This window comes from Oleisolibacter albus, from assembly GCF_003336875.1.
GTDB lineage: Bacteria > Pseudomonadota > Alphaproteobacteria > Azospirillales > Azospirillaceae > Niveispirillum > Niveispirillum album.
On the sequence record NZ_QGNJ01000004.1, the window covers coordinates 223,018 to 336,444 of the forward strand.

Consider the following 113,427-nt stretch of genomic DNA (forward strand, 5'->3'; position numbering starts at 1 on the left):
GATGGTCTGGCTAGCCCTGGTCACCGGCGTCCCGGCCAGCCGGATGCTGCCCGATCCGCAGAGTTTGGAAGCCAGGCTGCGGGTCTTTACGAATCGGGCGTACCACAGCCATTTGTCCAGCCGCAGCCGGCCCTGGGCCAGATCGGCCGCATCGGCTGGATCGTGACCGGACAGGTCGTGCTCGGCCATGGGTCAGCCCGCCAGCGCCTTGGCCAGGAAGGGCAGACTCTCGTCCATGCGGTAATCCACGCCGGAATGATCGTCGGGGAATTCCTCGTAGCGGTGGGCGATGCCCAGCGTGGTCAGGGTCCGGTGCAGCCGGCGGGCGCCATAGACCAGGTTGTACTGGTCGCGGTCGCCGCAATCGATGTAGAGCGCCTTCAGCCCCTTGACCCCGCCGTCCGCATGGCGCGGGGCCAGGGCCAGCGGGTCCCAGGCCTGCCAGGCCGCCCAGCGTTCGGGAATGGTCTCGCAGGTACGCAGGTCCACCGGCAGGCGGATGCCCAGGAACTGGCCGGGATCGGGGTCGTAGGTGGCGGCCATGCACAGCATCATCAGCAGATGCGTGTCCTTGCCGTCGGGCTTGCGCGCCTGCTCGAAGCTGCGGATGAAGCGCTCCGGCGACAACTCGTGCTTGGCCAGACCGCGCAGCACGTTGGGGAAATCATAGAGGTAACAGAGGTCGAACCCCACATCGCCGGAATGGCTGGCGGCGGCGGCCCAGACATCCGGGCGCAGGAAGGCATGGGCCAGGGCGCCATAGCCGCCGCTGCTCTTGCCGAACAGGCCGCGCCGCCCCGGCCCGCCGCAGCCGAAGCGCTGTTCCAGCCACGGCACCATCTCGTCGCAGAGGAAATCCATCCAGCGGCCCATGGCGGCGGAGTTGATGTACTGGTTGCCGCCCAGCCGGGTGAAGCAGTCGGGAAAGGCCACCAGGACCGGCGGCATGGCGCCGCTGTGGATCAGCCGGTCCAGCCGCTCCGGCACATTCTCGCCGAAGTTCCGCCAGTTGGTGTGGGCGGGACCGCCGGCGGTATAGCCGACGATGTCCACCAGCAGCGGCAGGCCCCGCGTGGCCCCCGCTCCCTCGAACCCGGCGGGGACATAGACATGCACCTCCCGCTCCGCCGGATCGCCCAGCAGATTGCCCTCCAGCACGCGGCTGGTCAGGCTCAGACGGTGAATGGTGCCGCGGGGGGCGGTGGTGGATTTTCGCATGGGCTTCTTCCTCCGGCCGGGCCTTGCGGCCTTCACGCCCCCAGTCTTGCCAGGGCCGCGCCCGGAACGCCAGCGCCGGGGAGGGGGTCACAGCCCTAGGGGCGGTTCCGGCGGGGCGACGGCGGGGGCGAACGCGCTCTGGCCCAGCCGGGCGCGATGGTCGTTCAGCGCCCAGGCCACGCTGGGGAAGGCCAGGGACGACCAGGGGATCTCCTCCCAGGCGAACAGGGCCACCTCCAGGCTTTCCGGCCCGGCGGCCACCGTCGGCGCCGTCAGCCGGGCGCGGTAGATCAGCTGCACCTGGTCGATGCGGGGAAGGCTGTAGACGGCCAGAAGCGCGTCGATGGCGATCTGCGCCCGCGCCTCTTCCCAGGCCTCGCGGGCGGCGCCCTCCTCGCAGCTCTCGCCCAGTTCCATATAGCCGGCGGGCAGGGTCCAGAAGCCGCGGCGCGGCTCGATGGCGCGGCGGCACATCAGGATGCGCCCATCCGCATCCGTCACCACCGACCCGACGATGATCTTGGGATTCTCATAGGCGATATAGCCGCAGTCCGGGCAGACCAGCCGCTCCCGGTCCTCGCCGGCGGGCACGGTGCGGATGCGGGGGCCTGCGGCGGGGGGCGGCGAGCTCATGCCGTCAGAATGGAGCGAACGCGGCAGGCCGGCAAGGGCGCTGCCGCGTCGTATCCGGCACAATCCGCGGCCTGGGCGGTCGGCCTGGCCGCCGGGCACGGGCTCACTTGTTGCGGTCGGCCGATTTCTCGATGGCTTCGCCGCCGGCCTGCAGGTCCTGGCCGGCCCCCTCCACGGTGTTGCAGGCCGTCAGGCCCAGCAGCGTCAGCAGCAGGGCAGCCGCTGAAATCTTCGACAGAGAAAAACGAGCAGCCATGGTCGATCCTTTCTGTGTGGCCGGAGCGGTTATTTCCGGCATGTCTGGGCTTCGGCCGCCCTCGTCTAAGGGCGACGCCGAAGCGCTAAAGGAACGGCGACCCGTGTTTCAGGTTCCACCCCGCGATCGGGAGTAATGCCAGCGGGGAAGACCCCGGCCATGGCGGCGATCCGGCATGGGACCGGACATTGCCGGCGTCCGGACAGCGAAACGGCGCACCCGCCAGGGCGCGCCGCCGGAAAATGTCACGCGGACAGGAAAGAAAATGTCACGCGGACAGGAAAAGGGCGTGGATCAGCGCACGGACCGGATCAGGCCCGGATATCGACGAAGGCACCGCGCGTCCGCCCACTGCCCAGGGCCTGCTCTCGCTCATCCTCGGTCGGGGCGGTGTTCAGGCTGCTGAGATTGGCGGCACTGCCGCTGGTGTCCTGACGCCCGCTGGTCAAGGCATCGGCCGCGGCCCGCTTCTGGTTGGCGGCGACGGCATCGACCGGATCGATCGGCGGCTGGATATTGGGGTCCGGCTGACGAATCCCCGGCGCGCCGAAGACGGACGCCGACGAACCGGACAAGCTGCTGCCGGACAGGCTGTTGATGGCCATGATGCACCTCACACGTTGGGGGTATATTGATCCGATTGCCCATCGGGGTCAAGACGGTGCGGCCCGGCGGCGGTTCCGCCGTGGATGGCTGATCGGCACAAAAGGTCGGGCCGGCTGTTGGTGCAGGTCGGCCGTGCCATCCGCGCACGGACCGTCCCGCAAATGGACCCGCAGATGGGCTCCGGACCCGGCCGGCTCCCATGAACTGACCCGACAGGCCCGATGGAGGAAGCAGCATGACTGAGGATAGCCGCGACGATCGCATCCGCGCCCGCGCGCACGCGATCTGGGAACAGGAGGGCCGGCCGGAGGGACGCGAGCAGGCCCATTGGGACATGGCCTCCGAGCTGGTGGCGCAGGAGGAGAACTACACCGGTACCTTGGAAAGGAATCCCTCCCGCGGGCCGGACGACGTGGCTCTGCACCAGCAGCCGGTGGAACCGACCCTGGCCTATGAGACTATGGGGGAGGTTCCCGGCCTGACCGACCAGGGGGAGGACCGCCAGTTCCCCAGTCGGGACGCCATCCCCGGCGCTCGCGACGGCGCCTGACCGCAGCCGGCCCGCTGTCGGAGCCGGGGAGGAGGCGGATCGTTCCGGTTTTGGAACGATCCGCTTTTTTCATGGTGCTCCTGGCGTGGTCCCGCGCTTCCCCGTGCCGCCGCCGCAATGGATCCCCGCCGATCCGGTGCAATGGCTATCGACAGGCGGCGCTGTCGGCCTCACCCTGGGCCGTATCGCAATCCGGGACGGGAAGGGGCCATGAGCCTGCTGCTGAATCTGGTCTGGCTGCTGCTGTTCGGCTGGGCTGCGGCCCTGGGTTGGCTGCTGGCAGCGGTGCTCATGGTCATCACCATCGTCGGCATCCCCTGGGCGCGGGGGGCGTTGACCATCGCCCTGTTCATGCTCTGGCCGGTGGGGCGGGAGGCCATCGACCGCAGCCTGCTGACGGGGCGGGAGGATATCGGCACCGGGGGCTTCGGCTTCGTCGGCAATCTGCTCTGGTTCCTGTTCGCCGGCTGGTGGCTGGCGCTGGGCCATCTGCTGATCGGCCTCGGCTTCTGCCTGACCATCATCGGCATTCCCTTCGGCTGGCAGCATTTCAAGTTCGCCGGCCTGTCCCTGGCCCCTATCGGCAAGGAGGTGGTGGACAAGGACACCGCCGCCATGCTGCGCCGCCGGGCCTATGGCTGACGGGAGTGCCCGAGGGCGGCATCCCGGCGGCATCCCGCCCCGATATCCCGGGCCGCCCCTCCCACCCCGGCCTGTCCCCCTCAGCACAGCGGTTCCAGCAGGTCGGGCACGCGCTGACGCTCCACCGCCTCCAGGAAGCAGTCCACCAGCCGGTCCGTCTCGGCCACGGCGCGGCGCCAGGCGGTCTTGCGCGCCGCCGTGGGCAGGCGCTTGAAGTCGCTGCGCTCAGGGATGCGGCCATGGGGCAGGCCGGCGATGAAGTCCCGCGACGGGCAGATCAGCAGCGTGCGCGCCAAGTTGCGCGGGTCGGGCCGGCGCCAGCGCAGCGACTTGTCGAACCAGCCGGGCACGATGCGCTCGGAAAAATGCGGATAGAGCACCAGTCCCGGCGGCTGGTACGGGATGTCCAGGTGATAATCGAGGATGCCGCCGTCCAGATACAGGCCCGGCGGCCCGCCCTCCAGTTGCGGCACCGCCGCGAAGACGAAGGGCACGGCCGCCGTGGCCAGCAGCGCCGCCTCCATGTTTGCCGCCGTCAGCGGCACAGCGCGGGCGGCGAAGCCAGGGGCGAAGGGCGGGGCGCTGCGCGGGTCCTGGATGCAGGTGCGCTCGAAGAACAGGTGCAGGCTGCGCCGGCTGGCGGTGTTGGCCAGCGCCGCCGCCGCCAGCCCCAGCCCCATGCTGACGGGATGGTCGCGCATGCCGCGCCCGCGCACGGCCAGCACCGACAGCCGCATGCAGGGATGGGCCAGGATGTCCGCCGCTCCGCTGCGGCCCAGGATGACATCCAGGAAGCCGCGGCAATGCGCGGTCAGCGCGGCCGCCGTCACCGGCGCCTCCACCTCGTAATCGAGATAGGTGTCCTCGAAGCGGGCGCAGGCGGCCACCGGGTCGGGCTGGGCGATGCAGGCGAAGCGCCAGCAGCCGATGGAACTGCCGACCAGATGCAGCGGCCGTGTGCGCGTGCGGAACCAGCGCCCGAACAGGGCCCGGTCCAGCCGGGTCAGGGCCAGCCATTTCGGCCCGCCCGAGGCCCCGGCCACCACATCGAACAGATCCTCCTGGAACCCCTCGGCCCGGATGCGGGCCATGGCTTCGGGGCCGGCGAGAAAGCGCAAGGGGCGGGACATGGGCATCCGGGGTGGCGGTGGCAACGGCTGCACGACCATAGGAAGCCGGGGCCGGCGGATGCAACCCGTGCGGTGGGGCGCCTGTTCCGCCGCCGGTGGTGCCCGCTGCCGGACTCGAACCGGCACGTCCTTGCGGACAAGGGATTTTAAGTCCCTGGCGTCTACCGATTCCGCCAAGCGGGCGCTGCTCCGGCATCGGGTGCGGCGACCCTAGCGGAGGGGGTGGGAGCGGTGCAAGGGGTGTGTGCGGCGGGGGCGTCCGGCGGCGCTGGCCAGCCAGCGCCGCCGCCGGGGGGGCTTGACGGCGGGCGGCGGCGGGGACACCTCCTGGGGTATGAACGACTCCCAATGGGTTTCCCTGATCGCCGGTCTCCTGGTCCTGCTGCTGGTCTGGCGCGGGGTGCGGGTGCTGCCGCGCGACGGCATGCTGCGCAATGTGGTGATCTGGCTGGTGGTGTTCCTGCTGCTGGGGCTGGCCTACCAGACCTTCGGTCCCTTCGACGCCATCGAGCGCCGCTTCCACCGTCCGCCGCCGGTGCCGGCCGAAGGCGGCACCGATATCTGATCCGGTCGGCGCCGTTCTGGATCGGCCGGTGCGCGCCCTCTCTTGCCGATAGCGGATGCCTCCCCCATGCTGCGGAAGCAACCGCCACCCTCACCTGTTGTCCCCGGCATGCCCAGCACGACCACCCTCGGCCCGGCGGCCGGCCGCACCGACCCGTCCCAGCCCGCCACGCCCCATGGGCGTCTGGCGGCCATGACCATCGCCGCCATGGGCGTGGTCTATGGCGATATTGGCACCAGCCCGCTCTACTCCGTGCGCGAGGCCTTCGGGCATACGGGCCGGCTGGCGGTGACCGATTTCCATGTGCTGGGCATCCTGTCCCTGGTGTTCTGGGCCCTGATGCTGGTGGTCACGCTGAAATATGTGGTGCTGATCCTGCGGGCCGACCACAGGGGGGAGGGCGGGGTGCTGGCGCTGGCCACCCTGGCCCTGGCCGGCGGCGACGGCAGCGCCCGCCGCCGCGCCCTGATTACCGGGCTGGCCGTGATGGGGCTGGCCCTGTTCTATGGCGACGGGCTGATCACGCCGGCCATTTCCGTGCTGTCGGCGGTGGAGGGGCTGGGCGTGGTGGCGCCCACGCTGGCCCACTGGTCGCTGCCGCTGGCGGTGCTGGTGCTGACGGCCCTGTTCCTGGCCCAGAGCCGGGGCACCGGCAAGGTCGGGCGCATCTTCGGCCCGATCATGGTGCTGTGGTTCCTGACCCTGGGCGTGCTGGGTCTGGCCGGCGTGGTGCAGGAACCGCGGGTGCTGCTGGCCGTCGATCCCCGCTATGCCCTGGCCTTCGCCGTGGAGGAGGGCTGGCTGCTGTTCCTGGTGCTGGGCACCGTGGTGCTGGCGGTGACGGGGGCGGAGGCGCTCTATGCCGACATGGGCCATTTCGGCCGCCGGCCCATCCGCATCGCCTGGTACGGGCTGGTGCTGCCGGGGCTGCTGCTGAACTATTTCGGCCAGGGGGCGCTGCTGCTGCGCGATCCGGCCGCCGCGGCCAATCCCTTCTATCTGCTGGCGCCGGAGGCGCTGCGCCTGCCGCTGGTGGTGCTGGCCACCTGCGCCACCATCATCGCCAGCCAGGCCGTGATCTCCGGCGTGTTCTCGCTGACAAGGCAGGCCATCCAGCTGGGCTTCCTGCCGCGCATGGCCATCCTGCACACCTCGGCCCACACGGTGGGGCAGGTCTATATCCCCCGCATCAACGCCCTGCTGCTGACCGGCGTGCTGGTGCTGGTGCTGGGCTTCGGCAGTTCCAGCGCCCTGGCCGCGGCCTATGGCATCTCCGTCACCGGGGCCATGGGCATCGACGCCATCCTGGCCCTGGTCGTCGCGGTCGGCCTGTGGCGCTGGGGCCGGGTGCGGGCGCTGCTGGTGTTCGGCGGGCTGTTCCTGGTGGACATGGCCTTCTTCGCCGCCAATGCCCTGAAGATCCCCCAGGGCGGCTGGTTTCCGCTGCTGGTGGCCGGGCTGGTCTATCTGACGGTGCTGACCTGGCGCCGGGGCCGCGGCGTGCTCTACCGCCGGCTCTACCAGGATGCGCTGCCCGTGTCGCTGTTCCTGGAGCGGGCCGACCGCACGCCGGTGCGGGTGGCGGGCACGGCGGTGTTCCTGACCGGCAATCTGGGCACGGTGCCCCATGCGCTGCTGCACAATCTCAAGCACAACAAGGTGCTGCACGAGCGCGTCATCCTCATGACCCTCATCATGGAGGAGGTGCCGACGGTGGCGCCGGAGCAGCGCCTGCAGGTGGAGAAGCTGGGCAAGGGCTTCTTCTGCGTCACCGCCCGCTTCGGCTTCATGGACGAGCCGGATGTGCCGCGGGCGCTGGAGGCCTGCCGCGCCTACGGGCTGGCGGTCGATCTGGATGAAACCAGCTATTTCCTGGGGCGGGAGACGCTGGTGCCCAGCAGCCGGCCCGATCTGGCCCGCTGGCAGGAGGGGCTGTTCATCGCCCTGTCGGCCACGGCGCTGCCGGCGACACGCTTCTTCCGTCTGCCGCCGGGCCGGGTGGTGGAGCTGGGCACGCAGATCGAGATATAATCCGGCGGCGGAACGAACGGGCGGGATAGATCGCCCGGAATGGCCGGGATAAACCCTTCAGGCGAGATCTTGCCGCACTGCACACGGAATGTTACGTCAACAGTCAGAGGCCGGGTCACGGTCCGGCCAAGACAATGTTCCGGGAGAAACGATCCATGTGCGCTGCCATCGCCGACCATGACCTTGTGCGGACGCCGGCCAATTTCGTGCAGCTGACGCCGCTGTCCCTGCTGCGCCGCACCGTGGACGTGCATCCGACCCGCACCGCCGTGCGCTACGGCGACATCACCCGCACCTATGCCGAGTTCGGGGACCGCTGTGTCCGTCTGGCCGCGGCCCTGGCCCGCGCCGGCATCGGCCGCGGCGATGTGGTGTCGATCCTGGCTCCCAACACCCCGGCGCATCTGGAGGCGCATTTCGGCGTGCCCATGGCTGGCGCCGTGCTGCATTCCATCAATATCCGTCTGGACGCCGCCGCCATCGCCTTCCAGCTTCAGCACGGGAATTCCAAGCTGCTGCTGGTGGACGAGGAATTCGCGCCGCTGGTGCGCAAGGTGCTGCCGCTGCTGGATCGCCGGCTGCCGGTGGTGCACATCCCCGACCCCGCCGTGGCTGCCGATCCCATCGGCATGGCGGAGTACGAGGCCTTCATCGCCCCGCCGGCCGGGGATTTCCAGCCGCTGGACCCGCTGGACGAATGGGACGCCATCGCCCTCAACTACACCTCGGGCACGACCGGCAATCCCAAGGGCGTGGTCTATCACCATCGCGGCGCCTATCTCAACGCCGTGGGCAACACCGTGGCCTGGTCCATGGGCGGGCATCCCGTCTATCTCTGGACCCTGCCGATGTTCCACTGCAACGGCTGGTGCTTCCCCTGGACCATCACGGCCCTGGCCGGCACCCATGTCTGCCTGCGCCGGGTTGAGGCCAAGGCGATATACGCAGCCCTGGTGGAGGACAAGGTCAGCCATTTCTGCGGCGCGCCCATCGTGCTGAACCTGCTGGCCAATGCCCCGGCCGAGATGAAGCAGGGCGTGGCGCCGGGGGTCAAGGTCATGACCGCCGGGGCCGCCCCGCCGGCCCCCGTCATCGCCGCCATGGAGGCGCTGGGGTTCAATGTCACCCATGTCTACGGCCTGACCGAGGTCTATGGTCCCTGCGTGGTCTGCGACTGGAAGGGCGAGTGGGACGGGCTGCCGCTGGAGGAGCGGGCGCGGCTGAAGGCGCGCCAGGGCGTGCGCTACCACCTGCAGGAAGGGCTGGCGGTGCTGGACCCGGAGACCATGGCCCCCGTGCCTGCCGATGGTGCCAGCATCGGCGAGGTCATGATCCGCGGCAACATCACCATGAAGGGCTATCTGAAGAACCCCGCCGCCACGGAGGAAGCGTTCCAGGGCGGCTGGTTCCATTCCGGCGATCTGGCCGTGCGGCATCCCGACGGCTACATCGAGCTGAAGGACCGCTCCAAGGACATCATCATTTCCGGCGGGGAGAATATCAGCACCATCGAGGTGGAGAGCGTGCTCTACAGCCACCCCGCCGTGCTGGAGGCCGCGGTGGTGGCCCGCCCCGACCCGAAATGGGGGGAGACACCCTGCGCCTTCGTCACGCTGAAGCCCGGCGCCACCCTGACGGAGGAGGAACTGATCGCCTTCTGCCGGCAGAATCTGGCCCACTTCAAGGCCCCGCGCACGGTGGTGTTCAGCGAACTGCCCAAGACCTCCACCGGCAAGATCCAGAAGTTCGTCCTGCGCGACCGCGCCAAGGCGCTGTGATCCCCCGTCCCCGTGTCGGCCGGCGGACAGTCCGGCCGGCACGGGCGGCCAAGCCCTTGATCGAAAGCGGGCTGCGGTGCCGGCACCGGCACCGCTTCCTGCCCGTCCTCATCGCGCCCGGTGCTCCAGGGCTGATATCGCTCTCCGGGGAAGGCCCCCCAAAGGAAAACGGCCCGTCCGGGGATGCCGGACGGGCCGTTTGTCACTGCCTTCGGGCCGGGGCGGCCGCGCCGGGCGCGGGCCGCCTGTGGTCTCAGCCTTCGGACTTGTCGTTCATGCCGCGACCGGTGGTGCGCTCGGCGATACGGGCGCTCTTACCGCGGCGGCCGCGCAGATAGTACAGCTTGGCGCGACGGACATCGCCCTTGCGCAGCACCTCGATGCTGTCCAGGCGCGGGCTGTACAGCGGGAACACGCGCTCCACGCCTTCGCCGTAGGAGATCTTGCGGACGGTGAAGGAGCTGTTCAGGCCGGCGTTCTTGCGGGCGATGCAGACGCCCTCATAGGCCTGGATACGCTCGCGGGTGCCTTCGACCACCTTCACGTTCACCTTCAGGGTGTCGCCCGGGGAGAACTCCGGAATGGTCTTGCCTTCGGTCAGCTTGGCGACCTGTTCGGCCTCGATCTGCTGCAGCAGGTTCATGGTACTCATCCTTCGGTACGGCCGCCGCCATCGTCCTGATGGTCGCCGGCTTTGGTTGGCGGTGCCGCGTCTCGGCGAGCGCGGCGTTGTTTCACCTTTGGGGCCGGACGGCTTTCCAGGTATCGGGACCACAAATCGGGGCGACGCTCCGCCGTGATCCGTTCCGCCTGTTCGAGCCGCCAAGCCCGGACCTTCCCGTGATGGCCGGACAACAAGATCTCCGGCACCGGGCGCCCGTTCCAGACTGCGGGACGGGTGTACTGCGGGTACTCCAGGAGTCCCCGTTCAAAACTCTCCTCCCCGGCCGTCTCGGCATTGCCCATGACCCCCGGCAGCAGCCGGACCACGGCGTCGATCAGGCACAGGGCCGCCGGCTCACCGCCGGACAGCACGAAATCGCCCAGGGAAACCTCCTCCAGGCGATGCTCCTCCAGGACGCGCTCGTCAACCCCCTCAAAGCGGCCGCACAGCAATGTCACCGACCGTTCCCCGGCGAGTTCCCGCACCAGGGCCTGGTCCAGCACACGTCCGCGTGGGCTGAGGTAGATCAGACGTCCCCGCTCGATCCCCCGGTCCCGGTCCCGGGCTTCGGTGAAGCGCAGGGCCGCGTCCAGAATGTCCGGCCGCAGGATCATGCCCGGGCCGCCGCCGAACGGGGTGTCGTCCACGGAGCGATGCTTATCGCGCGCGAAGGCGCGGATGTCCACCGATTCCAGACTCCAGCTGCCGTTTTCCAGCGCTTTGCCGGCCAGGCTGTGGCCCAGCGGACCCGGAAACATCTCCGGGAACAGCGTCAGCACGGTCACATGCCATGGCGGGGCCGCAGGCGGTGCCGGAGCCGGAGGAGGGGACTCCGTGTCCATGACCTCAGCGGTCCGCCGCTTCGTCGGCCGGGTCCGCCGCTGTTCCGGCCTCGCCGTCCGCCGTATCGGCATCGGGCTCGGCATCCAGCTTGCCGCCCATCTCCGCCAGCTCCTCCGGGTCCGGCTTGGCCGGGGTGAAGAGGTTAACCGGCGGGTCGACGACCACATGGCCCGCCTTCGGCTGCACCACCGGCACGCAGGCCTTGGTGAAGGGCACGAACACGGTCTTGCCCGAGGCATGCAGGATTTCCAGCATGTCCCCGGCACCGAAATCATGGATGGCCTTGATGGTGCCGAAGGCCTCGCCGGACGGGGTGACGGTACCCAGGCCGATCAGGTCGGCATGGTAGAACTCGTCCTCGTCCGCCGTCTCCGGCAGGCGGTCACGCTCCACATAGAGCCGGGTGCCCTTCAGGGCCTCGGCCTGCTCGCGGGTGCGCACACCCTCGGCCTCGACCATGAAATGGTCCTTGCCCATGCCGGTCATGCGCACGCGGAAGCTGCGGCCGCCGGTCTCATCCGTCAGCGGCGCGTAGGCGAACACGGCCTCCGGATCGGCGGTGAAGCTTTTCAGCCGCACACGGCCGTGGACGCCATGGGCGCCGATGAACTGGGCGACACAGATACGCGAAGACATGGGACGGCACTCGATACGCAAGGCACCCGACACGGGGCGGTCGGACGCAGGGAAACGGACACGCGCAGACGGATACGCGGCACGGGCGCTCCGGACGGGGTGTGGGGACGGGGCCGCAGCCCCATCCCCGTCCCGTCAAGACGCGCCAGGGTCAGCGGGGACTCAGCCCTCGCCGCCGGCGGCCTGGGCGGCCAGCTTGGCGCGCTCCTGGGCCTTGGCCTTCGGCGCGGACTTCTTCGGGGTCTGGCGGATGGCCGGGGCCGCCACCAGATTGGCCTTGGCCAGGAACTTCTCCACGCGGTCGGTCGGCAGGGCGCCCTTGGACAGCCACTCCTTCACGCGCTCTTCCTTCAGGGTCACGCGCTCCGGATGCTCGGCCGGCAGCATCGGGTTGTAGGTGCCCACCTTCTCGATGAAGGAGCCGTCGCGCGGGGCGCGGCTGTCGGCGATGACGATGGCGTAGAACGGGCGCTTCTTGGCGCCGCCACGGGCGAGGCGGATCTTAACGGACATGGGACTCAGTTCCTCTGTGAAGCAAATTCCGGATGATGATGGACCGCATGGGTCCCGTGTCCGTCCGGCGCGGATACGGGGGCGGCAGGGAAGACGGGGCGGCCGTGCGGCCGTGCCGGCGGGACGGGCGTGCGCATCAGGCCGCCCCCCGCCGCTGCTGCCATTCATGGCTCAGCAGCCCATAGATCAGGGTGTCGTGATAGGTCCCGCCCAGCAGGAAATCGGCGCGGCGGGTGCCCTCGCGGGTGAATCCCAGACGCTCCAGCAGACGGGCGGAGCGGTCGTTGCGCGGGTCGAGATTGGCCTCGACCCGGTGCATGTCCCAGGGACCGAAGGCGAAATCCAGGGCGGCGGTCACCGCCTCGGCGGCGAAGCCCTGGCCGCGCACCTGCGGCAGCAGGATATAGCCCAGCCAGATCAGCCGGTCCTGGGCGCCGAACAGCGAGATCCAGCCCAGGCAGCGGCCGCCGTCGCGGGTCACGGCCCAGGTGCGGGCGGTGTCCTCGTCCTCCAGCACGCGCTGCAGCTTTTCCCGCGTCTCGTCCACATCCTTGTGCGGCAGGTGGGACCAGTAGCGCATGCTGTCCGGGTCGTTGAACACGGGGAACAGGTCGTCCGCGTCCGCCAGCGTCAGCGGGCGGAGCAGCAGCCTTTCCGTGGTCAGCGTGACGGCGTCGGGCGGCATGGCGGTCAGCGCATCCCCTTCGGCATCAGCGCCGACAGGCCCTGGCGCATCAGGCCCTTCTGTCCGAGCTTCTTCATCTTCTTCATCATCTCGGACATGTCCTGGTACTGCTTGATCAGGCGGTTGACGTCGGCGACCGTGGTGCCCGACCCCAGCGCGATGCGGCGCCGGCGCGAGGCGTTGAGGATGGCCGGGGTCTTCCGTTCCTTCTTGGTCATCGACTGGATGATGGCCTCCTGACGCTTCAGGATGCTCTCGTCGATGTTGGCGTTCTTCATCTGCTCCTTGATCTTGCCGACACCGGGCAGCAGGCCCAGCATGCCGCCCATGCCGCCCATCTTCTTGATCTGGCGCAGCTGGCTCAGCATGTCGTCCAGGTCGAAGCTGCCCTTCTCCATCTTGCGGGCCAGCTTCTCGGCCTCGTCCTTGTCGATGGTCTCGGCCGCCTTCTCCACCAGGCTGACCACATCGCCCATGCCCAGGATGCGGCCGGCGATACGGTCGGGGTGGAAGGCTTCCAGCGCGTCCACCTTCTCGCCCACGCCCAGCAGCTTGATCGGCTTGCCGGTGACATGGCGCATGGACAGGGCCGCACCGCCCCGGGCATCGCCGTCGATGCGGGTCATGACGATGCCGGTGATGCCCACCTTCTCGTTGAAGTTGGTGGCCACCGTCACGGCGTCCTGGCCGGTCATGGCGTCCACCACCAGCAGGCTCTCGACCGGCCTGGTGGCGTCGCGGATGGCCACGACCTCGGCCATCAGCTCCTCGTCGATGGACAGGCGGCCGGCCGTGTCCAGCATGACCACGTCGAAGCCTTCCAGCCGGCCCGTCTCTATGGCGCGGCGGGCGATCTCCACCGGCGTCTGGCCGGGGATGATGGGCAGGCTGGCCACACCCACCTGGTCCGCCAGCACCTTCAGCTGCTCCTGCGCCGCGGGGCGGCGGGTGTCCAGCGAGGCCAGCAGGACCTTCTTCTTCTCGCGGGTCTTCAGCCGCAGGGCGATCTTGGCCGAGGTGGTGGTCTTGCCCGAGCCCTGCAGACCCAGCATCAGCACCGGCACCGGCGGCGTGGCGGTCAGGTTGATCGCCTCGCTGGTCTCGCCCAGCAGCTCGACCAGATGGTCGTGCACGATCTTGATGACCATCTGGCCGGGATTGATGCCGCGCAGCACCTCCTGGCCGATGGCCTTCTCCTTGACGCCGGCAACGAAGGCCTTGACCGCCGGCAGGGCCACGTCGGCTTCCAGCAGCGCCACGCGCACCTCGCGCAGGGCCGCGTTGACATCGTCCTCCGTCAACGCCCCGCGCTTGCGCAGGCGGTCGAAGATATCGCCAAGCCGACCCGTCAGACCCTCGAACATACCGTCGTCCTTCCGACCCCGTCCCCGTCCCGGTCCCGTCCTCTGCGGTTTGGATTTCCCAAACGCAAAAGCGCCAGTGCGCGACACTCGCGGACTGGCGTGGCACCGTGGTGCCGTGGGCTGGACCCATCAGGGTTACGGGGTAGATAGACGGGCCGCGGTCGGGAGTCAACTGTGCCGGCGGGATGCGGCATGGCATCCGGCGCGGCCTGCCCTTTCGGTCAGGTCCCGGTGCGTCGCTGGACGCATCCGGTCCGCTCATGCATAAGGAGGGGAGGTAGCACTTTCGGGCATGGCATGCGGCCGTGTGCAATCGGGCGATTTTGCCGGGGCGGCCCGGGGTCACGGATGGCGGGAGTACCAGGAATGTCGGGGTGGGTCGGCCAACAGCCTGACCGGCCGCGGGTGACCGTGACCGAGCTGCAAGGGGTGCTTTCAAGGCATCTGGCCTATCTGCGCCGCCAGCCGGGCGGGGCGCGGGCCAATTTCAAGCTGCGCGATCTGGCACATCTGGACCTGTCGGGAGCCGACCTCCGTGATGCCGACCTGTCGGGCGCGCGCCTGTTCGGGACCCGCCTGACCGGGGCGGTGCTGACCGGGGCCATCCTCTACGCCGCCGATCTGCGTCTGGCCAATCTGGAACGGGCCGATCTGCGCCGGACCGACCTGCGCGGTGCCTGTCTGCGCGGCGCCGTGCTGTCGGAAGCGCAGATGAGCGACAGCGATCTGCGCGACGGCACCATCATGCATGTGCGCGGCAATGGCGAGCTGGCCCTGCACGAGTTCGAGGCCGTCGAGGTGCATACCGAGCTGTCGGCGGCCACCATCCGTGCCGCGGATCTGTCGCGGGCACGGCTGGCCAACGGCTTCATCATGCAGACCGATCTGACCGACGCCGTGCTGCGCGGCACGAAATTCTACCGCGCCAATCTCACCAACTCGACCCTGATCGGCTGCGATCTGCAAGGGGCCGATCTGCGCGAGGCCAATCTCACCGGCACCCGGCTGAACGGGGCCAATCTCATCGGGGCGGAGCTGGACGCTGCCATTCTGGTCAATGCCGATCTGGTGGGCGCCATTATGGACGACCAGACCCAACGCCGGGCCAATCTGACCGACGCCATCCTGCCGCGGTCGCCAGCCAAGGCCGGGCAGGATCTCCCGTCGGTTCTGGCCGACCATGCCCGCTGGGTGGACAGCCAGGGGCGCCAGGGACAACGCGCCGATCTCTCCGCCCTGGATCTGGCCGGTGTCGACCTGTCCGGCCGGAACCTGTCGGCCGCGGTGTTCCACTGCACGGTGCTGCGCGGCGCCCGCATGGCGGGGGCGCAGCTGGCCATGGCCGACCTGTCGCTGGCCGATCTGCGCGGGGCGGATCTGACCGGGGCTGATCTGCGCGGCGCCACGCTGGAGCGGGCGACGCTGTCGGCGGCGGTGCTGGCCGGCGCCAATTTCGGCCCGGTGCGCATCCAGAGCGGATCGCCCCGCCTGTGGAGCGCCAATCTCCAGCGCGCGCGTCTGGACGGGGCGGATCTGACCGGGGCCGACCTGCATCAGGCCACGCTGGCCCAGGCCAACTTCACCGGCGCGGTGCTGCGCAGCGCCCGGGCCGAAGGGGCGTCGCTGGTGGGGGCCGACCTGACCGATGCCCAGTGCGAAGGGCTGCATCTGGCCGGTGCCGATCTGGCCGAGGCCCGCACCGTCGGCGCCCTGGGGCTGCCGCCGCTGCACTAGGCGGCCCGGCCGGGGACCGGTTCCACCGGGTCCGGCCCCCTGTTCCCCGTCATCCCCGCATTGACGCCATGCGGCCCGCGGCCTGTTCTCAGGCCGGGCGGCACAGTAGGCTCCGCGCGCTCGTTCCGTCCCGCCGGGACAATCCGATCCCGGCTGTGCCACCGCTGCCGCTGCAGGCCCCATGTCGACCTCCGCTCCCAGCGATGAAAACAAGGCGCGCGGCATCCTTCTGGCCGTGACCGCCTTCGCCCTGTTCAGCGTCATGGATGTGACGGTGAAGCTGCTGACGGCCCGCTACAGCGTGCCCCAGGTCATCGCCAGCCAGAATTTCTTCGCCCTGCTGGTCATCCTGGCCTATGCCGCCGCCACCGGCGGCATCCGCCATCATCTCGGCACGCGGCGGCTGCCGCTGCATCTTCTGCGGGCGGCCGGGGTGGTGTGCGGCAGCTTCTGCACCTATTTCGCCTACAGCCGCATGCCGATTGCCGATGCCTACGCCATCGCCTTCTCGGCACCGCTGTTCATCACCGCCCTGTCGGTGCCGATCCTGCGCGAGCCGGTGGGCTGGCGGCGCTGGTCGGCCGTGGCCGTGGGCTTCGCCGGTGTCCTGGTGATGCTGCGCCCGGGCCAGGGCGTACTCGATCTGGCGGCACTGGCCGCCCTGGGCGGAGCCTTCTTCTATGCCGGGGGCATGATCATCGCCCGCCACATGAAGGGAACGGAAAGCAGCGTCTCCTTCGCCTGCTTCGGCAATCTGGCGGGGCTGGTCGTCTATGGCGCCATGCTGCCCTGGCTGGGCCGGGTGCCGGACGGGGTGGATCTGGCCCTGTCGGCCCTGGGCGGCACCCTGTCCGGCACCGCCATGATCACGTTGCTGACGGCGTTCCGCTGCGCCCCGTCGGCCGTGGTGGCGCCGTTCCAGTACACCCAGATCATCTGGGGCATCCTCTATGGCGTGCTGCTGTTCGGCACCCGTCCCGACGGGCTGCTGTTCGTCGGCGGTGCCATCGTCATCGCCAGCGGCCTTTACATCCTCTACCGCGAGACCGTGCTCGGCCGGCCGCTGGTGGCCCCGTCCCGCTCCCCGGATTCCCTGTCATGACCGTATCACCGCCCACGCCCGCCACGCCCACCGCCGGGGCGACCCCGGCCGCACCTGCTGGCGGCCTGTCCTCCGCCCTGCGGGCCGGCGGCAGTCTGGCCGGGGTCGGCTTCTTCCTGCTGGCCATCTTCCTGTTCGGCATCATGGACAGCATGATCAAGGGCGCGTCGGCGCGGTACGACACCTGGCAGATCATGTTCTTCCGCGGGGCCTTCTCGCTGCTGCCCATCGCCCTGCTGGTGCGGCAGTCCGGCGGCGCCGCCGCGCTGCGCAGCCGGCATGTGGTCGGGCATGTGCTGCGCTCGACCATGGGCGTGGCGGCGGCTTATTTCTTCTTCTGGAGCTACAGCCGCATGCCGCTGGCCGATGTCTATGCCATCGCCTTCGCCGCGCCGCTGTTCATGACGGCGCTGTCGGTGCCCGTGCTGAAGGAACAGGTGGGGTGGCGGCGCTGGACGGCGGTGCTGGTGGGGTTCGGTGGCGTGCTGATCATGCTGCGGCCGGGGCAGGGGGTCTTGGGTTGGGTGGCGCTGATGCCGCTGGCCGGCGCCTTCCTCTATGCCCTGTCCATGCTCTATGTCCGCATCCTGGCCCGGTCGGAGACCAACGCGGCCATCGTCTTCTATTTCATCGTCACCCTGACCGTGGTGGCGGGGGTGGTGATGATCCCGGTCTGGCGCACGCCCGACCTTGTGGATTTCGCTCTGCTGGCGGCCATCGGCGTCATCGGCGGCGCCGCCCAGATCGTCTTCACCCAGGCCTTCCGCCTGACCCAGCCGGCTTTGCTGGCGCCGTTCGAATATACCGGCATGCTGTGGGCGGCCAGCTTCGGCTACCTGTTCTTCGGCGAGGTGCCGGACAAGGCCATCTGGATCGGCGGGGCGGTGGTGGTCGCTTCCGGCCTCTACATCATCCACCGCGAGACCGTGCGCAGCCGCCAGGCGGCCTGAGCTGCGGCCAGCGGCCGCCGCCGGCCGGGCCATCCGGCGGGAAGGGAATGGTTTCCAAAGGGTTGCCGCCGCGTGACCGTATTATGCCGCCCTTGCATCGGGGGGCCAATTGATAGAGCGTGCGTGCTGTCATACGCCTTGAGGTACCCTGGGGAATAACGGGGTATGCGTCCAACCACGAAGTCCTGCGATGCGAACAAACGGCGCCTCCCGCACCACTGTCTGGCCTGGACGTCCCTATCCGTTGGGGGCCACCTGGGATGGATCGGGCACCAACTTCGCCCTGTTCTCCGCCAACGCCGAAAAGGTCGAACTGTGCCTGTTCGACGCCGAGGGGCTGCGCGAGCTAGAACGCATCGTCCTGCCGGAATGCACGGACGAGGTCTGGCACGGCTATCTGCCCGACGCCCGGCCGGGCCTGCTCTATGGCTATCGGGTCTATGGCCCCTATGATCCGCCGCGGGGGCACCGCTTCAATCCCAACAAGCTGCTGCTGGACCCCTATGCCCGGGCCCTGGTCGGGCCGCTGCGCTGGTCGGATGCCCATTTCGGCTATCGTGTCGGCTCCAGCCGCGAGGATCTGTCCTTCGACCGGCGCGACAATGCCCGCGCCATGCCGAAATGCCGGGTCATCGACCCGGCTTTCACCTGGGGCATCGAGCGGGCGCCCGCGGTTCCCTGGACCGACACGGTGATCTACGAGGCGCATGTCCGGGGCCTGACGCTGAAACATGCCGGCGTGCCGCCGGCCCTGCGCGGCACCTTCGCCGGCCTGGGCAGCCAGGCCATGATCGATCATCTGCGCAGCCTGGGTGTGACCGCCATCGAATTGCTGCCGGTTCAGGCCTCCACCGACGACCGCTATCTGGTGGAGAAGTCGCTGCACAATTACTGGGGCTATGCCACGCTGGGCTTCTTTGCGCCCGACCCGCGCTACATGGCCGGCAGCAGCACCAAGGAGTTCAAGACCATGGTGGCCCGGCTGCACGATGCCGGGATCGAGGTCATCCTCGACGTGGTCTATAACCATACGGGCGAGGGCAGCCATCTCGGGCCGACGCTGAGCTTCCGCGGCATCGACAATGCCAGCTACTACCTGCTGCACCCCCACGACAAGCGCTACTATCTCGACCATACCGGCACCGGCAACAGCCTCAATCTGGTGCATCCGCGGGTGCTGCAGATGGTGATGGACAGTCTGCGCTACTGGGTCACCGACATGCATGTGGACGGGTTCCGCTTCGACCTGGCCACGACCCTGGCGCGGGAACCGCATGGGTACGATCCCCAGGGCGGCTTTCTCGATGCCTGCCGCCAGGACCCGGTGCTGTCCCGGGTCAAGCTGATCGCCGAGCCCTGGGATGTGGGGCCGGGCGGCTATCGCGTCGGCCAGTTCCCGCCGGGCTGGAGTGAATGGAACGACCGTTACCGTGACACGGTGCGGCGCTATTGGCGTGGCGACGAGGGCATGCTGCCGGAACTGGCCGCCCGGCTGACCGGCTCCGCCGACCTGTTCGAGAACGGCAGGCGCCGCCCCTGGTCCAGCATCAATTTCATCACCAGCCATGACGGCTTCACCCTGCTGGACACCGTCTCCTACGCCACGAAGCACAACGAGGCGAATCTGGAGGGCAACCGCGACGGGCACGATGCCAATTACAGTGCCAATTACGGGGTGGAGGGGCCGAGCGACGATCCGGCCATCCGCGCGCTGCGCCTGCGCCAGGCCCGCAACATGCTGGCCACGCTGCTCTTGTCCCAGGGCACGCCCATGCTGCTGGGCGGTGACGAACTGCTGCGCACGCAGCGCGGCAACAACAACGCCTATTGCCAGGACAATGAGATCAGCTGGTTGGACTGGGCTGCCGGCGGAGCCGCCGGCGGGGCCATGATCGAGTTCGTACACCGGCTGACGGATCTGCGCCGGCAGCATCCCGTGCTGCGTCGCGGCCGCTTCCTGCATGGGCGGGAGGAGTCGGCCGATGGGGTCAAGGACATCACCTGGTACGCCCCCGCCGGCAATGAGAAGACGGCGGAGCAGTGGCGTGACACCCAGGCCCGCTGCCTGGGTCTGCTGCTGAACGGGCGGGCCGGGGAGCATCTGGCCACGGATGGCCGCCCGGCTGCCGATGGGCGGCTGTTGCTGATCGTCAACGCCCATCATGAGGATGTGCCCTTCCGCCTGCCGGCGCTGCCGGGCGGGCGGATCTGGCGCTGCCTGCTCGACACCGGCCACCCCACCGGTGCGCCGGGGGACCGGCGGGAAGAATCGGGAACCGACGCGACCATCGGCGGGCGCAGCCTGACGCTGTTCGAACTGTTGGACCAGGAGGAAACGCCGGCAATCCGTCCGGCGCCGGAGGATGCCGAGGGATAAATGGCCAGCGAACTGGATTTTCACGGCCTGCATGTGGTGCTGGTTGACCGTGACAGCAGCATCCGCCGGCTGGTGCGTAGCATTCTCGCCCGGGACGGCATCACCGCCTTCACGGAATGCGCTGCCGTGCAGGACGTGGCCGGGGCCCTCAACGGCATCCTGCCCGACCTGATGATCGTCGATGCCGATCCGCCCGATGGTGATGGGCTGAAATTCATCCATGCCGTCCGGCACAGCCTGGGGGCGCTCAATCCCTTCGCCTGCATCATCGCCACCACCTGGCAGCCCACCAACGCCCTGATGATGCGGTTCGCCGCCAGCGGCGCCGACGATCTGCTGGTCAAGCCCTTCTCGGCCAAGCAGGTGCATGACCGGCTGCTGAATCTGGTGGAGGCGCGCAAGAAGTTCGTGGTCAGCAGCGACTATATCGGGCCGGACCGGCGGCGCCACCCGCGCGAGGGTCAGCAGGTGCCGCTGACCGAGGTCCCCAACACACTGCGCCAGAAGGCCCTGGGCCAGTATGACAAGGCGCGTGTGACGGAGGAGATCTCGGCCGCCCTGGCCGGGATCAACGGCCAGAAGATCATGCGCCAGGCCTTCCAGATTGCCTTCCTCGTGGATTTCGCCCTGCCGGGGCTGGCGCATACACCGCCCGACCGCATGGCGGTGGAGCATCTGCTGCGCGCCACCATCACCCTGGACGACATGCTGCGGCGGTTGCCTGCCGATGCCGAGCGCAGCGGCATCGATGGCCCCGTCACCACCATCCGCCAGCATATCGACCGGTTCAAGGCTGCGCTCGACCGGCCGCTTGCCGATCCCGCCGGCTTGGCCCGGGCCACACTGGATCTGGCGGCGATGATCTGCCGCCGCGGCGACCGCGGCCAGCTGGAACAGGAGGTGTCGGTCGCCGTTACCGCCTACCGCACCCGGCTCGAGCAGTTGGCCCAGGCCAAGGCCCATTCAGCGCCGGAGGCGGCAAGCGCCTGACCGGGCGGTCTTCCGTCGCCGCATTCCAGGGAGAACCGCCATGACCGATCCGTCCGTGACTGGCCCGTCCGCTGCGCCGACCGTGCCCCGCCTGGACTCAGGCGGCCGGCTGGTTCACGACATGCCGTTCGGCGCCATGCCGCAGCCGGGCGGCGGTGTCCGCTTCCGGCTCTGGGCCCCGTCGGTGCCGTCGCTGACCCTGGTGCTGGGGGAAGGGGCGGCCGAGCGGCGCCTGCCCATGCAGCCCGCCGCCGACGGCTGGTTCGAGCTGTTCGTGGCGGAGGCCGGTCCCGGCAGCCATTACCGCTATGCCCTGCCCGGTGGTCTGCTGGTGCCGGACCCGGCTTCGCGCGGGCAGGCGCAGGATGTGCATGGGCCGTCCGTCGTCGTCGATCCCGGTGCCTTCCTCTGGCACCATGCCGATTTCCCCGGCCGCCCCTGGGAAGAGACGGTGCTCTATGAGCTGCATGTGGGCACCTTTACGCCGGACGGCAGCTTCCGCGCCGTCATCGACCGGCTCGACCATCTGGAGATGCTGGGCGTCACCGCCATCGAGCTGATGCCGGTGGCCGATTTCGCCGGCCGCCGCGGCTGGGGCTATGACGGGGTGCTGCCCTTCGCGCCCGACCGCTGCTATGGCACACCCGACGATCTCAAGGCCCTGGTCGATGCCGTCCATGCCCGTGGCATGACCATCTTCCTCGACGTGGTCTACAACCATTTCGGACCGGAGGGGAACTATCTCCACGCCTATGCCGCCCCCACCTTCACCGACCGTCACCACACGCCCTGGGGGGCGGCGCTGAATTTCGACGGGCCGGATGCCCGGCCGGTGCGCGACCTCGTCATCCACAACGCCCTCTACTGGCTGGAGGAGTTTCGCTTCGACGGGCTGCGGCTGGACGCGGTGGACAGCATCCGCGACGACAGCGATCCCGATATCCTGACCGAACTGGCCCGCAGCGTGCGGGCGCGCTTCCCCGGCCGCCATGTCCATCTGGTGCTGGAGAACGGGCTCAATGCGGTCGACCGGCTGGAGCGCGATGCGGCGGGGCAGCCGCTGACCTATACCGCCCAGTGGGACGATGACTGGCACCATGCCGCCCATGTGCTGCTGACCGGGGAGCGTGACGGCTATTACGCCGACTATGCCGAGGATGCGGCTGCCGCCCTGGTCACCGCCCTGACCGAGGGCTTCGTCTATCAGGGCCAGCCGTCGGTCTTCCATGGCATGCCGTCGCGCGGCCAGCCCAGCGGGCTGCTGACGCCGCTGGCCTTCGTCACCTATCTGCAGAATCACGACCAGATCGGCAATCGCGGCTCTGGCGACCGGTTGGTCAGCCAGGCCGATCCCCGCGCCCTGCGGGTCATGACCGGACTCCATCTGCTGTCCCCGCAGATCCCGCTGCTGTTCATGGGGCAGGAATGGGGGGCGCGCACGCCGTTCCTGTTCTTCTGCGACTTCCATGGCGATCTGGCCGGCGCCGTGCGCGACGGGCGCCGGCGCGAATTTGCGGCCTTTACCGGTCTCGCCGACCCGGCGGTGCTGACCGGCCTGCCCGACCCCAATGCCGAAGCCACCCTGCTGGCGTCGCGCCTGGACTGGGACGATCTGGCCAAGGAAGAACATGAGGACTGGCTGGCCTGGACCAGCCTGCTGCTGACCCTGCGCCGCAATGCCCTGATGCCGCGCCTGTCCGCCTTGCCCGGCGGGCTGGCGCAGGGGCGTGTCTGGGACGGCCATGCCGCCGCCATGACCTGGACGCTGGCCGACGGAGCCACCCTGTCGGCCGTGGCCACCCTGGGCGGGGAGGGCCGGGCCGGATTCGCCCGTCCGCCCGGCGATCTGCTGCTGGCCAGCGCGGAGGATGTGGAGGAGCATCTGGCGCAGGGGCGTCTGCCCGGCTGGTCGGCGGCCTGGTTCCTGACCGGCGGCAGCATCGGCCACCCCTGATCCGATCCGCTGACCGGCTGTGCGGGGCGGCCCCCCGCCGCCAGCGGGGCTGGGCGAATTGACGCAGCCCCGGCCTGTCTTTGACCTGAATCAAAGATGTGGCCGCCAACCCTTTCTACGTTGCGTCGCAACAATACGCACAGCTTGGGTGGCGACAATGGATGGGTTGCGGGTCGGCGCGATCGGGCCGGAACTATTGCCTGCGGACACCGCGGACTGGCCGATCGATCTGGAGCGGTTCCGGGCCGCCCCGTTGACGACGGAGCCCTTCCCGCATCTGGCCTTGACGGAGTTCGTGAAGCCGGCTGCCGCCGCCCTGGCGCGGCAGGGGTTCCCGTCCTCGGGCCAGGGTGGTCTGGCCCCGGCGCCGGGGCGCGAGGGGCTGGCGGGGCTGAACCCCGGATTCGCCGTGCTGCTGGCGGCGTTGCGCAGCCCGGAGATGACGGCCGCCTTCTCCGCCAAGTTCGGCCTTCCCCTGTCGAACGAATCGTTGATGGTCACCCTGCGCGACCGCTGTCAGGCCAAGGACGGCCGCATCCATACCGACAGCGTCTCCAAGCAGGTGACGGCGCTGATCTATCTCAACGACGGCTGGACGCCCGAGGGCGGGCGGCTGCGCCTGCTGCGCGGCCCCGACGACATCGACGACATGATCGCCGAGGTGCTGCCCCTGGACGGCACGCTGGTCTGTTTCCGCCGCACCGACAACAGCTGGCACGGCCACAAGCCCTATGAGGGCGTGCGCCGCTACATCATGCTGAACTGGATGGTCGATGCCGGTGCCGCCAAGCGCGAGACCCTGCGCCATGGCCTGTCCGCCGCCTGGAAGCGCCTGTCCGGCGGTTCGTCCATGTGACCGTCCATCCCGGCCCGGCGGTTGACCGCCGGGCCGCCCGCATCCCGATCCCGTTCCGCTCCGTCCGCAAGGAAAACGGCCATGCTCGACATTTCCCTGCCGGTGTCGACGCCGCCCGGCGCCACCGCCAAGCATCTGCATCATGTCCTGGAAGCCTGCAACCAGCAGGAATGGCCGTTCCGCCATTGGCTGCTGACCCAGGTGCTGCCGGCCGATGCGGCCAAGGCCGTGCATGGCCTGCCCTGGCAGCCGCCCGCCATCGACGATACCCAGGGGCGGCGCGAGACCCACAATGCCAGCCGCCGCTTCTTCAATGCCGAGGCGCGGCAGCAGTTCGCCGTGGCCGCCGACGTGGCCGAGGCCTTGCAGCACCCGGAAACCGTGGGCCTGCTCTCCCGGCGCTGCGGCGTGGCCCTGAAGGGCTCGTTCCTGCGCATCGAATATTGCCAGGATACTGCCGGCTTCTGGCTGGAGCCGCATACCGACATCGGTGCCAAGCTGTTCACCATGCTGATCTACCTGTCCACCGAAGCGGACGCGGACCAGTGGGGGACGGACATCTATGCCGATCCGGCCAAGCCGCCGGTCGGCCGGGCCAACGCCGCCTTCAACCGCGGTCTGATCTTCGTGCCCGGCACCGACACCTGGCACGGGTTCGAGCCGCGCACCATCCGCGGCGTGCGCCGCACGCTGATCGTCAATTATGTGAAGCCGGAATGGCGTTCCCGCCACGAACTGGCTTATCCCGACCAGCCCGTGGGCTGATCCGCCCCCTTACGCCTCCACCGGCCGGGTGTCCTGCGTGCTGTCCCCGTTCACATCGCGGAAGGCACGCAGCAGCCGCATGGCCTGATGCGGGGCCTCAGCCCAGGAAGCCGGTTCGAAATCCTGGTCCAGGAAGGGGCTGATGCCCGCCCGTTGCTCCGGCGGGATGCGGTCGATGTTGGCAAAGCCCATGGTCCAGCCATCGAAGGCACGGCCGTCCGGCTGGAACTTGATCAGCGTGGTCACGTCGCGGTGGCGCGGGTCCAGACAGATGCGGCGGTACAGCGCCTGTACCAGGGCGTTCGGCCCTTCCAGCGCCTGCATGAAATAGCCGCCCTTGTACAGCAGCATGCCGGTGATGCCGTCGCGGGCGTTGTTGCTCCGCGCCTGGACCAGCAGGGCCAGCAACGCGTCATCGCTGACCGGGCCGGCCGACCGGCTGATATAGACGAGGCAAAGCAGATCATCCGCGGACATGGGGGCACACTCCGGCCGACACGGATGGCATTACAGCGCGAGAGCCAAGGACCCTGCAACCCTGCATTCGGCGCGGGCCGGCCGTCTCCGCCCCGCCTCGTCGTCCTGCGGTGCGCCTGCGCCCACCCTGTGCGGCAATGCCGCAGGGGCGCCGCTATGGGCGCCGGGCGGTGGCGGCCGCCGCCAGGGCCATGCCGCCGATGGCGCCGGCCGCCACCAGCCAGGGCGTGGTGCCGCCGCCGCGCTGGGCCCCCCCATGCACGCCCAGATCGTCGTCGGGGACATCGAACAGGTTGCCCGTCTCGGGTTTCCCCGACGGCTCCGCCTCGGCCCGCTCCACGGCGCGGCGGAAGCCCGCCTCCATCAGCCCGCCGGACAGGTCCGGGGCCAGGGCGAAGGCCAGCCGGGCCAGGCTGCTGCTGAGGCCGATGGGCAGGCGCCCGCGTGGATGCCGGGCCAGCCGGACCATGGCGCGGGCCACGCGCTCCGGCGTCTGCAACGGCCCGCCGGGCCGCAGCCGCCGGCCGGTATAGTTGGCGAAATGGCGCAGGCCCGGCGTGTCGACGAAGCTGGGATAGATGGCGGCCACCGCGATGCCGGGGTGGCGGCGCATGTCCTGGCGCAGCGCCTCGGTCAGGCCGCGCAGCCCGTACTTGGCCGCGGTATAGGCGGCGGCCATGGGCGGCGCGAACCAGGAGCCGGAGGAGCAGGTGTTGATCAGCACCCCGTGCCCCTGCTGCACGAAATAGCGCAGGACGGCATGGCTGCCGTTCAGAGCGCCGATCAGGTCCACCTCGATGACGCGGCGGTGCGCGGCCAGCGGCACCTGCTCGAACCAGCCCACGGCGCCGATGCCGGCATTGTTGATCCAGACATCGATGCCGCCGAAGTGGTCCACGGCGGTATCGACCAGCCGGCGCATGTCGGCATCGTCGGTGGCGTCGGCGGTGACGGCCACGGCCTCCGCTCCCAGCGCCCGGCATTCCGCCGCCGCCCGGTCCAGCTTCTCCGTGCCGCGGGCGGCCAGAACCAGATTGGCGCCGTCGCGGGCGAAGGCATGGGCCGTGGCCCGGCCGATCCCGCTGGAAGCGCCGACGATCACCACCGTTGCCCCGTCAAGCTGCATGGTCTCCCTCCTTATCCCGTGTCTGCGCGTCTCCCGGCAACAGGCCGGGGCACGGATCGGCACGCCCGGAACTTTGGCGACGCGGTTGCGATTGAAGGAGCAGCCCGCCCGTCCACCCCGTCTCGTTCCGGGAGTCCCGCCATGGCCGCGCGTCCGCCCGTCGACACCGCCGCGCGTTTCCTGCCGCCCTTGGGCCAGCGCAGCCTGGATCGGCTGCGGGCGGCGGCGGCCGGCTGCACCGCCTGCCCGCTGCATGCCACCGGCACCCGGACCGTATTCGGCGAGGGGCCGGAGCGGGCGCCGCTGCTGCTGGTGGGCGAACAGCCCGGCGACAGCGAGGATCTGGCCGGCCGTCCCTTCGTCGGTCCCGCCGGCCAGCTGCTGGACCGGGCCCTGGCCGAGGCGGGGATCGACCGCACGCGGACTTATGTCACCAACGCGGTGAAGCACTTCAAATGGGTGCAGCGCGGCCGCCGCCGCATCCATGAGAAGCCGGGCCGGCTGGAGGTCACGGCCTGCCTGCCCTGGCTGGAGGGCGAGATCGCGGCCCTGGCCCCCGTCGGCATCGTCTGTCTGGGGGCAACGGCGGCCCAGGCCCTGATCAGCCGCAGTTTCAAGGTCATGGCCGACCGGGGCGAGATCCTGGCCACGTCCTATGCCGGCTGGATCATGGGCACCATCCACCCGTCGGCGCTGCTGCGCATCACCGATGCCGACCAGCGGCAGGCGGCCTATGCCCGTTTCGTCGGCGATCTGGCCGCCGCGGCCCATCGGCTGGCCCGCCAGTCCGCCCATTCCGCCGCCCCTGCCCGTGCCCAGTCCACCGAAGCCGCGGCCGACGGGACCGGCCGGGCCGCGGGGTGACCGGCCGCGGGGTGACTGGCGGCGGGGGTCAGGCGCTGCAGGAGGCGCCGCCCAGCACGCAGAACTTGGCGCAGTGCGGGTGGTTCAGGGCCACGGTCGGGCGTGCCCCGGCCAGCGTCGTGCCCAGCTCGAACTGCGGGTCGTGGGGCAACAGGGTGCAGGCCACCAGGGCCGGCCGCTCGGTCCCCTTGCGCTTCACCACCATGCGGCTGGTGGCGCACATCATCTGCTCCGGGCGCTTGCCCAGGATGTCCCAGCAGCCGGTGCTGACCTCCGGCACGTCCTGGCGCGCATCCATCTCCGGGAACAGCACCAGCCGCGCCGGGTCGTCCACAGCCAGTGCCATGCCCAGCGCCGCGAACAGGCGGCCATAGCCGGCCCGCAGATCGGCCAGCCCCTCGCCGGACAGGCCGCGTCCGGCCACGGCCGGCGCGAAGCCGTTGTCGGCCAGCCAGCGCAGCCCCTTCAGCATCGGCTCCCAGGTGCGGGGGCCGCGCTCCGCCTCATGCACGGCGCGGCTGTAATGGTCCATGGAGACGCGCAGGCCCAGCCGCGCCCCGAACCGGGCCTTCAGCCGCAGCAGCGCCGCCTGATGGCGCTGCATCGGCCGCATGGCGTTGGTCAGCACCAGCAGGTGGAAGCCGGCCTCCAGCCCGTCCTCCAGGATGCCCAGGATGTCCGGGTTCATGAAGGGCTCGCCACCGGTCAGCCCGATCTCCCGCGTCGGCAGCCCCAGGGCGCGGATCTCCGCCAGATAGGATGCGGCCTCGTCCCGGCGCAGATAGGCCAGGGAGTCGTTGCGCGGGCTGGACTCGATATAGCAGTTGGCGCAGGTGATGTTGCACAGGGTGCCGGTGTTCAGCCACAGAGTCTCCAGCCGTTGCAGCGTCACCGTGGCCCTTTCCTCGCCCTTGGCGGTGCGGGCGGGGTCGCGGAACTTGGCCGGGTTCAGCGGTGTCACAGGCGGCGTTACGGGCGGTGTCACGGGCCGCTGCGGCGCGGTCGGGGGCAAAGCGGCGCGGGCAGGGGGGGCGGAAACGGCGGCGGTCATGGCGTCCCTGGTGCGGGCAGGCGGGCGTTTTTCCAAAGATAACCCGATGCCGGCCGAATGCATCCCCGCCATCGCCGGCCTCACCGTCTCGTGATGCGCCCGCGCCGGGCCAGTGGCGGGCGATCTCCCGTCACCATCGCCGGCCAATCGTGCTACCGTTGCGCTCATGTACAGCGATGTCCTGGATCTGCGTGACTTCTACGACGGCAGCCTGGGCCAGGTGGTGCGCCGCCTGATCCGCCGGCGCGTCCGCGAATTCTGGCCCGATGTCACCGGCCTGCGCGTGCTGGGGCTGGGCTACGCCACCCCCTATCTCCGCCCCTTCCGCGACGAGGCGGAGCGGGTCATGTGCCTGATGCCGGCGGGGCAGGGCGTGGTGTTCTGGCCGCATGAGGGGCCGGGTCAGGTGGCCCTGGCCGAGGAGGCGGAGCTGCCGCTGCCCGACATGTCGGTGGACCGGGTGCTGCTGATCCATGCGCTGGAATGCACCGAGGCGCTGCGCCCGATGATGCGGGAGATCTGGCGGGTCATGGCCGGCGGCGGGCGGCTGATCGTGGCGGTGCCGAACCGCCGCGGCATCTGGGCCCGCAGCGACCGCACGCCCTTCGGCCATGGCAGCCCCTTCTCGCCCTCGCAGTTGAAGCAGACCCTGCGCGCCAACATGTTCGTGCCCGAGCGTGACCAGTGCGCCCTGTTCCTCCCGCCGACCGAAAGCCGATTCGTCCTGGCCGGCGCCGGCGCGTGGGAGGAGCTGGGATCCCGCTGGTTCAAGGCCTTCGCCGGCGTCCACATGATCGAGGCGTCGAAGCAGATCTATGCCAGCGCCGGCCGGGCCAAGACGCGGGAACGCCGCCGCCTGCTGTCCCCCGCGGCCCAGCCCGTCTTCGGGCGCGTGGCGGTGGAGCACCGGGCCGGCGACCCGGACGGGTCCTGTCCCGGGGACCCCGGCGACGCTTGAGCGCGGCCGGTCAGTGCTCCCTGTCTCCGCCGCGGCCCCCGCCTCCGCCCCTGCCGGCAAGGGCGGCGCCGCCGACGATCAGGGCGCAGGCCACCGCCACCGGCCAGCCCGGCTCGGCCCGCCCGGCCAGGATCAGCAGGGCCGTGGACAAAAGCGGCGTGGCATAGCTCAACGCCCCCAGCCGCTGGATGTCGCCGCGCTTGACCCCATGGTCCCAGACGAAGAAGGCCCCGCCCACCGGCCCCAGCCCCATGGCCAGCACCGCCAGCCAGGCGACGGTCCCCTGCGGCCAGATCCGTGGCTCGAAACCCAGGTGGCACAGGCCGGCCAGCCCCGATGTCGCCAGACAGAAGAACGTCACCGCGCGGGTCGGTACGTTCCCGAAACGACGAGACAGCACGGAATAGCCGGCCCAGGTCACGGCGGCGGCCAGGGCGGCGCCATAGCCGGGCAGGGCGGCGCCCCGCAGGTCCGGACCATGACCGCCGCTGACCAGCACCAGCGTTCCCGCCAGCCCGGCGACGGCGCCCAGCAGTTGCGGCCGGCCCAGCCGCTCGCCCGGCAGCAGCCCGGCGAAGACCACGATCAGCAGCGGCCAGAGATAGTTGATGAGGTTGGCCTCCACCGCCGGGGCCGTCTGCAACGCCAGGAAATACAGGGCGTGGTACCCGAACAGCCCGCCCACCCCCAGCAGCCAGACCGGGGCGGGCTGGCGCAGGGCCGGCAGCGGGTTCTCACGGCGCAGCAGCTGCACCGCCAGCCCCAGCGTGCCGGCGATGGCGAAGGCCAGGGCCACCAGCAGGAAGGGCGGCACCGGCCCGGCCAGGGCCGTCAGCAGGGCCAGGGTGGACCAGAGCAGGATGGCGCTGCCCCCCACCAGCGTGGCCCGGCGGACGGAGGACGGATGGTGGGCCGCGCCCGCGCTCATGCGCTCCCCCTCATGGCTGGACGCCGTCCAGCGGCAGCAGCGTCTTCCCCGCCACCTTGGTGGACAGCACCATGACCGAGCGGGTGGCGCCATGGGGGGCCAGGGCGGTGATGATCCGGTCCAGATGCGGCACCGAACTGGCGGCCACCTTCAGCAGGTAGCTGTCCTCGCCAGTGACCTCGTGGCATTCCAGCACCTCGGGCGTCCCGGCGGCGAAGGCTTCCACCGCGGCATCGCGGCCGGGCAGGGCGCGGATGCGCACAAAGGCGCAGAGCCCGTACCCCAGGGCGGCATGGTTGACCTCGGCCCGGTAGCCCTGTATCAGCCCCGCATGTTCCAGGCGCCGGACCCGTTCGGCCACCGCCGGCGGCGTCAGCCCCACCTGGCGGGCCAGATCGGTGAAGGATTGCCGTGCATCGGTCTGCAGCGCCGCAAGCAGCTGCCGGCCGATGGGATCGAGAAGGTCGGATGTGGGGCGCCCGGTCATGGCGTCGCATCCTAACGATGTTGGTCGGTTTCCGCTATTCCGGCGCCGCCCGGCGCTGGCAGAGTGCGTCGCCTGTCCGGACGGAGTCGCTGTTTTTGCTGGAAGATCTGGGAATTCTCTGGCGCGGGCTGGTGCTGGGGGTGGTCATCGCCGCACCGGTCGGACCCATCGGCCTTCTGTGTATCCGCCGCACGCTGGAGCGGGGCCTGTCCACCGGGCTGGCCACTGGCGTCGGTGCGGCCATGGCCGATGCCCTGTTCAGCGCCATCGCCGCCTTCGGTGTCACCGCGGTGATCGACCTCCTGACCGGCCATGTGCGCGAGCTGCGCCTGATCGGTGGTGTCTTCCTGCTGGCGGTGGCCGTTCACAGCTTCCTGCGCGAGCCCAAGCCGCTGGCGAAGGAGCCGGTGGCGGGCAATCTGTTCGCGGCGGCCGTCACCGGCCTGGGGCTCACCTTCACCAATCCGGTGACCATCCTCGGCATCTTCGCCGTCATCGCCGGCTTCGGCGCCACTCCCAGCCCCGGCGCGGCCGGCACCCTGGTGGCCGGCATCTTCCTGGGTTCGCTCTGCTGGTGGACCGTGCTGTCCGGCGGCATCACCCTGATCCGGCACCGCGTCACCGTGCGCACGGTCCACTGGATCAATGTGGGCACCGGCGTGCTGCTGGCGGCGCTGGGCCTCTGGGCCCTGGCCGGGGTTCTGCTGGTGTAACGGCCGTGATCGGTCCCGCCCGCGATGCGCCATAGCAAACGGCCCCGGGGATCGCTCCCCGGGGCCGTTTTTTGCCAGGGCCGTGGACGGATCAGCCGGCGGCCAGCGCGTCCTCGGCGTCCAGCACGGTGGCGACGGCATGGACCACGGCGGCGATGCGCACCGTGTCCTGCACATTCTCCTTGGTCGCGCCCTTGGCCAGCACTTCGCGCTCATGGGCGTCGATGCACATGCCGCAGCCATTGACGGCGCTGGCGGCCAGCGACCACAGCTCGAAATCCACCTTGGGCGCGCCGGGATTGGCGATGATGTTCATGCGCAGCTTCGCCGGCATCTTGCCGTACTCCTCGTTGGAGGAGAGGTGGACGAAGCGGTAATAGATGTTGTTCATGCCCATGATGGCGGCCGCAGCCTTGGCGGCGGTCAGCACGGCCTCGTCCAGATGGGCCTTGGCCTCGGCCACGATGGCGGCGGTCACCTCGGCATTGCGGCTGGCGATGGCGGCGGCCACGGCCGTGCCCCAGGCCTGCTGCGGCGACAGGGACGAGGTGGTGATGACCGACCCGATGTTCAGCCTCAGGTCCTTGGCATAGTCGGGCAGGCGCGACTTCAGGGCGTCGATGGACATCGGTCCTCTCCGGGGTCAGTGAAACGGACGGGAAATGGCGGCCGGGGGAACCACGGCCGGACGGGAAACCGCACGCGGGAACGGACTTCAGGTGGGAAGCCACCGTCCATTCGGCAATGGCAACCCGCGCGCGGCATGGGGCGCGCCGGTCACAACGCGCACGGGCACAGGGTCTGCCTGCATCGCGGTGGCCCCTGGATACGGGCCGGTTTCCGGCGGCAGTCCAGCAGATGCCGGCTGGCGGCGGCGGTCACAGCCGCCCTGCGGCGGGGCAGGAACCGCTATCCGGGGTGCGCCCCGGATAGCGGGGACATGCGCGGCGGGCGCCTGGCGGGGGGAATGCGGCGCCCGCCGCGGGAAGATCACCTGACGTTGGGGAGATCAGGCGACCTTCAGAACCTCTTCACCCTTCTGCCAGTTGCAGGGGCAAAGCTCGTCGGTCTGCAGGGCGTCCAGGGTGCGCAGCACCTCGGCCACGTTGCGGCCGACCGACAGGTCGTGCACGGAGGCGAAGCGGATGATGCCCTCCGGATCGACGATGAAGGTGGCGCGGAGCGCGACGCCCTCGGTCTTGTGCAGGATGCCCAGGTCGGTGCTCAGCTCGCGCTTCAGGTCGGCCAGCATCGGGAAGGGCAGGTCCTTCAGGTCGGCATGGTTGTTGCGCCAGGCCAGGTGCACGAACTCGCTGTCGATGGAGGCGCCCAGCACCTGGGTGTCACGGTCGGCGAACTCGCCATTGGCCTTGCCGAAGGCGGCGATCTCGGTCGGGCAGACGAAGGTGAAATCCTTCGGCCAGAAGAACACGACCAGCCACTTGCCCTTGTAGGTGTCGTTGTTGATGTCCGCGAAGGCGGACTTCGGGTCGGTGGACACGACGGCCTTCAGATTGAAAGCCGGGAACTTGTCGCCAACGGTCAGCATGCTATAGCTCCAGTTTCGCTTAGCGGTTGGATTTCGGTCGGGTCGTTTTTCCACAGGGCTTGCCGCGGGGCGCACCCAGGGGGGCGTGCCCGGCGGGCCGCCTTGAACGGTTCCAAAAATGCCAACATCCCTTTGATATTTCCAATCGTATCTTCCGACTGTCGTAATAGGAATCCCCGATGATCCCGGCAAATGTGACGGTGCGGCAGCTGCGCTATCTGGTGGCCCTGGCGGATACGCTGCATTTCGGGCGCGCCGCCGCCGCCTGCCATGTCAGCCAGCCCAGCCTGTCGGCCCAGATCCAGCAGCTGGAGGACGCGCTGGGCACCGGCCTGGTGGAGCGCACCAAGCACCGGGTGCTGCTGACCCCCGCCGGGGAGGATGCGGTGCGCCGCGCCCGCGACATTCTGGCGCGGCTGGACGACCTGTCGCAGGCGGTGCGGGCCGCCGGGCGGCCCCTGTCCGGCGTGCTGCGGCTGGGGGTGATCCCCACGGTCGGGCCTTATCTGCTGCCGCGGGTGCTGCCTACCCTGCGCGGGGCCTATCCCGAGCTGAAGCTCTACCTGCGCGAGGATCTGACCGAGCGGCTGCTGGACCGGCTGCGGGGTGGCGACCTCGATGCCGCCCTGCTGGCCCTGCCGCTGGCGGAAAGCTGGCTCGACCAGGCGGAGGTCTATGACGAGCCCTTCCTGGTGGCGCTGCCGCCGGGCCACCGGCTGGCGGCCCGGACGGCGCTGACCGAGTCCGACCTGCGTGGCGAATCGCTGCTGCTGCTGGAGGACGGGCACTGCTTCCGCGACCAGGCCCTGCATGTCTGCCATCTGGCCGGGGCCGCCGAATCGGACGGGTTCGCCGCCACCTCGCTGGCCACGCTGATGGAGATGGTGGCCGGCGGCCTGGGTCTGACCCTGGTGCCGGCCCTGGCCGCACCGGCGCCGGGGCCGGGGACCGGCGTCACCATCCGCCCCTTCGCCGCACCGCAGCCCTCGCGCACCATGGCCCTGGTCTGGCGCCGCGGCTCTCCCCGCGCCGACGACCTCGCCCGCATCGCCGAGGTGCTGCGCGACTGCCTGCCCGACGGGCTGCGCCGGGCGAAGGCCGCTGCGGCTGGCATGGCCCGCTGACACCGCCGGCGCTTCTGCGCCGGCGTCAGTAGTCCCACTCCACCTGCACGCCGACCTGGCTCTCGGTGCCGACCTCGCCGCGGGCCTTGATATGGTCGGTGATGCCGTATTCCACCGTGGCCTTGCTCTGGCCGGTGCCCAGCTCCTGCTCCACGCCGACATAGACCTTGCTGCCGATGTAGCGGCCGGCGGCGACGGTGCCCAGCCCTTCGCCGGTCTCGCTGCTGCGGATCTCCAGCCGGTCCACGCCCAGCGAGCGTTTGACATTGTCCATCAGGCCGGGGCCGCCGCCGATCAGTCCCGTCAGCTGGGCGGCGCTCTGGGCCAGCTGCACCGCCTCGAACGCCGACAGCTGGCCGGCGCCGCGGTTGAACAGCAGCCGGGCCAGCACCTCGTCCTCGGGATAGGCGGGGTTGGAGGACAGGCGCACCACGGGCTTCGATGGCCGGCCCTCCACATCGATGATGGCGGTCAGGTCGCCGCGCTGGGTCGTGGCCTCGATGTCCAGCGCCGGCTCCAGCGTGCCGTCGCCGAGGAAGGTGAAGCTGGCGCGCGACAGGCTGAAGGTCTGGCCCAGCACCGCCGCCTCGCCCTTGACCAGGGTGACGGCGCCGCTGACGAGCGGCTGCTCGGCCGTGCCGCGGACCTGCAGATCGGCCTTGAATTCGGCGTCCAGCCCGCGGCCCTGCACATAGATCTGGTTGGGGGCGGTCACGTCCAGTTGCAGCGCCACTACCATGCCCGGCCCGGCGGAGCGGTCCTCGTCCACCGCCTGGCCGGCACGGGCGCCGGCCGTCCGTGCCGGGGCCGGGGGCAGGCGGCCGGGCGCCAGCCGCTCGGCGCCACGCGGGCGCTGTTGCGGCTGGTTGACCTCCTGCACCGTGAGATCGGCCACCGAGGCCGGCAGCCGGTCGGGGATGTTCACCCGCGCCTGGCTGACCGTGGCCTGACCGGCCACCAGAACGTCGCGGAAGCTGCCGGCCACGCTGACATCGGCATCGGCGGTGGCGGTGACCAGGTCGGTCTGGGCCACCCGCGCCTTGTCGGCCCGCAGGCGCAGGTCGATCTGGCGGTCACCGAAGGCCGGGTTGAAGCGGATGGCGCCCTCCAGGGCCACGCGCCCGTCGCCGGGGGTGCTGCCGTGCAGGTCCTGCACCACCAGCCCGTCGGGGCCGCCGGCCAGGGTGCCAGTGATGGCGGTGACGCGGGTGCCCCATTGCTGGTTCTCATAGGACGCCTCGATCAGGCGCACCGTGCCGGCCAGGCGCTGGTCGGCCATGCTCCCCTCCAGCCGCAGGGCCACGGCCATGCGCCCGCCCAGCCGGTCGCCGGTGGTGGCCAGCAGATCGTTCAGCCGCACCAGCTCCACCGTGCCGTCCAGCCGGCCGTTGACGGGGCGGTCCGGCGGCAGGGCGAAGGCCAGCGGCCCGCCGGCCAGCACCAGCGGCAGCCCGACATGGCCGTTGAGGTCGACACCGCCGCCCTGGGCCTCGGCCTTCAGATCGGCCTCGACCCGGCCGTCGCGCCAGACCGCATTCATGCTGGCCCCCAGGGCGCTGGGGCCGGCCTGGCTTTCCGGGGCCAGCCGGAACCGGGTCAGGCGCAGCGACGCCTCGCCGCGCGGGGCGGCCACGCTGCCGTCCAGCCGGGCATTGCCGTTCAGCTCGCCCTCCAGCGTCAGGGTCGGGTCGATCAGCTGGGCCCAGGCCAGCGGCACCCGCACCAGCTCGGCCTGGGCCTGCAACCGGCGCTGGCTCAGCTCGGCGCTGACGGCCACGCGGCTGTCGCCGGACACCAGGGTCAGCCCCTGCACCTGGATCTGGTCGCCGCCGAAGCCCAGCCTGGCCGGCTGGGCCAGCTGGAAACGGGTGTCGTCGATGCTGCCGCTGAAGCGTTGCAGCGCCAGGGTGGTCAGTGCCTTGTCCCGGCCCAGCGTGCCGGCGGCCGACAGGCTGATCGGCCGGCCGTTGCTGCCGCTCAGCTCCAGGCCCAGCGCCGCATTGGTCAGCGGACCGCGGGCCGTGGCCTCCACCCGTTCCAGCCGCAGCCCGGCGGCGAAGCCGTTGGCGGCCTGGGCCCGCAGATCCAGGGTCGGCGTGCCCAGCAGGTCGGTGATGCGCCCGCCCAGGGTCAGGCGCTGAAGGCGCTGGGCGCGCATGTCGGCCCGGTGCTCCAGCCCGGTGGCGCCCACCTCCAGGATGACGGTCTGGCGTCCGCCCGGTGCCTCCAGCCGGATCTCGGCCGTGGCCTCGCCGGACAGGCGCTGCCCCGCCAGCTCGCCGATGGCGGCCAGATCGGGCAGGGCGGCGGACAGGGCGCCGCTGGCGGTGCCCGTCGCCAGATCGGCCGCCAGCCGGCCGCTGACCCGGTTCTCCCCGATCCGCAGCAGCAGATCCTCCAGCGTCAGGTCCCGCGCCCCGCTGGCCAGCCGCGCCTCCAGCCGCACCGGCCGTTGCGACAGGGCGGTGTCTGCGGTGATCCGGCCCTTCGGCGCCCGCGGCACCTCGGTCAGCTCGGCGGTCAGCCGTGCGTCCCCCAGCCGGCGGCCGCCGATGTCCAGCCCGGTGCCGGTCAGGGTGCCGGTGACGGCCAGCGCCTCCAGCGGCCCCTCGGCCCGCAGCTCCAGCGTGGCGCTGCCGGCCATGGGCTGCCGCAGGGCCGGGGCCAGCGGCGCCAGATCGGGCAGGGTGGCGCGGCTGCTGGCGCGCAGCCGGTCCCCCTCCAGGCTGGCCTCGCCGTCGATGGTGGCATGGGGGCTGGTCAGCCTCAGGTCGTGCAGGCGCAGCGCGCCGCCGCTCTCCACCGTGCCGGTCAGCCGGGTCTCCGCCCCCAGCAGCGCGTCGGCGGCGGCGATGCCGACCCCCAGCCTGCGCCCGCTGGCGTCGATGCGGGCGGTCAGCGTGTCGTCCTGCCGCGTCAGGCCGATCTCGGCCGTCACGGCGCCGCGCAGGTCGCGCCCGGCCCCATTGGGTCCGGCCAGTCTGGACAGGGGGGCCAGATCGGCGGCGTCCAGGCGCAGCGTGGCCTCGGCCCGCCGGCCCCAGTCGCGCAGGGTGCCGCTGCCGCCCAGGTCCAGGGCGGCGGCGTCCAGGGCCAGCCGCCCGATCTCCACCACCGCGTCGTCGCTGCGCACCAGCGCCTCCAGCGACAGCACGGGAGCCGGCCCCAGCAGCCCGGCCAGGGCCGGGTCGCCCGCCAGCGGCTGCTCCAGCACCGCCTCCGCCGTCACCGCCATGCGCTCGCGCCCGCCCTGGGGCACGGCCCTGGCCGTCAGGGTCAGCCTGTCCGCGCCATAGGACTGAACTGTGGGGGCCTGGATTTCCAGGCTGCTGACGAACTGCGGCGCTTTGCTGGTGCCCTGGACCTGGAGTTCCAGCCGTCCGCTGCGGAAGCCCGGCTGGGCCAGCACCTGATGCAGGGCGGAATTCTCCGGCGCCTCGAACACCAGACCCAGATTGAGGGCGTCGGTCTGCAGCGCATATTCGCCGCCGCCATACAGCCGCCCGGCGGCCACGGTGAAGCCGACGCCGTCCAGGGCGATGCGCTCGCCGGGCACGATCAGCCCGCCGGCGCCGAAGGCCACCTCCGGCCCGGCCAGCGTGTTCAGCGGTGCCGGCAGCAGGGCCTGGATGTCGCCAGTGCCCTCCAGGCCGAAGCTGAAGCGGTCGGCGGTGGGGCGGATGCGGGCCTCGGCCGTGGCATGGACCACGTCGCCGGCCCGGGCGGCCAGCCGCCCGGTCCAGTCGGTCAGCGGCCCGGACCCCGTCAGGGTCACCGTCACCGGCGGGCGGCCGGGGATCTGCAGCAGGTCGGCCACCAGCCCGCCCACCGGCTCCTCCAGCGTCAGGTTCAGCGCCAGGCTGTCCTGGGGCACATAGGTGGCGTCCAGCACGGCGGTGCCGGGCATGTCGTCGGTGCGGGCGGCATTCAGGCGCACATGGCCGCCCGGCCGGCCGGCGGGGATCTCGGCCGCGCCCTCGGCCTTGCCCATGGCCGGGCGGCCGCCGGCCAGCGCCGCTCCCAGCTCGATGCGCGGCAGGTCCAGCCGCTCCAGGTCCACCGCCACCGGCAGGCGGAACGGCGTATCGTCCTCGGGTTGCGGCGTGTCCGGGCTTTCCGGGGTGCGGGCCACGGCCACGCGGTCGGCGGCCAGCCGGTTGATCTCCAGCGTGCGCGTCAGCAGGGCCAGCGGCGACCAGTCCAGCGCCGCCCCCTCCACTGTCAGCCACACGCCCCGGGCGTCGGCCAGGGTGATGCGGTCGATGCGCAGGTCGAACAGCGATCCGCTGTCCCCCTCGATGGTCAGGCCGGGCACGGCGGTCCGGGCCTGGGCCAGCACGAAGCCGCGGCCGCTGCCGGTGGACAGCCAGGCCATGGCCCCCAGGACCAGCAGCAGCGTCAGCGCCAGCAGCCCGCCCAGGATATAAAGGGTGACGCTGACGGGATGGGGCAGGCGGCGGCCGCCCGTTTCGGGCGCGGTATCCGGTCGGCTGTCGGTCATGGCGTCCCCCGGTCGGTGGGCGAAGGCGGTGTGCGTCGGGGCAGCAGGGTGCGGTAATGCGGCATCGCCATGGCGGTCCCCTCAGAAGGCCTGGCCGATGCTGACATAAAGCTGGAACGCGCTGTCGCCGCTGCGCTTGTTCAGCGGTACGGCCGCGTCCACCCGGATCGGCCCGATGGGCGTGTAGTAACGGGCGCCCAGCCCGGCGCCGTAGCGCAGCCCCGCGCCCAGGGTCGGGTATTCCGTCTCATAGACATTGCCGGCATCGAGGAAGGCGACGACACCGATATTCTCCGCCACCTTGAAGCGCAGCTCGGTGCTGGCCTCGAACAGGGACAGGCCGCCGCGCGGGTCGCCCTCGGCGTCGCGTGGCCCCACATCCTGATAGCCGTAACCGCGGATGGAGCCGCCGCCGCCGGCATAGAAGCGCTTGTCCGCCGGCACATTCAACAGCCCGCCGCCGACGATGGCACCATAGACGGCGCGTCCGGCCAGCACGAAATCATCCTCCGCATCCAGCCCCAGATAGGCGGTGCCGCCGACACGGGCGATGGTGAAGCTGGAACTGTCGCCCAGCGCCGCCCAATAGGGTGTGGCGGCGGCGTTCAGCCGCCAGCCCGCCGTGGGGTTCAGCAGGTCGTTGCTGCGGTCGATGGTCAGCGCCGCCGGGATGCCCAGCAGGGTGTTGCTGGTGGTCTGCTCGTTCTCGATGATGCGCGACTGTTCCAGCGTGGCGCCCAGGCTGGCGGTGATGCCATGGGCCAGCGGCCGCTCCACCACGCTGGTCAGCACCAGGGCCTTGCGGCGATAGGCGTCCGGGCGTTCGGAGATGGCCTGGGCCGACAGGGTCAGGGCCTGGCGCCGGGACAGGAAGTCCGGCTCGCGGTAGGTGGCGGCCAGGGTATAGTCGTACTGGCCGGGATCGGTGGTGCTGTTGCGGCCGATGCCGTCCACCGCCGCCGACAGGCGGAAGCGCTCGGCCCCGCCCAGCAGGTTGCGGTGGCCCCAATAGGCGTTGCCGCCGAACCCGTCCTCGGTGCCGTATTTCAGGCCGAAGCCCACGAAGCGCATCTCGCGCTCCTGCACGTCCACCTGCACCGGGGCGCGGCCGTCGGCGTCCACCTGCTCGCCCAGCCGCACGCGCACGCTGGAAAACACCTCCAGATCGGCCAGGGCCTGCCGGTAATCTTCCAGCAGCGACGGCTTGTAGGGATCGCCGATCTTGAAATCGCGGCGGCGGCGGACGGCCCGTTCCTCCACCTGCTGCAGCCCGTTGACCTGGATGCGGCCGATATGGACCTCCGGCCCGGGATCGACGCGATAGGTCACGTCCATGCCGCGGGTGGCATGGTCGACCACCAGCTGCCGGTCGATCACGCGGGCGAAGGCGCGGCTGCGCTCGGCCAGCCGGGCGGGGACGCGGCCCTCGGCGTCCAGCACGGCCTGGCCGGTGGCCGGACTGCCCACGGCCAGTCCCAGGTCCGCCGCCGTCACCAGCCCTTCCGGCAAGGGATTGCCGTCCGGATCGGTCAGGGTGACGCTGCTGATGCTGTAGCGCGGCCCCGGCTCCACGGCGATGGCGACCTTGGCCGGGCTTTGGCCGACATCCACATCGATGTCCAGCACGGCGTCGAAATAGCCCTCCGACCGCAGGGCGGCGGCCAGCCGCTCGCGGTCGGCCTCGGCCCGGCGCCGCAGTCCCAGCGGCGAGGGCGGGGGGCTTTCCCGCAGCCCCACCAGGCGCGACACGTCGCTGAGCCGCGTCTCCAGCCCGCCCTCGGCGCCGCTGATCTCCACGGTGTAGGGCGTGTCCTGTGCCCTGGCCGGCGGTGGGGCAAGGACAGACAGGCCGACAACGGTGGCAAGAAGGAGGGAACGCAAGCGCATGTTCTGTCTGACGCGGCCCGTGCGGGAAGGATCGGCTGTCGCCACGATACAGGGCCGACCCTCCGGGGTGAACGTTTCATCACCAATCCCCGGGCCGCCAAGAGTAACGGCAAAGCCGGCGCTGTCATCCCGCGGGCGGGGTACCCCTGTCGTTTCCGTCCGCGCCGGCTCCGGCCGGCGGGTATGCGCTCTTGTCCCGTAAATGCAACGCTGCCCCCCCATGTCCGGGACTTTGCGCGCTGGACCGCCATCGCTATATTGCGCCGCGTCAAGACAGGCCCGGCTTCCTTCCCCGCATGGGAAAGTTGCCGGGCGTTTTTCATGCGCGCATCCCGGGCCGACGGGCGGCCCCAAGTGGCGGCGCGCCGAGGGTACAAAGGTCGTCCCATGGAATTGCGCAATATCGCCATCATCGCCCACGTCGACCACGGCAAGACCACGCTGGTCGACATGCTGCTGAAACAGTCCGGCACCTTCCGCGAAAACCAGCAGGTCGCCGAACGCGCCATGGACAGCAACGACCTGGAGCGTGAGCGCGGCATCACCATCCTGGCCAAGTGCACCTCGGTGGTGTGGAACAATGTCCGCATCAACATCGTGGACACGCCGGGCCACGCCGATTTCGGCGGCGAGGTGGAGCGTATCCTCAACATGGTGGACGGCGTCTGCCTGCTGGTGGACAGCGCCGAAGGCCCGCTGCCGCAGACCAAGTTCGTGCTGGGCAAGGCGCTGAAGCTGGGCATGCGCCCCATGGTCGTCGTCAACAAGATCGACCGCCAGGACGCCCGCCCCGACGAGGTTCATAACGAGATCTTCGACCTGTTCGCCTCGCTGGATGCCAGCGACGAGCAGCTGGATTTCCCCACCCTGTTCGCCTCGGGCCGTAACGGCTGGGCCGTGGTCGATCTCAACGACGAGCGCAAGGACCTGACCCCGCTGTTCGAACTGATCGTGCGCCATGTGCCGGCGCCGAAGGTGGACAGCGCCGATGCGCCCTTCACCATGCTGGCCACCACGCTGGAGGCGAACCCCTATCTGGGCCGCATCCTCACCGGCCGCATCCAGTCCGGCCGCGTCAAGACCAACATGGCCATCAAGGCCCTGACCCGCGACGGCAAGCTGATCGAGCAGGGCCGCGCCTCGAAGGTGCTGGCCTTCCGCGGGCTGGAGCGCGTGCCGGTGGATGAGGCCGAGGCGGGTGACATCATCGCCCTGGCCGGCCTGACCAAGGCCACCGTGGCCGACACCATCTGCGAGATGGCGGTGGAGCAGGCCCTGCCGGCCCAGCCGATCGACCCGCCGACCCTGGCCATGACCTTCTCGGTCAATGACAGCCCGCTGGCGGGCCGCGAGGGCGACAAGGTCACCAGCCGCATGATCCGCGACCGTCTGTTCCGCGAGGCCGAGGGCAATGTGGCCCTGCGCATCCGGGAGACGGACAGTGCCGACGCCTACGAGGTGGCCGGCCGTGGCGAACTGCAGCTGGGCATCCTGATCGAGACCATGCGCCGCGAGGGCTTCGAGCTGTCCATCAGCCGTCCCCGCGTGGTCATGAAGACCGATACCACCAGCGGTCAGCGCCTGGAGCCGATCGAAGAGGTGGTGATCGATGTGGACGAGGAGTTCTCCGGCGTCGTCGTCCAGAAGCTCAACGAGCGCAAGGGCGAGATGCTGGAGATGAAGCCGTCGGGCGCCGGCAAGGTCCGTCTGGTGTTCCATGTGCCGTCGCGCGGTCTGATCGGCTATCAGGGCGAGTTCCTGACCGATACCCGCGGCACCGGCGTCATCAACCGCCTGTTCCACGACTACGCCCCCTTCAAGGGCCCGATCCCCGGCCGCCGCAACGGCGTGCTGATCTCCAACTCCGATGGCGAGGCCGTGGCCTACGCCCTGTGGAACCTGGAGGATCGCGGTCCGATGATGATCGAGCCGGGCTGGAAGGTCTATGAGGGCATGATCGTCGGCGAGCACACCCGCGAGAACGATCTGGAAGTGAACGTCCTCAAGGGCAAGAAGCTGACCAACATCCGCACCACCAGCAAGGACGAGGCCGTGGTCCTGACCCCGCCCATCCGCATGACGCTGGAAAAGGCTCTGTCCTACATCCAGGACGACGAGCTGGTGGAGGTCACGCCGAAGTCCATCCGCCTGCGCAAGAAGCTGCTGGACCCGAACGACCGCAAGCGCGCCGAGCGCGCCGCCGAAGCCAGCTGATCGCCGGCCGGACTGTCGTCAGGCAAACCCCCGTCCCGCCAGGGACGGGGGTTTTTCTTTGCCGATACCCTGGTGTGGCCCCGGCATGCGCGCGCCCGTCCCGCAGGGCTTTTCCCGCATCGTTCCCGCGAAGGCGGGACCCCGGGATCGGGCGCGCAATGGCCTTGGATGCTCCGCCTTTGCGGAGGATTGGCGGTGTGACCGCCAGACAGCCGAAGGACACGGATCGGCCTGTCCCTCCGCCTCCGTCCGCGGTCCAGATCGCCTGCGGGTCCGTCGTGCTTGTTCATTTGACCAAAGTCCTATTTTCATGCTTCGCTGCACTCATCCGCACCGCCGGGTGCAGGGGTCTTGGACAGCGTGAACATAACAAAGCCAGACGCTAACGCGACGGACTCCCGCACGGAAAAATCCGTCACCTTTGTCACTTTAAGGAAAATAATCCTTTATTTTCAGGGGCGTGCCAGGCGACGCCCGTCACCTTAAGCGTCACCTTTGGTCGCCTTAACGTCGCCTTTCGTCACCTTAAGCGTCGCGTCATGTCGCCTTAACGTCGCCTTTGGGATGCGCCGGTCGCCATGGTCCGGGCTGGCCGTTCCGGCCCGGCGCCCCGGCGCCGGCTGCGGTCCTGCGCGCGGACGCGCCAGGATGCGGCCGGGGACGCCGATGGATTAGTCCGATATGGATTTTTACGATTGACTCAGAACAATAATGCAACCGCCATTGTCCTGCGTTAGACCTTGCCTTGCGTGCCCTGTTGGAGTCCGCCTAAGCTTCCCTGGCCCTTCACCGGGCTAATGATAATGCGAGGAGAGGAACCATGGTCGAGGTTGTGATCGCCGGCGCCGCCCGGACGCCGATCGGGTCGTTCAACGGCGCGCTCAGCAGCGTGCCGGCCCATACCCTCGGCGAGGTGGCCATCCGCGAGGCGCTGTCCCGCGCCCGCACCGATGCGGCCGAGGTCGACGAGGTGGTGCTGGGCCAGATCCTCAGCGCCGGAGCCGGCCAGAACCCGGCCCGCCAGGCGGCGGTCAAGGCCGGCATCCCCGTGGAGAAGACGGCCTACGGCATCAACCAGCTCTGCGGCTCCGGCCTGCGCGCCGTGGCCCTGGGCTTCCAGGCCATCCGGCTGGGTGATGCCCGCATCGTCGTCGCCGGCGGGCAGGAAAGCATGAGCCAGTCGCCCCACACCATGCATCTGCGCGGCGGCACCCGCATGGGCGACGCCACGCTGGTCGACACCATGCTCAAGGACGGGCTGATGGATGCGTTCCACGGCTACCACATGGGCATGACCGCCGAGAACGTGGCGGAGAAGTGGCAGATCACCCGCGAGGAGCAGGACGCCTTTGCCGCCGCCAGCCAGCAGAAGGCCGAGGCCGCGCTGAAGGCCGGCCGCTTCAAGGACGAGATCGTCCCCGTCACCATCGCCGGCCGCAAGGGCGACGTGGTGGTGGACACCGACGAATATCCCAAGGCCGGCAGCACGGCCGAGGCCCTGGCCAAGCTGCGCCCCGCCTTCAAGAAGGACGGCACGGTCACGGCCGGCAACGCCTCGGGCATCAATGACGGCGCCGCGGCGCTGGTGCTGATGGGCGCCGACGAGGCGGCGCGGCGCGGCATCACCCCGCTGGCCCGCATCGTCTCCTGGGCCACGGCCGGCGTCGATCCGGCGGTCATGGGCTCCGGCCCGATCCCGGCCAGCCGCGCCGCCCTGAAGAAGGCCGGCTGGGGTGTCGACGACCTCGACCTGATCGAGGCCAACGAGGCCTTCGCCGCCCAGGCCCTGGCCGTGAACAAGGATCTGGGCTGGGACCCGGCCAGGGTCAATGTCAATGGCGGCGCCATCGCGCTGGGTCACCCCATCGGCGCCTCCGGCGCCCGTGTGCTGACCACCCTGCTGTTCGAGATGCAGAAGCGCGATGCCAGGAAGGGTCTGGCCACGCTCTGTATCGGCGGCGGCATGGGCATCGCGCTCTGCGTCGAGCGCGGGTAAGGGATGGAGACGGCGCGGTCCGGCCAGGCCGGGCCGCGCCCCCGTCTCCTGCAGGTGCGCTGGCAATCCAGCCCAAAAGCCGGCTATGCTTTTTCCAGGAAAACGGCCCGCCACTGATCGGGCCATCCATCCAGCCTCGGGGGGAAACACATGGAGAATAAGGCGCGCGTGGCCGTGGTGACCGGCGGGACCCGCGGCATCGGTGAGGCGATCTCGGTGGCCCTGCGGGATGCCGGCTACAAGGTGGCCGCCAACTATGGTGGCAACGCGCAGGCGGCGCAGGAATTCACCGAGCGCACCGGCATTCCCGCCTACAAGTTCGACGTGGCCGATTACGAGGCGGTGCGGGCCGGCATCGCCCAGATCGAGCAGGATCTGGGTCCGGTGGATGTGCTGGTCAACAATGCCGGCATCACCCGCGACGGCGTCATGCATCGCATGAGCGCGGAGCAGTGGGCGGCGGTGATCCAGACCAACCTGACCAGCTGCTTCAACACCTGCCGCGCCGTCATCGACAGCATGCGCACCCGCAATTTCGGCCGCATCGTCAATATCGGCTCCATCAACGGTCAGGCCGGCCAGTACGGGCAGGTGAACTACGCGGCCGCCAAGTCGGGTCTGCACGGTTTCACCAAGGCCCTGGCCCAGGAGGGGGCCGCCAAGGGCATCACCGTCAACGCCATCGCCCCCGGCTATATCGACACCGACATGGTCCGCGCCGTGCCGCCCCATGTGCTGGAGAAGATCGTGGCCAAGGTGCCGGTGGGCCGCCTGGGCAAGGCGGAGGAGATCGCCCGCGGCGTGCTGTTCCTGGTGGCGGACGAAGCCGGCTTCATCACCGGCTCCACCCTGTCCATCAATGGCGGCCAGCATATGTACTGAGGCCGGGGACGGGCGCACCATGACCATTGGTGCGCCCCTCCATCCCCGGGTCGGGGTCGGCTGCATCGTCTGGAAAGGCGACCGGCTGCTGCTGGTCCGCCGCGGCAAGCCGCCCGGCTATGGCGAATGGTCGCTGCCCGGCGGCAGCCAGGAACTGGCGGAGACTCTGTTCGCCGCCGCCGAACGCGAGGTGTGGGAGGAAACCGGGGTCCGGGCCCGTGCCACCGCCGTGCTGACCGCGGTGGACAACATCGTTCACGACACAGACGGTGCGCTGCTGTTCCATTACACCATCGTCAATGTGCTGGCCGACTGGCTGTGCGGCGATCCCGTGGCCGCCGACGATGTGCTGGACGCCCGCTGGGCCACCCTGGAGCAGGCGGACGGGCTGGTGGCCTGGGACCCTCTGCGCCAGGTCCTGCATCTGGCCGCGGCCCGCCGCGGCTGACGGTCCCTCCCGGCCGGTTGAACGCCGCCGGACTGGGCGCGGCAAAGAAGATCCTGGACGGCTTACCCCCGACGGCGCCACAGTGGAGCGGACGATCGGCACAGACATGATCCGGCCGGTTGCAGCCTTGTCCCCGGATCTGCAGACCCGCTTTCTTATGAAACCGCGCCTTGTCACGTCGCTCTTCGTCCTGGCGCTGCTGCTGCTGGCGGGCTTCGTCCATATCGGCATGTCCTGGTATGTGGAAGGACAGCTGGCCCGCGACGCGCAGGCCCGCCTGTCGCTGCTGTCCGACACGTTCCGGACCTCGATCGACCGCGTCAGCGGCCTGCCGGCCCTGGCCGGGGCCACGGTCGATGTCAGGACCCTGCTCCAGCGCCCCGATGACGAGACGGCCCGTGCCGCGGCCAATGTCCTGCTGCAGCGGATGACCCGGGAGAACGGTCTCGATGCCGTTTTCGTGCTGGATTTCCGCGGTGTGACGCTGGCATCCAGCAATTTTGCGGAAACCGGCAGCTATATCGGCGGCAATTACAGTTTCCGCCCCTATTTCCGCATCGCGAAGGAGACAGGTTCGGGTTCCTATTATGGTGTCGGTGTCACCACAGGCCGGCCCGGCTATTTCCTGTCGTCGCGGATTCAATTCGGCCCCGGTCCCCAGGATTTCGGCGTCATCGTTGTGAAGACCGTGTTCTCACGGCTGGAGGCCAGTTGGGCCGATGGCGGGGAACGTGTGCTGGTAAGCGATGCCGACGGTGTCGTCTTCCTCAGCAGCACCTCCAGCCTGCGCTACCGGCCTTTGGCGGAATTGTCCCCGCAGGTGCGGGCGCTGCTGGACGCGGAACACCGCTACGCCACCAACCCCATCGGTGCCACGATCGACCTGCGCCGGGAATTTCCGCCCAGTGTGATCTCCTCGCGCGAGATTGACGGCACATCCTGGAAAATCACCACGGTGCTGCTGCGCAGCTCGCGGGACTGGCAGCCGCCGACGGCGGCCCTCACGGTCTTCCTCGTCGGTCTCGTCACGCTGCTGACCATCGTGACGCTGAAGCAGCAGAGCGATCGCCACAAGGCCGACCGCCGGACCAAGCGCGACCTCGAGATCCGCGTCGCCGAACGCACCAGCGAGCTGGTGAGTGCCATGTCGCTGCTCGAAGCGGAGATCATCGAGCGGCGCAACGCCGACGCCGCCCTGCACAAGGCCCGTGATGAGCTGGTCCAGGCGGCGAAGCTGGCGTCGATGGGGCAGGCGTTCGCCGGCCTCGCCCATGAGGTCAACCAGCCGCTGGCGGCGCTGAAGACCTATCTGTCGAGCACCCGGCTGCTGCTGTCGCGGGGCGACACGGACAGCGCCGTCGCCAACATCGGCATCATGGACGAGACGGTCGAACGTCTGGCCCGGCTGACCGGCAGCCTCAAGCACCTGTCGCGCCGCAGCGACCACCGCCGGGAAGAGATCGATCTCGCCGAAACGGCGCGTCGCATGATCGAACTGATGAAGTTCCGCATCCGCGATGCCGGCACCACGGTTGGTGGCGCCTATGATGCGCCGGTGCTGGTCGATGCGGACCCGGCCCGCATCGAGCAGATCATTCTCAACCTGTTGAAGAATGCCATCTATGCCGCCAAACGGTCGGTCCGGCCCGAGATCGTCGTCATTGCCGATATCCGGGACGGGTACGCCCATCTGGGCGTTGGCGACTATGGCGCCGGCGTGCCTGAAACCGCCCGCGCCCGCCTGTTCGAACCCTTCTTCACGACCAAGGAGGTGGGTGAGGGGCTTGGGCTCGGTCTGGCGATCAGCTATGCCATCGCCCAGGAGCATGGTGGTGCGCTCCGCTATGAGCGCACGGCCGAGGGCCAGACCTGGTTCCATCTGTATCTTCCGGTGAAGACGACCATTGTGGCCCAGGAGCAGCACACGTGACCGAGATGCTCGGAACCGTCTTGGTGGTGGATGATGACGAGATGCTTCTCGGCGCATTGGCGCAATGGCTGACCCTGTCCGGGTTCAACACCTTGACGGCGGCCAATGCCGATGCCGGCGTCACGTTGCTGCAGGCCCATCCCGTCGATGCCGTGCTGACCGATGTGCGCATGCCCGGACGCTCGGGCATGGATCTGCTGCGCACCCTGCGGGACAGCAGCCCCGATCTGCCCGTGGTGCTGCTGACCGGCCATGGTGACGTGCCGCTGGCCGTCGAGGCGCTGAAGCTCGGGGCCTTCGACTTCCTGACCAAGCCGCATGATCCGGAACGGCTGATCGCGACGCTGCGCAACGCCTGCACGCAACATGTCCTGACACGCCGCCTGCACGCCGCGGAAGCCAGGCTGGGTGGCCAGGACGCCGTCTCCACCTGCATTCTCGGGCAATCCGCTGCGATGCTGAAGCTGAAGGACGAGGTGCGGGCACTGCTGGATGCACCGCTCGATATCCTCATCCGCGGGGAGACCGGCACCGGCAAGGAGGTCGTCGCGCGTGCCCTGCACGATTGCGGGCCGCGTCGCACCAAACCCTTCGTCGCCATCAACTGCGCGGCGGTTCCGCACGAGATTTTTGAAAGCGAACTCTTCGGTCATGAGGCCGGGGCCTTCACCGGCGCCAAGACGCAGCGCGTCGGCAAGTTCGAGTTCGCCAATGGCGGCACGGTCTTCCTCGACGAGATCGAGAGCATGCCGTTGGGGGCCCAGGCCAAGGTGCTGCGCGTGTTGCAGGAACGGGTGATCGAACGTGTCGGTTCGAACCGCCTGATCCCCATCGATGTCCGGGTCGTCAGTGCCGCCAAGCTCAAGCTGCGGGAAGCGGCGGGCGAAGGCAGTTTCCGGGAAGACCTCTATTACCGGCTGGCCGGCTACGAGATCGATATTCCACCGCTGCGCCAGCGCGGCGACGACGTCATCCTGCTGTTCACCCAGTTCGCCACCGCCTGTGCCGAGCGTGCCAAACGCCGCCCGCCCGAGCTTACGCCGGCTCTGGTTGCGACCCTGCTGAACCATCCCTGGCCCGGCAATGTGCGCGAATTGAAGAGTGCGGCCGAGCGTTTCGGCCTTGGCCTCGGTCTGCATCTCTGTGGGTGCGCCACCCCGGCCGTCGCCGAGATGCGCAGCCTTGACAGCATGTTGGATGATTATGAGCGTAGCCTGATCCTGGCGGCGCTGAACCAGAGCGAAGGTTCGATCGCCGGGGCCATGCAGATCCTCGATGTCCCGCGACGGACGCTGAACGAGAAGATGCGCCGCCTGAGCATCGAGCGCGCCGCTGCCCGCGCCCATCCCCCCGGCGAGGCATGACGATTGCGGGAGGGGCCGCACATCGGCCCCGGTCCGCGGTAGAAAACCAGACGGATGACATGGAACAGCCGGCGCCGGCAGGCAGGCACCGGAAGCCCGTCGGCGCCCCCGGGGGACAGGCCCGGGAAAATCTCTGCAAATAGAATCCAGATTTCCGCCAGACCCGAGCCGGCGGACAGGCTGTTTTCCGCGCATGAATTCGGTCGTATCGGCAAGAACTTGCCGATTTTTGCGACTTGATCTGGATCAAACATGTAAGACATTGATTTGTATGCATGTTTTTCGGTGGCATGGCCACGCCCTGGCATCCTCCTTGCTGATATCTCCTCGGAAAGCGTGAACCGGTTTCCTCGATCGAGATGAAGAACGCACGTTCTGAAATCCCGGACGAAAACAACGCTTATCCTCGAAATGCTGGATGATCCACTTCGATAGAGACGAAGAGGAAACGAAATCCTGTGCCTGGCGAGGATTTGGCAAGGAGATGCGCCATGCAGTTCTTATCCCCTGCCGAGCCAAGATCGAATAAAAAGCTCGGAATCCTTCTTGCGTCTTTCCTCGTATTCATTTGCATCATGCTGATGCCGACCCCTGTGGGTCTCTCGACCGCCGGTCAGGCCGCTCTGGGTGTGCTGGCCATGGTGGTCATCATCTGGATCAGCGAATGCGTCTCGCCAGCCGCCAGCGCCATCATCCTGGTCGGCGTAGCCGCCCTTGGCCTGATCGGCACCATGATGCCGGATGGCAAGGCGCCGCTGACCTCCGCCCAGTCCCTCAATCTGATGCTGGGCGGGTTCTCGTCGTCGGCCGCGATCCTGGTGGCGATGGCGCTGTTCCTCGCCGTTGCGCTCAAGCATACCGGGCTTGATAAGCGCATCGCCCTCATCATCATGAATGCGGTCGGCGTGTCCCCGCCCCGGCTGCTGTTCGGCGCCATGCTGGTCGGCTTCGTCCTGGCGCTGTTCGTGCCCTCGGCCACGGCGCGCGTGGGTGCTGTCATCCCCATCATGGTCGGCATCGTCGCGGCCCTTGAGATGCCGATCAACAGCCGGCTCGGCGCGGCGCTGATGATCGTCACGGCCGAGGTCTGCTCCGTCTTCAACATGGGCATCAAGACGGCGGCGGCGCAGAACCTGATCAGCCTCGACTTCATGCAGAAGACCTTCGGCCACACCTACACCTGGGGTGAGTGGTTCATCTACGCCCTGCCCTTCACCATCCTGATGTGCGTGGCGCTGTTCTTCGTGACCCTGTTCGTCCTGCGCCCCGAAGCCCCGGAGCCTGAGGCCGCCAAGGTCAGAATCCGCCAGCAGCTGGCCGAACTCGGCCCGCTGTCGCCGGCCGAACTCCGCCTGATCCTGGTTGCGGTCGCTCTGCTGTTCCTGTGGTCGACCGAAGGCTGGCTGCATCCGCTCGACACCACCACCACCACGCAGGTCGGCATCGCACTGCTGCTGATGCCCCGCATCGGCGTCATGAACTGGTCGCAGGCGGAAAAGCTGGTGCCGTGGGGAACCGTGATCCTGTTCGGCGCCGGCATCTCCCTGGGGCTGCTGCTGTCGAAGACCGGAGCCGCTGCCTGGCTGGCCAATATCAGCCTGGGTCAGCTGGGCCTTGCCGACAAGCCGATCTGGATCGTGATCGCCCTGCTGTCGGTCTTCAGTGTGGTGCTGCATCTCGGCTTCGCCTCGGCCACCGGACTGGCCAGCACCCTGATCCCCATCGTCATCGCCTTCACGCAGTCCCTGCCCGTCGACAAGTCCACCATGTTCGGCATCGTCTTCGTCCAGAGCATGGTCGTGTCCTTCGGCTTCATCCTGCCGCCAAACGCGCCGCAGAACATGCTCTGCAACGCCACCGGCGCCTTCAACACCACGCAATTCGTCAAGGTCGGCCTGACGGTCACCATCATCGGGCTCCTGCTGGTGGCCCTGCTGTCGGTCACCTACTGGCCCCTGCTCGGAGTACTCTGATCATGTCCGGTTCCATCGGCATTGTCGGCGCCGGCCTCGTCGGTTCGGCCGCCGCCTATCTCCTGACGCTGCTGCCTGGTGGCGGTGATGTGGTCCTCGTCGATATCGACCGGAACCGCGCCGAAGCCGAGGCCCAGGATATCGCCCACGCCGCTGCGTTCGGCATCGGCTGGCACGTCCGCTCCGGCACATTCGAGGATCTGGCCGGTTCCGATCTCGTCGTCGTGACCGCCGGTGCCAGCCTGAAGCCGGGCCAGACCCGGCTCGATCTGGCCAAGACCAACACCGGCATCGTGATGTCGATCATCGAACAGGTGCTGAAACATGCGCCTGAGGCCATCCTGCTGCTGGCGACGAACCCGGTGGATGTGATGCCCGCCATCGCCGTCGAACGGTTCGGCCTGAAGCCGGGCCGTGTCATCGGCACGGGCTGCGCGCTGGACAGCGCCCGGTTCCGCGAGCGGCTGGCACGGCATCTCAATGTCGCGGCGCCGTCGGTCAGCGCCTATGTGCTGGGCGAACACGGCGACTCCGAAGTGCTGCACTGGAGTGCGGCCCACGTGGCCGACATGCCGCTCGACCATTTCGCCCAGTCCATTGGCCGTCCCATCGACGCCACTCTGCGGGAAAGCATCACCCAGGAGGTCCGCACATCCGCCTATCGCATCAAGGTCGGCAAAGGTGTGTCGAATTTCGGCATCGGTGGCTGCATTGCCCGGCTGGCGCGGGCCATCCTCGCGGATGAGCAACTGGTCTTCAGCGTCTCGACCTACCTGGACGAGGTCCTCGATGTGGAGCGGACCTGCATTTCGCTGCCGCATGTGCTCGGCCGCAACGGCGCGTCGCGCCCGCTGATGCCTGCACTCGACGCATCGGAGCGTACGGCCCTCCAGTCCAGTGCCCGCGTGATCCAGAGCGCCATCGCTTCCAGCCTCGCCGCCTGACCCTGTCCGGCGCTGCCCCGCTCCGGCCTCCACAGGGGAGCGCCGGGCGGCACCGGCCCCAGCCAACGGATGCATCGCAATGAATATTCATGAACACCAAGGCAAGGCCCTGCTGAAGACGTTCGGGCTGCCCGTTTCCGCCGGCTATCCGGCCTTCACGCCGGCCGAGGCCGAACAGGCGGCCGGGGCGCTGCCCGGTCCGCTTTATGTGGTGAAGTCGCAGATCCACGCCGGTGGCCGTGGTAAGGGCAAGTTCAAGGAACTGCCGGCCGCCGCCAAGGGCGGCGTGCGTCTGGCCAAATCAGTGGAGGAGGTGCGGGCCTTCGCCGAGGAGATGCTCGGCAGGACCCTGGTCACGGCGCAGACGGGGCCGGCCGGCAAGCAGGTCAACCGCCTGTATATCGAAGACGGGTCCGACATCGACAAGGAATTCTACCTGTCGATGCTGGTCGATCGCGGCACTTCGCGCATCGCCTTCGTCATCTCCACCGAAGGCGGCATGGATATCGAGAAGGTCGCGCATGACACGCCGGAGAAGATCGTTTCCTTCTCCATCGATCCGGCCACCGGTTACATGCCGCATCACGGGCGCGCCATCGCCCGGGCGTTGGGCCTGACGGGCGATCTCGCCAAACAGGCCGAGGCGCTGGGCCGCAACCTCTACACCGCCTTCGTCGCCACCGACATGGCGCTGTTGGAGATCAATCCGCTGATCGTGACCAAGCAGCAGCGGCTCAACCTGCTGGACGCGAAGATCAGCTTCGATTCCAACGCCCTGTTCCGCCAGCAGAGCATTCTGGCACTGCGCGACGAGTCCCAGGAGGACCCGAAGGAGATCGAGGCCTCCAAGCACGACCTCGCCTACATCGCCCTGGACGGCAGCATCGGCTGCATGGTCAACGGCGCCGGCCTGGCCATGGCCACGCTCGACATCATCCAGCTCTATGGCGAGGCGCCGGCCAATTTCCTGGATGTGGGCGGCGGTGCGTCCGAGGAGAAGGTCACCGCGGCGTTCCGCATCATCGCCGCCGATCCGAAGGTGAAGGGCATCCTGGTCAACATCTTCGGCGGCATCATGAAGTGCGATGTCATCGCCCGCGGCGTGGTCGCGGCCATGAAGACCGTCAACCTTCAGGTTCCGCTGGTGGTCCGCCTGGAAGGCACCAACGTCGAGGACGGCAAGACCATCATCCGCGACAGCGGCCTCAACGTCATCCCTGCCGACGACCTGGACGATGCCGCCCAGAAGATCGTCAACGCCGTCCGGAGCTGAAGGAGCGCCAGATGTCCATTCTGATCGACAAGAACACCAAGGTCATCTGCCAGGGCTTCACCGGCAAGACCGGCACCTTCCATTCCGAGCAGGCCATCGCCTACGGTACACGGATGGTCGGCGGCGTGGCTCCGGGCAAGGGCGGCCAGACGCATCTGGATCTGCCGGTCTTCGACTCCGTCGCCGAAGCGGCGGCCAGGACCGGCGCCGACGCCACCGTGATCTATGTGCCGCCCCCCGGTGCCGCCGATGCCATCTGCGAGGCCATCGAGGCGGAAATCCCGCTGATCGTCTGCATCACCGAGGGGATTCCGGTGATCGACATGGTGAAGGTCAAGCGCGCCCTGTCGGCATCGACCTCGCGTCTGATCGGGCCGAACTGCCCGGGCGTCGTCACTGCCGGACAGAGCAAGATCGGCATCATGCCGGCCAATATCTTCAAGCCGGGTTCGGTCGGCATCGTCTCGCGTTCCGGCACGCTGACCTACGAGGCCGTGTTCCAGACCACCCGGGAAGGGCTGGGCCAGACCACCGCCGTCGGCATCGGCGGTGATCCGGTCAAGGGCACCGAATTCATCGACATGCTGGAGATGCTTCTGGCCGATGAGAAGACGGAGTCGATCATCATGATCGGCGAGATCGGTGGTTCGGCCGAGGAGGATGCGGCGCAGTTCATCAAGGACGAAGCCAGGCGAGGGCGCAAGAAGCCCATTGTCGGCTTCATTGCCGGCCGGACCGCCCCTCCGGGCCGGAGGATGGGCCATGCCGGGGCCATCATCTCCGGCGGCAAGGGGGGAGCCGAGGACAAGATCGCGGCGATGGAGGCGGCCGGTATCGCCGTCTCACCTTCGCCGGCGCGCCTCGGGAAGACCCTCGTGGATCTGCTGAAGCGCTGACAGGCCACGTCCGCCCCGCAGCACCGGCGCGGGGCGGATCGCCCTCACAGGGAGAGAACCGTTCAGGTTCGTGATACGCCATGACACAGACACCGATTTCCACCCTTCCCGCCGAAGATCTCGCCTGGCTCGAGAATCTCCGCGCCCGTTACCTCCGTGATCCCGCTTCGGTCGATGCCAGTTGGCAGGCCGTGTTCGCCGAAATGGACGCCGCCGGCGAAACGGTGGTCAGCGGCCCGTCCTGGGGCCGGTCCGACTGGCCGCAGGTCGCCAAGGGCGACCTGGTCTTCGCGCTGGACGGCAACTGGCCGGCGGTCGAAGCCCCTGCCAGACAGAAGCCAGCGGCCAACGGCGCGGTGCCGTCCTTCGAGCAACTGGCCGCCGCCGCCCATGACAGTGTGCGCGTGGCCAAGCTGATCCGCGCGTACCGGACCCACGGCCATCTGCTGGCGGATCTCGATCCGCTGAGCCTTGCCGCGCCACGCGACCATGCCGACCTGCATCCGGAGACCTATGGCTTCGGCCCGGCCGACCACGACCGTAAAATGTTCGTCGGTGGTGCCCTTGGCTTCGATACGGCGACGCTGGGTGAAGTCCTGGCGCGGCTGCGCAGCCTCTATTGCCGCGCGCTCGGCTTCGAGTTCATGCACATCGCCGATCCGCAGGAAAAGGCATGGCTGCAGGCGCGGATCGAGAATCCCGTCCGGCTTGACCGCCCGTCCGCCGAGGAGCGGCGCGGCATCTTCGCGACACTGGTCCGGGCCGAAGGCTTCGAGAAATTCCTCGACCTGAAATACCCCGGCACCAAGCGCTTCGGTCTCGATGGCGGTGAGACGCTGATCCCCGCCCTGGAGGAGATCATCTGCACCGCGGCCGGTCTGGGCGTGAAGGAGGTCGTGATCGGCATGCCCCATCGCGGTCGCCTCAACGTGCTGACCCAGGTCATGGGCAAGCCGCACCGCGCCATCTTCCACGAGTTCGCCGGCGGTTCCTTCAAGCCCGACGGGATCGAGGGCTCGGGCGACGTGAAGTACCATCTCGGCGCGTCGATGGACCGCAGCATCGGTGACGCCAATGTCCACTTGTCGCTGTCGCCCAACCCCTCGCATCTGGAGGTGGTCGACCCGGTGGTGCTGGGCCGCAGCCGCGCCAAGCAGGACATGCTGGCCGATACGCTGATCGCCGACGACATGCCGGCGGAGAAGCGGGCGGCGGTGCTGCCGGTGCTGATGCATGGCGACGCCGCCTTCGCCGGCCAGGGCATCGTGGCCGAGTGTTTCGGCCTGTCCGGCCTGCGCAGCTTCACGGTTGCCGGCTCGGTCCATGTGGTCGTCAACAATCAGATCGGTTTCACCACCAACCCCTATTGCTCGCGCTCCTCGGCCTATCCGTCGGACGTGGCCAAGGTGGTGGAGGCACCGGTCTTCCATGTGAACGGCGATGATCCGGAAGCGGTCGTCTTCGCCGCCCGGCTGGCCATCGAATTCCGCCAGACCTTCCACAAGCCTGTGGTGATCGACCTCGTCTGCTATCGCCGCTTCGGCCACAATGAGGGCGACGAGCCGAGCTTCACCCAGCCGCTGATGTACCGGAAGATCCGGTCGCAGCAGACGACGCTGGAGCTTTATGCCGCCCGGCTGGAAGCCGAGGGCGTGATCGGCGCCGGCGAGTTCGAGGCGGCGCGGGCCGCCTTCAAGGAGAAGCTCTCCGCCGATTTCGACGCGGTCAAGAGCTTCAAACCGAACAAGGCCGACTGGCTGGAAGGGCGTTGGGCCGGGCTGAAGGCCGTGCCGTCCGACAGCATGGGCGAGGCGCGCCGCGGTGTCACCGGCGTCGCCGCGGGCCGCCTGCGGGAGATCGGGCAGCGGCTCACCGCCGTGCCGGAGGGCTTCCAGCTGCACAAGACCGTGGCCCGCATGCTGGACAACAAGCGCCAGATGATCGAGACGGGCGCCGGCATCGACTGGGCCACCGGCGAGGCGCTGGCCTTCGGCTCCCTGCTCGATGAAGGCCAGTCCATCCGGCTCTCGGGCCAGGATTGCGAACGCGGCACCTTCAGCCACCGCCATGCCGTCCTGACCGACCAGGAGACGGAGGCGCGCCACATCCCGCTGAAGCATATCCGTCCAGGTCAGGCCCGCTTCGAAGTCATCAACTCGATGCTCTCGGAAGAGGCGGTGCTGGGCTTCGAATACGGCTACTCGCTGGCCGAACCCGGCGCGCTGACGCTGTGGGAAGCGCAGTTCGGCGATTTCGCCAACGGTGCCCAGGCCATGTTCGACCAGTTCATCTCCGGCGGCGAGCGCAAATGGCTGCGCATGTCCGGTCTGGTCTGCCTGCTGCCGCACGGGTACGAGGGCCAGGGACCTGAGCATTCGTCCGCCCGTCTGGAGCGTTACCTCCAGCTCTGCGGCGAAGACAACATGCAGGTGGCCAACTGCACCACGCCGGCCAATTACTTCCATATCCTGCGCCGGCAGCTGAAGCGGGATTTCCGCAAGCCGCTGATCCTGATGACGCCGAAATCGCTGCTGCGTCACAAGCGCTGTGTGTCCCAGCTGGCCGAATTCGCCGAGGGGACGAGCTTCCATCGTCTGCTCGACGATGATGCCGCCCGGCGTTCCGGCGAGGTGATCCGTCTTGTTCCGGACGAAAAGATCCGCCGCGTCGTCCTCTGCTCCGGCAAGGTCTATTACGACCTCTATGAAGAGCGGGAGAAGCGGGGCATCGACGATGTCTATCTGTTGCGGGCCGAGCAGCTCTATCCCTTCCCGCTGGAGCCGCTGACGCAGGAACTGAAGCGGTTCCGCAATGCCGACCTGGTCTGGTGCCAGGAAGAGCCGAAGAACATGGGCGCCTGGACCTTCGTCCAGCCCCATCTGGAAGAAGCCTTGGCGCGGGCCGGGGCCAAGGCGGGCCGCCCGGCCTATGCCGGACGTCCGGCCAGCGCGTCCACGGCGGCCGGCACCATGTCGGCCCACCAGGCGCAGCTGCGCGCCTTCCTCGAGGCCGCATTCGCGGCGTGATGCCTGGCGGCGCGCCCCCGGGCGCGCCGCCCTCTTTCCTCCGCGCCAGCGCGCGCAAGACAATCTGGATCGAAACGATGTCCATCGAAATCCGCGTACCCGCCCTGGGTGAATCCGTTACCGAGGCGACGATCGGCCGCTGGTTCAAGAAGCCGGGAGAGGCCGTGAAGCTCGACGAGCCGCTGGTCGAGCTGGAAACCGACAAGGTCACGCTGGAGGTCAATGCACCGGCCGCCGGTGTGCTGGGTGAGATCCTGGTGAAGCAGGGCGACACTGTCGGCGTCAACACCTTGCTGGGCTCGCTCAATGCCGGCGCCACGGCGCCGACGGCCGCATCGAAGCCTGTCGCGGCACCGGCCGCAGCCCCAGTCAGTGTCCCGGCCGCGGTCCCGGCTGCCGCCGCACCGGTGGCGAAGGTCGCAGACAATGGTCCCGCCGTGGCGCGCTTGGTTGCGGAGAGCGGCATCGCCCCCGCCTCGGTCGCGGCCTCCGGCAAGGATGGCCGCGTCACCAAGGGGGACATGCTGGCCGCCATCGCCGCCCGCCCCGCCGCCGCCCCGGCGCTGGTCCGTGTGCCATCGCCCGCGAACGACGGTGCGCGTGAAGAGCGCGTGAAGATGACCAAGCTGCGCCAGACCATCGCCCGCCGCCTGAAGGAGGCGCAGTCGACCGCGGCCATGCTGACGACCTTCAACGAGGTCGACATGTCGGCGGTGATGGCGCTGCGCAACCAGTACAAGGACGTGTTCGAGAAGAAGCACGGTGTGAAGCTGGGCTTCATGGGCTTCTTCGTGAAGGCCTGCGTGCAGGCGCTGCGGGAGGTGCCCGCCGTCAATGCCGAGATCGACGGCACCGACATCATCTACAAGAATTACTACCATGTCGGCGTGGCCGTCGGCACCGACAAGGGCCTGGTGGTGCCAGTGGTGCGCGACGCCGACACCCTGTCCATCGCCGGTGTCGAGAAGGCCATCGGCGATTTCGGCAAGCGCGCCCGTGACGGCCAGTTGAAGATCGAGGAGATGCAGGGTGGCACCTTCACCATCTCCAACGGCGGCGTGTACGGCTCGCTGATGTCGACCCCGATCCTCAATGCGCCGCAATCGGCGATCCTGGGCATGCACAAGATCCAGGAGCGGCCGATCGCGGTGGCCGGCAAGGTCGAGATCCGGCCGATGATGTATCTGGCGGTCTCCTACGACCACCGCATCATCGATGGCAAGGAGGCGGTGACCTTCCTCGTGCGCATCAAGGAGATGCTGGAGAACCCGGCCCGGCTGGTGCTGGACCTCTGAGCGGCCCCCCCGTCACCGCCCGGGCGCCTCCGCCCCCTGCTCCACGTCCCCGGCCGGCTGTCCGCTCAGCGGGCGACCGGTCGGGGTCAGCCCGGCTCCGGCCGGGTCTTACGAGGCTTCTGACATGTCCTATGATCTCGTCGTCATCGGCACCGGACCCGGCGGCTATGTGGCCGCCATCCGGGCCGCCCAGCTCGGCCTCAAGGTCGCCGTCGTCGAAAAGCGGGCCACCCATGGTGGCACCTGCCTCAATGTCGGCTGCATCCCGTCCAAGGCGTTGTTGCACGTCTCCGCCCTGTTCGAAGAGGCATCGCGTGCCTTCCCCGGTCTGGGCATCGGCATCACCCCGCCCCGGATCGACCTGAAGCAGATGATGGCTCATAAGCAGGAGACCATCGATGCCAACGTCAATGGTGTCGGCTTCCTGCTGAAGAAGAACAAGATCGAGGCCTTCCAGGGCGTCGCCTCGATCCCGGCGACCGGCGCGGTCCTGGTCACGGCGGCGGATGGCACCACCCGTACCCTGGAAACGCGGGCCATCGTCATCGCCACCGGATCGGAAACGGCGGCCCTGCCCGGCGTGGTCATCGACGAGAAGACCGTCGTTACCTCCACCGGTGCGCTCAGCCTGGCGGCCGTGCCGAAGGAACTGGTGGTGATCGGAGCCGGTGTCATCGGCCTGGAGATCGGGTCGATCTGGAAACGCCTTGGCGCCAAGGTGACCGTGGTGGAGTATCTCGACCGCATCCTGCCGGGCATGGACGGCGAGGTGGCGAAGCAGTTCCAGCGCATCCTGGAAAAGCAGGGCTTCAGCTTCCATCTCGGCAGCAAGGTCACCGGGGTCGAACTGGGCAAGAAGGGTGGTGCCACCGTCACGCTGGAACCCGCCGCCGGCGGTGCCGCGCAGACGCTTTCGGCCGATATCGTGCTGGTGGCCATCGGTCGCCGTCCCAACACCGATGGTCTGGGTCTCGACAAGGCCGGGGTCGTGACCGAGCGCGGCCGCATCGTCATCGACGATCATTTCCGCACCAGCGTCCCCGGCATCTATGCCATCGGCGATGTGGTGCGCGGGCCGATGCTGGCGCACAAGGCCGAGGACGAGGGCGTGGCCGTGGCCGAGATCATCGCCGGCAAGCATGGCCATGTGAACTACGATGCCATTCCCGGTATCGTCTATACGGCGCCGGAGGTGGCAGCGATCGGCCGGACCGAGGAGGAGCTGAAGGAAGCCGGCATCGCCTACAAGGTCGGCAAGTTCGCCTTCTCGGCCAATGGCCGCGCCCGCGCCATGAAGCATACCGACGGCTTCGTGAAGATCCTGGCCGATGCGGCCAGCGACCGTGTGCTGGGCTGCCACATCATCGGCCCCCATGCCGGGGACCTCATCGCCGAGGTCACGGTGCTGATGGAGTTCGGCGGCTCGTCCGAGGACCTGGCCCGCACCTGCCACGCGCATCCGACCCTGGCCGAGGCCGTGAAGGAGGCGGCACTGGCCGTCGACAAACGCGCCATCCATATGTGACGCGCACCATCGCTGTCGCCTCCGGCCGGGAGACCTTCCTGCCGGGGGCGGCCCGAGGGGCTGGATGCGGACAGGGATGTGGGGCCGGAGGATGGCGACGGCATTCGCGATGAATGGCGGTGTTGGTGGATCCCAAAACACCAACGGCGGCCAGTGGCCGCCGTTCTCTTTTGTTCTCTGGGCTGGAACGGAGTTGGTACGAGTTGGTACGGGTGAGTTGGTATTCCCGTTCCGTTCTTCTCACCCAACCCTACGCTAAGCCCTTGAAAATAAAGTGGTGCCCCAGGCCGGACTCGAACCAGCACGCCCTTGCGGGCAACAGATTTTGAGTCTGCCGCGTCTACCATTTCGCCACTGGGGCACCGGGCGCTGTGGACGCGGGCGGATCATAGCGGCTGCCGGCCGCCATTCAACGGAAATCTGGCGGGTGCTCCGCTGAGAACACCGGATGGACAGACGGGGCCGAATGGTCGCGGCGGGGACGCTTCCGCTGCGGCGCGGGATGGCCTATTTTGACGGACATGATCGACCGCATCCTCGCCCTGCTCGCCGCGCCCCGCCTGCCTGTGCTCGGGTTCATCGGCATCTGCGTGGCCGCCCTGGCGACCGCTTTCATCGCCGAATACGTCTTCGGGCTTTTGCCCTGCGAGATGTGCATCCTGGAACGCTGGGCCTATGCCGGCACCATCGGCGTGCTGCTGCCCGGCCTGACCATGGCCGACCGGCCCCAGGCGCGCAGCTTGGTCCTGGCCCTGGGCGCTCTGGGCTTCCTGGTGGGGGCGGTGCTGTCCTTCATCCATGTGGGCATCGAGCAGCATTGGTGGCAGGGCTTCACCGGCTGCACCGCCGATGTCAGCATCGGCGGCGGCCTGGACGATCTGCGGAGCCAGATCCTGGCGGCGCCGGTGGTGCGCTGCGATGATGTGCCCTGGTCGCTGTTCGGCATCTCCATCGCCGGCTTCAACCTGCTGGCCACAGTGGGGCTGACCGTGGCCGCCGCCCTGTCCGCCATCCTGACCCTGCGCTGTGGCCGGGGGCGGGGGGCGTGAGCGCCGGGACGCCGCCCCTGGTCCGGCCCGCCCGCCTGCCCGGCGATCCTGACCGGCGCACGGCCCTGCACCGCGTGATCCGTGTCGATCAGGCCGGGGAGTATGGCGCCGCCCGCATCTATGCCGGCCAGATCGCCGTGCTGGGCAAGGGGCGGCACGGGGCCGTGCTGCGCCATATGGCGGCCCAGGAGCGGGTGCATCTGGACGAGTTCGACCGGCAGATCCGCCGCCGCCATGTGCGGCCGACGCTGTTGCAGCCGGTCTGGCATGTGGCGGGTTTCGCCCTCGGCGCCGTCACCGCCCTGCTGGGTGAGCGGGCGGCCATGGCCTGCACCGTCGCGGTGGAAGAGGTGATCGACGGCCATTACGCCCATCAGGCCGAGTCGCTGGGCGACGACGAGCCTGCGCTGAAAGCCACCATTGCGCGTTTCCGCGCCGAGGAGTCGGAGCACCGGGATATCGGTCTGGCCAACGGGGCCGAGCTGGCCACGGGCTATCCGCTGCTGTCCGCCCTGGTGAAGGCGGGGTCGCGCGCCGCCATCTGGCTGTCGCAGCGGGTCTGATCCGGATTTTAAGATCGCGGTGTGAAGCGAGACGGGGAAAGGCTACCCGGTCTCCAGCTCCGTGTCCCAGTAGAGGAAGTCCCGCCAGCTTTCATGCAGGAAGTTGGGCGGGAAGGCCCGGCCGTTTTCCTGAAGCTCATAGGCGGTGGGCTGGAAGGGCGGCTGCATCGGGTGCATGCCGCACTGGTGCGGCAACCGGCTGCCCTTGAGAAGATTGCACGCGGAGCAGGAGGTGACGACGTTTTCCCAGCTGGTGCGCCCGCCGCGGCAGCGGGGAATGACATGGTCGAAGGTGAGTTCCGGGGTGGGAAAACTTCGACCGCAATATTGACAGGTGAAACTGTCCCTGAGGAAAACGTTGAATCTTGTGAAAGCCGGCCTTCGTGTCGCAGGTATGTATTCTTTTAAACTGATGACACTGGGGAGCCGGATTTCCGAATTCGGAGACCGGATGGTTCTGTCATAGACCGAGATGATATTGACCCGGTCAAGGACAACAGCTTTCACCGCCTCCTGCCACGACCAAAGCGACAGGGGGAAGTAGCTGAGCGGACGGAAGTCCGCGTTCAGCACCAAAGCCGGACAACTCTCAAGTGGTGGAGACAACGCCCACCCCCTTTGCCGTTCCGTCGGTGCCCGACCGGCGCCTGCTGCACGCCAGGCCGGAACTGGCGCCCTTTTTACGCGCTAATCCGTGCCCTGTCCATGACCGGCTTATCTCTCGGCGCAAATGTCACGCCGCCGTCATATTTCGTCGAGACGCAAGGGCTGGTGGTCCTGCTTGATATCAGCTACTCCCCCTGGGAGGTGTCACCGCAGATGCCGGGTCAGGAACTGTCCGGCCCGCGTGATGCCGTCCTCGTCCAGGGCATGGTCCAGACCGGGCTGCACATGCAGCGTCACGGGAATACCGTCCTGTTCCAACGCCTGTGCGGCCAGCATCGAGGCGGCGACCGGCACCACCCCATCCGCCTCGCCATGCAGCAGCAGCACCGGTGGCCGCGACCGGATCTGCGTGGGCAGAAGTTCTGGCCCGGCCAATGCCCCGGAGAAGCCGACGACCGCGCCCAGCGGCTCGGGCAGGCGCGGGGCCAGATGCAGGGCCAGCATGGTGCCTTGCGAGAAGCCGACCAGGGCGATCTGCGACCAGGACAGTCCCAGCGCTTGCCGTTTCCGTTCCAGAAAGCCCTGCAGCACCGGCGAAGCGGCCTGTACCCCGGCGGTCAGGCTGGCCATGGTCCAGTCGCGCAGGGAGAACCATTGCCGGCCATAGGGGGCCATGTCACAGGGGAAGGGGGCGTGGGGCGACAGGAAGCCGGCCTGCGGCAGCAGCGGCGCCCAGGCGTCGGCCAGATCGATGAGGTCGTGTCCGTCGGCGCCCAGCCCGTGCAGCAGCACGACAAGCTGGCGGGTGGGGCTGCCATCGGCCGGCGTGCGCGCCGGGCCGGTCAGGTCGGGGCTGGACAGGTCGAATCCGGATTGGTCGGAACTGGGCATGCTCATGCGGCAAGCGTCCCCCGTGGCGGGCGGCCCTGTCAATCCGGGCATGCGGGTGCTAGATCACGGACCATGTCCACCCCCCGTTTCCCGGCCCCTGCGCTCACCGTCACCCGGTTCGCGCCCAGCCCCACCGGTTATCTGCACCTGGGCCACGCCCATTCCGCCCTGTGCGGCTGGACGGCGGCGCGGCATGTCGGCGGGCGGTTCCTGCTGCGCAGCGAGGACATCGACCCGGCCCGCTGCCGCCCGGACTTCGAGGCGGCCCTGCAGGTGGATCTGGCCTGGTTGGGGCTGGACTGGGATGGGCCGGTGCGGCGCCAGTCCGAGCATATGGCCGACTATGCCGCCGCCCTGGACCGCCTGCGCGCTTTGGAGGTGATCTATCCCTGCTTCTGTTCGCGCCGGGAGATCCAGGAGGAGATCGCCCGGGCCGGCAACGCCCCGCACCTGACGGTGGCGGGACCGGACGGACCGCTCTATCCCGGTACCTGCCGCCACTTGCCGGCCGGTCTGGTACAGGACCGGCTGGCGGCGGGGCAGCCCCATGCGCTGCGCCTCGACGTGGCCGCCGCGCTGCGCCTGACCGGGCCGCTGGTTTGGCACGACCGCGCCGCCGGGACAGTGGTGGCACAGCCGGGCCTGTTGGGTGATGTGGTGCTGGCCCGCCGCGATGTGCCCACCAGCTATCATCTGTCGGTGACGGTGGATGATCATCTCCAGGGTGTGACCCTGGTCACCCGCGGCGTCGATCTGTTTCACGCCACCCATCTGCACCGGCTGCTGCAGGCTCTGCTGGGGCTGACAGTGCCGGACTATCATCACCATGCCCTGCTGACCAACGCCGACGGTCGGCGCCTGTCGAAACGTGACGGGGCCACGGCGTTGCGGGTCTTGCGACAAGCCGGACACAGCGCGGCGGAGGTCCGGGCCATGGCCGGCTTTCCCGGCTGATGGCCGTGGCAAGACCGTGACACTTCAAAAGACTATACAAATTTGGCAATGCGCCCGGCCATGGATATGCTATCCACCTTGATTATGCCCGACGTTCCCATGCTCGATCATTTCCGGCGGCTTGTCCGCGATACGACCATCGACGACAACACCTTGTTGTCGACGGATTACTTCAACCATTTCAATGAAGTGATCATGCTTCTCTCGATGCTCGGCGATATGCCGGACATGCTGGAGGAGATCCGGGCCTGGCAGCCCAAGACCTATCGTGAGCATTTCGCCGCGTCGGGTCTGGCCTTCGCGCCGCTGGCCATCGAGGCCTATGAATATGTGCCGGCAGAGTTCCGCGTTCCCTTCGATGCCAATACCGATGAGATGAATGCCCTCATCGCCGAGGCGGTGGAGGTGCTGGACGGCATGAAGGACGATCCGGACATGCTGGGTTTTACCGCCGCCGATTACTGGCAGCGGTTGCAGCGTCTGGTCGATAAGGGCAGCGCCATCGTCCATGGCTCGCTGCCCCAGGCCAGCCTGGACCAGAGCGAGATCGACGCCCTGTTCTGATTCCGGGCCGTCCCCGGTGCTGGCCCGGTGCTGGAGGGATGCCGTCTGCCCGCCCTCGTGGTCGCTGTATGCCCGCCAAGCATTGATCGCCCCCGACCAAGGTCGGGGCTGTAATCTGGACAGTCCTGACCGACCCTGCCGTCATGGTGCAGTGTCCGCAGCGCCGGACCATAGGCCCGGAAAGGGCCGATACTGCCCCTCTGGCAAGAACTGCCTGGACTGGGAGGGTCAATGTCCAATATTTCCATGACGGCCAATGCCGAGCCGGCACCGATGACCCGCGAAGAGAAGCGGGTTATCTTCGCCTCATCCTTGGGGACGGTGTTCGAGTGGTATGATTTCTATCTCTACGGATCGCTGTCCGCGGTCATTGCCGCCCAGTTCTTCTCGGGCGTCAACCCGACGGCGGCCTTCATCTTCGCGCTGATGGCCTTCGCCGCCGGTTTCGCCGTGCGTCCCTTCGGTGCTCTGGTGTTCGGCCGTCTGGGTGACATGATCGGCCGCAAATACACCTTCCTCGTCACCATCCTCATCATGGGCCTGTCCACCTTCATCGTGGGCATCCTTCCCAATTACGCCGCCATCGGCATCGCCGCCCCGATCATCCTGATCGTGCTGCGTCTGCTGCAGGGCCTGGCGCTGGGTGGCGAGTATGGCGGTGCCGCCACCTATGTGGCCGAGCACGCCCCCCATGGCCGCCGTGGCAATTACACGGCCTGGATCCAGACCACGGCGACGTTGGGCCTGTTCCTGTCGCTGCTGATCATCATGGGCTGCCGCCTGTCGATGTCGGCAGAGGCCTTCAACGACTGGGGTTGGCGCATCCCCTTCCTGGTCTCGATCCTGTTGCTGGGCATCAGCGTCTGGATCCGGCTGATGCTGAATGAAAGCCCCGCCTTCGTGAAGATGAAGGAGGAGGGCAAGCACTCCAAGGCGCCGCTGACCGAGAGCTTCGGCCAATGGTCGAACCTGAAGGTCGTGCTCCTGGCTCTGTTCGGTCTGGTCGCCGGTCAGGCGGTGGTCTGGTATACCGGCCAGTTCTACGCCCTGTTCTTCCTGACACAGACGCTGAAGGTCGATGCGCAGACGGCAAACCTGCTGATCGCCGGTGCCCTGCTGATCGGTACGCCCTTCTTCATCATCTTCGGCAGCCTGTCCGACCGCATCGGCCGCAAGCCGATCATCATGGCCGGCCTGGCCCTGGCGGTGATCACTTACTTCCCGCTGTTCAAGGGGATCACCCACTTCGCCAATCCGGCCCTGGAACAGGCCATCGCCAGTGCGCCCGTGGTCGTGGTCGCCGATCCCGAAAACTGCTCGGTCCAGTTCAACCCGGTCGGCACCTCGAAGTTCACCACCAGCTGCGACATCGCCAAGGCGGCCCTGGTGAAGCGCGGTGTGCCCTACAGCAACCAGGCGGCGCCGGCCGGCAGCGTGGCCGAGATCCGCGTCGGCCAGACGGTCATCCCGTCCTATGACGCTTCCGGCATTGCCACCAAGACCGAGGTCAATCTCAGCCATGGTCCGGGCCATGCTCCCGCGGCCGACCCCAAGGCTGCCGGTGCCGCCTTCGAGACGAGCCTGGGCGACGCGCTGAAGACCGCCGGCTATCCCGCCAAGGCCGACCCCAGTCAGATCAACCACATCGGTGTGCTGGCGCTGCTGGTCGTCCTGGTCATCTATGTGACCATGGTCTATGCCCCCATCGCCGCCATGCTGGTGGAGATGTTCCCCACCCGCATCCGCTACACCTCGATGTCGCTGCCCTATCACATCGGCAATGGCTGGTTCGGCGGCTTCCTGCCCACCACCAGCTTCGCCATCGTGGCGGCCACCGGCGACATCTATTCCGGCCTCTGGTACCCGATCGTGATCGCCGCCGCGACCTTCGTCATCGGCATGCTGTTCGTGCGTGATACCAAGGACGTGGACATCTACCAGCACGATTGAGGCGGCTGGAACCGCCCTGTTCCCCCTTGGCGGGCGGGTCGAACCCGCCCGCCTTTTTCTTTCCCGCACCGGCCGGGATCACGCCGGGCTTGCCAAGGCCGATGGGAGCGGCATCATGCGGTCCTGCTGCGACTTCATGATCGGTGAGAGTTCCGCGATGGCGTTCCGCATCCTGGTCGCCGACGACCATCCGCTGATGCGGGCGGCCCTGCATCAGGCCGTCGGGCAGGCTCTGCCCGGCGCGGAGATCGTTGAGGCCGCCCGTTTCGAGGAGGTGGAACAGGCCCTGTCCCACGGGGCCGGTTTCGACACTGTGCTGCTGGACCTGCACATGCCGGGCATGAACGGCCTGATCGGGCTGGTGCTGCTGCGCAGCGAATATCCGGCCACGCCTGTCATCGTCGTATCCGCGCAGGAGGATGGCACCACCATCCAGCGGGCCATGGATTACGGTGCGTCCGGTTTCGTGCCGAAATCCGCCCCCATCACCCAGATCGGAGAGGCCATCCGCGCGGTTCTGGATGGTGCCATCTGGGTTCCGGCCGCTGAATCCCCCCCCCAAGCCGACGAGGCCGATCTGGCAACCCGTGTCGCCGGCCTGACACCGCAACAGCTGCGGGTGCTGGCCGGCATCGCCGAGGGCAAGCTGAACAAGCAGATCGCCTATGAGATGGGCGTGGTCGAAACCACGGTGAAAGCCCATGTCACTGTGATCCTGCGCCGGCTGGGTGTGCACAGCCGTACCCAGGCCGCCCTGGTCGCCAGCCGGCTGGCCCTGGCGCCGCAGGCCGAGGGCTGATACCGGCCGTCCGTGACCGGGGACCCGTGACCGGGACAGGTCTCACCGGCGGCCGGTGTGGTGCCGGGCGCGTCAGGCGGCCCAGGCGTCCCGGTACAGGGCCACGATCTCTTCCGCCGTCGGCACGCGCGGATTGTTGCCGGGGCTGCCGGAGGCGATGGCCTGTTCCGCCATGGTGGTCAGCAGGCCGGACCAGCGCCCCTCATCGATGCCGTAGCGCCTGGGGCTGGGCACCGCCAGGTCAGCATTCAGCTGGTGCAGCGCGTCCAGCAGCGCCAGCCCGGCCGGTCCGTCCGCCATGTCCGGTGCCGCCGCCCCCAGGGCGCGGGCACAATCGGCATAACGCCCCTCGGCGGCGGGCAGGCTGAAGGCGGTGACGGCGGGCAGCAGCATGGCGTTGGACAGGCCGTGCGGCACATGGAAGAAGGCGCCGATGGGCCGGCTCATGCCATGGACCAGGGCGACCGAGGCGTTGGAGAAGGCCATCCCGGCCAGCGTGGCCCCCAGCATCATGGCCTCCCGCGCCGGCCGGTCCTGTGGATCGGCACAGGCCCGGCGGATATGCGGAGCGATCAGGCGCATGGCGGACAGCGCCATGCTGTCGGAATAGGGATTGGCCCTGCGGCTGACATAGGCCTCGATGGCGTGGGTCAGGGCATCGATGCCAGTGTCGGCGGTCAGCCGCAGCGGGCAGGTCAGCGTCAGTTCGTAATCGATGATGGCGGCCGTCGGCACCAGCACCGGCCCGGCGATCAGCATCTTCTCGTCGGTCGCCGTATCGGTGACCACGGTGAAGCGGGTGACCTCCGATCCCGTGCCGGCGGTGGTGGGAATGGCCACCAGCGGCACGCCTGCCCTGGGAATGGGGTTGGGCACCTTGTAGTCGCGCAATGCCCCGCCATTGGCCGCCAGGATGGCCATGGCCTTGGCCGTATCGATGGGGGACCCGCCACCCAGTGCCACCAGCCCGTCATGGCCGCCCGCGCGCAGCCGGGCCGTGCCGGCTTCCACCACATCGGTGGTCGGGTCTGGAACGGTATCAGCGAACAGCTCCACCGGCATTCCGGCGGCCCGCAGCGGCGCCAGCACGCGCTCCGCCGTGCCGCTGTCGTGCATCCAGGGATCGGTCACCACCAGCGGCCTGGTGATGCCCAGCCGCTGCACGATCTCGGGCAGGCGGCCGACGGCCCCGCCGCCGATCTCCAGGTGACGCGGGGTCAGGACGGTGGCGATCATGGGTGTTCCTCCTATGTCGGGGCGGCCGGCGATTGTCCGCGGCCCTGCGGCTGCCCCCTTGTTGTCGTTGGCCTGATTGTTCCGTGTCGGGGCGATCGGTGCAATGCCGCCGTGGGGGGAGCCCCGCGTCCTGCTGGCACTGGCGGGGCGTGCCGTGTCGCCCTATGCTGCGCGGTCCGACCCCCTGATTCCGTGCGACGGACCCTGTGATGACCAGCCCCGTGCCCGACCTGTTCACCGCTGCGCTCGCTGCCCGCGACCGCGCCCATGCCCCCTATTCCCGCTTCAAGGTGGGGGCGGCCATCCGCTCGGAAAGCGGCGCCATCTATGCCGGCTGCAATGTGGAAAATGCCGCCTATCCTCAGGGCCAGTGCGCAGAATCCACGGCCATGGGCCTGATGGTGGCCTCGGGCGACCGCCGCATCGTCGAGATCGTGGTGGTGGGCGGCGAGGCCGGATCGGGCCTGCTCTGCACGCCCTGCGGCGGCTGCCGCCAACGCATCCGTGAGTTCGGCGCGCCCGACACGCCGATCCATATCTATGATGCCGGCGGTTATCTGCGCAGCTTTACCCTGGACCAGTTGCTTCCCTTCAGCTTCGGCCCCGACAATCTGGGATTTTGATGATGAGTGTTCCTCCTGTTTCCGCCGCGCCCGGTTCCGACGCGGAGGTCGCCCGCCGCGCCCTGCCGCTGCTGGATCTGACCAGTCTCAATGATGGCGACGATGCCGAGACGGCGGCGGCGCTGTGCCGCCGGGCGGTGACGCCGGCCGGGTCCGTGGCCGCCGTCTGCCTGTGGCCGTCCTTCGTGACCCAGGCCAAGCAGGCCCTGGCCGGGACCGGGGTCAAGGTGGCCACCGTGGTGAACTTCCCCGGCGGCAGCTTCCCGGCCGACCGCGTGGCCGACCAGATCACCCGTGCCCTGGCGGCGGGTGCCGATGAGATCGACGTGGTCATGAACTATGCCGACATCATCCAGGGCAGTGGCCAGCGGGCACTGGAGCATCTGCAGGCCTGCCGCGTGGCCTGTGGCGACACCACCATGAAGGTGATCCTGGAGACGGGATCATTGGCCAAGCCGGCGCTGATCGACAAGGCGGCCCGCATCGCCGTGGCCGGCGGGGCCGATTTCCTGAAGACCTCCACCGGCAAGGTGCCGGTCGGCGCCACCCTGGGGGCTGCGCGCCTCATGCTGGAGGCCTGCCGCGATGCTGAACGCCCGGTGGGCTTCAAGGCCTCCGGCGGCGTGCGCAGCCTTGCCGATGCCACCGCCTATCTGGCTGTGGCGGACGAGATCTGCGGCGCCGGATGGGCATCGCCCGCCACCTTCCGTTTCGGTGCTTCCGGTCTGCTGGATGCGCTGCTGGGCGCCCTGGGCCAGTCGGCCGCGGCCGCACAGGCCAACAGCGGCTACTGACCGCGCAAAGCCCGTCCTCCGCCTGCCGGCCGCACCTTCCCGCATCATCCTCCGCGCAGGCGGAGCACCCCGGGGCAGCAAGATCGATGCGCTGTGCTTCACGATCCCGGATGCCCGCCTGCGCCGGCATCCGGGATCGTGTCGCATTGGCATGGTGGGTCTAGACGATGCCGGCCTTGCTGAAGGGCAGGTCGCGCAGCGGTTTGCCGGTGGCCTTCAGCACGGCATTGGCCACGGCCGGGGCCGCCGTGGGGACGCCCGGTTCACCCACCCCGGTGGGGCGTTCGCTGGACGGCACGATATGGACCTCCACCGCCGGCATGTCCGACATGCGCATGGGCTCGTACCCATCGAAATTCGCCTGATCGACCAAGCCGTCGGTCAGGGTGATGGCGTTGCGCAGGGCATGGCCGATGCCCCAGCCGGTGCCCCCCTCGATCTGGGCCTTGATGACATCCGGGTTGACGGCCACGCCGCAATCGACAGCGCAGACCACACGGTCGACCTTGATGCGGCCATCGGCCCTGACCGTCACTTCCGCCACATGGGCGACGAAGCTGCCGAAGCTCTCATGCACGGCCACGCCGCGGGCACGGGTCTCCCCCTTGGCGCCCGGCGGCAGCGGCTTGTCCCAGCCGGCCTTGTCCGCCGCCAGCCTCAGCGCGCCCTGCAGGCGCGGATGCCCCGTCAGCAGGGCCAGACGGAACTGTACCGGGTCCTTGCCGGCCGCGGCGGCCAGTTCGTCCAGGAAGGCCTCCTTGGCATAAGCGGTATGGGTGTGCCCGACCGAGCGCCACCACAGCGTGGTCACCGGCGATTTCACCACATGCAGGTCCACGGCCAGATTCGGCACGGCATAGGCCATGTCCGACGCCCCTTCCACGGCCGTGGCGTCGACCCCGTCCTTGACCATCACGGCCTCGAACGGCGTGCCGGCCATGAAGGACTGGCCGACGATGGTCTGTTCCCAGGCCACCAGATTCCCGCCCTTGTCCAGCCCGGCCTTGAAGCGGTGGACGAACAGCGGGCGGTACATGCCGCCCTTGATGTCGTCTTCGCGCGTCCACACCACATGGATCGGCGCCTTGCCACTCTTGGCCGCGTAGGCCTTGGCGATATGGGCGGCCTCGGCCATGTAGTCGGCGGTGGGCGTGGCACGGCGGCCGAAGCTGCCGCCGGCCCAGACCGTGTTGATCCTCACCTGCTCCGGCTTGCAGCCCAGGATGGCGGCCACCGTCGGCTGTTCGATGCCTTGGAACTGCGATCCGGCCCAGAATTCGGCGCCGCCGTCGGCGGTCAGCTCCACCGTGGCGTTCAGCGGCTCCATCGGGGCATGGGCCAGGAAGGGGAAGCTGTATTCCGCCTCCAGGACCTTGGCCACGCCGGCGAAGGCCTTGGCCGTATCGCCCTTGCGGGCGGCCTTGGCACCGGGCTTGCGGGCAAGCGCCCGGTAGTCCGCCAGCATCTGTTCCGTGCCGCGCTTTTCCGCCTTGGACTCGTCCCAGGTCACCGCCAGGGCCTCGCGGCCCTTCATGGCCGCCCAGCTGTTCCGGGCCAGGACGGCGACGCCGGTGGGGATCTGGAGGATGTCCACCACGCCGGGCACGGCACGGGCCGCCTTGTCGTCGACACCGGCCACCGTGCCGCCGAACCGCGGTGGTCGGGCCACCACGGCCGTCAGCTGGCCGGGTCGGCGGATATCCAGGGCGAAGATGGCGGTGCCGTTGGTCTTGGACACATGGTCCAGCCGGTGCAGCGAAGGATTGCCGATCAGGGTGAAGGTGGCCGGGTCCTTCAGTGTCACCTTGGCCGGCACCGGCTGGCGTGATGCGGCCTCGGCCAGGGCACCGAAGGGGGCGGACTTGCCGGATCTGGCGTGGCTGACCACACCCTTGGCCACGGTGATCTCCGCGGCCGGCACGCCCCACTGGGCGGCGGCGGCGGCCACCAGCATGGCGCGGGCGGCGGCACCGGCCATGCGCAGCTCGTCCCAGCTGTTGGTCACGGCGGTGGAGCCGCCGGTCCCCTGGATGCCGAAGGCGTGGTTGGCGTACAGCGCGCTGTCGGCGGGGGCGAATTCGCCACGCATCTGGCCCCAGTCGGCATCCAGCTCCTCGGCCACGATGGTGGTCAGGCCGGTCATGATGCCCTGGCCCTTGTCCAGATGCTTGACCAGCACCGTCACCGTATTGTCGGGGGCGATGCGGACGAAGGCCAGCGGGCGCGGGTCGGCCGGCCCCATGATCCGGGCCGCAGCGCCCTCGGCGGCCCTGGCGGGGACCGGCAGGGCGGCGGCCAGCACCAGGGCGCCACCGGCACCGGCGGCGCCTTTCAGGAACTGACGGCGGCTCGGCGGCTCCACCGTGGTGGCGGCGGCCTGTCTCAACAGCATGGGCAGGTGCATGGCTCAGGCCCTCATCGTCTTGGCGGCGTGTTTCACCGCCGCCTTGATCCGCACATAGGTGGCGCAGCGGCAGACATTGCCATCCATGGCCGCCTCGATGGCCGCATCGTCGGGGTCCTGGTTCTCGGTCAGCAGGGCCACGGCCGACATGATCTGGCCGGACTGGCAATAGCCGCACTGGACCACGTCCAGATCCTGCCACGCCTTCTGCACGGCGGCGGCGGCCTTGCCCTGGATGCCCTCGATGGTGGTGACGTGCATGCCGGCGGCGGCCTCGGCCGGCAACTGGCAGGACCGGGTGGGGACCCCGTCCACATGCACGGTGCAGGCACCACAGGCGGCGATGCCGCAACCGAACTTGGTGCCAGTCAGGTTCAGCTCGTCCCGCAACACCCAGAGCAGGGGCATGTCGGCAGGCACGTCGACCTCCCGTTCCTGCCCGTTGATGGTCAGCCGGATCATTCGTCTCTCCCACCCGATCTGTCTTGTGTCCCCCGCATCGTGGGAGGAGCACCTTGTCTCTCGTCTGCTCTTGGTTCCGCCCCCGGATGGGGGCAGGGCGGCAGTGAAGCTGAAGGATGTCGGAGGGTGCCAGCCTCCGTCTTCCAGATTCTTGCGCCGGCAAGGAACGCGGCCTGCGCGGCATTGCCCGGCATTGAGGTTGAGTATAGTGTATTGAATGCACGTTTCAAGGGTGGGGCGGGAGGGATCGTGGCGGCACGGGTGGCGACGGTGGCATTCCAGGGCATCGGCGTGCTCGACATCGACTGCCAGGTGCAGATGAGCAACGGCCAGATCACCTTCACCGTCGTCGGTCTGCCGGACAAGGCCGTGGGTGAGAGCCGCGAACGGGTGCGCGCCGCCTTGCACGCCCTGGGGCTGGCCCTGCCGCCGCAGCGGCTGACCGTCAATCTGGCCCCGGCCGATGTGCTGAAGGAAGGGTCGCATTTCGATCTGCCCATCGCCCTGGCTCTGCTGGTGATGATGGGTGTGCTGCCGGGGGAGGACCTGGCGCGGTTCTATGCCCTGGGCGAACTGGGGCTGGACGGGTCCATCGCCCCCGTGGCCGGCGTGCTGCCGGCGGCCATCAACGCCGCTGCCAACGACAAAGGGCTGATCTGCCCGGCGGTCTGTGGCGGCGAGGCGGCCTGGGCCGGCGATCTGGAGATCCTGGCCGCGCCCAGCCTGTTGTCCATCGTCAACCATTTCAAAGGCACGCAAGTGCTGTCGCGGCCGGAACCGCGGCTGGAATCCCTGGATGATCCCGGCCGAAGCAAGGACCTGCGTGATGTGAAGGGGCAGGAGACGGCCAAGCGGGCGCTGGAGGTGGCGGCCTGTGGTGGACACAACCTGCTGATGCTGGGGCCACCGGGATCAGGCAAGTCCATGCTGGCCTCACGCCTGCCCGGTCTGCTGCCGCCGCTGGACCCGGCAGAGGCGCTGGAAGTGTCGATGATCCATTCCGTGGCCGGCAATCTTGAGGGCGGCCGGCTGATCCGCAGGCGCCCCTACCGCGAGGTGCATCACAGTGCCACCCTGGCGGCCATGGTCGGCGGCGGCGTGCGCGCCCGGCCGGGGGAGATCAGTCTGGCCCACCATGGTGTACTGTTCCTGGACGAACTGCCGGAATTCCCCCGCGGCACGCTGGAGGCGCTGCGCCAGCCGCTGGAAACCGGGCGCGCCAGCGTCAGCCGCGCCAATGCCCATGTCAGCTATCCCGCCCGCTTCCAACTGGTGGCGGCCATGAATCCGTGCCGCTGCGGCCACCTGGACGATGCGGCCCTGGCCTGCAACCGGGCGCCGAAATGCGCCGCGGAGTATCAGAGCAAGATCAGCGGCCCCCTGTTCGACCGCATCGATCTGCATGTGGATGTGCCGGCCGTGGCGGCGTCGGACCTGTCATTGCCACCGCCGCGGGAGGGGACGGCCGACGTGGCGGCGCGCGTTGCCACCGTGCGGGAGCGCCAGCGCGCCCGCTATGCCGGTCTGGTCCAATCCGGCCTTCCGCCCATCCGCACCAATGCCGAGGCCGATGGGGAGTTGCTGGAGCAGGTGGCTGCACCGGAGCCGCAGGGGCGCGCCCTGCTGACCGAGGCGGCGGAGCGGCTGAAACTGTCCGCCCGCGGTTATCACCGGGTGCTGCGCGTGGCGCGGACCCTGGCCGACATGGACGGGTCGGACCGCGTCCGCCGCATCCATGTGGCCGAGGCCCTGGGCTATCGCCGCATCGCGCCGGGGCGTTGAGAGGCGCCGGCCGGAACCGCTTCAGCCTGCCTTGCCGTCCGCGCCTTTGCCATCCTCATCCTTGTCGTCCGGCTCGTCCTGGTCCGGGACCGTGATCGGACCAACGGTCTGGAACACCGGGCTGGTGCCATTGTGGGTGAAATACATCTTCCCCTGGCCGTAGGCGATGTAGATGCGGTGTGCCCGCACCCAGTCGGCTCCCAGCAGCAGGTCGAAGGTATTGCGGCGTTTGGTACCGTGGAACAGGTCGGCGATGCGCAACTTGGGGTTCTTGATGGTTTCGCCGCCGATGCTGACGCTCTCGACGGTGGTCAGCCAGTTATCGATGGTGGCCCGGCCGAGGCCCCCTGATTTGCCTTGGAGTTCCACGCCGGGGCTGTCCGGCGTGATCCCGATCTGGGCGGCGGCATCCCGGGTCATGACCGACGTGAAGGCGCCGGTGTCCAGCTTCGCTTCCATCCAGCGGCCGTTGATCTCGATATCGAACAGGATCTGCGGTCTCGTCCGCCGCTTGCCGGCGCGATCCTCAAGTTCCTTCAGGCGGACTTCGCTCACCGGCTTGCCGACGGCCCAATAAGCCAGTGGTTGCCCCTCGCAGCCCTCCGCCTTGATGAAACGGGCAACATTGTTGGCCAGATCCAGTTCCAGATCGTACATGGCCAGCAGCGACTGGCCCAGGATCAGCTGGAAATCCTTGGTGTCGCGTTCACCGGTGACGCCGATCTTGAAATCCTTGGCCTGCAGGCCGCCCAGGCTGAATTTAGCGATCTCTGCGGTGTAGACCTTGCTGTAGCCGCCGATGGCGGTGACCTTGTGGCCGGCCTTCTCGACCAGCGGCAGGCCCAGGCGTTCGGCATGGCTGCGGATGACCAGGGTGGCGGAAGCCCCGGTGTCCAGCAGGGCTTTCAGCGGCGTTCCGTTGACGGTGACATCGACCAGCGGCCGGTTGGCCTGCATGGTCAGCGGGAACTGGTAGAGTTCCTTCAGCTGGCATTCGGCCCGGGCTGTGCCGGCCATGGGCAGCAGCCCGGTGGCGGTCAGGGCAAGGCCGGCGAAGACTGTCCGCAGCACGGAGCGGGGCACGGAGGGATGGGGGCGTGACGCCATGATGCCTCTATCGCGGCAGTTGTCCTAACGTCGCCTTCATGCCACCGGGCGGCGGGACGGTCAAACATCCGAATATGAAAATTCCCCGACCCGCGGATCCCGAGCCCCTTTGTCCCGCCGCGCTTCGGATGGGAGGCGGGCGCAGCCCCGTCGCTGATCGATGCCGAGACTCGGTTGTCGGACAGGCATCCGTCCGATCCAGGGGAATGGTCTCCGTCCCGTGCGGGATCCCGCCTTTGCTGACCGACCTGTCACCAGCTTCGGGCACGGTGATGGAGGCCTGCTCCGGCGGGGGCGGCCCGCATCGGCGATACCTGCCAGCATCACGTGGAGGGTGCATGGGCCACATCAGCGGGCTACTCAGCTTTATCAGGCGGAAGGACGGATCGGGTCGCGGGCCGCCAGCCCACGACAACGGGGCGGGTTGGCGTATCGGCGGTCCGTGCCTGCGATCTGCGTCGGCGTCCTTTCACTCCCGATGCGAACTCTTAAGGGGCATCTATGGCGTTTCCCGTATTCATGATGGTCGTGCTGGCCGCAGTGCTTCATGCAAGCTGGAATGCTGTGGTGAAAGGGGGGGACGACACCCTGCTGACGACGGTGCTTGTAACCACATCGGCTGCCCTGCTGGCGATCATCGGCCTTCCTTTCCTTCCCTCCCCCGCGCGGGAAAGCTGGCCGTTCATTGCAATGTCCACCACATTGCAGGTCGGCTACTTCGTACTTGTCGCGCATACCTACGCATTGGCCGATATGAGCCTCACCTATCCGTTGATGCGCGGGACCGCTCCGCTGCTTGTTGCGGTGGCCAGCATGGTGTGGATAGGCGAATCACTGTCGGCGCACGTCTGGCTCGCGATCGGTATCATCTGTGCGGGCATCTTGAGCATGGTTGGAGCGATCCGGCGCGACACGAACAAGGCAGGGATCCTCCTCGCCTTGGCAAACGCCGTCGTCATCGCCGGCTATACGCTGATCGACGGGATCGGTGTGCGCCAGTCCGGTTCGCCGGCCGCCTACACCTTATGGATTTTCCTCCTGACGGGCGTGGCGCTCGTGACGTGGACGGTCGTGACGCAACGGGCAGCTTTCGGCGCCTATACCGGTCGCAACTGGAGGCGGGGGGTGATCGGCGGCATTGGTACGATCAGCTCTTACGGCTTGGCATTGTGGGCGATGACCGTTGCTCCGGTTGCGGTCGTCGCGGCCCTTCGCGAGACCTCGATCCTGTTTGGCACAGCCATTTCCGCTGTCCTGCTCCAGGAGAAAGTCGGCCGAGTCCGGTTCATCGGTGCTTGCATCATCGCGTCTGGAGCGATCCTGCTCCGTTAGGCGTGACACACTTCACCTGACGACCACTTGAGGGCGTTGCTCAGAACCCGGCATCGACGCGCCCCTTTCGGAACCCTGCTGATCGCCTGTGGGCAAGGACGATGGGGCCAAAGCCGAGGGGGCGGCTGCCGCTGCCGTCCCTGTCCCGGCCAAGCCAACCCCATCGGGACCCGATCTTACCCCGTGAATCCCATGGACAGGATGAACAGGACGAACAGCACCAGGGCCACGCTGGCGATGACCAGGAGCGCGGCTGTGCGCCATAAAGCACCTGCCCGGCCCAGGCCATAGGTGCCTTTGAGATGGAAATACATGTGGACCGGGATGGCGCACAGCAGATAGCCGCTGAGGCCGCTCAATGTCTTTCCACCCACCAGCATCAGTGAGTAGAGAATGAAAAGAAGCGACATGAAAGACAGGGAATATAGAGAAAATATTACGTGATCATACATGTATACATCCCGCCTGCCGGCGAATAAAATACAGATGAAGGGCAGGGATATCGGGATCAGCATCCAGCTGAACTTGTACGCTGTATTCTGAAGTTTGTAGATAAGAAGATCGGGATTTTCGAGTTTTTTCTTGATTTTTTCTTCCAGTGTGGGGTTTCCGATGTCGATTTTCAGTTCTTTTTTGAGCTGATCGCGGACCTCGGTGCCGATGTCTTTCGGCGGCTTGGTCTGCTCGGCCGGGGTGGCAACACCCATGGTCCGCAATGCCGTATCGAAGCCGCGGACAGCCTCCTCGGCCTGTTCCACCTTGCTGCGGGCGGCATCGCGCCGTTCGGTCGCCCGTTCCACATTGCCGCCTTCGGCTACGGCCTCCGCCAGATCGGCTTCGGCGTCGGTCAGATCGGCGCGGGCATCGTCCAGTTCCGCCGTCAGGCCGGCGCGGGCATCGGCCTGGATGTCCGTCGGCAAGCCCAGATGGACATCGCTGCCCAGCCGGGCAAAGACGAAGAACATCAGAAAAACGGTGAACAGGAACAGGGCCAGCGGCGAGACGTAGCGAACGCGATGGCCGTGGATGTAATTATGGGTCAGCGTGCCGGGGCGGAAGGCCAGCTGGGGCAGGGTGCGCCAGGCTTTGCTGTCGAAATGTAGAATGCCGTGGAAGAACTCTTCCACCACATGCAGCACCGACCGGTGCAGATGGGCCGGCTGTCCGCAGGCATGGCAGAAGGTCCCGGCCAGCGCCGTGCCGCAATTGGCACAGTGCCCATGGGCATGGCCGCTACCTTTCCCGTCGTGATTGTCCCCGTCAATGGCGGCCGCCGCCAGACCAGCCGTGGCCAGAGCCCCGGCGGCTTCGATTTCCGTGCTCATCTGTCCCCCACCAAACTGCGGGCAGCGTGCGAGCAAATGCGGGCAAGATCAAGGGGGTGGGAGGGTCTCCCGGGTCTTGGCCCCTGCCTGTCGCCGCGAAGTGGTCCGCTCCGGCTTCCACCACCCGCCCGCGCCGCACTGCACCGCCGTCGCGGGAGGGAAACCTGCCGGATGACGGGTCCGACTCGGTGGTGTGGGCAAGGACAATGGTGTCCGCCGGTGATCGGCATTCCCGTCAGCCCCCGGAACAGCGATCTTGATAAAACATCCTATATCGGATGTAATGCGCTTCCGGCGACGTTTCGCCGTCGTCCCATGGTTTGTGAGGTGCCCCATGATCATCGAGCCATTCCGGCGGTTGGCTCTTCTGTTCCGGCCCGCGCCGCCAGGGCTGGGCGATCTGCCGGCTGCCCTTGTCCGGGATGTGCTCGGCGATGCCGGATCGGATGCGGGCCGGCGTGGGCGTGCCGTATCCGTCGCCGCAGCGGGTCGGACCAGCCGGCCCGACGCTGGTTTCTTTTGCACTAAATCATCCGATCTCGGAATAGACTGGCCTATGCGATAGATTGCCGGTTGCAACTCTCCCGAAGTTCGGTCACAACCGCTTCTGACGTTCACCCCAGGCAGGAGGAAACCCCATGCTGCAGTCCCACCGTCTCCTTGGCTTCGGCAGCGGCACGCGCCGTTGCGGCGACGCCCGCACCGGCCGTGCGCTTCCATCCGACGCACAGCACAGAATCCGACAACAAGAGGGACGTCATGAGCCTGTTCATCTCCTTGGGAAAAGGCCCCAAGCTTTTCATTGAGGTCGCACGCTGGGCCGAAGCCCCGCGTGGACTGCAAGTCCGGCGGGAGAACGGGGAAGTCCTGTTCTGGCTCGGTCGTGTCCATCTGATCTATACGCCGGCCCGTTGGCGGCCGGCAGTCCGGGGACCGACATTTGATGGCCGTACATCCAACGGACGCAGCCTGGCAACCTGATGACCTGGACCCGATCGTCCGGGTGCTGGGGGCGTTCCGCACCCTCGATCCGGACCTGCCCATCCAGTATGCGCTGTCGTTCCTGACCATCGCGCAGAATGAGGGCCTGTCCATCCGCGACCTGTCCGAGCGTCTGGGCATCGCCCAGTCCTCCGCGTCGCGCAATGTGGCCGCCTTGTCGAAGTGGCACAGCTTCGGCAAGGCCGGCCATGACCTGGTCCAGGCGGAAGAGGACCCGCGCGAACGCCGCCGCAAGATCATCACCCTGACCGACAAGGGCCGGGAACTGGCGCGGCAACTGGCGGATCTGCTGGACCCGCCCCAGGCGGACACGCCCGCGCAGCGCCGGCGGGCCTAACCCGCCCGATCCGCTGTGCCCGCCGCCGACGGCGGCCCTGCCAGCGGCAACGGCGCATAGGCGGCCATGAACACGGCCACGGCCGCGGCCGCCCGGTCCTGCCGCTCGGTGTCCGACAGGGGCCGCCCGGTGCCCAGCAGGGCACCCAGCTGGATCGAACCGCCGACCATGCCCATGAACTGCTCGGCTGCCAGGGCCGGGTCCGGCAGGTGCAGCAGGCCGTGCCGGTCCATTTCCGCCAGATAGGCCACCAGCGCCGCCCGCGACCGCCGCGGGCCGGCCTCGTAGAACAGTTCCCCCAACGCCGGGAACTGCGGGAAGGCTGCCGCCAGCGTCCGCAGCAGCCGCCCGTAATCCGGCATCTGCATCAGTTCCAGGAAGCGCACGCCCAGGATCTGCAGCGCCTCCCGCGGCGGTCGGACCTCCCGCCCGGCCAGCAGCGGTTCCAGCACCCGGTCGCAATGGCTGCGGATGATGGCCTGGAACAGCTGCTCCTTGGCGGAGAAATGCTTGTAGATGGTCTGTTTCGACACGCCGGCCCGCTCGGCCACGCTGTCCATGCTGGCGCCATAGCCGTCGCGCAGGAACACCTCGCGCGCGGCATCCAGGATGGCGCTGCGCTTCTCCGGATCGGGCGGGCGGCCGGCGCGGCGCCGGGGGGAGGACGCGGTGGAGGATAGGGGATCGGTCATGCTCTCAATGGGCTCCGCTGTCGGTGCCGGCGCCCTGAAGCACCGGGCGGCGGACGAAGGGCAGGGTGGCCAGGGCCAGCACGAAGACCACACCCATCAACAGGAACACGTCGGCGAAGGTCATGACCGTCGCCTGCCGGGACACGGTGCGCACCAGCATGCGGATGGCGCCCAGTTCGCTGTCGCCGGGAAGGCTGGCCGACAGCCGAGCCGAGACCTGTTCCAGCCAGCGGGCCACCTCCGGCCGGGTGGGATCGGCCCATTCCGACAGGCGCTGGCCGTGCAGGGCCGACCGGTTGGTGATGACGGTGTTGATGCCGGCCAGGCCGAAGGCCCCGCCCAGATTGCGCATGAGGTTGAACAGGCCCGAGGCGTTCTTGACCTGATCCTGGTTCAGCGTGCCCAGCGCCAGGGTGGTGATGGGGATGATGCAGAACATCAGTCCGGCGCCGCGGATCATCTGCGGCAGCATCCACTGATCGAAGTCCCAGTCGGCGGTAATCGGCGCGGTGATGAGGAAGCTGGTGGCCAGCAGGCCGAAGCCGATGGCCAGCACCTTGCGCACATCGATCTTGCTCGACAGCACCCCGGCGATGGGGGAGGAGAGGAACTGGCAGATACCGGTGACGAACATGGTTTCACCGATTTGCTGGGCGTTCAGGCCGCGGATCTGGCCGAGATAGAGCGGCAGCACATAGACCGAGCCGTACAGGCCGATGCCGATGATGAAGCCATAGATGCAGCCCATGGCGAAGTTGAAGTTGCGCAGGCTGCGCAGATCGACGATGGGCTGGCGATAGCTGAGCACGCGCCACAGGAACAGCAGGCCGGACACCGCGGCCACGATGGTGAAGTGGACGATGTCCTCGTCCTCGAACCACTGGTTCCGCGCACCCTCCTCGATGACATATTCCAGGCTGCCCAGGAAGGCGCCCATCAGCCCCATGCCGATGAGGTCGATGCCTTTCAGCAGGCCGAGATTGGGTCTGTCGATGTCGATCAGGCTCCAGACCGTGCCGGCCACCAGCAGGCCCGGCACCAGATTGATCAGGAACAGCCAGTGCCAGCTCAGCTGTTCCGTCAGATAGCCGCCCAGCGTCGGGCCGATGGTGGGGCCGAGCGTCGCGACCAGTCCGATCATGACCGTCACCGGAGCCCGCGCACTGGGCGGAAAGGTCAGGAAGGTGGTGGCGAAGACGGTGGGGATCATGGCCCCGCCGACGAATCCCTGCAATGTGCGCCAGACCACCAACTCCTCGATGCTGTTGGACTGGGCGCAGAGAAAGCTCATGGCCGTGAAGCCCAGGGCTGACAGGGTGAACAGGATGCGTGTGGACAACAGGCGCGACAGGAAGCCCGACAGCGGGATCATCACGACCTCCGCGATCAGGTAGCTGGTCTGCACCCAGACGATCTCATCGGCGCTGGCGGCCACGCCGGCCTGGATCTGGGTCAGGCTGCTGGCCACGATCTGGATGTCGAGGATGGCCATGAACATGCCGAAGACCATGGCCAGAAAACCCACCAGCGTGCGGGTGCTGACGGTCCGGGCCTCAGGCGGCACCTGCTCCAGAGGGACGGCGCTCATGGCCGGGTCACCGGTTGCCGGCCGGTGCCGCAACCGGCGCGGCGGGGGGCGTCGCCGCCTGCGCCGCCATGGGCGTTCCTGCCGGGACCGGGCGCAGCGGCGTGCCGTCGGCGCGGGTGTCCACGGCGGCGACGACGGACAGTCCGGGCCGCAGCCGTCCGGCCAGGGGGCTGTCGGCGGGCACGGCGATGCGCACGGGGATGCGCTGCACGATCTTGGTGAAGTTGCCGGTAGCGTTCTCCGGCGGCAGCAGGCTGAAGCGGGCGCCCGACGCCGGGGCCAGGCTCTCGATCCGGCCTGTCACCGTCAGCCCGGAATAGGCGTCGATGCTCAGCCGCACCGGCTGGCCCACCTTCAGCCCCTCGATCTGAGTCTCCTTGAAATTGGCGGTGATGTAGGCGGCCTGGACCGGCACCACCGACATCAGCTGGCTGCCGGCCCGCACATACTGACCGACGCGGGCGCCCTGGTTGCCCACCACCCCGTCCACCGGCGCCAGCAGCACCGTCTTCTCCAGATCGTTGCGGGCCAGGGTCAGGGCTGCATCGGTCTCCGACAGGCTGGCCACGGCGCCGGCCCGCTCGGTTTCCAGCACGCCCACCTGCTCCCGTTCGGCCGCCAGGGCGGCACGGGCCCGGGTCAGGGCCGCGTCCGCCTTTCCGGCATCGGCCACGGCCGTGGCCAGACGCTGCTGGCTGGCGAAGTCGCGGCCGGCCAGGGCGGCATAGCGCGTCTGGTCGCCGCGGGCGCGGGCGACCTCGGCCTCGGCCGAGGCAACGCCCGCCTCGGCCTGCCGGATCAGCGCCGCTTCCAGGGTCAGGCGGCTGTCGATATTGGCGATCTTGGCCTTGGCCGCTTCCAGCCGGGCCTCCGCCTGGGCCACCTTGGCCCGGTAGTCGCGGTCGTCGATGCGCAGCAGCACATCGCCGGCCTTGACCGGCTGATTGTCCACCACCCGCACCTCGGCCACATAGCCCTCGACCCGCGGGGCAATGGTGGTGATGTCCGCCTCGACATAGGCGTTGTCGGTGCTTTCGATGAAGCGCCCCTCGGTCCACCAGGACCAGGCGAACCAGGCCGCCCCGGCCAGCAGCACGGGCAGCAGGAGCAGGCCGATCGTCTTCTTCATGGCAAGCCTCGGCAGGGGAAGATGTCCAAATTATGAAACTGGACGGTCCAGTATTTCGACGGCGACTATGGGGCCGCCCTCGGCCGCGGTCAATCGCACCGTTCGGCCGGTCGACCCCGATGCCGCCGCGGCGGCCATGCCGGGGACGCATGCGGTGTCGTGTCGATCACAGCGGGTCGATCACAGCGGATGGATGGGCGATCTCAGCCCAGCAGGGCGGCCAATACGGCATTGAGCCGTTCGCGCCCCGCGGCCGTGGCCCGCAGCGTGCTGCCGTCGCTGTCCAGCATGCCGTGGCGGACCAGGCGGGCCAGCCGCTCCGGCGCCACCCAATGCTCCAGATCGTGCCCGGTCTCCGCATGGACACGGGCCAGCGGCACGCCCTCGCTGAGGCGCAGCCCCATCATCAGCAGCTCGGTCAGCCGGTCCGCCGTTGCCACCGGTTCCGGCGCGTGGCCGCCGGTGCCGAGGCGCTCGACCCGCTCCAGCCAGACCTCCGGCGCCCGGTGGGTGCGGGTGCCCAGCTTCTGCCCGTCTAGGGTCAGCCGGCCATGGGCGCCGGGGCCGATGCCGACATAATCGCCATAGCGCCAGTAGGTCAGGTTGTGCCGGCTCTCCTCGCCCGGGCGGGCGTGGTTGGACACCTCATAGGCCGGCAGACCGGCTGCCGTCAGCACATCCTGGGTGGCGGCATACAATTCGCCCTGGGTGTCCTCGTCCGGGATCACCAGCGCGCCGCGGGCATGCAGCGTGTGGAACTGGGTCCCTTCCTCGATGGTCAGCTGGTACAGAGACAGATGCCCCACCGCATGGTCCAGGGCGCGGGCCAGTTCCTCGCGCCAGGCCGGCACCGTCTGGCCGGGGCGGGCATAGATCAGATCGAAGCTGTAGCGGGGGAACAACTGCCGTGCCAGAGCGATGGCGGCCAGGGCTTCTTCCGCCGAGTGGCGGCGGCCCAGGGCCTTGAGATCGGCGGCATTGAGGGCCTGGATGCCCAGGCTGACTCGGTTGACGCCGGCGGCGCGGAATGCCCGGAACTTGTCGGCCTCGACGCTGGTGGGATTGGCCTCCAGCGTCACCTCGGTGTCCGCGGGCAGGCCCCAGCGCGCATCGGCCCGGCGCAGGATGGCCTCCACCGTTTCCGGCTGCATCAGAGACGGGGTGCCACCGCCGAAGAAGACCGAAGTCAGGATACGCCCCGGCGTGCTGTCGGCGAAATGGTCCAGCTCGCGCAGCAGGGCGGCACGCCAGCGCGCATGATCCACCCCCTCCCGCACATGGGAGTTGAAGTCGCAATAGGGGCATTTGCTGGCGCAGAACGGCCAGTGGACATAAAGGGCGAAGCCGGGAAGCCTGTCGTTCATCCATCCGTCCATACTGCGCCGGCCGGCCAGGGCACCGTTGCCCCCGCCGCTCTTCTCCGCCCCTGCGCGCCGCCCTGGTTCAAGCCGCCTGGGTTCAATGGTTGGCGACGAAAGCGTTCAGCTTGTTGCCGTCCGGATCGCGGAAATAGGCAGCGTAGAAGCCGCCTTCGCCGCGGGGACCCGGCGCCCCCTCGTCACGGCCGCCCAGGGACAGGGCCAACTGGTACAGCCGCTCCACCTGGGCCTTGTCCTTGGCCGCCAGCGCCACCATCACCCCGTTGCCGACGCTGGCCGGATTGCCATCGAACGGCTTCATCACGGCGATGCCAGCGGCGCCGCCGGGGCGGCCCCAGGCGATGCCCGTGGGAAACTCCATGAAGCGCCCGACCCCCAGTTCGGCAGCGATCGCGTCGTAGAAGACGGCCGCCCTGGCCAGATCATTGGTGCCCAGCGTCACATATCCGATCATGGTGTCCTCACAGTGGCGTTTCCCGCAGGCGGAGCGGCCGGACGGCCCGTTCAGGCCTCGGGTGGGGTGAAACAGCGGGCCACCAGTTGCCGGAAGGCGTCGGCCCGGTGGCTGATGGCGTGTTTGGCCTCCGGCTCCATCTCGGCATAGGTGATGCCGTGGCCGTCCTGGATGAAGATGGGATCGTAGCCGAAGCCCCTGGTACCCCGCGGCGGGAAGACCAGATGGCCATGGGCATAGCCCTCTACCGCCTCCACATGCCCGTCGGGCCAGGCCAGCACCAGGGCGCAGACGAAGCGGGCACGGTCGTCCTTGCGCTCGGTCGCCAGGGTCAGTTCGCGCCGCACCTTCTCCATGGCCAGGGCGAAGTCCTTCTCCGGACCGGCCCAGCGGGCCGAATAGATGCCGGGGGCGCCGTCCAGCGCGTCCACGGCCAGACCGCTGTCGTCGGCCAGGGCCGGCAGGCCGGAGGCGCGGGCGGCGGCCAGCGCCTTCAGCCGGGCATTGCCGATGAAGGTCTGTTCGGTCTCCTCCGGCTCGGCCAGATTCAAATCACCGGCCGAGGGGAAGTGGCGGACATAGGCGCCCAGCAGGGCGGCGATCTCCTTGACCTTGCCCTTGTTGTGGCTGGCGATGACCAGCGTATCGCCCTGGAAGCGCCGCGGCGTTCCCTCCGGCGACGGTGTGCCCGAGATCGTCGCGCTCATCGGCCCAGCGCCTTCTGTTGCAGGGCGGTCAGCGTGGCGATGCCCTTGCGGGCCAGGGCCATCAGGGCCAGGAACTCGGCTTCCTGGAACGGGGTCTTCTCGGCCGTGCCCTGGATCTCGACGATGCCGCCGGTGCCGGTCAGCACGAAGTTCGAGTCGGCCTGGGCGTTGCTGTCCTCGGCATAGTCCAGGTCCATCACCGGGGTGCCGTTGTAGAGGCCGCAGGAAATGGCGGCCACGCTGTCGGTCATCGGCACGGCCTTCAGCACGCCGATGCGGACCAGATGCTGGAAGGCCAGATGCAGGGCGACATAGCCGCCGGTGATGGCGGCGGTGCGGGTGCCGCCATCGGCCTGGATCACGTCGCAATCGACCTTGACCTGCAACTCGCCCATAGCGCGCAGGTCGGTGACGGCGCGCAGCGAGCGGCCGATCAGGCGCTGGATCTCCTGGGTGCGGCCGGACTGCTTGCCCTTGGCCGCCTCACGGTCCATCCGGCTTTCGGTGGAGCGGGGCAGCATGCCGTATTCCGCCGTGACCCAGCCTTCGCCCTTGCCGCGCAGGAAGGGGGGCACCTTGTCCTCGACGCTGGCGGTGCAGAGCACATGGGTGTCCCCGAACTTCACCAGGCACGAGCCCTCGGCATATTTGGAGACATCGGTCTCCAGGCTGACGGGGCGCAGCGCATCGGGCGCACGGCCGGACGGACGGGTCATCATCGGGACTCCAGGCAGGGATTTGTTCGCCGGCCTCTGATACTCCGGCGGGGGCAGGCGCGTCCACCCCGCCGGCTGTCGCCTTTGCCGCTGCGGCAGCCATGACGGGCGGCCCCGTTGATCTCGGACCCCGCGACCACTAGACTCAAAGAGCAGAATCAACGGTACGACATGGGCATGATCAGTGAACTGAACCAGCGGTCCAGGGAGATCTTCCGCCACATCGTCGAAGCCTATGTGGAGACGGGCGAGCCGGTGGGGTCGCGCACCCTGTCCCGGCGCCTGACGGTGCAGCTGTCCCCGGCCACCATCCGCAACGTCATGGCCGATCTGGAGGATCTGGGGCTGCTGAAGGCGCCGCACACCTCGGCCGGGCGCGTGCCCACCGATGCCGGCCTGCGCCTGTTCGTCGACGGGCTGTTGCAGGTGGGCGATCTCAGCGAGCGCGAGCGCGAGGATATCGAGGCCGTCTGCGCTACCCGTGGCCGCTCGGTGCCGCAGGTGCTGGAGGAGGCGACCAATCTGCTGTCCGGCCTGTCCAGCTGTGCCGGGCTGGTGATGGCGCCCAAGACCGACCGGCCGCTGAAGCATATCGAATTCGTCAACCTGTCGCCGGGCAAGGCCCTGGTGGTGCTGGTGACGGAGGACGGGCTGGTGGAGAACCGGGTGGTGGAGGTGCCGCTGGGCCTGCCTCCCTCGGCCCTGCAGATGGCCAGCAATTATCTCAATGCCAAGGTCGTCGGCGGGACCCTGGCCGACGCGCGCAGCACCATCCAACGCGAGATCGAGGAACAGCGCACCCAGCTGGACCTGCTGACCCAGAAGGTGGTGGAGACGGGGCTGGCCACCTGGTCCAGCACCGGGTCGGGCGGCGGGTACCTCATCGTGCGCGGGCAGGCCAAGCTGCTGGAGGATGTCACCGCCCTATCGGACCTGGAGCGCATCCGCAGCCTGTTCGAAGCGCTGGATACGCGCGAGCAGATGGTCCGGCTGCTGGACGCCACCGGCAAGGGCGAGGGGGTGCAGATCTTCATCGGCGCGGAGAACGACCTGTTCCGCCATGCCGGCTGCTCCATGATCATCAGCCCCTACAGCAACACCAAGGAACAGATCGTCGGTGCCATCGGCGTCATCGGCCCGACCCGAATCAACTATGCCCGCATCATCCCCATGGTGGACTATACGGCCCGCGTTATCGGGCGCCTGATCGGCTGAGCCGCCGCGGGGCTTCGGAGAGGGGGCGGGTGATCCGCACCGCTTTTCCCCTCGACGGGCGGTGTCCGCATTCTTATCTGCTGAGGCAATCTCTCGACAGCAGCGGCAAAGCTGCCTAAACGAAGGCGCGCGGACCCGACCGCCGCCGATCCGTCCAAGACCCGTCCGAAGTGAATCCGAGGCCCTGAGAATGAGCGAAACGAACAATACGCCGGAGACCGACGTCACAGCCGACGGTGCCACCCCTGAAAGCAAGGCCGCCCCGTCCGCCGACCGCACGGCCGCCCTGGAGGCCGAGGTGGCCACGCTGAAGGACCAGCTGCTGCGCGCCCTGGCCGAAACCGAGAATGTCCGCCGCCGCAGCGAGCGCGAGCGCGAGGACACGGCCAAGTACGCCGTCTCCAAGTTCGCCAAGGACCTTCTGGCCGTCGCCGACAATCTGCGCCGCGCCATCGAGGCCGTGCCGGCCGAGACCCGCGAACAGGATCAGGCCGTGAACAGCCTGCTGACTGGGGTGGAAGCCACCGAGCGCCAGTTGGCCGCCGCCTTCGAGCGTGCCGGCATCGCCCGCATGGAGGTGCTGGAGAAGCCGGCCGATCCCAACTTCCACCAGATCATGATGGAGGTGGAGGGCACCGGCAAGGCGGCGGGGACCGTGGTCCAGGTGCTGCAGTCCGGCTACACCATCCATGGCCGTCTGCTGCGCGAGGCCATCGTCGGAGTCGCCAAGGGCGGTGCCGCCGATCCGGCCAAGCTGGATACCAACGCCTGACCCGACGGCCCCCGGGATACGTCGACAAGGAAAGGGCGCCCGCTGCGGCGCCCTTTTTTTCATGGGACAGGATGGGTGTGGCGCTTACGCCTCCCCGTACCCCTCCACCACGGTCGGATCGGCGCCTAACCCCTGCAACAGGGCCAGAACGGCGGTCAGGGCCGCGTCCAGCGCCGCCGGATCGGTGGTGCGCAACACCAGGGCGGTGGAGACCCTGCCCTGGCGGAAGCTGGGATAGCTGCCGATGTCCACGGCTGGATGATCGGCGGCCAGGGCGCGCAGCCCATCGGCGAAGCTGCCTTCCGGCAGGCTGCTGATGATGCTGCGGATCAGGGGCTTCGGCCCCCCTGCAAGCCGGTCGTCCAGCGTCACCAGCATGGCTTGCATGATCGACGGCACCCCGGCCATGACGAAGACATTGCCGATCTGGAAACCGGGGGCGGCACTGACCGGATTGTCGATCAGGCGGGCGCCCTCGGGTGTGTTGGCCATGCGCAGCCGCGCCTCATTCAGCAGGGCGGTGCCGGCATAATGCGCCTCCAGCCGGCGCACGGCCTCGGGATGGCGGATCAGCGGCAGGCCGAAGGCCTTGGCGATGCACTCGGCGGTGATGTCGTCATGGGTGGGGCCGATGCCGCCGGTGGTGAAGACATAGGTGTAGCGGGTGCGCAGCGCGTTGACCGCGTCCACGATCTCCTCCTCCACGTCCGGGACCACGCGCACCTCCCGCAACGGGGCGCCGAGACCGCTGAGATGCCTGGCGATGAAGGCCAGATTGGCGTCCTGGGTGCGGCCCGACAGGATCTCGTTGCCGATGATCAGCAGGGCGGCGGTCGGGGTGCCCGTGGCGGGGGCGGCGGACAGGGGGCTTTCGGTCATGATGCGGATGGCTCCGGTCTTGCGGCAGGAATGGTATAGACCCGCCCGGGCCATTGCGCGACAGTCCCGGCCCATTCCCTTGTCCTTTTGCGTCCCACCGATCGATGCAGTTCCCCGCCCCCCTGATCGAGGCCACCCTGCTGCGGCGCTACAAGCGCTTCCTGGCCGATGTGGTGCTGCCCGACGGCAGCACCGTCACCGCCCATGTGCCCAATTCCGGTGCCATGCTGGGGCTGGACGGGCCGGGCAGCCGCTGCTTCCTGTCGCAATCGCCCAATCCTGCGCGCAAGCTGGCCTGGACGCTGGAGGCGGTGGTGGAGCAGGCCACCGGCACCCTGGTCGGCTGCAACACCAATCATCCCAACCGGCTGGCGGAGGAGGCCATCCATGCCGGCCTGATCCCGGCGTTGGCGGGCTATGCCAGCCTGCGCCGGGAGGTGAAGTACGGAATCAGCAGCCGCATCGACCTCCTGCTGGAGGACCCGGCCCGGGGCCGGGCCTATGTGGAGGTCAAGAATGTGCATCTGCGCCGCGGGCCGCCGGTGGCGGAATTCCCGGACTGTGTGACCAGCCGCGGGGCCAAACACCTGTTGGAACTGGCGGATATGGTGCGCGCCGGGCACAGGGCGGTCATGCTCTATCTTGTCCAGCGGGAGGATTGCGACCACTTCCGGGTTGCCGCCGATCTGGACCCGACCTATGCCTTGGGTCTGGAGCGGGCACGGCTGGCCGGGGTTGAAGCCTATTGCTGGGGGTGTAAGGTCACGCCCCAGGGCATCCGCGTCGATCGGCCCCTGACCGTGCTGTCCGGACCGATCCAGCCCGTTCCGACCCCGGTGGCCGCCGGCTGACCCGGCCGGCCATTGGTTTCATGCCTTCCTTGCCCCTTCCCTTGTCAGACGAGAGCTTCCGGTGGACGACGAATACGAAGACACGCGCAGCATCAAGATCCATACGCCGGAGGATTTCGAGGGCATGCGCCGCGCGGGCCGTCTGGCTGCGGCCACGCTGGATTTCATCACCCCCTATGTGCAGCCCGGCGTCATGACCGAGGAACTGGACCGGCTGATCGAGCAGTTCATGCGCGATCACGGGGCCATTCCGGCCACCATCGGCTACAAGGGCTATACCAAGGCCAGCTGCATCAGCATCAACCATGTGGTCTGCCACGGCATTCCCGGCACCAAGCGGATGATGGAGGGCGACATCGCCAACATCGACGTCACCGTGATCCTGGATGGCTGGTTCGGCGACACCAGCCGCATGTATGTGGCCGGTTCGCCGTCGGTGAAGGCCAAGAAGCTGATCGACGTCACCTATGAGGCGATGATGCGCGGCATCGCCGTGGTCAAGCCGGGCGCCACCCTGGGCGATATCGGCTATGCCATCCAGAGCTTCGCCGAAAGCCACCGCTTCTCCGTGGTGCGGGACTTCTGCGGCCACGGCCTGGGCCGCGTCTTCCATGACGCGCCCAGCGTGCTGCACTATGGCAAGCGCGGTCAGGGACCGGTGCTGCAGGAAGGCATGTTCTTCACCATTGAGCCGATGATCAATGCCGGCCGCTACGAGGTGAAGGTGCTGTCCGACGGCTGGACCGCAGTCACCCGCGACAAGAGCCTATCGGCCCAGTTCGAGCATGCCATCGGCGTGACCAAGGACGGGTACGAGATCTTCACCCTGTCCCCCGCCGGCCTGACCAAGCCGCCTTACGAATTGCCGGCCATGGCATCGGCCCTCGGCATCGCGACCGCCGGCTGATCCCTGCTGGCACGTTCCCGTCCCCGTTGCTACACTTGCATGCGGGCGTGGCAATGGGGATGTTCGCTCATGGGTGGCAAGCCGAAGGCGGCGACAGCGGACCGGTTGCTCGACGCGGGGGAGTACGGCGGTGCCGGCGACGGCACGGCGGAGCAGCCCCATTATCATGGCCACCGCGAACGGTTGCGCGCCCGCTTCCTGGGCCAGGGGGCGGAGGCGCTGCAGGATTACGAGCTGCTGGAACTGCTGCTGTTCGTCATCCCCCGCCGCGACGTGAAGCCCCTGGCCAAGCAGCTTCTGCGCGATTTCGGCGGACTGTGGGCCGTGGTCAATGCCCCGGTCGAGCGGCTGCAATCCTATGCCCAGATGACCGAGGGGGCCGTCTCCGCGCTGAAAGTGGCGGGGGCGGTGGCCCTGCGCATGGCCCGGCAGGAGGTGCTGAACAAGCCCGTCCTCTCCTCCTGGCAGAAGCTGCTGGATTACTGCGCCGCCGCCATGGCGCATCAGGAAGTCGAGCAGTTCCGCCTGCTGTTCCTGGACCGCAAGAACACGCTCATCGCCGACGAGGTGCAGCAGCGCGGCACCGTAGACCATACGCCCGTCTACCCGCGCGAGGTGGTGCGCCGGGCGCTGGAACTGGGAGCCAGCGCCCTGATCCTGGTGCACAACCACCCCTCCGGCGATCCCACACCGTCGCGTGCCGACATCGACATGACCAAGCAGATCGTGGCCGCCGCCCAGGCGCTGGGCGTGGTGGTGCATGACCATCTCGTCATCGGCAAGGGCCGCCATGTCAGTTTCAAGAGCGCGGGGCTGCTGTAGCCCTTACCCCTCGACGAAGAAATAGCCGGTGATCAGCACGGCCACGGTCAGGATGAAGCCGCGCAGGATCGGCTGCGGCACCCGGCGGGCCAGGGCGGCCCCGCCATAGCCGCCCAGCACCGCGGCCGGCAGCATGATGGCCACGGCTCGCCAGTCCACCGCGCCGGCTACAATGAAGGTCACTGTGGCGACGGCGTTCAGCGCCCCGGCCACCAGCGTCTTCAGCCCGTTCATGACATGCAGATCCTTCAGCCCGAACAGGCCCAGCGAGGCCAGCATCAGGATGCCGATGCCGCCGCCGAAATAACCGCCATAAAGGGCGACGAAGAACTGCACCACCAGCAGCGGCCCCATGGTCAGGGTCCAGCGGGCAGAGATCCAGGCGCTGATGGGCTTGCCGAAGGCGAACAGCACAGTGGCGAACAGCAGCAGCCAGGGGATGATACCCTGGAACACCGCCTGGGGCGTCCACAGCAGCAGCAGTGCCCCCAGCAGCCCGCCCAGCAGGCTGATGGCGAAAAAGGCCGGGATGTGGACGGTCTTCAGCCGGGCCAGATCCTTGCGGTAGGCGGCCAGGGCGGCGAAGGAGCCGGGGAACAGTGCCACGGTGCTGGAGGCGTTGGCCTGGATCGGCGGCACGCCGGCGAAGATCAGTGTCGGGAAGGTCAGGAACGTTCCGCCCCCGGCCACGGCATTGAGCGCACCGGCCAGGAAGGCGGCAAGGAACAGGGCCGCGTCGATCAGCATAGGACCCTCGGGGGAGGAGCGGGAACGGCGGTGGCAGATTGCATCAGTACCCGTCCCTTGCCCATCCCCGCCGTTGCGGCACCACCCCGCGGCAGGGACGGGGCGGCATGATCTCCCGGCACTGGTGTTCGGACACCGTCGCCGCTAGGGTCCCGGGCCAGATCGCCACCGAGCTTAGGGACAGGGCCCATGATTCCCCGCTACAGCCGCCCGGAAATGACCCGCATCTGGGAGCCGGAGAACCGTTTCCGCATCTGGTTCGAGATCGAGGCCCATGCCTGCGACGCCCAGGCCAAGCTGGGCGTGATCCCGGCGGAGGCGGCCAAGGCGGTGTGGGAGCGCGGCGCCTGGGAGATTGCCCGCATCGACGAGATCGAGCGCGAGACCAAGCACGACGTCATCGCCTTCCTGACCAATCTGGCCGAGCATGTGGGGCCGGAGGCCCGCTTCGTCCACCAGGGCATGACCAGCTCCGACGTGCTGGACACCTGCCTGGCCGTGCAGATGAAACAGGCGGCCGATTTGCTGCTGGCGGATCTGGACAAGCTGCTGGCGGCGCTGAAGGCGCGGGCGCTGGAACACAGATACACCCCCACCATCGGCCGCAGCCACGGCATCCATGCCGAACCCACCACCTTCGGCGTCAAGCTGGCCGGCCACTACGCCGCCTTCGCCCGCAACCGCAAGCGCCTGGAAGCGGCGCGGGCCGAGATCGCCACCTGCGCCATCTCCGGGGCGGTCGGCACCTTCGCCAACATCGATCCCTTCGTGGAGGAGTATGTGGCGGGGCAGCTGGGCCTGTCGGTGGAGCCGCACTCGACCCAGGTCATCCCGCGCGACCGCCACGCCATGTTCTTCGCCACGCTGGGCGTGATCGCGGCCAGCCTCGACAATCTGGCCACCGAGGTCCGCCACCTGCAGCGTTCCGAAGTGCGCGAGGCCGAGGAATTCTTCTCGCCGGGGCAGAAGGGCTCCAGCGCCATGCCGCACAAGCGCAACCCGGTGCTGTCGGAGAATCTGTCCGGCCTGTCGCGGGTGGTGCGCGGCTATGTGGTTCCGGCGCTGGAGAACGTCACCCTCTGGCATGAGCGCGACATCAGCCACTCCTCGGTGGAGCGCATGATCGGGCCGGACGCCACCGTGACCCTGGATTTCGCCCTGATGCGGGCCGTGGGCCTGATCGAGAAGCTGGTGGTCTATCCGGAGAATCTGCAGAAGAACCTGGACATGCTGGGCGGCCTGCACAATTCCCAGCGCGTCCTGCTGGCCCTGACCCAGGCCGGCATGAGCCGCGAGGATGCCTATCGCGCCGTGCAGCGCAACGCCATGCCGGTCTGGCTGGAAGGCAAGGACTTCCGCACCCTGCTGAAGGCCGATGCCGAGGTGATGAAGCATCTGTCGGCGGCCCAGATCGACGATGCCTTCGACCTCGCCTACCACACCAAGCATGTGGACACGATCTTCGCCCGCGTCTTCGGGCCGGAGGCGTGATCCTGTCTGCGCGCGCCGGGGGCGATGGCCGCCCCCGGCCGACCGGTCTTTTCCGTCAGCCGACCCGGCTGCCCCGCAGCGAGACCAGCAGATCATGGCTGGCCCGGCCGTCGGCGGGCAGACCCTGCTTCTTCTGATAGGCGCGGATGGCGGCGACCGTGCGCTTGCCCAGGAAGCCGTCCGGCGTGCCGATCTTGTAGCCCAGCCGTTTCAACCGTTCCTGGATCTCCTTGACCCCGGCCTGGTCCACGGGGATGGCGTGGTTGCCGTGGCTGGCGGCCGTAGCCGGTGGCCGGCTTGCCGCCGGCGCTGCGGCGTCCAGGGGCCCGGCCTCGGCGATCTCGATGTTGCTGCCGCCTTCGGCCAGCCGTTGCAGGGCGGCGCGGGCGGTGCTGTCACCGCTTTCCGCCGCCCGGGCGTACCAGCCGGCAGCGGTGTCCAGGTCCGGTGCCCCGTCCACCCCTTCCTCGTACAGCGCGCCCAGCATGATCAGGGCGCGGGCGATCCCGGCATCGGCCGCCTGTTCGAACCAGGAGGCGGCCTGCTCCAGGTCGCGGTCGACGCCGGTTCCATCGCTGTAGAGCAGCCCCAGATCATACATGGCTTCGGCATGGCCCAGTTCGGCGGCCCGGCGGTACCAGCCCACGGCCTTGTCGAGATCGGCCGGGACGCCGAGATCGCCGCGATAGAGCGCGGCCAGGGCCCAGCCGGCATCGGCATCGCCCTGGGTGGCAGCCTGCTCGTACCAGTAGACGGCCTTGCGCACATCTGCCGCCGTCGGCGGCGTACCGGAGGCGAAATACTCGGCCAGTTCCACCTGGGCGTCGACATCGCCGGCGCGGGCGCGGCTGTCCAGCAGCCGCAGCGGCTCGTCGGCCTTGGCGGGCAGGGGGGGCGGTGCGGTCAGGGCCGCGGCACCGGCCGCGGCTGCCATGGCCTTCCCGCCCTTGGACGGCCTGCCAGCGGCCTTGCCGGCAAAGGGACCGGATTTAGCCGCCGGGGTGGCCTTTGCCGGCGTCTGGGCGGGCGCGCCCGCCTTCTGCGGCTTCGCCGCCGGTTTGGCCATGGATCTTGCTGCGGCGACGGGCTTGACCGCCGGCTTCGCGACCGGCTTCACCACAGGCGTCTTCACGGCCGGCTTCTTGCCCGCGGCTGTTGTCTCGTGGCTGGCGGTCGCGTCCGGCTGCTTGGCCGTGGCGGCGGAGGCCGGCGGGGCTGCCAGCATGGTGGCGAGCAGAAATGGGGCGAACAGTCGGCAGCTCCGGCGCATGGCCGGTCTCTCCCTGGATGGATATCGGTATGGGCGGCGAAGAATTGACCGGATCCACCGTAGCAGGAAAGCCCTTAACGGCCAGTGAGCAGCCCCGGCTCGACCGGCATTCCTCCCTTCCCCCATAATCCGGATCGTCCCCGTTGCAGCCGGGGGAAAATCCGATTATGGTGCCGGCCCTTGCGAGGGTCTTGGGGCGTCGCCAAGCGGTAAGGCAGCGGTTTTTGGTACCGCCATTCCCAGGTTCGAATCCTGGCGCCCCAGCCACCTGTCTCCCTTCCAGTCATAGACATGAAATCAGCAGTCGTGCCGACGCGGGGCTGGCGGCGGGAGCCGTGCAGCCGCTTGGGCTTTCCTTCTCCGGCCGATCATTGTTAAACTGCTGTTAAAATTACCGTGTCGGAATACGCATAAATTCTGTATAAATTCGTTCAATGCAGGTACCGGCGGTTGCTTTATGTATCATTCCGTTATATCTGCACTGGGAAGGGCTCGGCTGGGTGAGGCGCAAGGGACGATGAATCGGCAGCCGCAGGCACCGAAGCGGGATTGGGTCCGCATCAAGCCGGGGGAAAGGACAGCCCAGCTTCCCGATCGCGTCGAGTATGACGACCAGAAACTCTATACGCTGCTCCAGTCTGCCAAGCGCGAAGTGCAGGGACTGCGGCTGATCCATCTGCATATGTCGCTGCTGCGCGACAAATCGAACCTGGATGTCCTGTCGATCCGCCGCGCCATGCAGGAGACGGCGGACCAGTCGGCCTATCTCCAGGTATTTTCCCTGTCGAACGACGACGTCATCGTTCTCTACAAGGGCATCAAATTTTCGGTGATCTCCACCGTCTGCTCGCAGATCGAGCGCTTGCTGCTGTCGCGCACCAGCCTGGTGAAGCGCAATCCCTACGGGGAGGACAGCCTCTACTCGATCATGGAGTTGTCGCTGAACTTTGTGAGCGTCATCCGCTTCATCGAGAGTCTGGGGCGCGATGGCGGGACCGAACAGAAGCAGGAGACGAAACCGCCGGTCACGCTGGAGGAACTGGGCAAGATCGAGCGGGCGGTGCAGATGTTCGATCTGTCGCCCTTCATGCTGAATCAGCCCGTTGTCAACATCCAGGGGCTAGAGCAGAACGAATTCGAATATTTTGAACTCTATATCGCCGTCAAGGCACTGGAAGAGCGACTCTCACCCCAATACGACATCACCGCCAACAAATGGCTGTTCAGCTATTTCACGGCCAATCTCGACAATTCTGTGCTGAAGGCACTGAATTACGGGGTTGATTTTCTGCGTGGCAAGCGCATCGGCCTCAATCTCAACCTGTCCACCATCCTGTCGGCGAATTTCGTGAAGTTCGACGAGCGTCTGACCACGGAACTCCGTGGCAATGTGGTGCTGGAGATCAACAAGGCCGACGTGGTCGAGAATGTCTCCCTGTACAAGGAGGTCATCGATTTTGCCGCCAGCAAGGGCTACAAGATCTGCATCGACGGGCTGAACGATTTCTGGGTCACCCATATGGATCTGGAGTACATGGCCTGCGACTACGCCAAGATCTTCTGGTCCGACGAGATGGAAAGCCTGCCGCCGCGCGAGTATGACGCCTTTGTCGAGCGCATCCAGGCCCAGAGCAATTGCCGTTTCGTCCTGGCCCGCTGCGGCAGTGTCCGTGGTCTGATGTTCGCCGAGAAATGCGGCATCAACCTGGTGCAGGGCCGGGTCGTGGATAACATCCTGCGCAAGGGCGTGCTGCTGCGCGACGCCATCAAGACCGCCAAAGCCATGGATGCGGCCTGACCGGTTCAGGCCCCAACAGCCTCATCCCGGATTGTGCCACCAGATCCAGCCATTGAGCACAGCGGCAAAGCTGACCCAGGCCAGATAGGGCAGCAACAGCAGACCAGCCGGCCGGCTGTGAATGGCGAAGGTCCGGGATGTCAGCAGGATGGCGCTCCACAGCAGCAGGATGTCCACCAGGGCGGCACCGGGGCTGCGCAGGCCGAAGAACAGGATCGACCACGCCAGATTGAGCAGCAACTGCAGGACGAACAATGCCAGCGCCCCACGGGCCCCGGTCACGCCCTGCCGCCGCCAGACCAGCCAAGCCGCTACGGCCATCATGGCATAGAGAAGGGTCCAGACCGGGCCAAAGATCCAGTTGGGCGGGTTGAACGGCGGCTTCTGCAAGGTCGCATACCAGCCGCCGATTTCAGGAGTGGTGACGCTGCTACCGACAGCCGCCACGGCAAAACAGCCGATCAGAATGACGGTCAGCCCCAACCAGGAACGGACGGGCGAAAGGAAAGGGGTGGTCGTGCTCATAGGAGTGAACATCGGTCGACCTTGATCGATGTCAAGACAGGAAACTCCTACCAATATGAACCAACGCAACTGTCACAAACTCCGCTATAGTGCGCCGGACTAGTCCGTTTGGAGGTGAGGCGTCGCCCATGACGTCGGTTGACGATACCCATGCGGCCGCCGGCACCACACCGGCCCAAGCCGGGGGGCAGGCCGGGGCCGATCCCAGCACGCACTTCATCTTTGTCAGCAAGGTTTTCGCCTTGCCCGGCGGCTATTTTTGTCTGGCCAAGGACACGGGTGAAGCCGTGTTCAATGTCCATTTGGGCGATGTCTGGGGCAAGATCCCCTTCCGCACCATGCGGGAGACTTTCGATATCGATGAGAAAAGCCAGGATGGACGCCTGCTCGGCGTCGTCGAGAAAGGGCTGAAATTTGTCAAGGAAATCCGGCCCGGTGACAGTATCCCCAGGGAATTGCTGGATGGTTCCGCCAGTTGGCGCGTGGATGAACAACATCTGTTGATCGCCCGTGGACGCCTGACTCTGCAGCTGGTCTCATGGATCTCGGGTAAGGACGAAATCATCACCGACCGCTTTAAACTGTTGCAGATGGTCGAGGATCCCCAAACCAAGGCCAAGACACAGGAAGCCTTTGCCCGGCTGGCGCGGCAGTTCGGCCTGCCGGAAGAGCGCAAACAGGAGATGATCGACAAGGTCGAATCCCTGGCGCGGGAGTTAAGCTATATCGAGGCCCTGCGTGACCGTTACGGCTTGGTGCAGAAGATCATGTCCAGTCTGGGACAGGCACGGCGGGTCTTTAAAGGCGACAATACGATCCAGTCCGATATCGCCCGCATGCAGGCACTCGCCAAGGTCCCCATCGCCAATTTCGACGATGCCTTCAACCAGATTGACGGTCAGTGCGCCGAAGTCATGGCCATGTTGCGCAGCTTCGACGCCCAGGTCGCCTTCATTCGCCGCATGCGCGACGAACTCCATACCAATCTGATGATCTGGGACGAATTGATTGAGGATTGGAACGGCCACGAGGTCGACAAGGGACCGGAGACCGAGGGACTGCTGAAGCGGACTTACCAATTCCTGGCTCAGCATTTCCTGATCAGCAAGGTCTGGAGCCGCAACGGCTGACATCGGGCGATAGGCACGCGCCCATGTCAGCCCTCGCTACCTCCCCTCCCGCCGCCAGGCCAGCAACAGCAGGCCCAGGGCCAGAAGCAGCACGGCCAGGGCCGGCAGCAGCGGGACTTGGCTGACGCCGGTCACGACGTAGTCGGCATTGGCCCGGAGGCCCAGCCAGCCTCGGCCGGCACCGTCCCGGTCCGGCCGGGTCCGGCGCACGTCGGGTGTCCCGTCGGCCAGCCAGTAAGTTCCGCCGCCCGTAGCCTTTGTCACGGGCGCCAGGGGCTGGTGGCTGGTGCGGACATCGCGGAGTTCCGGCGGGTTGACGGCGCCGACCACGGCCAGGGCCGTGCGTTGGCCGTCGCTGATGCGCCAGATGCCTGGCTCGCCGGCGACCAGCGATCCGGTGGCGGTGCCGTCGCCCTGATCCTCCAGCCGCAGGTCGGACGCGACATCGCCGGGCGAGGTCACCTGGATGGCGCGCGGGTCCGGCTCCAGGCTGCGCCGGGTTACGCTGATGCGGTTGCCGTCGACGCGGGCCTTGAGATCGTTCTCCTCCAGCTCCGGTTCCTTCATCAGCCAGTGGGCCAGCCGCCGCAGCAATTCGGCCTGTGGTCCCCCGCCCTCGAATCCGCGGGACCACAGCCAGATCTGGTCGGAGGACAGTTGGGCCACGCGGCCTTCACCCACCCGGTCCAGCACCAGCAGCGGCCGCCCGCCGGCACCCGACATCACCACGCTGCCGCGCGTCGGGGCCACATCGATTTGGCGGAACCAGCGGCCCCATGGGCCGACACCGTCCGCCGCGTCGGTCAGCCCGGCGGTGACCGGATGACGCTTGCCCAGATCGGTGACGGTGGGGGTGAAAGGCTGCTCCAGCACCTCACCCGTGGGTTCGGCCGGCAGCACCGTGCCCAGCGGCGTGCGATAGACGGACAAGGGCGTGGCGAAGCTGGGGCCGCTGGCCTCCAGCAAGGCTCCGCCCTTCTCGACATAATCTGCGATGTTGGCCAGATAGGCGTTCGGCAGGACGCCCCGGCGGCGATAGCGGTCGAAGATGATGAGGTCGAACTCGTCGAGCTTCATCTCGAACAGTTCGCGGGTGGGAAAGGCAATCAGCGACAGCTCGCGGATCGGGGTGCCGTCCTGCTTCTCCGGTGGCCGCAGGATGGTGAAGTGCACCAGATCCACTGACGGGTCGGCCTTCAGCAGGTTGCGCCAGGTGCGTTCGCCGGCGTGGGGCTCGCCCGAGACCAGCAGCACGCGCAACCGGTCGCGCACGCCATTGACCACGATGGCCGCCCGGTTGTTGGCCAGGGTCAGTTCCTGCGGACCGGCCTCCACCGCCAGTTCGAACACATTCAGCCCGCCATGGGTCAGGGTGAAGGTCAAAGGCACATCCTGTCCCACCGGCACACGCAGCGGGCGTGGTGCCTCCCCATCCTGGCGCAGCGTGACGGTGGCGTCGCCGCCGCCCGCGCCCGGCAGATCCTCGACCCGCACGGTAAAGGTGACCGGCTTGTCCACCAGTCCGAAATTGGGCGCCTGGACCACGGTCAGGCGGCGGTCGCCCTCGTTGTGCTCGCCGGTCAGCAGCGCATGCACAGGGCCGAAGTCACGCAGTTGCGGCAGCCCTTCGGCCACGTCATGCACCTGCCCGTCGGTGATCAGCACGGCCCCGGCCACCCGCCGCCGCGGCACGTCGGCTGTGGCCCGGGTCACCGCCTCCAGCAGGCGGGTCTCCTCGATGGCGGCGCCCTCGGCGCTGCGGGCGTCGGCCGTGCGGACGATCCGCACCTCCAGATCCTGGTACTTGGCCAGGGTCTGCTGCAGCGTGGCCAGGGCCTGTTCCGCCCGTGCCCGGCGTTCGCCGATGTTCTGGCTGGGGGACTGGTCGACGATGATGACGGCCACATCCTTGATGGGCTGGCGCTGTTCCTCCACCAGGGACGGGTTGGCCAACGCCAGCACCAGCACGGTCAGCGCAGCCAGCCGCAGCAGGCCGCCGCGGGCGCGGTGCCACAGAGACAGGCCGCAGCCGGCCAGTCCCAGAACAAACAGGGCCAGCAACAGCGGCAGCGGGATCAGCGGCGCCCAGACCAGGAAGGTTCCGTTCATTGGCCCAACCTTTCCAGGATCGCCGGCACATGCACCTGATCGGCCTTGTAATTGCCGGTCAGCGCATACATCACCAGATTGATGCCGAAGCGGTAGGCCATTTCCCGTTGACGTTCCGGACCCGGAACGACCGCGTACATGGGCCGCCCCTGGCCATCCACCGCCCAGGCCCCGGCCCAGTCGGCGGCGCCGATGATGACGCCGGAAACACCGTCATTGACGCTGCCGCTCTGCGCCTCTGCCCAGACCTCGCCGCCGGCATAGCGTCCGGGAAAGTCCTGGAGCAGATAGAAGGACTTGGTGAGCACATGCTCCGGCGTGATCGGTGCCAGGGGCGGAATGTCCAACCCGCTCAGCAGCGCCTCCAACTGCGGGCCACCGGGACCGCGGCCACCGGTCACGCCCTGGTCGCGTGTGTCGATCAGCAGCATGCCGCCCTGGCGCAGATAGGCGGTCAGCTTCTCCCGCGCCCGGTCGGACAGCGGGGGCTGCGCCGGGGTCACCGGCCAGTAGATCAGGGGATAGAAGGACAGCTCGTCGGCGTCCACGTCCACGGCCATGGCGCCGGCGGTCTCGGCGGCCGTGCGCTGTCCCAGCTCGTAGGACAGCCCCTCGAGCCCGGCCTTGCTGACGGCGTCCACCGCGGCATCGCCGGTGACCACATAGGCCAGCCAGGTCTGGGCGGTGGCCTGGATCGCCTTGTCCACATCCAGGGGCCGCTCCTGCGCCCGTGCCGACGGGGGCAGGGTCAGCAGCAGCAGGGCCGCCAGCGCGGCGATGCCGCGTCCCGCCCGCGCGCCGCGAAGCAGGCCGCGCAGGGCCAGACCGATGAACAGGTCGGCCACCAGCAGCATCAGGGCTGCCGTCAGCAGCAAGGGCTTGAGGTCCATCTCCCCCCGCACGCCATACAGGTCCTGGGCCATACCGGACAGCAGCGGTGCCAGCGGTTGCAGCGTGGCCACGGCCGGCGCCAGGTTCAGGGCGCGGCGGGCTTCGGGGATGCCGTAGAAGCCGGGGGGATGGCGCGGCCCCAGCAGAGCGGCCGGCGCGCGGGCCAGCCGCTCCGCCGGCAGCGGAAAGGCCGTGACGCCCGGCGTCACCAGCCGGCCCTGGCCGTCCAGCAGCTCCAGCGGCGCCAGTGTGCCGGCGCCCTCGGCGGTGGCGACACCGGCCGACAGGGCCACCACCCGCCGCAGCATTTCCACGAACAGTCCGGACAGCGACAGGTTCGACCAGTCCGGGCTGGCGGTGGTATGGACCAGCACGGTGAAGCCGTTGCCGCGCTTCTCGGCCGTCACCAGCGGTGTCCCATCCTCCAGCCGGGCCCAGGTGCGGTCGGGCAACTCCAGGGACGGTTCTGCCAGCACCTGCCGACTGACGGTGACGTCCTCGGGAACGGTCAGGCCGTGGAAAGGGCTGGTTTCGGGGAAAGGGGCCAGTCTGGCGGGGACCGACCAGCTGAGCGCGCCACCCAGGGCACGGTCGCCGCTGCGCAGCCGCACGGGCGTCAGCGTGTCGGCATTACGGGCCAGCCTGGGGCCAGCGAAGCGCAGCAGGACTCCGCCCTTGCGCACCCAGGCGTCAAGCTGTTCGGCCTCGCTACCGCTGAGACTGCCCACATCGGCCAGGATCAGCACCGACAACTCGCGTTGCAGCAGGCTGCCGATATCGCCCCGGCGGATCTCGGCAAAGGGGGACAGGGCCCGGTCGAGATAATGCAGGTCGGATAGCAGCGGCTGCTCCTCGCCTTCACCGCGGCCGGAAACCAGCCCCACCGGACGGCGGCGCTGCCCCTCATCCAGCAGCAGTGTGGCGCCAGCGGTGTTCTGCCCGTCCAGACGCAGGGCCGCCGCCTCGTTGCGCAATTCCGTCGGCAGGTTCAGCCGCGCCTCGGCGCGGGCGGTGCCAGCGGTGAAGCGGACATCGGCGGCCCCCAGCAAGCGGCCATCGGTGGCCACGGCCCGGATCGTTGCCGTCTGTGGCAAGGCGGAGTCGGAGCGCTCCACCGGCACCACCAGATCCAGCCCCTCCGCCGTGGGGGGGCGGAGCAGCAGGGCCGGGCGGTCGGGACCGTCGCCCACCACCTCAAGCCCGCCCAGACGCCGCAGTCGCGTCGCCAGCGCCTCCGCCCCGGCATCGGCAACCCCGTCGGACAGCCAGACCGTGTAGGGGGCGCGCTCGGTCGGCAGTCGGTCCAGGGCTGCCAGGGCGGCCGTGCGGTCCACAGGCCAGGGACTCGGGGTCAGGGCCTGCACGTCACGGCGGGCGTCGGCGGCCGCCGACGGTCCGACCAGATGCGGGGGCTCCGCCGTGGGCGAGGGGGCTGTCGCCAGAAGCACGACCGGCCGGCCGGCACGCTCGGCCTGCGCGATCAGCCGTTCCATCAGGTCCTGCCGGGCCGGCCAGTCGCGGCCGGCGGCCCAGCCATTGTCCACCACCAGCAACAGCGGCCCGCCGCCAGGCAGGGCTGCATCGGGGTTCAGCAGCGGCCGGGCCAGGGCCAGGATCACCAGTGCCGCCAGGACCAGCCGCAGCAACAGCAGCCACAGCGGCGTGCGCGCCGGGGTTTCCTCCCGCGCCACCAGATCGCGCAGCAGACGGATGGCCGGAAATTCCTGGACACGCGGGGCCGGCGGCGTCACCCGCAACAACCACCACAGCACCGGCAGCACGGCCAGTGCCGCCAGTATCCACGGAGTCGCGAAGGCGAGCGGACCCAGGCTCAGCATTTCACACCGCCTCCCGCGCCAAGGCGCCCCACAGGGCCAGCAGGGCCGCCTGGGGCGACCTGTCCGTGCGGTGGCAGGTCAGACTCCATCCGGCGGTACGGGCGATGGCCGTCAACCCCGCTTTCTGTGCAGACAGCCGTTCCAGATAGGCCGCCCGGATGCTTTCCACCCGCGGCACCAGCATCTGCGTTTCCCCTTCAAGCCCTTCGAAGGCGACGCGTCCGTCGAAGGGCAGGGTCTCTTCGGCCGGGTCCAACACCTGCACCAGATGGCCGCGCAGGCCGCGGGCGGCGAAGGCCGCCACCATGGCCTGGATCTCCGCCAGCGGCGACAGCAGGTCGCCGACCACCACCAGCTGGGCGTGGCGGGGCAGGGGTTCCGGTGGGGGGAGGCCCATACCATCTGAACGCGGCGCTTCGGCTGTCATGTGCAGGGCCAGCCGGGGCATGATGCTGCGGGCGGCGCTGGGCGCAATGCCGCTGCCCAGCAGCGCCACCCGTTCGCCACCGCGCACCAGCAGCACGGCCAGGGCCAGTGTCAGCAGGTCCGCCCGCTCGCGCTTGGTCGGCAGCGATCTCGTCGAGCGCCAGTTCATGGAGGGGCTGCTGTCCCGCCAGAGCCAGGCCGTTTGCGCCGCCTCCCATTCCGTTTCGCGCACGAAGACGTGGGCGGACTTGGCGGATTGGCGCCAGTCGATGGTCGCCACGGAGTCGCCGGGCTGGTAGCGCCGGAACTGCCAGAAGGTCTCTCCGGTGCCGACGCGGCGCCGGCCATGCACCCCCTGGGCCACCGTCGCCGCCACCCTTTCCGCCGCCACCAGCAGCGGCGGCAGCCGCAACGCCAGCGATTCGGCCCGCTGCTGGGTGCGCAGCGCGTCGGCGGCGGTCGGAAGGGTGGGGGAAACGGCCATGCTGGATGCCTTCGTCGGGACGGCAAGGGCGGGGTTGCGGATCTGGCGCCGGATCAGGCCAGCGGTGCGCACAGCCGGGTGATGACCTCATCCAGGGTGACGCCGTCGGCACGGGCGGAGAAGTTCAACGCCATGCGGTGGCGCAGCACCGGCTTGGCCAGGGCCAGTACATCGTCCAGCGACGGGGTCAGGCGCCCCTGCAACAGGGCACGGGCGCGGGCGGCCAGCATCAACGCCTGGCTGGCGCGCGGGCCGGGCCCCCAGGCCACATGCTGCCGCACCTCCGGCAGGGTCGTCTCCTCCGGCCGGGCACCGCGCACCAGATCCAGGATGCCCTCGACCACGCTTTCCCCAACGGGAATGCGGCGCACCAGGGCCTGTGCCGCCATGAGGTCCTGCGGGGACAGGGCGGCGCCGATGCTGTCGGCAACGGCGCCGGTGGTGGCGATCATCATCCGCCGTTCGGCCTCACGGTCGGGATAGGTCACGTCCACCTGCATCAGGAACCGGTCCAGCTGGGCTTCCGGCAGCGGATATGTGCCTTCCTGTTCCAGCGGGTTCTGGGTCGCCAGCACATGGAAGGGCCGGGGCAGCGGGTGGTGCTGGCCGGCCACGGACACCCGGCCCTCCTGCATGGCCTGCAGCAGGGCCGACTGGGTGCGGGGGCTGGCGCGGTTGATCTCGTCCGCCATCAACAACTGGCTGAACACAGGGCCGGGCAGGAAGCGGAAGGCGCGTCGGCCGTTCTCCGTCTCCTCCAGCACCTCGGAACCCAGGATGTCGGCCGGCATCAGGTCGGGAGTACACTGGATGCGGCGTTCATCCAGGCCCAGCACCGTAGCCAGCGTTTCCACCAGCCGTGTCTTGGCCAGGCCGGGCACGCCGATCAGCAGCAGATGGCCGCCGGCCAGCAGCGTCACCAGGGACAGGTCGATGACCTCCTCCTGGCCATAGATGACCCGACCGATCATCTCGCGCACGGCGGCCAGGCGGTTGCCCAGGACCTCCACGTCGCGGACCAGGGCCTGGGCATCGGCGGAGCGGGACAGGTCTACGGCACTCACGGTCTGCATCCCCGAGGTTGTTGGCGGTCCAGCGCCACCGGCCATGTGGGTGATGGCGGTTCCTGAACCAAGACGGCCTGATTATGTTACCTTCGTGGCGGAACCCGGCCGGGTTCGCAATCCCCTCTTCGTCGCGTCACCCGGGCCGGGTCGGTCCCGGCCGATGATCCCGATCCGTTGCGCCGGCAGTTCGAACCAACAATGGTCTGTTCCACCATGTCGGAAAGCAAGTCCCCTGTGGGCAAGGATATCCCCGCTCCGTACGCCGCCGCCGCTCTGGCCGGTGCCCGCCGGCCCGGCCCCACGGCCGAGGACGAGGCCTATGCCATCCGCATCGCCCGCGACGGCACCTGGTATTATCATGACAGCCCCATCGGCCGGCTGCCGTTGGTGAAGCTGTTCGCCACGGTTCTGCATCGGGATGCGGCGGGGGATTACTGGCTGATCACGCCGGCGGAACGGGGGCGCATCACGGTCGAGGATGCCCCGTTCATCGCTGTGGCCCTGCGGATCGAGGGGGAGGGGCGGGACCAGCGTCTGGTCTTCCGCACCAACCTGGATGAGGAAGTCGTGGCCGGCCCCGATCATCCCATCCGGGTGGATACGGATGGCGCGACAGGGGAGCCGCGGCCCTATATCCTGGTCCGCGACATGCTTGAGGCGCGTATCAACCGCCCGGTCTTCTATGAGCTGGTGGAGCGGGGAGAGGCGCGGGAGACCGGAACGGGAGCCGAGATCGGACTATGGAGCAGCGGCACCTTCTTTACCCTTGGTCGGCTGGACCCGGCGACGATGGCATGACCGGGGGCGGCAGGAGGTGTGATACCGGCGGCGCAACGGCTCCACCGACAGCGGACCAGCTGCGCACTTTTTTCCGGAACCGCAGCGGTGGACAGGCTGGCGGGCGCCTCACCGGTTTTCGTGGCGACCATGACGGCAATCCCGGGCTGTCGGCCCCGGCGGCCTTGCGTGATGCCGCGGTCCTGGTGCCGCTGGTGGACCGGCCGGATGGCATGACGCTGCTGCTGACCCAGCGCACGGCTCATCTGACCGCCCATGCCGGGCAGATCAGCTTTCCCGGTGGTGGTGTCGAGCCAGAGGATGCCGATGCCGAGGCCACGGCCCTGCGCGAGACGGAGGAGGAGGTGGGCTTGCCCCGCCACCGGGTCGAAATCATCGGCCGGCTGGACACCTATGTCACTCGTACCGGCTTCCGCGTGGTGCCGGTGGTGGCGCTGGTGCGGCCCCCCTTCATCCTCAATCCGGACCCCTACGAGGTGGCAGACGTGTTCGAGGTGCCGCTGGCCTTCATCCTCGACCCGGCCGCCCGCCGCCGCGAGTCGCGGGAATGGAAGGGTGCCTTGCGGCATTTCTGGGCTTTCCCGTACCAGGACCGCTACATCTGGGGCGCGACAGCCGGGATGCTGGTCAATTTCTGCGACCTGCTGGCCGGCCATGGCGAGACGGCGGTACCGGGGGAGGTGGCGTGATGCATCCGGTCCGCCAACTGGAACCCATCGGCCTCATGGCGGGCACCGGGGCGCGGCGGGTGCTGCAGGTCCTGATGCGCACCGGTCAGGAGGCCCGCTTCATCGGCGGCTGCGTCCGCGACGCCGTTCTGGGCGTGACGGCGGCGGATGTGGACATCGCCACGCCGCTGCCGCCGGACGAGGTGATGCGCCGTCTGAAGCAGGACGGCATCCGTACCGTTCCCACCGGCCTGAAGCATGGCACCGTCACCGCCGTCATCGACGGTGTGGGCTATGAGGTCACGACCCTGCGTCGCGATGTGGAAACCTTCGGTCGTCACGCCCGGGTGGAGTTCACCGACGACTGGGTGGAGGATGCGCGTCGGCGGGACTTCACCTTCAACGCCCTGTCGCTGTCGGCCGAGGGAGACTTGTACGACCCGTTCGACGGCCTTGCCGATCTGGAGGCCGGGCGTGTGCGTTTTGTCGGCGACCCGGTCGAGCGTATTCGCGAAGATGTGCTGCGCATCCTGCGCTATTTCCGTTTCCATGCCCGCTTCGGCCGCGGTGGGGCTGATCCGGCGGCCTTGGCCGCGTGTGCCGCGCTGGCTTCCCTGCTTCCCGGCCTGTCGGGGGAGCGGGTGCGGGCCGAGGTGCTGCGGCTGCTGCCACAGGACCGGGCGGTGGAGGTCTGGCGCCTAATGCTGGAGCAGGGGATTGTGGCCCATCTGCTGCCCCCGGCGGTGCGGGTGGAGCGGCTGGCCGCGCTGGACCGGCTGGAATGGATGCTGGGGCCGGCCGATCCCATGGCACGGTTGGCGGCCCTGTTGCCCGGCACAACCGATGCGGCTTGCGCCACGGGCGAGCGGCTGAAGCTGTCCAACGCCGAACGGGAGCGGCTGCTGGCCCTGTGCGTGCCGCCGCGGGCGGTGACGCCGGATCTGGATCTGCGGGGGCGCCGGCAGGCGCTGCAAACGCTCGGCCCGGACCTGTTCCGCGACCTGCTGCTGCTGGCGGCTGCCGACCAGGGCACGCCCGCGTCGGAGCTGTTGCAGCCGCTGGCCGAGGCCGCAGCCTGGATCGTCATTCCCTTCCCGCTGAAGGGGCAGGATCTGCTGGACCGCGGATTGCCGCCGGGACCCGCCATCGGCACGCTGCTGGCGGAGATCGAGGCGTGGTGGATCGAGCGCGACTACCGTCCCGGTCGCGACCTGTGCCTGGCCGAACTGGAACGCCGCCTGACGGCGGCGAAGGCGGGCTGACCGGCCCCCGGGAGCGGCTGGTGCATCAGGCCGGCTCCAGCTCCGCCACCCGGCCGGCCTCCAGCCGGAAGACCCGGTCCTGCGGCGCCGGCAGGGCGTTGCTCGCTTCCAGATCCAGGCCGCTGTACCAGCCGCGCAGCAGACGGCCCGCCATGCCGTGGCTGACGGCGATGGTGGGCCGGTCCACCGTCGCCATCCAGGCGGTCAGGCGGTCCAGCACCTGGGCGGCACTCTCGCCATCCGGGGCCAGGAACTGCCAGCCATAAGGGCCATAGCCGGCAAGCCAGGGATTGGCGGCCTCGATCTCGCGCCGGGTCATGCCCTCCCAGGCGCCGAAGGACACTTCGGCCAGCCGCGGGTCCGTCTCCACCGGCAGGCCCAGCCGCCCGGCGATGATGGCGGCCGTCATCTGGGTGCGGCCCAGCGGGCTGGCCACCAGCCGCACGTTGGACAGGCCGGCGATGGCCTGCTCCAGGATCGCCGCCACCAGGGCGGCCTGGGCGCGTCCACGGGCGGTCAGGTCGGAGTCGCGGTGGCCCTGGCAGCGCCCCGCCACGTTCCATTCGGTTTCGCCATGGCGGACCAGCCAGATGGGATGCGTCGGGATCACGGCCATTTCACCTCCGGCGGCAGGCTCATCAGGATGGCTTCGATGTTGCCGCCGGTCTTCAGCCCGAACAGCGTGCCGCGGTCATGGATGAGGTTGAATTCCACATAGCGGCCGCGGCGCACCAGTTGCTGTTCGCGCTGGTCCGCGGTCCAGGTGTCGTGCATGCGGCGGCGGACGATGCGAGGATAGACCGCCAGGAACGCCTCGCCCACGGCGCGGGTGAAGGCGAAGTCCGCCTCCCAGCGGTCGTCTTCGGCGCCGCCTGTGTCGAGATTGTCGTAGAAGATACCGCCGGCCCCGCGTGCCTCGTTGCGGTGGGGCAGAAAGAAGTAGCGGTCGCACCACGCCTTGAACCGGGCGTAATAGTCGGCGCCATGGGCGTCGCAGGCGGCTTTCAGGGCCGCGTGGAAGTCGGCGGCATCCTCTTCCGTCTCGGCCGAGTCCGGGAACATGGGCGTCAGGTCGGCACCGCCGCCGAACCAGCCGATCTGCGTCACCAGATGGCGGGTATTCATGTGGACGGCCGGTACCAGCGGGCTGCGCATATGCGCCACCAGGCTGATGCCGCTGGCCCAGAAGGCTCCGGTCTCGCCGGCGCCGGCGACGTTGGCGCGGAACTCCGGGCTGAAGCTGCCATGCACGGTGGAGACATTGACGCCCACCTTCTCGAACACGCGCCCGCGCATGACCGACATCACCCCGCCGCCGCCCGGTGCGCCGTCATGGTTGGCCCTGTCCCACGCGGTGCGCTGGAAACGTCCGGGCGGCAGATCGGCATGGGGACCGCCGGCCAGCTCATCCTCGATGGCCTCGAAGGCGGTGCAGATTCGGTCCCGCAGGGATTCGAACCAGCTGCGGGCGCGGTTCTGGCGCTCGGCAACGATCTCGGGGGCGGGCAGAGGTGTCGGCATGGGGCCTGTCGGGCTGGAACGGGACAGGGGCACACGCTTCCCACCGGGCGGCGCGGGCGTCAACCGTCAATGCGGGGCAGGGCGGAGCGATCGGGATCCCGATGCGCCGGATCCGGTTCGGGAAAGCCGCTGGTCTGGCGCAACGCCTCGCCCAGCACCATGCTGGCCGCCACCGCCAGATTGAGCGAGCGCACGCCGGAACGCATGGGAATGAAGACGCGGTCGGTGCAGGCTGCCGCCACCTCCGGCGGGGTGCCTGCCGTCTCCCGTCCCAGCAGCAGCGTGTCTCCGGGGCGAAAGACGAAGTCGGTGTAGGGGGCGCCCTGGTCCGTTTCCACCAGAACTGTTCGCCCGTGACGGCTGGCCTGGAAGGCCGCCCAGTTCACATGGCGAACCAATTCCGCCTGCGCGGCGTAATCCATGGCGCTGCGGCGCAAGCGGCGGTCATCCAGGATGAAGCCGCAGGGTTCAATGATGTCGATGGGGACGCCCAGACAGGCCCCCAGGCGGATCAGGGTGCCGGTGTTCTGGGGGATGTCGGGTTGGAACAGGGCGAGGCGCATGGGATCTCGTGCTTCACAACGTCGCATCAGGGCCGCGGCCGTGCCCTGGTGAGCGGGGTTTGGGGGATGGCCGTTGACGCCGGCCGGGCCCGCTCCAACTCAAGGCTGGCTGGGCCTGCAGCCTTCCCCCGTGGGGCATGGCGTCCGGTCTGCCCGGTCGGGTGGAGCGGCGGATGGCCGGCGGGCTGGTGAGCGCGGCAGATTGTCTGATCGGGGTGTCTGCTCCTGCTTCCCAACCCGCAAGGAGGGATGTATACCCACTAGCCGCGACCGGAGAAGCCTCCAGCCGCACCGTCCCCCATTGCCTCAGGGCGGGGTGCGTTGTCGATCCAACCATGCGGTGATCCATAAGATCGTCGTCGGGCACGGATCGGCCAGGGGCGGGGTGGGGAAGGAAACAGCCAGTCCGGAACAACAATGCCGTTTGGGCGCCGGCCGCGGTGACGGGGCCCAGTTCCTGAGGAGATGTAAGGTATGGCGGACACCATGCATGCGGGCGAGGGGCATACCCGCCGCGACTTCATCTATCTGGCCGCCGCCGCCACCGGCGGTGTCGCTGCCGCCTGCGCCTTGTGGCCGTTCATCCACAGCCTGAACCCGGCGGCCGATACGCTGGCCCTGGCCAGTGTGGAGGTCGATCTGGCGCCGGTGCAGCCCGGTCAGGCCATCAAGGTGATGTGGCGTGGCAAGCCGGTCTTCGTCCGCAATCGGACGGAAGAGGAGATCAAGGCTGCGCGTGACGTGAACATGGCCGAGTTGGTGGACAAGCAGACCGACGAGTCGCGTGTGAAGTCCGGTCATGAGAACTGGCTGATCCTGGTTGGCGTCTGCACCCATCTGGGCTGCATCCCGCTGGGAACCAACACGGGTGAGTCCCGTGGCGACTATGGTGGATGGTTCTGCCCCTGCCATGGCTCGCACTACGACACGTCCGGCCGCATCCGCAAGGGTCCCGCCCCGGCCAACCTCGCCGTGCCGACTTACGAATTCCTCACCGACACCCGCGTCAAGATCGGCTGAGAACGATCCAGGATAGGGAGTGCCCGATGGCTCACGCCCATACCTCCACATTCAAGAACCCGGTGGTGAACTGGATCGACCAGCGCCTGCCGATCTTCACGATGCTGGACAAGGAGTACGGGACTTTCCCGACTCCGCGTAATTTCAATTACTTCTGGAACTTCGGCGCACTGGCCATGTTCGTGCTGGCGACGATGATCGTCTCCGGCGTCGTGCTCGCCATGCATTACACCGCGAATACCGGGCTCGCCTTCAATTCCGTCGAGCGCATCATGCGCGACGTGAACTGGGGCTGGATGATCCGCTACATCCACGCCAACGGCGCGTCGATGTTCTTCATCGTCGTCTATATCCACATCCTGCGCGGCTTCCTCTACGGCTCCTACAAGAAGCCGCGCGAGTTGCTTTGGATCCTGGGTGTGGTGATCTTCCTGCTGATGATGGCGACCGCCTTCATGGGCTATGTGCTGCCCTGGGGCCAGATGTCCTTCTGGGGCGCCACCGTGATCACCAACCTGTTCTCGGCCGTCCCGGTGGTGGGTGAGAGCATCGTGACCCTGCTGTGGGGTGGCTTCTCCGTCGACAACCCGACGCTGAACCGCTTCTTCGCCCTGCACTATCTGTTGCCCTTCGTGATCTTCGCCGTGGTGTTCCTGCATGTCGCAGCACTGCACATCACCGGGTCCAACAACCCGCTGGGCATCGAGCCGAAGGGGCCGCAGGACACGCTGCCGTTCCACCCCTATTACACGACGAAGGATCTGTTCGGCCTCAGCCTGTTCCTGATCTTCTTCGCTGCGTTCGTGTTCTTTGCCCCGAATTATCTGGGCCACCCCGATAACTACATCCCCGCCGATCCACTGGTGACGCCGCCGCACATCGTGCCGGAATGGTACTTCCTGCCTTTCTACGGCATCCTGCGCTCCATCACCTTCAACATCGGCCTGCCCTTCAGCGAGATCGTGCTGATTCCGGCCAAGCTGGGTGGCGTCATCGCCATGTTCGCGTCGATTCTGATCTGGGTGCTGATGCCCTGGCTGGATCGCTCGCCGGTGAAGAGCTACAGGTTCCGCCCGCTCTACAAATGGTGGGTGCTGATGCTGATCATCGCCTTCGGCATGCTGCTCTATGCGGGCGGCAAGCCGGCCGAACAGCCCTATGTGCTGGTCGGCCAGATCGGCACCTTCCTGTACTTCCTGTTCTTCGTGGGCCTGCCCGTCATCAGCAGCATCGAACGTCCGCTGCCGCTGCCGACCAGCATCGCCCAGTCTGTCCTGGGTGGTGGGCGCGTTGCTGCCACCGCTGCCGCCAACCCGATGGAGAAGGCCTGATGCGTCGTCTTCGTTCCCTGATCGTCGCCGGTCTCCTCGGCCTGGCCGGCACCAACGGGGCTCTCGCTGCCGAGAGCGTCGTGCCGCCGCACCAGGAGTGGGCGCATGGTGGCGTCAACAGCTTCCTGTCGATGTTCAAGACCTTCGACTATGCGGCCGCCCAGCGTGGCTTCCAGGTCTACAAGGAAGTGTGCTCCGCCTGCCACTCCATGGATCTGGTGGCTTACCGCAACCTGACCGGCATCGGCTTTACCGAAGAGCAGGTCAAGGCCATCGCCGCCCAGTACGAGATCCAGGACGGCCCGAACGACCAGGGTGAGATGT

102 protein-coding genes and 3 tRNA genes (2 of these 105 cut by a window edge) are annotated in these 113,427 nt (G+C 68.5%); 57 read left to right on the forward strand and 48 right to left on the reverse strand.

Annotated features, from left to right (window positions below; genetic code table 11):
• From DK368_RS07580 to DK368_RS07600, 5 genes are all read right to left on the reverse strand, one after another.
• A protein-coding gene (locus tag DK368_RS07580; protein ID WP_114393321.1) for an RNA-binding S4 domain-containing protein crosses the window boundary here: on the reverse strand, window positions 1–189 show its 5' portion. The gene continues 156 nt to the left of window position 1, outside the view; only the first 189 of its 345 coding nucleotides appear in the window; its start codon is at window positions 187–189; the stop codon falls past the left edge of the window.
• Window positions 190–192: 3 nt separating this feature from the next.
• Entirely contained in the window at window positions 193–1,218 is a 1,026-nt protein-coding gene (locus tag DK368_RS07585) for an alpha/beta hydrolase (protein ID WP_114393322.1), read from the reverse strand.
• Between the two features lie 87 nt (window positions 1,219–1,305).
• Entirely contained in the window at window positions 1,306–1,851 is a 546-nt protein-coding gene (locus DK368_RS07590; RefSeq protein ID WP_114393323.1) for an NUDIX hydrolase, read from the reverse strand.
• 103 nt (window positions 1,852–1,954) lie between these two features.
• Complete coding sequence (locus tag DK368_RS07595) at window positions 1,955–2,107, reverse strand: entericidin A/B family lipoprotein (RefSeq protein ID WP_114393324.1); 153 nt, start codon at window positions 2,105–2,107, stop codon at window positions 1,955–1,957.
• A 311-nt stretch (window positions 2,108–2,418) separates the two neighbouring features.
• Window positions 2,419–2,712 carry a hypothetical protein gene (locus DK368_RS07600; protein WP_114393325.1) on the reverse strand — a complete coding sequence of 98 codons (294 nt, stop codon included), beginning with the start codon at window positions 2,710–2,712 and terminating at the stop codon, window positions 2,419–2,421.
• Window positions 2,713–2,948: 236 nt separating this feature from the next.
• Here DK368_RS07600 and DK368_RS07605 point away from each other — a divergent pair, with 236 nt between their 5' ends.
• Window positions 2,949–3,263, forward strand: coding sequence for a DUF2934 domain-containing protein (locus tag DK368_RS07605; RefSeq protein ID WP_114393326.1), 315 nt, complete (start codon window positions 2,949–2,951; stop codon window positions 3,261–3,263).
• 210 nt (window positions 3,264–3,473) lie between these two features.
• Window positions 3,474–3,905: a YccF domain-containing protein gene (locus DK368_RS07610; RefSeq protein WP_114393327.1), complete on the forward strand. Its 432-nt coding sequence runs from the start codon at window positions 3,474–3,476 to the stop codon at window positions 3,903–3,905.
• 80 nt (window positions 3,906–3,985) lie between these two features.
• Here the strand turns inward: DK368_RS07610 and DK368_RS07615 are convergent, their stop codons facing one another.
• Together DK368_RS07615 and DK368_RS07620 are read right to left on the reverse strand one after the other, a co-directional pair.
• Window positions 3,986–5,035 (reverse strand): patatin-like phospholipase family protein, encoded by a 1,050-nt coding sequence (locus DK368_RS07615; protein WP_162305925.1) that lies wholly within the window; start codon window positions 5,033–5,035, stop codon window positions 3,986–3,988.
• Window positions 5,036–5,131: 96 nt separating this feature from the next.
• Window positions 5,132–5,218, reverse strand: a tRNA-Leu gene (locus DK368_RS07620).
• A gap of 151 nt (window positions 5,219–5,369) precedes the next feature.
• Between DK368_RS07620 and DK368_RS07625 the strand changes: the two genes are divergently transcribed.
• The 3 genes from DK368_RS07625 (at window position 5,370) to DK368_RS07635 (ending at window position 9,409) form a co-directional block, all read left to right on the forward strand.
• Entirely contained in the window at window positions 5,370–5,600 is a 231-nt protein-coding gene (locus DK368_RS07625; RefSeq protein ID WP_114393329.1) for a DMT family transporter, read from the forward strand.
• 108 nt (window positions 5,601–5,708) lie between these two features.
• Window positions 5,709–7,631, forward strand: coding sequence for a potassium transporter Kup (locus DK368_RS07630; RefSeq protein ID WP_114393330.1), 1,923 nt, complete (start codon window positions 5,709–5,711; stop codon window positions 7,629–7,631).
• A 155-nt stretch (window positions 7,632–7,786) separates the two neighbouring features.
• The gene (locus DK368_RS07635; RefSeq protein WP_114393331.1) at window positions 7,787–9,409 is read left to right on the forward strand and encodes an acyl-CoA synthetase; all 1,623 of its coding nucleotides are present in this window, start codon (window positions 7,787–7,789) and stop codon (window positions 9,407–9,409) included.
• A 253-nt stretch (window positions 9,410–9,662) separates the two neighbouring features.
• Here the strand turns inward: DK368_RS07635 and rplS are convergent, their stop codons facing one another.
• From rplS to ffh, 6 genes are all read right to left on the reverse strand, one after another.
• A complete protein-coding gene (gene rplS / locus DK368_RS07640; RefSeq protein ID WP_114393332.1) occupies window positions 9,663–10,052 on the reverse strand; it encodes a 50S ribosomal protein L19 in 390 nt (129 codons plus the stop codon).
• Window positions 10,053–10,057: 5 nt separating this feature from the next.
• Window positions 10,058–10,831 carry a tRNA (guanosine(37)-N1)-methyltransferase TrmD gene (trmD, locus tag DK368_RS07645; protein ID WP_240002399.1) on the reverse strand — a complete coding sequence of 258 codons (774 nt, stop codon included), beginning with the start codon at window positions 10,829–10,831 and terminating at the stop codon, window positions 10,058–10,060.
• An 88-nt stretch (window positions 10,832–10,919) separates the two neighbouring features.
• The gene (rimM, locus tag DK368_RS07650; RefSeq protein ID WP_114393334.1) at window positions 10,920–11,552 is read right to left on the reverse strand and encodes a ribosome maturation factor RimM; all 633 of its coding nucleotides are present in this window, start codon (window positions 11,550–11,552) and stop codon (window positions 10,920–10,922) included.
• Between the two features lie 162 nt (window positions 11,553–11,714).
• A complete protein-coding gene (gene rpsP, locus DK368_RS07655) occupies window positions 11,715–12,065 on the reverse strand; it encodes a 30S ribosomal protein S16 (protein WP_114393335.1) in 351 nt (116 codons plus the stop codon).
• 136 nt (window positions 12,066–12,201) lie between these two features.
• On the reverse strand, window positions 12,202–12,750 hold the full coding sequence (locus tag DK368_RS07660) for a GNAT family N-acetyltransferase (protein WP_114393336.1): 549 nt from the start codon (window positions 12,748–12,750) through the stop codon (window positions 12,202–12,204).
• 5 nt (window positions 12,751–12,755) lie between these two features.
• Window positions 12,756–14,114, reverse strand: coding sequence for a signal recognition particle protein (gene ffh, locus DK368_RS07665; RefSeq protein ID WP_114393337.1), 1,359 nt, complete (start codon window positions 14,112–14,114; stop codon window positions 12,756–12,758).
• A 366-nt stretch (window positions 14,115–14,480) separates the two neighbouring features.
• Here ffh and DK368_RS07670 point away from each other — a divergent pair, with 366 nt between their 5' ends.
• The 8 genes from DK368_RS07670 (at window position 14,481) to DK368_RS07705 (ending at window position 24,842) form a co-directional block, all read left to right on the forward strand.
• The gene (locus tag DK368_RS07670) at window positions 14,481–15,848 is read left to right on the forward strand and encodes a pentapeptide repeat-containing protein (RefSeq protein ID WP_114393338.1); all 1,368 of its coding nucleotides are present in this window, start codon (window positions 14,481–14,483) and stop codon (window positions 15,846–15,848) included.
• Window positions 15,849–16,029: 181 nt separating this feature from the next.
• Window positions 16,030–16,950 (forward strand): DMT family transporter, encoded by a 921-nt coding sequence (locus DK368_RS07675; RefSeq protein ID WP_114393339.1) that lies wholly within the window; start codon window positions 16,030–16,032, stop codon window positions 16,948–16,950.
• Window positions 16,947–17,900 carry a DMT family transporter gene (locus tag DK368_RS07680; protein WP_114393340.1) on the forward strand — a complete coding sequence of 318 codons (954 nt, stop codon included), beginning with the start codon at window positions 16,947–16,949 and terminating at the stop codon, window positions 17,898–17,900. The genes DK368_RS07675 and DK368_RS07680 overlap by 4 nt, the downstream gene beginning before the upstream one ends.
• A gap of 190 nt (window positions 17,901–18,090) precedes the next feature.
• Window positions 18,091–20,277, forward strand: a complete 2,187-nt coding sequence (glgX, locus tag DK368_RS07685; protein WP_114393341.1) for a glycogen debranching protein GlgX — start codon at window positions 18,091–18,093, stop codon at window positions 20,275–20,277.
• Entirely contained in the window at window positions 20,278–21,267 is a 990-nt protein-coding gene (locus tag DK368_RS07690; protein WP_114393342.1) for a response regulator transcription factor, read from the forward strand.
• A gap of 40 nt (window positions 21,268–21,307) precedes the next feature.
• The gene (gene treZ, locus DK368_RS07695) at window positions 21,308–23,221 is read left to right on the forward strand and encodes a malto-oligosyltrehalose trehalohydrolase (RefSeq protein WP_240002383.1); all 1,914 of its coding nucleotides are present in this window, start codon (window positions 21,308–21,310) and stop codon (window positions 23,219–23,221) included.
• A 196-nt stretch (window positions 23,222–23,417) separates the two neighbouring features.
• Complete coding sequence (locus tag DK368_RS07700; protein WP_240002384.1) at window positions 23,418–24,077, forward strand: 2OG-Fe(II) oxygenase; 660 nt, start codon at window positions 23,418–23,420, stop codon at window positions 24,075–24,077.
• An 81-nt stretch (window positions 24,078–24,158) separates the two neighbouring features.
• On the forward strand, window positions 24,159–24,842 hold the full coding sequence (locus tag DK368_RS07705; RefSeq protein WP_240002385.1) for a 2OG-Fe(II) oxygenase: 684 nt from the start codon (window positions 24,159–24,161) through the stop codon (window positions 24,840–24,842).
• Window positions 24,843–24,851: 9 nt separating this feature from the next.
• On the opposite strand, the gene DK368_RS07710 is transcribed toward DK368_RS07705, so the two are convergent.
• A complete protein-coding gene (locus tag DK368_RS07710; protein WP_114393344.1) occupies window positions 24,852–25,319 on the reverse strand; it encodes a BLUF domain-containing protein in 468 nt (155 codons plus the stop codon).
• A 154-nt stretch (window positions 25,320–25,473) separates the two neighbouring features.
• A complete protein-coding gene (locus DK368_RS07715) occupies window positions 25,474–26,445 on the reverse strand; it encodes an SDR family oxidoreductase (RefSeq protein ID WP_114393345.1) in 972 nt (323 codons plus the stop codon).
• Window positions 26,446–26,586: 141 nt separating this feature from the next.
• Here DK368_RS07715 and DK368_RS07720 point away from each other — a divergent pair, with 141 nt between their 5' ends.
• Window positions 26,587–27,309 (forward strand): UdgX family uracil-DNA binding protein, encoded by a 723-nt coding sequence (locus DK368_RS07720; protein ID WP_114393346.1) that lies wholly within the window; start codon window positions 26,587–26,589, stop codon window positions 27,307–27,309.
• Window positions 27,310–27,337: 28 nt separating this feature from the next.
• Here the strand turns inward: DK368_RS07720 and DK368_RS07725 are convergent, their stop codons facing one another.
• Window positions 27,338–28,294, reverse strand: a complete 957-nt coding sequence (locus tag DK368_RS07725; protein ID WP_240002386.1) for a radical SAM protein — start codon at window positions 28,292–28,294, stop codon at window positions 27,338–27,340.
• Between the two features lie 232 nt (window positions 28,295–28,526).
• On the opposite strand from DK368_RS07725, the gene DK368_RS07730 reads away from it, so the two are divergent.
• Window positions 28,527–29,318 carry a class I SAM-dependent methyltransferase gene (locus DK368_RS07730; RefSeq protein WP_114393348.1) on the forward strand — a complete coding sequence of 264 codons (792 nt, stop codon included), beginning with the start codon at window positions 28,527–28,529 and terminating at the stop codon, window positions 29,316–29,318.
• A 10-nt stretch (window positions 29,319–29,328) separates the two neighbouring features.
• Here the strand turns inward: DK368_RS07730 and yddG are convergent, their stop codons facing one another.
• Together yddG and DK368_RS07740 are read right to left on the reverse strand one after the other, a co-directional pair.
• Entirely contained in the window at window positions 29,329–30,246 is a 918-nt protein-coding gene (yddG, locus tag DK368_RS07735) for an aromatic amino acid exporter YddG (protein WP_114393349.1), read from the reverse strand.
• A gap of 10 nt (window positions 30,247–30,256) precedes the next feature.
• Window positions 30,257–30,733, reverse strand: a complete 477-nt coding sequence (locus tag DK368_RS07740) for an Lrp/AsnC family transcriptional regulator (RefSeq protein ID WP_114393350.1) — start codon at window positions 30,731–30,733, stop codon at window positions 30,257–30,259.
• Between the two features lie 17 nt (window positions 30,734–30,750).
• Between DK368_RS07740 and DK368_RS07745 the strand changes: the two genes are divergently transcribed.
• The gene (locus tag DK368_RS07745; RefSeq protein ID WP_240002387.1) at window positions 30,751–31,446 is read left to right on the forward strand and encodes a LysE/ArgO family amino acid transporter; all 696 of its coding nucleotides are present in this window, start codon (window positions 30,751–30,753) and stop codon (window positions 31,444–31,446) included.
• Window positions 31,447–31,537: 91 nt separating this feature from the next.
• Here the strand turns inward: DK368_RS07745 and ahpD are convergent, their stop codons facing one another.
• Window positions 31,538–32,074 (reverse strand): alkylhydroperoxidase, AhpD family, encoded by a 537-nt coding sequence (gene ahpD / locus DK368_RS07750; protein ID WP_114393351.1) that lies wholly within the window; start codon window positions 32,072–32,074, stop codon window positions 31,538–31,540.
• A gap of 381 nt (window positions 32,075–32,455) precedes the next feature.
• Window positions 32,456–32,995, reverse strand: coding sequence for a peroxiredoxin (locus tag DK368_RS07755; protein WP_114393352.1), 540 nt, complete (start codon window positions 32,993–32,995; stop codon window positions 32,456–32,458).
• A gap of 179 nt (window positions 32,996–33,174) precedes the next feature.
• On the opposite strand from DK368_RS07755, the gene DK368_RS07760 reads away from it, so the two are divergent.
• Window positions 33,175–34,119, forward strand: coding sequence for a LysR substrate-binding domain-containing protein (locus DK368_RS07760; RefSeq protein ID WP_193552264.1), 945 nt, complete (start codon window positions 33,175–33,177; stop codon window positions 34,117–34,119).
• A 25-nt stretch (window positions 34,120–34,144) separates the two neighbouring features.
• Here the strand turns inward: DK368_RS07760 and DK368_RS07765 are convergent, their stop codons facing one another.
• Both DK368_RS07765 and DK368_RS07770 read right to left on the reverse strand, forming a co-directional pair.
• Window positions 34,145–38,620, reverse strand: a complete 4,476-nt coding sequence (locus DK368_RS07765; protein ID WP_114393353.1) for a translocation/assembly module TamB domain-containing protein — start codon at window positions 38,618–38,620, stop codon at window positions 34,145–34,147.
• Between the two features lie 81 nt (window positions 38,621–38,701).
• Complete coding sequence (locus tag DK368_RS07770) at window positions 38,702–40,507, reverse strand: autotransporter assembly complex protein TamA (RefSeq protein ID WP_155524513.1); 1,806 nt, start codon at window positions 40,505–40,507, stop codon at window positions 38,702–38,704.
• A gap of 387 nt (window positions 40,508–40,894) precedes the next feature.
• Here DK368_RS07770 and typA point away from each other — a divergent pair, with 387 nt between their 5' ends.
• The 13 genes from typA (at window position 40,895) to lpdA (ending at window position 60,273) form a co-directional block, all read left to right on the forward strand.
• Entirely contained in the window at window positions 40,895–42,721 is a 1,827-nt protein-coding gene (gene typA, locus DK368_RS07775; RefSeq protein ID WP_114393355.1) for a translational GTPase TypA, read from the forward strand.
• An 820-nt stretch (window positions 42,722–43,541) separates the two neighbouring features.
• Window positions 43,542–44,717 (forward strand): acetyl-CoA C-acetyltransferase, encoded by a 1,176-nt coding sequence (locus tag DK368_RS07780; protein WP_114393356.1) that lies wholly within the window; start codon window positions 43,542–43,544, stop codon window positions 44,715–44,717.
• A 150-nt stretch (window positions 44,718–44,867) separates the two neighbouring features.
• Window positions 44,868–45,599 (forward strand): acetoacetyl-CoA reductase, encoded by a 732-nt coding sequence (gene phbB, locus DK368_RS07785; protein ID WP_114393357.1) that lies wholly within the window; start codon window positions 44,868–44,870, stop codon window positions 45,597–45,599.
• 19 nt (window positions 45,600–45,618) lie between these two features.
• Window positions 45,619–46,047, forward strand: a complete 429-nt coding sequence (locus DK368_RS07790) for an NUDIX hydrolase (RefSeq protein ID WP_114393358.1) — start codon at window positions 45,619–45,621, stop codon at window positions 46,045–46,047.
• Window positions 46,048–46,204: 157 nt separating this feature from the next.
• The gene (locus DK368_RS07795; protein ID WP_162305926.1) at window positions 46,205–47,977 is read left to right on the forward strand and encodes a sensor histidine kinase; all 1,773 of its coding nucleotides are present in this window, start codon (window positions 46,205–46,207) and stop codon (window positions 47,975–47,977) included.
• Between the two features lie 5 nt (window positions 47,978–47,982).
• A complete protein-coding gene (locus DK368_RS07800) occupies window positions 47,983–49,341 on the forward strand; it encodes a sigma-54-dependent transcriptional regulator (protein WP_114393460.1) in 1,359 nt (452 codons plus the stop codon).
• A 491-nt stretch (window positions 49,342–49,832) separates the two neighbouring features.
• Window positions 49,833–51,314 (forward strand): SLC13 family permease, encoded by a 1,482-nt coding sequence (locus tag DK368_RS07805; RefSeq protein WP_114393360.1) that lies wholly within the window; start codon window positions 49,833–49,835, stop codon window positions 51,312–51,314.
• Window positions 51,315–51,316: 2 nt separating this feature from the next.
• Window positions 51,317–52,258: a lactate/malate family dehydrogenase gene (locus DK368_RS07810; protein ID WP_114393361.1), complete on the forward strand. Its 942-nt coding sequence runs from the start codon at window positions 51,317–51,319 to the stop codon at window positions 52,256–52,258.
• A 79-nt stretch (window positions 52,259–52,337) separates the two neighbouring features.
• Window positions 52,338–53,531: an ADP-forming succinate--CoA ligase subunit beta gene (gene sucC / locus DK368_RS07815; RefSeq protein WP_114393362.1), complete on the forward strand. Its 1,194-nt coding sequence runs from the start codon at window positions 52,338–52,340 to the stop codon at window positions 53,529–53,531.
• Between the two features lie 11 nt (window positions 53,532–53,542).
• Window positions 53,543–54,427 (forward strand): succinate--CoA ligase subunit alpha, encoded by an 885-nt coding sequence (gene sucD, locus DK368_RS07820; RefSeq protein ID WP_114393363.1) that lies wholly within the window; start codon window positions 53,543–53,545, stop codon window positions 54,425–54,427.
• A gap of 80 nt (window positions 54,428–54,507) precedes the next feature.
• Window positions 54,508–57,453 carry a 2-oxoglutarate dehydrogenase E1 component gene (locus DK368_RS07825; protein WP_114393364.1) on the forward strand — a complete coding sequence of 982 codons (2,946 nt, stop codon included), beginning with the start codon at window positions 54,508–54,510 and terminating at the stop codon, window positions 57,451–57,453.
• Window positions 57,454–57,530: 77 nt separating this feature from the next.
• Window positions 57,531–58,748: a 2-oxoglutarate dehydrogenase complex dihydrolipoyllysine-residue succinyltransferase gene (gene odhB, locus DK368_RS07830; RefSeq protein WP_114393365.1), complete on the forward strand. Its 1,218-nt coding sequence runs from the start codon at window positions 57,531–57,533 to the stop codon at window positions 58,746–58,748.
• Window positions 58,749–58,872: 124 nt separating this feature from the next.
• Window positions 58,873–60,273: a dihydrolipoyl dehydrogenase gene (lpdA, locus tag DK368_RS07835; protein WP_114393366.1), complete on the forward strand. Its 1,401-nt coding sequence runs from the start codon at window positions 58,873–58,875 to the stop codon at window positions 60,271–60,273.
• A 275-nt stretch (window positions 60,274–60,548) separates the two neighbouring features.
• On the opposite strand, the gene DK368_RS07840 is transcribed toward lpdA, so the two are convergent.
• A tRNA-Leu gene (locus DK368_RS07840) sits at window positions 60,549–60,634 on the reverse strand.
• 160 nt (window positions 60,635–60,794) lie between these two features.
• On the opposite strand from DK368_RS07840, the gene DK368_RS07845 reads away from it, so the two are divergent.
• Window positions 60,795–61,322: a disulfide bond formation protein B gene (locus tag DK368_RS07845; protein ID WP_114393367.1), complete on the forward strand. Its 528-nt coding sequence runs from the start codon at window positions 60,795–60,797 to the stop codon at window positions 61,320–61,322.
• Complete coding sequence (locus tag DK368_RS07850) at window positions 61,319–61,885, forward strand: demethoxyubiquinone hydroxylase family protein (protein WP_114393368.1); 567 nt, start codon at window positions 61,319–61,321, stop codon at window positions 61,883–61,885. The genes DK368_RS07845 and DK368_RS07850 overlap by 4 nt, the downstream gene beginning before the upstream one ends.
• 42 nt (window positions 61,886–61,927) lie before the next feature.
• Here the strand turns inward: DK368_RS07850 and DK368_RS07855 are convergent, their stop codons facing one another.
• Window positions 61,928–62,461, reverse strand: a complete 534-nt coding sequence (locus tag DK368_RS07855; protein WP_420818888.1) for an HNH endonuclease — start codon at window positions 62,459–62,461, stop codon at window positions 61,928–61,930.
• A 234-nt stretch (window positions 62,462–62,695) separates the two neighbouring features.
• On the reverse strand, window positions 62,696–63,388 hold the full coding sequence (locus tag DK368_RS07860) for an alpha/beta hydrolase (RefSeq protein ID WP_240002389.1): 693 nt from the start codon (window positions 63,386–63,388) through the stop codon (window positions 62,696–62,698).
• 66 nt (window positions 63,389–63,454) lie between these two features.
• On the opposite strand from DK368_RS07860, the gene gluQRS reads away from it, so the two are divergent.
• From gluQRS to DK368_RS07880, 4 genes are all read left to right on the forward strand, one after another.
• A complete protein-coding gene (gene gluQRS / locus DK368_RS07865; protein WP_114393370.1) occupies window positions 63,455–64,336 on the forward strand; it encodes a tRNA glutamyl-Q(34) synthetase GluQRS in 882 nt (293 codons plus the stop codon).
• 99 nt (window positions 64,337–64,435) lie between these two features.
• The gene (locus DK368_RS07870) at window positions 64,436–64,900 is read left to right on the forward strand and encodes a hypothetical protein (RefSeq protein WP_240002390.1); all 465 of its coding nucleotides are present in this window, start codon (window positions 64,436–64,438) and stop codon (window positions 64,898–64,900) included.
• 231 nt (window positions 64,901–65,131) lie between these two features.
• On the forward strand, window positions 65,132–66,850 hold the full coding sequence (locus DK368_RS07875; RefSeq protein WP_114393372.1) for an MFS transporter: 1,719 nt from the start codon (window positions 65,132–65,134) through the stop codon (window positions 66,848–66,850).
• A gap of 115 nt (window positions 66,851–66,965) precedes the next feature.
• Window positions 66,966–67,649 carry a response regulator gene (locus DK368_RS07880; RefSeq protein WP_240002391.1) on the forward strand — a complete coding sequence of 228 codons (684 nt, stop codon included), beginning with the start codon at window positions 66,966–66,968 and terminating at the stop codon, window positions 67,647–67,649.
• A 72-nt stretch (window positions 67,650–67,721) separates the two neighbouring features.
• On the opposite strand, the gene DK368_RS07885 is transcribed toward DK368_RS07880, so the two are convergent.
• Complete coding sequence (locus DK368_RS07885; protein ID WP_114393374.1) at window positions 67,722–68,885, reverse strand: iron-containing alcohol dehydrogenase; 1,164 nt, start codon at window positions 68,883–68,885, stop codon at window positions 67,722–67,724.
• Between the two features lie 209 nt (window positions 68,886–69,094).
• Between DK368_RS07885 and cdd the strand changes: the two genes are divergently transcribed.
• Both cdd and deoC read left to right on the forward strand, forming a co-directional pair.
• The gene (cdd, locus tag DK368_RS07890; RefSeq protein WP_114393375.1) at window positions 69,095–69,508 is read left to right on the forward strand and encodes a cytidine deaminase; all 414 of its coding nucleotides are present in this window, start codon (window positions 69,095–69,097) and stop codon (window positions 69,506–69,508) included.
• 2 nt (window positions 69,509–69,510) lie between these two features.
• Entirely contained in the window at window positions 69,511–70,302 is a 792-nt protein-coding gene (deoC, locus tag DK368_RS07895; protein ID WP_114393376.1) for a deoxyribose-phosphate aldolase, read from the forward strand.
• 160 nt (window positions 70,303–70,462) lie between these two features.
• Here deoC and DK368_RS07900 read toward each other — a convergent pair whose 3' ends face one another.
• Both DK368_RS07900 and DK368_RS07905 read right to left on the reverse strand, forming a co-directional pair.
• Window positions 70,463–72,706 carry a xanthine dehydrogenase family protein molybdopterin-binding subunit gene (locus tag DK368_RS07900; protein ID WP_114393377.1) on the reverse strand — a complete coding sequence of 748 codons (2,244 nt, stop codon included), beginning with the start codon at window positions 72,704–72,706 and terminating at the stop codon, window positions 70,463–70,465.
• Between the two features lie 3 nt (window positions 72,707–72,709).
• On the reverse strand, window positions 72,710–73,168 hold the full coding sequence (locus DK368_RS07905; protein ID WP_114393378.1) for a (2Fe-2S)-binding protein: 459 nt from the start codon (window positions 73,166–73,168) through the stop codon (window positions 72,710–72,712).
• Window positions 73,169–73,417: 249 nt separating this feature from the next.
• Here DK368_RS07905 and DK368_RS07910 point away from each other — a divergent pair, with 249 nt between their 5' ends.
• Window positions 73,418–74,950, forward strand: a complete 1,533-nt coding sequence (locus tag DK368_RS07910) for a YifB family Mg chelatase-like AAA ATPase (RefSeq protein ID WP_114393379.1) — start codon at window positions 73,418–73,420, stop codon at window positions 74,948–74,950.
• A gap of 21 nt (window positions 74,951–74,971) precedes the next feature.
• Here the strand turns inward: DK368_RS07910 and DK368_RS07915 are convergent, their stop codons facing one another.
• A complete protein-coding gene (locus tag DK368_RS07915) occupies window positions 74,972–76,057 on the reverse strand; it encodes a retropepsin-like aspartic protease (RefSeq protein WP_114393380.1) in 1,086 nt (361 codons plus the stop codon).
• A gap of 519 nt (window positions 76,058–76,576) precedes the next feature.
• On the opposite strand from DK368_RS07915, the gene DK368_RS07920 reads away from it, so the two are divergent.
• Window positions 76,577–77,389 carry an EamA family transporter gene (locus DK368_RS07920; protein ID WP_240002392.1) on the forward strand — a complete coding sequence of 271 codons (813 nt, stop codon included), beginning with the start codon at window positions 76,577–76,579 and terminating at the stop codon, window positions 77,387–77,389.
• 176 nt (window positions 77,390–77,565) lie between these two features.
• Here the strand turns inward: DK368_RS07920 and DK368_RS07925 are convergent, their stop codons facing one another.
• A complete protein-coding gene (locus tag DK368_RS07925; protein WP_162305927.1) occupies window positions 77,566–78,516 on the reverse strand; it encodes a DUF3667 domain-containing protein in 951 nt (316 codons plus the stop codon).
• Window positions 78,517–79,473: 957 nt separating this feature from the next.
• On the opposite strand from DK368_RS07925, the gene DK368_RS21315 reads away from it, so the two are divergent.
• Window positions 79,474–79,695, forward strand: coding sequence for a hypothetical protein (locus tag DK368_RS21315; RefSeq protein WP_155524515.1), 222 nt, complete (start codon window positions 79,474–79,476; stop codon window positions 79,693–79,695).
• Entirely contained in the window at window positions 79,658–80,053 is a 396-nt protein-coding gene (locus DK368_RS07930) for a MarR family winged helix-turn-helix transcriptional regulator (RefSeq protein WP_114393383.1), read from the forward strand. Before DK368_RS21315 ends, DK368_RS07930 begins: the two co-directional genes overlap by 38 nt.
• On the opposite strand, the gene DK368_RS22270 is transcribed toward DK368_RS07930, so the two are convergent.
• The 7 genes from DK368_RS22270 to rph all read right to left on the reverse strand — a co-directional run bounded on the left by DK368_RS22270 (window position 80,050) and on the right by rph (window position 86,718).
• On the reverse strand, window positions 80,050–80,745 hold the full coding sequence (locus tag DK368_RS22270; RefSeq protein ID WP_114393384.1) for a TetR/AcrR family transcriptional regulator: 696 nt from the start codon (window positions 80,743–80,745) through the stop codon (window positions 80,050–80,052). The genes DK368_RS07930 and DK368_RS22270 overlap by 4 nt on opposite strands.
• A 4-nt stretch (window positions 80,746–80,749) precedes the next feature.
• Window positions 80,750–82,333: a DHA2 family efflux MFS transporter permease subunit gene (locus DK368_RS07940; RefSeq protein ID WP_114393385.1), complete on the reverse strand. Its 1,584-nt coding sequence runs from the start codon at window positions 82,331–82,333 to the stop codon at window positions 80,750–80,752.
• A 7-nt stretch (window positions 82,334–82,340) separates the two neighbouring features.
• Complete coding sequence (locus tag DK368_RS07945) at window positions 82,341–83,462, reverse strand: HlyD family secretion protein (RefSeq protein WP_114393386.1); 1,122 nt, start codon at window positions 83,460–83,462, stop codon at window positions 82,341–82,343.
• Window positions 83,463–83,665: 203 nt separating this feature from the next.
• Window positions 83,666–84,826 (reverse strand): radical SAM family heme chaperone HemW, encoded by a 1,161-nt coding sequence (gene hemW / locus DK368_RS07950; protein WP_114393387.1) that lies wholly within the window; start codon window positions 84,824–84,826, stop codon window positions 83,666–83,668.
• Window positions 84,827–84,920: 94 nt separating this feature from the next.
• Window positions 84,921–85,295: a VOC family protein gene (locus DK368_RS07955; protein ID WP_114393388.1), complete on the reverse strand. Its 375-nt coding sequence runs from the start codon at window positions 85,293–85,295 to the stop codon at window positions 84,921–84,923.
• A 50-nt stretch (window positions 85,296–85,345) separates the two neighbouring features.
• Window positions 85,346–86,002, reverse strand: a complete 657-nt coding sequence (gene rdgB, locus DK368_RS07960) for an RdgB/HAM1 family non-canonical purine NTP pyrophosphatase (protein ID WP_114393389.1) — start codon at window positions 86,000–86,002, stop codon at window positions 85,346–85,348.
• Window positions 85,999–86,718: a ribonuclease PH gene (gene rph / locus DK368_RS07965; protein WP_114393462.1), complete on the reverse strand. Its 720-nt coding sequence runs from the start codon at window positions 86,716–86,718 to the stop codon at window positions 85,999–86,001. Before rph ends, rdgB begins: the two co-directional genes overlap by 4 nt.
• A 177-nt stretch (window positions 86,719–86,895) precedes the next feature.
• On the opposite strand from rph, the gene hrcA reads away from it, so the two are divergent.
• Both hrcA and grpE read left to right on the forward strand, forming a co-directional pair.
• Window positions 86,896–87,933 (forward strand): heat-inducible transcriptional repressor HrcA, encoded by a 1,038-nt coding sequence (gene hrcA / locus DK368_RS07970; protein WP_114393463.1) that lies wholly within the window; start codon window positions 86,896–86,898, stop codon window positions 87,931–87,933.
• Between the two features lie 190 nt (window positions 87,934–88,123).
• On the forward strand, window positions 88,124–88,705 hold the full coding sequence (grpE, locus tag DK368_RS07975) for a nucleotide exchange factor GrpE (RefSeq protein WP_114393390.1): 582 nt from the start codon (window positions 88,124–88,126) through the stop codon (window positions 88,703–88,705).
• Window positions 88,706–88,789: 84 nt separating this feature from the next.
• On the opposite strand, the gene DK368_RS07980 is transcribed toward grpE, so the two are convergent.
• On the reverse strand, window positions 88,790–89,584 hold the full coding sequence (locus DK368_RS07980) for a competence/damage-inducible protein A (protein WP_114393464.1): 795 nt from the start codon (window positions 89,582–89,584) through the stop codon (window positions 88,790–88,792).
• A gap of 104 nt (window positions 89,585–89,688) precedes the next feature.
• Here DK368_RS07980 and sfsA point away from each other — a divergent pair, with 104 nt between their 5' ends.
• The 3 genes from sfsA (at window position 89,689) to radC (ending at window position 92,164) form a co-directional block, all read left to right on the forward strand.
• Window positions 89,689–90,435 carry a DNA/RNA nuclease SfsA gene (sfsA, locus tag DK368_RS07985; protein ID WP_114393391.1) on the forward strand — a complete coding sequence of 249 codons (747 nt, stop codon included), beginning with the start codon at window positions 89,689–89,691 and terminating at the stop codon, window positions 90,433–90,435.
• A 61-nt stretch (window positions 90,436–90,496) separates the two neighbouring features.
• A complete protein-coding gene (gene map / locus DK368_RS07990) occupies window positions 90,497–91,342 on the forward strand; it encodes a type I methionyl aminopeptidase (protein WP_114393392.1) in 846 nt (281 codons plus the stop codon).
• 69 nt (window positions 91,343–91,411) lie between these two features.
• Window positions 91,412–92,164: a RadC family protein gene (radC, locus tag DK368_RS07995; RefSeq protein WP_205028091.1), complete on the forward strand. Its 753-nt coding sequence runs from the start codon at window positions 91,412–91,414 to the stop codon at window positions 92,162–92,164.
• Between the two features lie 3 nt (window positions 92,165–92,167).
• Here the strand turns inward: radC and DK368_RS08000 are convergent, their stop codons facing one another.
• Window positions 92,168–92,911: a TSUP family transporter gene (locus DK368_RS08000; protein ID WP_193552265.1), complete on the reverse strand. Its 744-nt coding sequence runs from the start codon at window positions 92,909–92,911 to the stop codon at window positions 92,168–92,170.
• 189 nt (window positions 92,912–93,100) lie between these two features.
• On the opposite strand from DK368_RS08000, the gene purB reads away from it, so the two are divergent.
• Window positions 93,101–94,402, forward strand: a complete 1,302-nt coding sequence (gene purB / locus DK368_RS08005; protein ID WP_114393394.1) for an adenylosuccinate lyase — start codon at window positions 93,101–93,103, stop codon at window positions 94,400–94,402.
• A 55-nt stretch (window positions 94,403–94,457) separates the two neighbouring features.
• On the opposite strand, the gene DK368_RS08010 is transcribed toward purB, so the two are convergent.
• Window positions 94,458–95,672 (reverse strand): peptidoglycan-binding protein, encoded by a 1,215-nt coding sequence (locus DK368_RS08010; protein WP_155524516.1) that lies wholly within the window; start codon window positions 95,670–95,672, stop codon window positions 94,458–94,460.
• 192 nt (window positions 95,673–95,864) lie between these two features.
• On the opposite strand from DK368_RS08010, the gene DK368_RS08020 reads away from it, so the two are divergent.
• Window positions 95,865–95,939: transfer RNA gene (locus DK368_RS08020), tRNA-Gln, on the forward strand.
• 250 nt (window positions 95,940–96,189) lie between these two features.
• Window positions 96,190–97,470, forward strand: coding sequence for a hypothetical protein (locus tag DK368_RS08025; protein ID WP_114393397.1), 1,281 nt, complete (start codon window positions 96,190–96,192; stop codon window positions 97,468–97,470).
• A gap of 21 nt (window positions 97,471–97,491) precedes the next feature.
• Here the strand turns inward: DK368_RS08025 and DK368_RS08030 are convergent, their stop codons facing one another.
• On the reverse strand, window positions 97,492–97,995 hold the full coding sequence (locus tag DK368_RS08030) for a TspO/MBR family protein (protein ID WP_114393398.1): 504 nt from the start codon (window positions 97,993–97,995) through the stop codon (window positions 97,492–97,494).
• A 128-nt stretch (window positions 97,996–98,123) separates the two neighbouring features.
• Between DK368_RS08030 and DK368_RS08035 the strand changes: the two genes are divergently transcribed.
• The gene (locus tag DK368_RS08035) at window positions 98,124–99,125 is read left to right on the forward strand and encodes a hypothetical protein (protein WP_114393399.1); all 1,002 of its coding nucleotides are present in this window, start codon (window positions 98,124–98,126) and stop codon (window positions 99,123–99,125) included.
• 36 nt (window positions 99,126–99,161) lie between these two features.
• Here DK368_RS08035 and DK368_RS08040 read toward each other — a convergent pair whose 3' ends face one another.
• The 4 genes from DK368_RS08040 to DK368_RS08055 are packed head-to-tail and all read right to left on the reverse strand — an operon-like array spanning window position 99,162 to window position 105,937.
• Window positions 99,162–101,234, reverse strand: a complete 2,073-nt coding sequence (locus DK368_RS08040) for a hypothetical protein (RefSeq protein WP_114393400.1) — start codon at window positions 101,232–101,234, stop codon at window positions 99,162–99,164.
• Complete coding sequence (locus DK368_RS08045) at window positions 101,231–103,963, reverse strand: DUF4159 domain-containing protein (protein ID WP_114393401.1); 2,733 nt, start codon at window positions 103,961–103,963, stop codon at window positions 101,231–101,233. Before DK368_RS08045 ends, DK368_RS08040 begins: the two co-directional genes overlap by 4 nt.
• Window position 103,964: 1 nt before the next feature.
• Window positions 103,965–104,873, reverse strand: a complete 909-nt coding sequence (locus DK368_RS08050) for a DUF58 domain-containing protein (RefSeq protein ID WP_114393466.1) — start codon at window positions 104,871–104,873, stop codon at window positions 103,965–103,967.
• Between the two features lie 53 nt (window positions 104,874–104,926).
• The gene (locus DK368_RS08055; protein WP_240002393.1) at window positions 104,927–105,937 is read right to left on the reverse strand and encodes an AAA family ATPase; all 1,011 of its coding nucleotides are present in this window, start codon (window positions 105,935–105,937) and stop codon (window positions 104,927–104,929) included.
• A 201-nt stretch (window positions 105,938–106,138) separates the two neighbouring features.
• On the opposite strand from DK368_RS08055, the gene DK368_RS08060 reads away from it, so the two are divergent.
• The 3 genes from DK368_RS08060 (at window position 106,139) to DK368_RS08070 (ending at window position 108,668) form a co-directional block, all read left to right on the forward strand.
• On the forward strand, window positions 106,139–106,738 hold the full coding sequence (locus DK368_RS08060) for a DUF1285 domain-containing protein (RefSeq protein ID WP_240002394.1): 600 nt from the start codon (window positions 106,139–106,141) through the stop codon (window positions 106,736–106,738).
• Window positions 106,739–106,902: 164 nt separating this feature from the next.
• Window positions 106,903–107,427: a CoA pyrophosphatase gene (locus DK368_RS08065; RefSeq protein WP_420818889.1), complete on the forward strand. Its 525-nt coding sequence runs from the start codon at window positions 106,903–106,905 to the stop codon at window positions 107,425–107,427.
• Complete coding sequence (locus DK368_RS08070) at window positions 107,427–108,668, forward strand: CCA tRNA nucleotidyltransferase (protein ID WP_114393404.1); 1,242 nt, start codon at window positions 107,427–107,429, stop codon at window positions 108,666–108,668. The genes DK368_RS08065 and DK368_RS08070 overlap by 1 nt, the downstream gene beginning before the upstream one ends.
• Window positions 108,669–108,693: 25 nt before the next feature.
• Here DK368_RS08070 and DK368_RS08075 read toward each other — a convergent pair whose 3' ends face one another.
• Genes DK368_RS08075 through DK368_RS08085 form a run of 3 tightly spaced genes read right to left on the reverse strand, consistent with a single transcriptional unit; the run spans window position 108,694 to window position 110,752 of the window.
• The gene (locus tag DK368_RS08075) at window positions 108,694–109,284 is read right to left on the reverse strand and encodes a histidine phosphatase family protein (protein ID WP_114393405.1); all 591 of its coding nucleotides are present in this window, start codon (window positions 109,282–109,284) and stop codon (window positions 108,694–108,696) included.
• Window positions 109,275–110,189, reverse strand: a complete 915-nt coding sequence (gene hemF / locus DK368_RS08080; RefSeq protein ID WP_114393406.1) for an oxygen-dependent coproporphyrinogen oxidase — start codon at window positions 110,187–110,189, stop codon at window positions 109,275–109,277. Before hemF ends, DK368_RS08075 begins: the two co-directional genes overlap by 10 nt.
• Before the next feature lie 59 nt (window positions 110,190–110,248).
• Window positions 110,249–110,752 carry a tRNA (cytidine(34)-2'-O)-methyltransferase gene (locus DK368_RS08085; protein WP_114393407.1) on the reverse strand — a complete coding sequence of 168 codons (504 nt, stop codon included), beginning with the start codon at window positions 110,750–110,752 and terminating at the stop codon, window positions 110,249–110,251.
• A gap of 474 nt (window positions 110,753–111,226) precedes the next feature.
• Between DK368_RS08085 and petA the strand changes: the two genes are divergently transcribed.
• The 3 genes in view from petA to DK368_RS08100 are tightly spaced (at most 26 nt apart) and all read left to right on the forward strand, a layout consistent with a single transcriptional unit that may run on beyond the window.
• Window positions 111,227–111,772 (forward strand): ubiquinol-cytochrome c reductase iron-sulfur subunit, encoded by a 546-nt coding sequence (gene petA, locus DK368_RS08090; protein WP_114393408.1) that lies wholly within the window; start codon window positions 111,227–111,229, stop codon window positions 111,770–111,772.
• Between the two features lie 26 nt (window positions 111,773–111,798).
• Window positions 111,799–113,103: a cytochrome b gene (locus DK368_RS08095; RefSeq protein WP_114393409.1), complete on the forward strand. Its 1,305-nt coding sequence runs from the start codon at window positions 111,799–111,801 to the stop codon at window positions 113,101–113,103.
• On the forward strand, window positions 113,103–113,427 hold the 5' portion of the coding sequence (locus DK368_RS08100; protein ID WP_114393410.1) for a cytochrome c1. Its footprint extends 455 nt past the window's final position; only the first 325 of its 780 coding nucleotides appear in the window; it begins with the start codon at window positions 113,103–113,105; its stop codon lies off the right edge, out of view. Before DK368_RS08095 ends, DK368_RS08100 begins: the two co-directional genes overlap by 1 nt.

Coding starts and splice junctions, on each gene's coding strand:
- petA (WP_114393408.1), top strand. CDS start 111,227: ATGGCGGACACCATGCATGCGGGCGAGGGGCATACCCGCCGCGACTTC.
- DK368_RS21315 (WP_155524515.1), top strand. CDS start 79,474: ATGAGCCTGTTCATCTCCTTGGGAAAAGGCCCCAAGCTTTTCATTGAG.
- DK368_RS07885 (WP_114393374.1), bottom strand. CDS start 68,885: ATGATCGCCACCGTCCTGACCCCGCGTCACCTGGAGATCGGCGGCGGG.
- DK368_RS07605 (WP_114393326.1), top strand. CDS start 2,949: ATGACTGAGGATAGCCGCGACGATCGCATCCGCGCCCGCGCGCACGCG.
- DK368_RS07705 (WP_240002385.1), top strand. CDS start 24,159: ATGCTCGACATTTCCCTGCCGGTGTCGACGCCGCCCGGCGCCACCGCC.
- DK368_RS07670 (WP_114393338.1), top strand. CDS start 14,481: ATGTCGGGGTGGGTCGGCCAACAGCCTGACCGGCCGCGGGTGACCGTG.
- DK368_RS07755 (WP_114393352.1), bottom strand. CDS start 32,995: ATGCTGACCGTTGGCGACAAGTTCCCGGCTTTCAATCTGAAGGCCGTC.
- DK368_RS07680 (WP_114393340.1), top strand. CDS start 16,947: ATGACCGTATCACCGCCCACGCCCGCCACGCCCACCGCCGGGGCGACC.
- DK368_RS07765 (WP_114393353.1), bottom strand. CDS start 38,620: ATGACCGACAGCCGACCGGATACCGCGCCCGAAACGGGCGGCCGCCGC.
- treZ (WP_240002383.1), top strand. CDS start 21,308: ATGACCGATCCGTCCGTGACTGGCCCGTCCGCTGCGCCGACCGTGCCC.
- DK368_RS08030 (WP_114393398.1), bottom strand. CDS start 97,995: ATGAGCACGACCACCCCTTTCCTTTCGCCCGTCCGTTCCTGGTTGGGG.
- DK368_RS07955 (WP_114393388.1), bottom strand. CDS start 85,295: ATGATCGGATATGTGACGCTGGGCACCAATGATCTGGCCAGGGCGGCC.
- odhB (WP_114393365.1), top strand. CDS start 57,531: ATGTCCATCGAAATCCGCGTACCCGCCCTGGGTGAATCCGTTACCGAG.
- DK368_RS07715 (WP_114393345.1), bottom strand. CDS start 26,445: ATGCAGCTTGACGGGGCAACGGTGGTGATCGTCGGCGCTTCCAGCGGG.
- deoC (WP_114393376.1), top strand. CDS start 69,511: ATGAGTGTTCCTCCTGTTTCCGCCGCGCCCGGTTCCGACGCGGAGGTC.
- glgX (WP_114393341.1), top strand. CDS start 18,091: ATGCGAACAAACGGCGCCTCCCGCACCACTGTCTGGCCTGGACGTCCC.
- radC (WP_205028091.1), top strand. CDS start 91,412: ATGGGTGGCAAGCCGAAGGCGGCGACAGCGGACCGGTTGCTCGACGCG.
- DK368_RS08025 (WP_114393397.1), top strand. CDS start 96,190: ATGAATCGGCAGCCGCAGGCACCGAAGCGGGATTGGGTCCGCATCAAG.
- DK368_RS08000 (WP_193552265.1), bottom strand. CDS start 92,911: ATGCTGATCGACGCGGCCCTGTTCCTTGCCGCCTTCCTGGCCGGTGCG.
- DK368_RS07610 (WP_114393327.1), top strand. CDS start 3,474: ATGAGCCTGCTGCTGAATCTGGTCTGGCTGCTGCTGTTCGGCTGGGCT.
- DK368_RS07730 (WP_114393348.1), top strand. CDS start 28,527: ATGTACAGCGATGTCCTGGATCTGCGTGACTTCTACGACGGCAGCCTG.
- DK368_RS07780 (WP_114393356.1), top strand. CDS start 43,542: ATGGTCGAGGTTGTGATCGCCGGCGCCGCCCGGACGCCGATCGGGTCG.
- sucD (WP_114393363.1), top strand. CDS start 53,543: ATGTCCATTCTGATCGACAAGAACACCAAGGTCATCTGCCAGGGCTTC.
- DK368_RS07870 (WP_240002390.1), top strand. CDS start 64,436: ATGCTCGATCATTTCCGGCGGCTTGTCCGCGATACGACCATCGACGAC.
- DK368_RS07675 (WP_114393339.1), top strand. CDS start 16,030: ATGTCGACCTCCGCTCCCAGCGATGAAAACAAGGCGCGCGGCATCCTT.
- sfsA (WP_114393391.1), top strand. CDS start 89,689: ATGCAGTTCCCCGCCCCCCTGATCGAGGCCACCCTGCTGCGGCGCTAC.
- DK368_RS07930 (WP_114393383.1), top strand. CDS start 79,658: ATGGCCGTACATCCAACGGACGCAGCCTGGCAACCTGATGACCTGGAC.
- DK368_RS07625 (WP_114393329.1), top strand. CDS start 5,370: ATGAACGACTCCCAATGGGTTTCCCTGATCGCCGGTCTCCTGGTCCTG.
- rimM (WP_114393334.1), bottom strand. CDS start 11,552: ATGTCTTCGCGTATCTGTGTCGCCCAGTTCATCGGCGCCCATGGCGTC.
- DK368_RS07880 (WP_240002391.1), top strand. CDS start 66,966: ATGCGGTCCTGCTGCGACTTCATGATCGGTGAGAGTTCCGCGATGGCG.
- lpdA (WP_114393366.1), top strand. CDS start 58,873: ATGTCCTATGATCTCGTCGTCATCGGCACCGGACCCGGCGGCTATGTG.
- hemW (WP_114393387.1), bottom strand. CDS start 84,826: ATGAACGACAGGCTTCCCGGCTTCGCCCTTTATGTCCACTGGCCGTTC.
- purB (WP_114393394.1), top strand. CDS start 93,101: ATGATTCCCCGCTACAGCCGCCCGGAAATGACCCGCATCTGGGAGCCG.
- rdgB (WP_114393389.1), bottom strand. CDS start 86,002: ATGAGCGCGACGATCTCGGGCACACCGTCGCCGGAGGGAACGCCGCGG.
- DK368_RS08045 (WP_114393401.1), bottom strand. CDS start 103,963: ATGCTGAGCCTGGGTCCGCTCGCCTTCGCGACTCCGTGGATACTGGCG.
- DK368_RS07770 (WP_155524513.1), bottom strand. CDS start 40,507: ATGCGCTTGCGTTCCCTCCTTCTTGCCACCGTTGTCGGCCTGTCTGTC.
- grpE (WP_114393390.1), top strand. CDS start 88,124: ATGAGCGAAACGAACAATACGCCGGAGACCGACGTCACAGCCGACGGT.
- cdd (WP_114393375.1), top strand. CDS start 69,095: ATGACCAGCCCCGTGCCCGACCTGTTCACCGCTGCGCTCGCTGCCCGC.
- DK368_RS08035 (WP_114393399.1), top strand. CDS start 98,124: ATGACGTCGGTTGACGATACCCATGCGGCCGCCGGCACCACACCGGCC.
- DK368_RS07585 (WP_114393322.1), bottom strand. CDS start 1,218: ATGCGAAAATCCACCACCGCCCCCCGCGGCACCATTCACCGTCTGAGC.
- DK368_RS07590 (WP_114393323.1), bottom strand. CDS start 1,851: ATGAGCTCGCCGCCCCCCGCCGCAGGCCCCCGCATCCGCACCGTGCCC.
- DK368_RS07630 (WP_114393330.1), top strand. CDS start 5,709: ATGCCCAGCACGACCACCCTCGGCCCGGCGGCCGGCCGCACCGACCCG.
- DK368_RS08075 (WP_114393405.1), bottom strand. CDS start 109,284: ATGGCCGTGATCCCGACGCATCCCATCTGGCTGGTCCGCCATGGCGAA.
- DK368_RS07900 (WP_114393377.1), bottom strand. CDS start 72,706: ATGCACCTGCCCATGCTGTTGAGACAGGCCGCCGCCACCACGGTGGAG.
- DK368_RS07805 (WP_114393360.1), top strand. CDS start 49,833: ATGCAGTTCTTATCCCCTGCCGAGCCAAGATCGAATAAAAAGCTCGGA.
- DK368_RS07800 (WP_114393460.1), top strand. CDS start 47,983: ATGCTCGGAACCGTCTTGGTGGTGGATGATGACGAGATGCTTCTCGGC.
- DK368_RS07600 (WP_114393325.1), bottom strand. CDS start 2,712: ATGGCCATCAACAGCCTGTCCGGCAGCAGCTTGTCCGGTTCGTCGGCG.
- DK368_RS07825 (WP_114393364.1), top strand. CDS start 54,508: ATGACACAGACACCGATTTCCACCCTTCCCGCCGAAGATCTCGCCTGG.
- DK368_RS07980 (WP_114393464.1), bottom strand. CDS start 89,584: ATGACCGAAAGCCCCCTGTCCGCCGCCCCCGCCACGGGCACCCCGACC.
- rplS (WP_114393332.1), bottom strand. CDS start 10,052: ATGAACCTGCTGCAGCAGATCGAGGCCGAACAGGTCGCCAAGCTGACC.
- DK368_RS07745 (WP_240002387.1), top strand. CDS start 30,751: ATGTTGGTCGGTTTCCGCTATTCCGGCGCCGCCCGGCGCTGGCAGAGT.
- DK368_RS07945 (WP_114393386.1), bottom strand. CDS start 83,462: ATGAAGAAGACGATCGGCCTGCTCCTGCTGCCCGTGCTGCTGGCCGGG.
- DK368_RS07790 (WP_114393358.1), top strand. CDS start 45,619: ATGACCATTGGTGCGCCCCTCCATCCCCGGGTCGGGGTCGGCTGCATC.
- phbB (WP_114393357.1), top strand. CDS start 44,868: ATGGAGAATAAGGCGCGCGTGGCCGTGGTGACCGGCGGGACCCGCGGC.
- DK368_RS07845 (WP_114393367.1), top strand. CDS start 60,795: ATGATCGACCGCATCCTCGCCCTGCTCGCCGCGCCCCGCCTGCCTGTG.
- DK368_RS07720 (WP_114393346.1), top strand. CDS start 26,587: ATGGCCGCGCGTCCGCCCGTCGACACCGCCGCGCGTTTCCTGCCGCCC.
- DK368_RS07810 (WP_114393361.1), top strand. CDS start 51,317: ATGTCCGGTTCCATCGGCATTGTCGGCGCCGGCCTCGTCGGTTCGGCC.
- DK368_RS07915 (WP_114393380.1), bottom strand. CDS start 76,057: ATGGCGTCACGCCCCCATCCCTCCGTGCCCCGCTCCGTGCTGCGGACA.
- trmD (WP_240002399.1), bottom strand. CDS start 10,831: ATGTTTCCGGGTCCGCTGGGCCACAGCCTGGCCGGCAAAGCGCTGGAA.
- DK368_RS07940 (WP_114393385.1), bottom strand. CDS start 82,333: ATGAGCGCCGTCCCTCTGGAGCAGGTGCCGCCTGAGGCCCGGACCGTC.
- DK368_RS08070 (WP_114393404.1), top strand. CDS start 107,427: ATGCATCCGGTCCGCCAACTGGAACCCATCGGCCTCATGGCGGGCACC.
- DK368_RS08095 (WP_114393409.1), top strand. CDS start 111,799: ATGGCTCACGCCCATACCTCCACATTCAAGAACCCGGTGGTGAACTGG.
- rpsP (WP_114393335.1), bottom strand. CDS start 12,065: ATGTCCGTTAAGATCCGCCTCGCCCGTGGCGGCGCCAAGAAGCGCCCG.
- rph (WP_114393462.1), bottom strand. CDS start 86,718: ATGACCCGTCCGTCCGGCCGTGCGCCCGATGCGCTGCGCCCCGTCAGC.
- DK368_RS07660 (WP_114393336.1), bottom strand. CDS start 12,750: ATGCCGCCCGACGCCGTCACGCTGACCACGGAAAGGCTGCTGCTCCGC.
- yddG (WP_114393349.1), bottom strand. CDS start 30,246: ATGAGCGCGGGCGCGGCCCACCATCCGTCCTCCGTCCGCCGGGCCACG.
- DK368_RS07740 (WP_114393350.1), bottom strand. CDS start 30,733: ATGACCGGGCGCCCCACATCCGACCTTCTCGATCCCATCGGCCGGCAG.
- DK368_RS07615 (WP_162305925.1), bottom strand. CDS start 5,035: ATGTCCCGCCCCTTGCGCTTTCTCGCCGGCCCCGAAGCCATGGCCCGC.
- DK368_RS22270 (WP_114393384.1), bottom strand. CDS start 80,745: ATGACCGATCCCCTATCCTCCACCGCGTCCTCCCCCCGGCGCCGCGCC.
- DK368_RS08040 (WP_114393400.1), bottom strand. CDS start 101,234: ATGAACGGAACCTTCCTGGTCTGGGCGCCGCTGATCCCGCTGCCGCTG.
- DK368_RS07795 (WP_162305926.1), top strand. CDS start 46,205: ATGAAACCGCGCCTTGTCACGTCGCTCTTCGTCCTGGCGCTGCTGCTG.
- DK368_RS07760 (WP_193552264.1), top strand. CDS start 33,175: ATGATCCCGGCAAATGTGACGGTGCGGCAGCTGCGCTATCTGGTGGCC.
- DK368_RS07920 (WP_240002392.1), top strand. CDS start 76,577: ATGATGGTCGTGCTGGCCGCAGTGCTTCATGCAAGCTGGAATGCTGTG.
- DK368_RS08060 (WP_240002394.1), top strand. CDS start 106,139: ATGGTCTGTTCCACCATGTCGGAAAGCAAGTCCCCTGTGGGCAAGGAT.
- DK368_RS08010 (WP_155524516.1), bottom strand. CDS start 95,672: ATGCGCCGGAGCTGCCGACTGTTCGCCCCATTTCTGCTCGCCACCATG.
- gluQRS (WP_114393370.1), top strand. CDS start 63,455: ATGTCCACCCCCCGTTTCCCGGCCCCTGCGCTCACCGTCACCCGGTTC.
- DK368_RS07595 (WP_114393324.1), bottom strand. CDS start 2,107: ATGGCTGCTCGTTTTTCTCTGTCGAAGATTTCAGCGGCTGCCCTGCTG.
- DK368_RS08085 (WP_114393407.1), bottom strand. CDS start 110,752: ATGCGCCTCGCCCTGTTCCAACCCGACATCCCCCAGAACACCGGCACC.
- DK368_RS07635 (WP_114393331.1), top strand. CDS start 7,787: ATGTGCGCTGCCATCGCCGACCATGACCTTGTGCGGACGCCGGCCAAT.
- DK368_RS07690 (WP_114393342.1), top strand. CDS start 20,278: ATGGCCAGCGAACTGGATTTTCACGGCCTGCATGTGGTGCTGGTTGAC.
- typA (WP_114393355.1), top strand. CDS start 40,895: ATGGAATTGCGCAATATCGCCATCATCGCCCACGTCGACCACGGCAAG.
- DK368_RS07710 (WP_114393344.1), bottom strand. CDS start 25,319: ATGTCCGCGGATGATCTGCTTTGCCTCGTCTATATCAGCCGGTCGGCC.
- hrcA (WP_114393463.1), top strand. CDS start 86,896: ATGATCAGTGAACTGAACCAGCGGTCCAGGGAGATCTTCCGCCACATC.
- DK368_RS08050 (WP_114393466.1), bottom strand. CDS start 104,873: ATGGCCGTTTCCCCCACCCTTCCGACCGCCGCCGACGCGCTGCGCACC.
- hemF (WP_114393406.1), bottom strand. CDS start 110,189: ATGCCGACACCTCTGCCCGCCCCCGAGATCGTTGCCGAGCGCCAGAAC.
- DK368_RS07875 (WP_114393372.1), top strand. CDS start 65,132: ATGTCCAATATTTCCATGACGGCCAATGCCGAGCCGGCACCGATGACC.
- ahpD (WP_114393351.1), bottom strand. CDS start 32,074: ATGTCCATCGACGCCCTGAAGTCGCGCCTGCCCGACTATGCCAAGGAC.
- DK368_RS07860 (WP_240002389.1), bottom strand. CDS start 63,388: ATGAGCATGCCCAGTTCCGACCAATCCGGATTCGACCTGTCCAGCCCC.
- sucC (WP_114393362.1), top strand. CDS start 52,338: ATGAATATTCATGAACACCAAGGCAAGGCCCTGCTGAAGACGTTCGGG.
- ffh (WP_114393337.1), bottom strand. CDS start 14,114: ATGTTCGAGGGTCTGACGGGTCGGCTTGGCGATATCTTCGACCGCCTG.
- DK368_RS07905 (WP_114393378.1), bottom strand. CDS start 73,168: ATGATCCGGCTGACCATCAACGGGCAGGAACGGGAGGTCGACGTGCCT.